Origin of the sequence: Haloarchaeobius amylolyticus (assembly GCF_042678045.1) — an archaeon.
GTDB lineage: Archaea > Halobacteriota > Halobacteria > Halobacteriales > Natrialbaceae > Natrinema > Natrinema amylolyticus_A.
Window position 1 is genome coordinate 284790 of record NZ_JBHUDI010000011.1, and the last position, 110628, is coordinate 395417.

Genomic DNA, 110628 nt, shown 5'->3' on the forward strand with positions numbered 1-110628 from the left:
TCGGAGGCGGTTGACGACCAAACGGCACCGACCGAGCAATCGGAGATCTGCTGGACGTACGCCGATCGCCACCGCATCCTTGAGAAACTCTCCGAACTCACGGCCGCGGCGACGTCGGAGATTCGGATGATCACGACGCCGGCCAGTTTCGAACGCATGCTCAACCACCACGTCGAAGAACTGGCACGGAAAGCCGCTGCCGGGACGCGGATTCAGGCGGTCGTCTCCGACGACGGCGTGCTCTCGCCGGCCGTCGCCGACCGCGCTGCGGAGATCATGGACGTTCGACGGGTCCCGAACGTCGAGGGGCGGATCTATCTCTACGACGACGCACACGTCCTCGTCGCCTTTGCCGCCAACAACGCCGACGGCTACGTCGGCATCTCCACGACGAGCGATACCCTCTACTGGACGCAGTCGCAGTTGTTCGATCTGCTCTGGGCGAACGGCCGTGAGATGAGCCACCGCGCCACCAGTCCCGACGCTGGCGCCGCTCGCGCCGGCGACGACGCCTGATTCCGCGAGCGATGGGCTGCCGCCGAGAGAGCCGAAACAATAACACCGCCGCGCTCGAGAGAGCCGTACGTGACGCCCGCTGGTGCCGTCGCGACGGGACCGGATCTCTGCCGACTCGTCGCTGTTCCCGTCTTCGCCTGGGTCGCCTACCGCGATCTCGAGACCAGACGCGTCTCGAGTAGTGTCTGGATTCCCCTCGCACTGCTGGGGACCGCCCTGCTCGTCTGGGACGGCTGGCTGGCCTGGACTGCCGGCGAGACCGTCTGGACCTACGACTTTCTCATCCCGACGGCGCTTAGCCTGGGGCTTGTCGTCCCGATCGCCTACCTGTTTTGGTGGGTCGGCGGCTTCGGCGGGGCCGACGCGAAGGCCCTGCTCGTCCTGGCCGTCCTCTTTCCGACGTTCCCCGAGTATACGCTGGGTTCGTGGACGCTGCCCTTCGAGACGCCGCCGCTCGGGGCGTTCTCGTTTACGATCCTGACCAACGCCGTCCTCGTCGGGGTCGCGCTGCCGCTCGTTCTCGCCGTTCGCAACGCCGCCGCGGGCCGGTTCGCGCCGGTGATGGTCGTCGGCTGGCCGATCTCTTGGGAGCGGGTTCCGGAGACACACGGTAGCCTACTCGAGACGCCGGCGGGGCTCACCCGCAGCGGGCTCGATCTCGACGCGCTGCGGATGTACCTCCGCTGGCGGGGGCTCTCGCTCGCGGAGGTACGCGAGCGACCCGACCGGTATCGCGATCCGGCGAGCCTGCCCGCCGAGCCGAACCCGCCGACTGACGGGGCCGTCACCGCCGACGGGGGGCCGCGCGGCGACGGCGGTACGCTCGCGTCGGACGACGATAGCGCGGCCGCCGAGGCCGAGGACGGCTCGACGACTGCCATCGAGTACGATGATCCGTGGGGTGCCGAGACGTTTCTCGACGACATCGAGGGCTCGGCGTACGGGACGACCCCTGAGACGCTCCGTGACGGCCTCGAGGTACTCGCCCGCGAGGAAACGGTCTGGGTCTCGCCGGGAACGCCGTTTCTCGTCCCGGTGTTCGTCGGCCTGCTGATCGCGCTGGGTTACGGTGACCTGTTGCTGGGCACGCTACTCTGAGTACAGCGTTCGCTCGTACAGCGGCACGATCACCGTCCAGACCAGGACGAACGCCGTCCCGACGCCGATCAGCACCAGCCACGGCTCACCCGTGCCGGTCGGCGCGCCGCTTACAAGCAGGACGAACGTCCCGAGAAAGAGCAGACACGAAACGAGAACGCTGCCCAGCTCGAGGGCCATGGCGACAGGGTACTCGCGAACCTGAGCGACGATATCGGCGAGCATCATACCCGAGACTCACACGCGGGGAGTAAAAATAACCCGGCAGTGTGCGAAACCGATACTGAAACCGTGATCCGTGGACGATTCAGGCTCGAGATTCGATATCGTCGGCGAGCTCGTCGAGTTCGTCGTCGTCGAGTTCGGGCCGCTGGCCGAACATGGCGTGGATGGGGCCAGCGTCGTCGTCCTCGAAGCGGGGGACGATGTGACAGTGGACGTGGGGCACTTCTTGGCCGGCCGCTTCGCCGTTGTTGAACGCGACGGTGGTCGCGTCGGCGTCGACGGCGTCCTCGACAGCGGGAACCATGCGGTGAATCGTCGCATAGAGATCCGTGGCGACGTCGTCGGGCACGTCGTCCAGCCGTTCGTACTCGTCTTTCGGAATTACCAGCGTGTGGCCAGGTGACAGCGGATTGGCGTCCAGAAAGGCAACCGTGGTCTCGTCTTCGTAGACGATTCGTGCAGGGATCTCTCCCTCGACGATCTGCGTGAAGATCGTACTCATACGGGAGTGTGTGTTGGCCCACTGTAAGAAGGTTATCGCCCGCACGTTACGGACCACCCGACGGCGACCCGGTGTGGGGGAAGATGCCAGTGGTGACAGTCGCCATCCGTTTGCCTCGAGAACGAGTCTGATGAAAGCGGCAGGCGATCCCGAAATCGGCAGTGACTGTCGTGAAACGAGGTGAGTACCGTAGTTGAGTTAAACGAAATCGTTTAGCGGGTCTATACTTACCCGGGACCCGGTATACTGACTAATCGACGGGGAGGACAACTGTCGTTGCCGACGGTGTCCGTCTCTGAGACATCACACGCCCCGTCGATAAGAGATCGCCCCGACGTCGCCGATCTCTCCCTACCCCTACCCATTTTCATCCCTCAATGGATAGGGGGCTCCGATGCCAGCCTCCGGCTGGCGATTTCTGCGTGCATCGGGAAACGTGGTAGGCACACTTCTCGAGCGTCGTGACCAACCACCCTCGAGCGACCGCTCGGTGCGATACCACTGAGGGAGTACGCCGACGACCCGCTTCGCTCGAGTCAGTTACCCAGACCATCAACGGACACAGCGAGCTTGGTTTCCAAACCGTAGATTATTACAGAAATATACGTTCTAGATTGACTATCCGTGAAATAGTACAGGTATCCACTACAGCCATTATAATGATTGCCGGCTTAGTCGTGGGTATCGTTTAATCGAACACGGCACGAAGATCCGTCCTGACGATCGACCTCCCGGCTCGTACGCGACGTTCGGGCCGGGAACAGCGATGGGTCGTGCTCGAACGGCTGGCTGGTGCCGAGTGCGAGCGGCCGACATCGCCGATCGGTCGATGGCAACAGCGACACTCGCCCGCTCCCGGCGTCGACCGGTCGAATCTCGCCACACCGTCACCGTGTCGTCTCGAGCACGGCGGCCGACTGCCACTCGAGGATCCGAAGCGCAGCGAGGAGATTCACACGATGGGAACGATACTGTACGCGATCGAGCGACCGTTCATGCGAAAGACGTTCGAGGCGATCGACCGCCACGTCGACAGCGAGTCGGCGTACGTCCCGGTTCGAGCGAACGCCCGCGGCTGTAGCGACCGCATCGAGGAAATCGAGGTGGACGACCCCGGCGCGGTCGACGAGAACGTCCGGGCGATCGACCCCGACGTAGTCGTCTACAACCACCGGTTCGGCATCGAGCGTTTCACGTTCTACGAGGAGTACCCGCTCGTCCACGTGCGCCACGGCGCGTCGATCGGTCGCGGCGAAATTTCCGTGACGGCGACGACGATCCTGGAGCACGTCAGCGCCGCGCTCGCACCCGGCGAGCGGTGGGCGGCGGCGTACCGGGACGCTGCGCCGCCGGACGTGCGCGTCGCCGTCGTCGGTATCCCGGAAGCCGACGTGCTAGTCGATTCGCCGCCACCCCGCGACCGGCGGGTGCTGTACGCCCCGACCAACTACATGGTCGGCCAGGGAGCGTACGCGAACACGGCCCGCTCGGTCGTCGAGTGTTTCGCCGACAGTGAGTACGAACTGCTCTTTCGACCCCATCCGACTGACAGACGCGAGGGCCCGGGACTGCCCGTCACGCGAGCGTGTCGCGACCGGATTGCAGAGTTCCCGAACGTCGTCTTCGACACGACCACGACGCCCGCCGAGAGCATGCGCCGGTCGGACGTGCTCATCTCGGATTACTCCGGCTCGATCGCCGAGTGGCTCCACACGGGCCGGCCGTTGATCCAGTTGACCGACATCGACGCGCCGGACCGCGAGGTGCCGCGGATTGGCACCACGACTGACGCGATCGATCTCGAGCTCGTCGACGACCTGTATCGCAACGGCGAACCCGACGCTGTCGCACGCCGACGCGAGGAGTGGCTCGCAGACCTCGGCATCCCGATGGACGGCCGAGCGGGCGAACGCGCCGCCGAGGAGGTGATGCGATGCGCGCAGTGATCTTAGCCGCGGGTGAGGGCAAACGAATGGGCCATCACACCGACGACGTCCCGAAGGCTTTCCTCGAGTTCGACGGGCGGACGCTGTACGACCGCCAGCGCGAACTGCTCGAGCCACACGTCGACGGCACCAGCATCGTCCTCGGCTATCGCCACGACACCGTCCTGGAGCGGTACGATCCCGACGATCCGATCGTCCTCGCGGACTGGAATCAGTACGAAAACGCCGCGTCGTTGCTCCTCGCGCTCAGACGCATCGACGACGACCTGTTGGTGCTCAACGGTGACATCCTCGTCGACGAACGCGAACTCGAGCGACTGACCGAGCAGTTCGACGCGCTCAGGGGCCGGCTCAACCTCGTCGGCTGTATTCCCGGTATCCAGAGCGAATCGACCGCGATCCGCTGGGACGACGCGGGACGTGTGACGGCCTACGGGCTCATCGAGGGCCACCAGCACGCCGGCTTCGGCATCGTGAGCCGCAACCATCGACCGGCAGCGATGCGAATTCTCCAGGAACGGCTCGACGACTGGTACCCCTACATCTACCCGAAGACGCCGACACAGCCGCTGTTGATCCCGGCGACCCGTCACGTCGAAGTCAATCGCCCGGCCGACTTAGAGCGCGCTCGAGCGTGGCTCGCGTCCGAGCGGATCCAGTGTGCGTGATCGACGGCCGGCATGAGGGCTGTCATAACAGGACTTCGTCACCGACTGCCGATTACCGAGACAGTACGAAAGACGAGACATTGTGTACGATTGGCCACTCTACTGCGAGGGAAACAAAATATTGATGCGTCCTGACTCCTGCGATCTCGATAGATGGAGATTATCGGCCATCGTGGCTGTGCAGCGCAGGTTCCGGAGAACACACTCCTCGCAATCCGTGAAGCCGCCCGCCGACTGCCCGCCGTCGAGGTGGACGTGCGGCGCTGTGGATCGGGTGAACTGGTCGTCGTACACGACGAGACCTTAGACCGCGTCGCTGACGTCGATCGACGAGTTGCAGAGACGCCATGGTCCGAGCTGCAAGACCTCACCGTCCTCGAGTCGGACGAGTCGATTCCGCGCCTCGAGGCGGTGTTGCGAGCCGTGCCGGACGACGTCACCGTCCAGCTCGAACTGAAAGAGCACGGTATCGCGGCGGACACGCTACAGTTGGCGATGGCGGCCGGCGCGGACGTCCGCGTCTCGTCGTTCCTGCCGGAAGCGATCGCGGAAATCGAGGCGGCCTGCCTCGACGTACCGAACGGACTGCTCTTCGGCGAGGAGCCCGAGGCAAACCTCTCGCGGGCCCTCGAGTACGACTGCACGCACGTCTTCCCCCACTACGACCTCTGCGTCGAGACGGACATCGTCCCTAACGCGCGTGAACACGACCTGAACGTTATCGCCTGGAAGGCGGCGCGGACGGTCGACGACGTCCGGACCCTCCACGAACTCGGCGTCGACGGCGTGACCGCGGACCGCTGGGACATCGCTCCGCCAGCGCTCCAGCCGACGGTGACGACACACGGATAGTCACGAACCGCCGGCTGGAAGCGCGCCTCGAACACCGCGAGAGGCGCGTACTGAACGGGTCAGCGGCTTTCCTCCGCCGTTCCACGGCAGTTCTCGATCGTCTCCCCGATCGCCTCGAGGTACTCCGCTGGCTCGTAGCCGAGCCGGCCGATCCAGACGTCCTGATACGAGGGATGGAGAATCGGCACGAGATGAACGCCGAGCCGGTCACACCACACTGGCTCGAGCACGCTGTCGAGAAAGCCCTCGAGGTCTCGCCCCTCGGCTGCGAGCACGCTCGTCGTCGCGTGTTTGCCGGTCGCGAGCACGACCGTCGGCGCTACGTCATCGAGTTCGGTCAACAGGTGCGTCCGGCAGGTCGCTCGTTCCTCGTCGGTGGGCTCGCGGTTCGTGGTGGGATCGTCCGGATCGGCTGGAAAGCATTTCACCGCGTTCGTGTAGTAGGCATCGTCGTAGCCGATCCGCTCGAGCATGCGGCGGATGCGCCGGCCGGAGTGGCGCGACGTGTAGGCCTTGCCGGTCCAGTTGCCGCCCCGCCAGCGCTCCGCGCTGGGGTTTCCGTAGCCCGGTGCCTCGCCGACGACCACGACGTCGGCGTCGCGGTCGCCGGTTCCCCACGAGATGCACTCGCGAGCGTCGGCGAGGGCGCGACAGCGCGCACAGTCGGCTGCGAGGACGTTGCGACTGGTCGGATAGGCGGGTTCGCCGGCCGTCGAGTCGGTGTTAGCGTCGGTGTCTGGGTCGGACGCAGGCACACTCGAGCGTCCGTTGCCGAGGCAGTAATTCGAGTCGGTTCGGTGTGATCATAGTCGTGTGATCGCGTCGCACGCGAGGGGACAGGTTTACCTTAGCTGGGTGGCTACCTGCGTGCTAATGACATCGATCGGTCCGGAACTGCTCGTGGAATCACTCTCGCTGATCGTCTATACCGTCGTCGCCGGCGCGTTGACGGTCGGCGGCATCCTCGTCGAACAGGCGAGTCTCCAGCATCTCGGTGCCGGCGAGGCGATGATCGCGCTGTGGCTGGCTGCCCTCGGCGGCGTCATGCTGTATGCGGGCGTGTACGGGCTCGGCTATCAGAAGGTCCTCGCGGAGTACGTCTAAGCGATCGCGACTCGATTTTGCGTACTGATACTGACCAGCGGAGCTCGGCGGAACCCGCAATATCGATTCCTCTTTACTGCCGGAGGCGATTAGGTCGGATATGAGCAGGTTCGGCGAGGTCGACGACCAGTACGACCCACACGAACTCGAGCAACGGGTCTTCGAGTACTGGGACGACGTCGACGCCTACGAGCAGACGGTCGAGCACCGATCGGACGGTGAGTCTTTCTTCTTCGTCGACGGCCCGCCGTACACGTCGGGGTCGGCGCACATGGGGACCACCTGGAACAAATCGCTGAAGGACGTCTACCTCCGCTACCTGCGGATGCAGGGGTACGACGTCACCGACCGCCCGGGCTACGACATGCACGGGCTCCCCATCGAGACCCGCGTCGAGGAGCGCCTGGGCTTCGAGAACAAGAAAGACATCGAGGAGTTCGGCGAGGAGAACTTCATCCAGGAGTGCAAAGACTACGCCAACGAGCAACTCGAGGGGCTGCAGTCTGACTTCCAGGACTTCGGCGTCTGGATGGACTGGGACAACCCCTACAAGACCCTCGAGCCGGAATACATGGAAGCGGCCTGGTGGGGCTTTTCGAACGCCGCCGACCGGGGGCTCGTCGAGAAGGGCCACCGCTCGATCTCGCAGTGTCCACGCTGTGAGACCGCGATCGCGAACAACGAGGTCGAGTACGAGGACGTCGAGGACCCCTCGATCTACGTCAAATTCGACCTCGAGGACCGCGAAGGTTCGATCGTCATCTGGACGACGACGCCGTGGACGATCCCCGCGAACACCTTCGTCGCCGTCGACGAGGAGGGCGACTACGTCGGCGTCCGCGCCGAAAAGGACGGCGAGGAGGAACTGCTGTACGTCGCCGAGGCCAAACACGAGGAGGTCCTGAAGGAGGGTCGCTACGACGATTACGAGATCGTCGAGGAGCTGACCGGCGAGGACCTGCTCGGCTGGTCCTACGAGCACCCGCTCGCCGAGGAGGTGCCGGACCACGTCGATGCCGAGGGCGTCTTCGAGATCTACGCCGCCGACTACGTCGACACGGACGGCGACGGCACCGGCCTCGTCCACTCCGCACCCGGCCACGGTGAGGTCGACTTCGAGCGCGGCCGCGAACTCGGCTTCCCGATTTTCTGTCCAGTCGGCGGTGACGGCGTCTACACCGAGGAAGCCGGCAAGTACGAAGGCCAGTTCGTCAAGGATGCCGACGACGAAATCATGGCCGACCTCGAGGACAACGGCGCGCTGCTGGCCTCCGGTACCGTCCACCACAGCTACGGCCACTGCTGGCGCTGTGACACGGGCATCCTCCAGATCGTCACCGACCAGTGGTTCATCACGGTCACCGACGTCAAGGACGAACTCCTCGACAATATCGAGGACAGCGAGTGGCACCCCGAGTGGGCTCGCGACAACCGCTTCCGTGACTTCGTCGAAGAAGCGCCGGACTGGAACGTCTCCCGGCAGCGCTACTGGGGCATCCCGCTGCCGGTCTGGACGCCCGAAGACCGGGATGACGATGAAGATATGATCGTCATCGGCACTCGCGAGGAACTCGCCGAGCGCGTCGATCAGGACATCGATCCCGAAGCCGTCGACCTTCACAAGGACACGGTCGACGATCTCACCATCACCGAGGACGGCACCACCTACACCCGCGTGCCCGACGTGTTCGACGTCTGGCTCGACTCCTCGGTCGCATCCTGGGGCACGCTCGACTACCCCTCGGACGACAGCCGGTTCGACGAACTCTGGCCCGCCGACCTGATCCTCGAGGCTCACGACCAGACACGTGGCTGGTTCTGGTCCCAGCTGGGGATGGGCACCGCCGCACTCGGCGAGAGTCCGTACACGGAGGTGCTGATGCACGGCCACGCGCTCATGCCCGACGGCCGCGCGATGAGCAAGTCCAAGGACATCCTGATCGATCCCCACGAGGCGATCGACCGCCACGGCCGGGACGTCATGCGGCTGTTCCTCCTCTCGAACAACCCACAGGGTGAGGACATGCGCTTCGACTGGGACGGGATGCAGACGATGGAGAACCACCTCCGGACGCTGTGGAACGTCTTCCGGTTCCCGCTGCCGTACATGCGCCTGGACGACTTCGATCCCCAGCAGACGACGCTGGACGAGGTCGACGACGCCCTCGAGCCCCTCGACGAGTGGGTACTCGCCCGGCTGCAGTCGACGAAAGCCGAGATGACCGCTCACTTCGAGGACTACCGCCAGGACAAGGCTGTCGACGAACTCCTCGAGTTCGTCGTCGAGGACGTCTCCCGGTTCTACGTTCAGGCGGTCCGCGAGCGGATGTGGGAGGAAGACGACAGCGCCTCCAAACAGGCTGCCTACGCGACGATCTATCGGGTGCTCCGCGAGAGCGTCGCCCTGCTTGCACCCTACGCGCCGTTCATCAGTGAGGAGATCTACGGCACCCTCACCGGCGAGGATGGATTCGACACCGTCCACATGGAAGACTGGCCCGACGTCGACGAGTACTGGGAGGACCAGCAACTCGAGGAAGACGTCTCCCTCCTCCGCGCCATCGAGGAGGCCGGCGCGAACGCCCGACAGCAGGCCGGCCGCAAACTCCGCTGGCCGGTCCCGCGGGTCGTCGTCGCCGCCGACGACGAGCGAGTCGTCGAGGCCGTCGAGCGCCACCCCGGACTGCTCGAGGAGCGGCTCAACGCCCGCGAGATCGAACTCGTCTCGCCCGACGAGCGCTGGGGCGAACTCCAGTACAGCGCCGAGGCGGACATGAGCGAACTCGGCCCGGCTTTCGGCGACCGCGCTGGCCAGGTCATGAACGCGCTCAACGAGGCCCGCATCGACGAGCCGAGCCTCGAGGCGCTCGAAGATGCCGTCGCGGACGTCCTCGAGGACGACGAGGAGATCACTGACGAGATGGTCTCGTTCGTCACCCAGACGCCCGACGACATCGCCGGCACCGCGTTCGGCACCGACGGCGACGACCGTGGTGTCGCCTACGTCGACGCCTCGCTGACCGACGACATCGAGAGCGAGGGCTACGCCCGCGAGGTCATCCGTCGCGTTCAGGAGATGCGCAAGGATCTCGATCTCGACGTCGAAGAGCGGATCGCGCTCGACCTCGCGATCGACGACGACCGCGTCGCCGACCTCGTCGCCGAGCGCGAGGATCTGATCAGCCAGGAGGTCCGTGCCGACGAACGCCGCACGGTCGAGGACGGCCACCGCAAGGAGTGGGACGTCGACGGTGTGACGATGGAGATCGCGCTCGAGCCGCTGGCGACTGCGGAAGCGTCGGAATAGGACTGCCGAGCGAAGCGAGGCAGCTTTTTCGTCCAGATTTTTCGAGGAGTGGTGAGCGAGGTACGAGTGAACCCGACGAGAAAAAGGTGGATGCCGAGATCGCATTCGAGCCGCTGGCGACTGCGGAAGCGTCGGAGTAGCTCTCGAGCAGTCCAACGCGGTTTTTGTCAGCACACGTTTCGAGGGCCACGACGAGCAGTGCGTAGCCTTGCGAGGTTCCAGCGGTGATTGTGTCTGTTTCTGGCCGTTCAAAATGAGCTGAACGGTTCGCAAACGCGGGAAAACGGCCGCAACGACGACTCCTCTATTTGGGACAGCGGGTCGCTGTCTCGAGTACAGCAATGACTGGCAATCGACTCGAATACGCTGCAGTCGATCGTGAGACGGTCCGACGGATCGGGAAACTGCTGCTTGTCACTCTGTCGCTGATACTGCTGTTGACGCTCGTCTCGTTCTTGCCCGGGATCGACCGACTGGTCCCGGGGTCGCCGATCACGTTCCTCGCGGTCGTCAGCGCGATCGTGACGATCGCGACAGTTGCACTCCTCCTCTCGCTAGCCCCTGCGGTCGCGACGCTCGTTCACTCGGTGGTCCAGAGGCCAACACAGGTCGCCGAGGACGTCGCTGCTATCTCACAGCTGCTCGTCGTGTTCGTCGCGATGGTCATTGCCCACCGTGGACTGGCACCAGCGGTAGTGCCGCTGCTCGGGGAGATCGCTTGGGTGTACGATGTCGTGTTTTTCGCGCTCACGCTGCCCCCGCTCGCGATCCTTGCCGTCCGTGTGTACGTCTCACTCGATCCCCTGGCTGACCTGCTGGCCGAGCGGGTGACGCGGTCGGCGACTGACGGCGAGGAGACGCAATAAGGGTGAGAACGCGGCTTCGACGCTGTCCCGGATTTTCCCCGAGTACGGGGACTACCGGTCCGAGAAGCGGCGAATGCATGGAGACGGGAAACGAACACGAGCGGGAAAAATAACCGACATAACGTGACAGTCACGGTGTCATAAACGTCTTGACTGCTGACTGACCAGCAATGGGTAGTGGCTGCTCGAGCCCCAACCGTCGCGTTCGTCGTCTTGCTCGTCTGTAGTCTGCCGGCCGGCGTCGGTGCCCTCGAACCGGCGCAGCCGGCGACACCTGCTGGGACCACCGCTCCCACCGGGGAACTGGTTGCGAGTCCCAGCGAACCGCTCGGCTCGGTCGGAGCGAGTACCGGCTCCAGAGACGTCTTCGACCGAACGACTGTCCTTCGCCATCGTCCCGCCGACACCGACGTGTTCGAGACGGAGACGACGTTTCACGTCCCCGACGCCGTCACCCAGTTCGAGATCGAACTCCAGCAGGGTGCGAGCGTCGAATCGGTGACGGGCCTCGAGCGGACGAGCGAGCGGACCTACGAATGGACCGGCGCGACCGACGAGCCGACGATCCGCTACACGATGCCGGCCGACCGGCGAGGCGGGAGCTACGGGACACGGACGTCGGAGACGGGGTACACGTTCGTCGATACGGGCGACTGGGGGATCGTCCCGGTTCCCTCGCTCAACGTTTCCCTGCGACGGACCGACCCGGTCGGCATCGAGGAGACGGTGACCGTCGACGGCCCGGGCGCGACCGGCGGCGACATCGCGGTTTTCGGTCCGGTGACGACGCACGAGCGAGCGACCGACGGTGGAACGATCCGGCTGGTCGTCCCCGAGGCCGCACGGCTCGAGGAGTCGCCGGATGCGATCCTGACGGCGCTGGCGGACGCACGTGACCGCCTCGCGGTCGGGATGCGACGTGACGAGGTGGTCGTGATCGCAGCGCCTACCGAGGCCGACTGGGGGCCACGCGGGATCCAGTACGGCCGCGCCGACGCGTGGGTCGTCGCCGATGCCGAACTCGACGAGCCGAACCCGGCTTGGCTCCACGAGTACGTCCACGTCCGGCAGCGCTTCTCGAGTGCGGCGACGGACACCACACCGAAGACGGCGTGGCTCGTCGAAGCCCAGGCCGATTACTACGCGGGGCTGCTCGCATTCGAGCGCGGCGACACCGACTTCGGCGACTTCAGCGACCTCCTCGAGCGTGGCGAGCGCTCGCCCTACGCCGATGGGGTGCTGGTCGATCGCTCGACGTGGAACGACGACCGCACTCACTACGTGAAGGGGGCGCTCGTCTACGGCGAACTCGACCGCCGACTGCGGCTCGCGACCGACGGTGATCGTACGCTCGCGGATGTCTTCCGCTCGCTGAACGCCCAGGAGGACCGGATCACCGAGGCCGACTTCCTGCGAACGCTCGAGGAGTACGGCGGGGTCGACGTTCGGGTTGCTGCCGAGCGGTACACGCGAACCGAGGCGACCCCGGAGATGTGGTCTCGGAGCCAGCAGTCGGCGGCCTTCGAGCAGCCGGTCGCGGCCTTCGAGTACGGGGTCGGCTCGGAGCCACTCGAGGTGGCAGGCCAGGAGTGGCCGCACTGGAACGCCTCGGGGACAGCTGGGACCGCCGGTGAATCTGGTGGCGTGATCGCGGTCCCGGCCGGTGAACCGGTGTCGCTGCCGGTCACGGTCGAGAACGTCGGCAGCCGGAACGGAACGTACGACGCGACGCTGCAGGTCGACGGCCGGCCAGTCGATGCTCGTCAGGGTCGACTCGCAGCCGGCGAGGAGGCACAGCACCGCCTCTCGTGGACCCCGGCTGAACCCGGCGAGTATGCGGTTCGTGTCGGCTCCGAGCGACTGACTGCCGTCGTTCGCTCGGCGGCGAGTGTGACCGTCACCGATCTACACGTTTCGGCCGAGCGCGTCGAGCCCGGCGAGCCGGTGACGGCGACCGCAACGGTCGAGGCCGCCGGCGAGCGGCCTGCTACAGCCGTCATCGCGTTCCGAACCGCCGAGGGTGTCGTCGCCGAGCGACCGGTGGCGCTCCGAGCCGGCGACTCGACGACGATCGAGGCTGAACTTCGATTCGACGACCCGGGCCGGTACCAGATCGCCGTCGGTGACCGAACCACGACCGCACGCGTCGGCAGCGGGCCGACCGCGGCGCTCGAGACGGTGTCCGGCTTCGGGATTCCAGCGACGCTCGTCGCCGTTGCGATGCTCCTCATCGTTGCGATACGAGCGCGCCAGTACTGACAGGTGGCTGTGGCTCCGTGTTCGTCGCTACTCGAGGTCGACGCGGAACCGACACGCGTCGGCCCCGTCGTCGACGCAGGCCGTCTCCGTGACGGTTGCGTCGCCGTCGAACGCGGCGACGACCCCCTCGAGAATCCCGTGGGCCATGCCACAGTAGGTGGTGTCGCGGTGAGTCTCGTAGGTGACGACCCCGTGATCGGACTCGAGACGGGAGGAAATCGCAGGCAGTGACGCGTCGTCGGTGGCGGTTTCGATGTCGTCGTAGACGCCCTCGAGTTCGCCGAGCAGGTCCGATACCGTCCAGTTGCGGCTGACGTGGGCGCTGAACGTCGAGAGCAGTTCGGGCGCGAGCGTTCGACCCACGTCGCGTTCGATCGCGCGCCTGTCCTGGGTAGCCATCCCCGACAGCGTCTCGAGGACGGCGTCGATCTCGGCGTCGTCGTAGTAGCTAACTGGGAGGTAGAGCGTCGGCTCGAGGCCGGCGCGGTCGACGATCGTGTCCCAGGTCTCGTCGTCGGTCCGGTCGACGACGTACTCCTTGAGGGTCTTGTGGACGATCCCGTGCATTGATACGTTCGTGCAGGTGTCGGCGCAGTTCACACAGCCGACACCGCACCGTGCGAGACGCTAACGACTAGGCCACGTGTGGGCGAGTACTTAACCGTTTGCTTACAGGTACGACGCGAGCGCCGGTGCGACCGAGACAGTGCTGACGCCGCGCTCGATGGTGTCGGTGCCGTAGATCGCTTCGACGCCGGCCCGCGAGAGCTTCGTGACGGCGTTGCGAGCCAGCAGCGGGTGGACGCAGGTGACGTAGACTCGTCCGACCGAGCGCTCCCGGAGGACGCCGATGGCCTCACTCATCGTCGAGCCAGTCGCGATGATGTCGTCGACGACGACGACGTCGCGGTCGGTCACGTCGACGTCGCTCGGCGTAATCTCGACCTCGGTACCGGAGTGGCGAACCTTCTCGAAGTAGTCGGTCTCGCCTTCGCCGTAGGCCGCCTGGACTGTCTCGGCGAGGCCGATCGCGCCCGCGTCGGGCGAGAGGAAGACCGGATCCACGAGGTCGTCGGGCAGTGGCTCGGCCAGTCGGCCCGCGGCGTCGACGGCCGTCGCTGTCGGCTCGAAGAACTCACAGCTCGCTTCCTCGTGGGGGTTGACAGTCAGCACGCGATCCGCGCCCGTCGAAATCGCGCGGGCGACCGCGCGCACGGAGACGGGATGTCCTGGTTCGAACGCCGCGTCCTGCCGGCCGTAGCCCAGATACGGCAGGACGGTGACGACCTCGTCGACGCCGGCCTCGCGGACGGCGTCCTGGAGCTGGAGCACCTCGAGATGGGCGTCGCTCGAGACGGTCGAGGCGACGATCACTGCCCGGTCGGGCTCGGCGTCGGCGACGCCGGGGGCGGCCGCGAGCAGTTCGCCGTCGGGAAACCGGTCGTACTCGACGGCGGCGAGCGGTTCCTCGAGTTCACGAGCGAGCGCTGCGGCGAGCGCTTGGGACGTGGATCCACTGACGATCATAGTCGGTGGCACACTCCGCGGGCTAAACCAGCTTTCGTTCTCGTCCGCGCTCGGCGCTCGAGCGTGCCGAATCCGTCGCGTCCGTGGCTGTCGGCTACGCGCTGGTGTCGTCGCTGCTCCCGTCGTCGGCACTGCCCGGGCCGCTGCTCGTATCGCTTAAGACCGTCAGCGCTCCGTCCCGGTCGATCCGCACGAAGAGGTTCAGACACGACGGCTCGTTCCAGTCGGCCGGCGTTACCTCGACCGGCTCGCTCTGGTCGACACGGACCGTCACGCGGAACTGCCCCGGCTCGGACGGCCAGTTTCGCTCGAGGGTCGTGCCACCGCCAGCCTCGAGCGCCTCGGTCGCCCACGCTTCGATCGTCCGGTCGAACTCGACGATGACGTCGATCGTGTGGGCGGACTGGTCCAGGTTGTCGACGGTGATATCTCCGAGGAGCGTCCCCGCGGTATCGACCGTCGAGCGCTCGTCGGCTCTGCCGTCGTCAGGCTCGTCGCCGTTGCCCCTGTTTCCATCGGTTTCGTCGCCGCTGCCCATACAGCCTGCGACGGCACCGGTACAGGCGGTGCCGGTCGCGGCCAGGAGTCGTCGTCGTGAGAGATCGCTTATCTATCGAAGGGTGTCATTCATGATAGTTAACTCTTGCAGGCTTCGTTTCTCTCCCGACTGCCACGAGAACGGCGTGTGGTCGGTTACTGCGTGCTGGCGTGTGGCGGCACGGCGAGGCCCGCAACGTCCCTGACGCCCAGCGCTCGCGTCCGCCACTCTCCGTCGCTCCACGCGAGGAAGGTCCCCTCGTCCGTGACGGCGTAGGTCGTCTCCCCGTAGCCGACGTCGACGAGGTGCTCGTCCGTGTCGTCGATCGCGTGCCACTCGTCGGCGACGAACTCGTAGACGCCGTCCTCGGCGACTGCGTGTGCGCGGATCAGTTCACCCCGGTCCGAGCGTGGGTCGGTGGCGACGGTCTCAAACGTACCCTCCAGGACGGTCATCCAGCCGTTGCCGAGCTTGTAGAGGCCGTCCGCGGTGGCGGCCAGTGGCACGCCAGCAGCCGAGACGTCACGTACGTCCGACAGGCCAGCGTGCTCGAGGCCGCCGTCGTGGACCCGATAGACGCCGTCGTCGGTGCCGACGAGGTCGCCGTCGATCGCTCGCACCGCCGTCTCGAGGTCGTCCTCGAGAGGTCTCCATTCGTCGACACCGGCTGCCCGACGCGCAACGCGACCGTTCGGACCGGCCGCGAGCAGGGCACCGTCGTCGTAGCCGACGGCAACTGCCGGTCCGAACCCTGTCTCGACGAACGGCTCGGCGGCGGCGACCGGCGCGTCGTCGTCACGGTCGGTTTCTTCGAGGGCGAGCACGCGAACGTCGTCCTCGGTCGCGACGGCGACGGCATTGGGACTCGCTGCGACGTCTCGAGCCCCACAGCGCTCACAGAGGCCGAACTCGCCGACGGTGTCACCGGCGACCCGGACGCGAACGACGCCCATCGCGCTCGCGACGTAGGCCGTGATCGCCCCCTCGCGATCGCCGTAGACGCGTTTCTCCTCGATCGAGTGCATACAGGAACGTGAGGGGGGCGGGCCGAAAACGTTCCGCCCTGCATCCGAGAAGCACGTTGCGGAATCCCTTTGAGGAATCCGGCCGGACTAGCGTGTGATGCAAGTCTTCGGATCGAGTGGGACGCGGGGCGTCGCCAACGAGGAACTGACGCCCGCGTTCGTCCTGCGCGTCGCGAAAGCGGCGGGGACGACCTGGGGTGACGGTCACGGTGGGGACCGGGTTGCAATCGCTCGCGACACCCGCTACACGGGGCGGATGCTGGCCGATGCGGCCGCCAGCGGGCTCGCGAGTACGGGTGCCGACGTCGACCGCCTCGGAGTCGTTCCCACGCCGGGAGCACAGGCCTACGCCGAACGGGAGGGGGTGCCGGTCGTGGTCATCACGGCCTCGCACAACCCGCCGCCGTACAACGGCGTCAAACTCGTCGGGTCCGACGGCGTCGAACTCTCCGTCGCTGCCCTCGAGGAGATCGAGGAAACCCTACTCGCCGAATCCTTCAGTGTCGCCTCGTGGGACGAGACGGGGCGCGTCCGCGAGATCGACGGCGTCGGACGAGCGTACGTCGACGAACTGCTCGCAGCCACCGACCGAGAGACGATCGCCGACGCCGACCTGACCGTCGCACTCGATCCGGGCCACGGCGCAGGCTCACTGACCAGCCCCGAGTTCTTCCGAAAACTGGGCTGTCGCGTCGTCACCGTCAACGGCCAGCCCGACGGCCATTTCCCCGGCCGCGACCCCGAACCTGTCCCCGGCAACCTCACTGATCTGGGCCGCCTCGTCCGCGCCACCGATGCCGACGTCGGCATCGCCCACGACGGCGACGCCGACCGCGCGATCTTCTTCGACGAAGACGGCGAGTACGTCGAGGGCGACGCCACGCTCGCCGCGCTCGCCGCCGCCGAACTCGAGGCCGGCGACACGGCCGTCTCGGCGGTCAACGTCTCCCAGCGGCTCGTCGACGTCGTCACCGAGGTCGGCGCTGACCTCGAACTCACCCCGATCGGCTCGACGAACATCATCACTCGCATCCAGGAACTCGAGGCGAACGACAGACACGTGCCGATCGCCGGCGAGGGCAATGGCGGGATCTTCTTCCCCGACTATCGGCTCTCACGGGACGGGGCGTACACGGCCGCGCGATTCCTCGAACTGGTCGCCGAGCGACCGGTCAGCGAAATCGTCGCGCCCTACGACGGTTACATCAACGTCCGGCGTAACGTCGCCTACGAGTCGACAGCCGAGCGCGACGCGATGCTCGACGCGGCGGCCAACCAGGCTCAGGCCGCCGACGCCGAGCTCAACACCCGCGACGGCTACCGGCTCGACTACGGCGACGCGTGGGTGCTCGCTCGCCCCTCCGGCACCGAACCGCTCGTCCGGGTCTACGCCGAAGCCCGCGACGGCGACCGCGCCGAGGCCCTCGCCGAAGACATGTACGAGGCGCTGACGACTGCGAAAGCCGACGCATAACGCTGTTTTCGGGTGCGCGGGTCGTTACGCCCGCTCGATCACGACGAGATCCACTCTCGAAGCTCTCCGTCGACGACGATCCGGTCCCCGACGTCGTCGAACGTGACACCGCCGTAGGCGACGCGACTGCCGGGGCCCACGTAGAGACCGACAGTGCCACAGTCGGCCGCTCGGGCGGTCGTGAGCGTCGCGTCGACGTTCTCCCTGAATCGGAACGACTGGTGGGCCGCGCCAGTCGCGGTCACGCCGCTGAGCTTCAGGTCGGCCATGTCGTCGAAGATGATCGCGTTCGTGAACGGCCCGCTGACGGTGACATTTGATATCGCAGCGCCGTCGAATCCGGCCGCGTACAGCCCCGATCCCGCGGCCATATCGCCGTCTTCGGTCCTGATCGTGACGTTGCTGATCGTCAACTCCCGGCGGCCGTCCGCGACGTGACCCAGGGTGATCCCGCGTGCGTTCTCGCGACACGAGACGCCGTCGATCGTCAGGTCCGCGACCGCCTCGTTCGGATCGGCTCTGATCGCCGTATACCCACAGCCGGTGATCTGACCGTCCGTGATGGTGATCCCCTCGTTCGTCCCACGGTGCAGGTGGACCCCGTAGTCGGGGTCGTTCGCCGGGTCGATCTCGAAGTTCGTAAGCGTGCAGTCTCTGGTCGGCGTTCCGTCGTCCGCGACGAGCACGTCGTCGCTGCCGTCCCAGACGCTGTTCCAGCCCGTTCCTGACTGCTGGCTGTCGAACTGCACCGGCGCGTCCGAGTCGCCTTCGCCGCCACGCGTCGCCCAGTAGCCGTCGATGACGACGTTTTTCGATGAGACGACGTCGATATGGTGATAGTGAATGCGGTCGCCGTAGATCCGCTCCAGCCGGACGTTTGCCGCGTGGGCGGGCATGATCCCCGTCGACTCCGGCGAGTCGATCCGGACGTTGCAAACGCCCCAGTTCGACGCGCCGTCGTAGCCCGGCTCGTCGTAGCCCATATTCGAGAGCAGCGCACGCCCGTTCTCACCGTCGGGGCGAATGCCAACGAGGACGGTCGCACGGCCCGCACCCAGCACGATCGTGTCGTCGCCGATCAGCGGCGTCCGCTCGAGCAGATAGCGCCCCGGCGGGAAGTACACGATCCCGCCGCCGGCCGCGGCGACCTCCTCGAGGAGGTCGGTGACGGCATCGCCGACTTCGGTCGTCCCGTCGCCCTCGATGCCGTGGGCCTCGACGTTCCAGACGGGGGTCTCCTTGGTTCGAGCGTGGGCGATCCGGGCGGCCTCGAAGTGACTCGTTCCCGGGACCGGCTGGTCGTCGCTGCCGCGACCGCTGAAATAGGTCCAGTCGTCGCTCGCGGCGTCCCAGCGCCAGGTGATCCCCTGGTCGGTCGCGTGATATAGTTCGTCGTCGTGCTCGCCGGTTGCCGGGCGATCGGCGATCGGGCCGCGGACGATCGCGTGTGCGTCGATCGCCTCGACCGCGTCGGTGTGGTCCCACGGTTCGCCCTGCTCGTACGTCCCGAGGCCGAGACGTGGCGTGTGATCGACCATGCTCACTCGGCTCCGTACCCGTCTCCGTACGCCGTTCCGTAGCCGGTTTCGGCGGCTGTGCTATCCGTACACCCCGCAAACGCGAGAATGCCAGACGTTGCGATGAGGACGTCCCGCCGTCCCGGCCCTGAACCGTCCATGACATTTGACTCGTCTTCCAGCGTATAAACCACCTGTTAGGCGGCCGACGGTCTACTCGAGCTGTCCGTCGATCGCGGCGCTGACCGTGTCCCACTCGTAGCTCTCGAGGAGGGTTCCGTCGACGAAGACGGCCGGCGTTCCGGGGATGTCGCGGTCGTCGCCCGTCTGTTTGTCCGCCTCGACGACCTCCCGGTAAGCCTCCTGGTCGGCCGCCGCGGCGATCGTACAGCCGTCGATGTCGTGGTCGTCGGCGACCTCGCGGATGAACTGGTAGCCGTCCTCGCCGAGTCGGGATTGCTCCTCGTAGAGTGCCTTGGCGAAGGAGAAGAACGTCTCGGCGTCGGTTCGGTCCTGCACTGCGCGGGCGGCCGAGGCGGCACGCCACGACCAGGTCTCGTCGACGGGGATCGGGTAGTCGAAATAGCGGTAGCGGACGTCACCGGGCTCGATGTAGTTCGATTCGATCTGTGGATAGACATTATTGGAGAACGTCGCGCAGTGTCCGCAGGCGAAGTCCTCGAAGACGTCGACGGTGACGGCGGCGTCTTCCGGGCCGAGTGCGGGCCGGGAAAGCGACTCGACTGTCTCGACCTCTCCGCCGTCGCAGTCGTCGGGGAGCGATTCGCCGGAACCGCCGAGACAGCCGGCTGTGGTTGACAGCGCGAGCGTTCCACCGAGCGCAACGAGAGTTGACCGCCGCGTCGTTCGCATAGTCGGTGGAAGGGGGCAGCGACATATATACGATGCCGTTTCTGAACGCGTGTGGTTCCCACGCAGACGTTCTCGGAGTCAACCCGTGATCTCGGACGATGTCAAACCGGATCGTCGACCGCGAGCGCGTTCACCAGTCGCTCCCGTTCGGCCCGCAACGTCTCGAGTTCGTCGGCGACGCGGCCGTCGGCCAGCCGCTCGCGTTCGGCGGGCGTCAGCTGGGCGACGGCCTGGGCTGCGGTCTGTAAGCGGTCGTAGTCGGGGTCGGTCGCCAGCAGCCGGACCTCGCGCAAGGCCGCGACGACGTCCTCGTCGGCGACCCGCGCGACGAACGGCTGGTACTCCCGCGTCCGCGCTCGCAGGGCGCCCGCGGGATCGGGCGGCCAGTCGATCGTCAGCGGCTCGGCGTCGATGCTCTCGAGATAGGTCTGCTGAGTCGCGACGTTTCGTTTGAGTTCATCGGCGCTGTCGACGTAATGCGAAAGCTTCGAGCGCGAGTAGTCAGCGTACTCGAGCAACTCGGGGATGGTGTACTCGCCAGCCGGGTCGTTCCGGACGTACTCCAACAGGTCGTCGGGCGGCTGCACATAGGACACGAACGGATACCACCGGCTCCGCTCGACGAGGGCGAACACCTCGCGTGCGCTGGTTTCGAGTCGATACGCCTGAAAAGCCTCGCGGATCGCCTCGTTGTAGCGCTCGATGGGGTCGCGAAGTCGCTCGACCGGGGCATCGAGGTCCGCATCCGCGAGTTCGAGCAACCGCTCGCGCTCGTCGATCTCGTCGTCGATCGTCCGTAGCCGTCTGTTCGCGGCTTTGCGGGCCTCCGCCAGGTCCTCGCGGGCAGCCTCGCGGTCGTCGAGCATGTCCGCATATCGGGCCGCAGGCTCGAGGGCGTCGCGGGCCCGTTCGAAGTCCGCCTCGCTGAGTCGGCGTTTGTCGATCGCCTCGAGGGCGTTCTCGAAGGCCGCGTGCTCGGGGAGGTCCTCGGAGAGTCCGGAGACGAGCCCGTCGAACTTTCCCTCGAGTTCGATATATGCTTGAAAATTCTCTTTGCCGGTCCCGGTCGCGCGATCGACGTAGGTCTCTAACAGATCGGTTGCGGCTCGATAGGCGGCCGCAACCTCCTCGACGGTTTCCTCGTCGTGATCGTCGATCCGTGTCTCGATCGTCTCGAGGCGCGCGCGGGCGGCCTCGAGGGACTCGAGCGGTGTCGGATCGTCGTTGGTACTGTCGGCGGCGTCGGAGCGGGCGTCGGAGGGCGGGACGCGCTCGCTCATCTTACTCGTAGACGGCGTCTGGATCGAACACTTGCTCGCCGACGTTCTCTCCCTCGATCGTCCGGTAGAAACACGACCGGTGGCCGGTGTGGCACGCCCCGCCCTCCTGGTCGACCAGATAGAGCAGGGTGTCGGCGTCGCAGTCGACGCGGATCTCCTGGACGTCCTGGACGTGGCCGCTCGTCGCCCCTTTCTTCCACAACTCCTCTCGGCTCCGGGAGTAGTAGTGTGCCCGCCCGGTCTCGCGCGTTCGCTCGAGCGCCTCCGGCGAGACGTATGCGAGCATGAGGACCTCGCCGGTGTCGGCGTCCTGTGCCACGGCGGGGACGAGCCCGTCCTCGCCGAAATCGACTGCAACGTCGTCGGTCATACTCGAGACGTTGTTCGTCCGAGCGATAGGTCTTTTGCCGCGGTCGGCTCCATGGTGTGGTGACTCGAGAAGCGAGCCATCAAAAGCGGCAGGCAGGATCAGTGCCACGGTAACGAAGTGGTCTTTCCCTCGTGACCGATACGGGGAACTGGACGACCGCTATCGGTTCTGCCGGTGGATCGGGACGGGAGCAACACGATAATAACAACTGAAACGATTGACACACCGGTCGCACCGTCCGCGGGTCTCGCTCAGGCGCTCGCTCCGTCGTGAGATCGGGTGTGCAGCGACGTTCAGTGGCTACTATAGCGGCCGTCCCAGCTCCAGCGGGCGATAACGACCAGCGCAACGGCGAACACCAGTAACCCGATCGTCGCGGCGACCGTCGCCGGCGCTGCGATGAGTCCCGGAGCTAGCATTAGCCCAACGACCAGCAGCAGCAATCCGAAGATCGAAGCGAGCGAGAGCCCGACCCCCTCTCGGATGCCCCACTTCGTTGCTGCGGCGTCCTCGAGGGCGCTCGTGGTCGGTTGCTGTTCTGGATCGCGGTACGGAATTGCCATGTTGTCTGCCTCCTACGGAGATGAGGCTCTCGACGGGTATAAAGAGCGCTCACGGACGGGCGGAGTGTCCGATCGGTGGGTAGTTCGTGGCTCGGATGCCGACTATTGATACGAGACCGCCTGAAGATCGACTCGACGAAAAATAGCGCGTGCGTCGTCTCGCGGTTAGTTCTGACCGTTCAGCGTGATGTCGCTGACGCCGATGACGCGCTCGTCGGCCTTGAGTTCCGCCTTCGCTTCCTCGGGGACCTCGCTGTCGACGTTGTAGACGGTCAGGGCCTCGCCGCCGATGGTCTCGCGGGCGTTGAACATGCCGGCGATGTTGACGTCGTGGTCGCCCATCACGGAGCCGATGAGGCCGATGACGCCGGGCTCGTCGGTGTTTCGCGTGATGACCATCCGACCGTGTGGGATAGCGTCGACGCGGTAGCCGTCGATGCGGACGATCCGCGGATCGTCACCCGCAAAGAGGGTGCCGTCGACCGAGACTTCGTCCTCGTCGTTGCTGACGGTCACCGAGATCAGGCTCTGGAAGTCCTCGGCCTGTCGGGTCTTGGACTCGGTGACGTCGACGCCCCGGTCCTCGGCGATCTGGGGCGCGTTGACCGCGTTGACCTGCCACTCGAGGGGTTCGAAGACGCCCTTGAGCGCGCTCGCGGTGACGAACTCGACGTCCTCGTCGGCGATCTCGCCCTCGTAGACGACCTCGACGTCTTCGATGCGGCCCTCGAGCAGTTGCGCGGCGACCTTGCCGGCCGTTTCGGCGAGGTCGATGTAGGGCTCGACGCGGGGGAACGCGCTCTCGTCGATCGAGGGAGCGTTCAGGGCGTTGGCGACGGGTTCCTCGGCGAGTGCGGCGTTGATCTGCTCCGCGGTGGAGGTCGCGACGTTCTCCTGGGCGGCTTCCGTCGATGCACCGAGGTGGGGCGTGACGATGATGTCGTCGTGCTCGAGCAGCGGCGAGTCTTCGGGGAGTGGCTCCTCGGCGAAGACGTCCAGTGCTGCGCCGGCGACCGTGCCGTCCTCGACTTTGGCGGCAAGTGCGTCCTCCTGAATGATGCCACCGCGGCCGACGTTGACGATGTAATCGCCCTCGAGGAGGTCGAGTTCGTCAGCGCCGATCATGCCCTCCGTCTCGGGCGTCAGCGGCGTGTGGATGGTGAGGAAGTCGGCGCGCTCGAGACACGGTTCGAAGTCGACGAGTTCGGCGCCGAGGCGGTCGGCGCGCTCCTCGGAGATGTAGGGGTCGAAGGCGACGATGTCCATGCCAAGCGAGTCGAGTTTCTTGGCGACTTCCTGACCGACGCGGCCGAGGCCGACGACGCCCAGCGTCTTGCCGTCGAGTTCGGTCCCGAGATAGTCGCTTTTGGCCCACTCGCCGTTTTTCAGGCGGATGTGTGCCTGCGGGATCGAGCGAGCGGCCGCGAACGTCATCGCGACGGTGTGCTCGGCGGCTGCGCGCACGTTCCCTTCGGGCGCGTTGGCGACGATGACACCTTCGTCCGTGGCGGCCTCGATGTCGATATTGTCGACACCGATGCCCGCCCGCCCGACGATAACCAGTTCCTCGGCGGCCGCGAGGACCTCGTCGGTGACTTCGGTCCCGGAGCGAACGATGAGCCCGTGTGCGTCCGAGACTGCCTCGAGGAGGTCGTCGCCCTCGAGTTCGTAGCCCGTTTCGACCTCGTGGCCGGCGTCTCTGAGTACGTCCAGACCCGCATCCGCGATCGGATCCGTGACGAGAACCTTCATGTGCGTGAGAACCGTGCGGAGCACGTAAACCCTTCCGTTGTGCGCGTGCCCGGCAAAACATACCGCTGTTCTAGATCGTGACCAGTCTGACACCGGTCACGAGCAGTAGCCGCCGTTGCCGATGCAGTCCGGGCTGGAGGATCACGCCTCGAGCGGGCCTCCGATCGTCGTCCGACAGCCACCGATCTGTGGATCGGTTCGGATCTCTCAGTGAGCGGAAATACCCGGGCAAGGTTTTGGGAGTGGCTCACGTACCCCCGACCATGTACGAGCACATCCTGTTGCCGACCGACGCCGAGGAAGGTTCCGAACTCGCGATCGAACACGCCGTCGCCGTCGCCGAGCACGCCGGGGCCGACCTCCACCTGCTGTACGTCGTCGACAGCGACGTCTACGGCTCCTACAGCGGCGACGAGTACGTCCACGAGTTCGAGGGCCTCGAGGCCGCCCTCGAGCAGGCCGGCGAGGAGGCCCTCGAGTCGGCCGCCGAGGCGGCCGAGGAGGCTGGCATCGAGACGACGACGGTCGTCAGACACGGCGCGCCCCACGAGCAGATCCTCGACTACGCCGAGGAGGCAGACGTCGACCTGCTCGTTATGGGCTCGAAAGAACGATCCGGCGACTACCGTCAGCTGCTTGGTAGCGTCACCGACCGCGTCGCACGGCTGGCCTCGCGGCCGGTAACGATCGTCAAGACGCCGGTCGAAGCGGACGAGTAGTCGATCACGGGGCCGCGATCGAAACCTGAACTGGTTTATCCGGGGACCCACAACCGGCGAGCAATGACAGTCGTCGCTTTCGACTTCGACGGAACGCTTTCCGACTCCGAAATGACCGTCTTGCTCGGTGACCGCTGTGGCGTCGCCGACGACATGGAATCGATCACCGAGCGCGCGATGAACGACGAGATCGGCTACGCAGAGAGTCTGCGCGAGCGCGCGGCCCTGCTCGAGGGCCTCCCTAAAGCAGAGGCCGAGGCCGCTTTCGACGAGGTCGTCCTCCGCGAGGGTGCCGCCGACCTCATCGATGAACTGAACGACGCCGGTGTCACGACCGCTATCCTCACCGGCGGGTTCGAGCGTGGCGTCGCAGCTGCCCTCGAACGCGAAGGCGTCTCCGTCGACCACATCGTCTCGAACCGACTGCCGATCGAGGGCGACGAACTCACCGGCGACGTTGAGGGGCCGTTGATCGAGGGCACCAAAGACAACGCGCTCGAGGCCCTCGCAGACGACGTCGGCGTCGACCTCGACGAGACCGTTGCCGTCGGCGACGGTGCCAACGACCTGCCGATGCTCAAGGTGGCCGGCCTGGCGATCGGCTTCGAACCCAAACCGGCGGTCGAACCCCACTGTGACGTCGTCGTCACGTCGATGGACGAGGCCCGCAAGACGCTGGTCGAAGAGACCGTCCTCGCGGAGCCGTGATCGCTCGAGAATAATTCGTAGTTACAGTTACCACTGAACGTCACTGCACACCCGATCGCACGACGGCTGTGCGATCGATGTGTCAACCGTTTCAGTTGTTGCTATCGACCACGTAATCACCTGTTGTAGTCCCGCGACAATGGGTCGATTCGGTTTCTGTCGTCGCTTCCCGTTTCACTCGCTTTTTCTGTCGCTTCGTCAGTGATCACTGACTATCAGTGCTAACTGCCTATTTCCCGACCGAGAGAGTTTTAACTCACAACTGAGTAAGCAACTATGATGATGTGGCAAGACCTCGTATTCATGCTTGGGAGCAGTCTCTCGATCGTCTTTCTCGCGCCGACGCTGCGCGACTCGAGTGCGCGTGTACCACTCGGCACGAGCCTCCCGTCGATGGGCATCGGGTTCGTCTATGCGACGACGTTTTTCACGCTGGGAATGAGCTTCTCCGCGCTGGGTGCGTTCGCCGCCGGCTCGATGTGGTCCCTGATCGCCTTGTTCCGCTCGCCACAGGGCGTCACGATGAAGCTGCTCGCCCGCGAGAACCTCGCGCTGTTCGTCGCCGATCTCCAGTACTGGCTCGCTCGCCGTCGTGGCGATCGATCGGTCGGGAGTCAGTACGTGTCGTTCGACCGCGGCCACGAACAGCAGTACTGAACGATTGCCGACAGTCCGTGAACACTCGATCGAGTGCTCGCGTCGCTGGATCTCTTCGTGGCCACTGCCGATCGTGGATCCAGTGTCAATCTCTTAGGTATCGGGAACGATACTATCTCATCTGGAAAATAAACTCGTGTGAACCGGCGCGAACTCTCCGGTCTCGTCGGGTTGTTCCGGTGCCGTATCAGTGATCGAGCTTCCGCCGAGGCCATCCGCGAGCAGATCCGACAGCGGCGGGCCAACGGTCTCGGGTTCGACGAGGAAGGCGTCGTGGCCGTGGTCGGACTCGATTACGTGGTGGGCGACGTCGACGCTGGCCTCGCGTGCCGACTCGGCCAGCGACTCGGCTTGCTCGACGGTGAAGTGCCAGTCCCCGGTAAACGACAGTACGAGGAGTTCACCCTCGAAGGCCGCCAGCGCGTCGGCGTCGGACTCGTAGCCGGCCGAGAGGTCGAAGTCATCCATCGCGCGCGTCATGTAGAGGTAGCTGTTGGCGTCGAACCGATCCGTGAACTTGTCGGCCTGATAGTCCAGATAGGACTCGACCTCTCGATAGGGGAAGAAGGCAGCTGCGGGATCCGGTGGCTCCTCACGGACGGTCTCGCGACCGGCGGAGCGGCGGCCGAACTTCCGGGCCATCGAGGCCTTCGAGAGGTACATGATGTGTCCGATCTGGCGTGCGCGAGCCAGCCCCTCCTCGGGTTCCGGCCCGCCGTAGTAGTGGCCGCCGTTCCAGTTGGGATCAGCCGTAATCGCCCGTCGAGCGACGGTATCGAGCGCGAGACACTGCGCGTCGAGACGGGCGGCGGTGGCGACCGCACCGGCCCGTTCGACGTCGTCGGGATACCGGCGGAGCCAATCGAGAACGTTCATGCCGCCGACGCTGCCGCCGATAACGGCGTGCAGCCGCCCGATCCCGAGTTCGTCCAGGAGCCGTCGCTGGGCACGGGTCCAGTCACCGATCGTCACTGGCGGGAAGTCGGTGCCGTAGGGTTCGCCCGTCTCCGGGTTCTCGCTTGCGGGTCCGGTCGTCCCGTAACACGAACCGGGCGTGTTCGCACAGATCACGTAGTACTCGCTCGTGTCGACCGCCTTCCCGGGGCCGACGACGTCGCCCCACCAGGCGCGGGCCTGACCGGCGGTCTCGTCGCCGGCGTCCGGTCGGCGGGCGACGTGGGCGCTGCCGGTCAGCGCGTGACAGATCAACACCGCGTTGTCGCCGGTAAACTCGCCGTAGGTCTCGTAGGCGACCTCGAGACGCGGGATCGACTCGCCCGAGAGGAACTCGAACTCGCCGAGGTCGATCGTGTCCTTCGTCGTCATCGTCCCTCACCGTCGGATCGACAGGCTCGTGTTGCGGTCTCGATCGCTTGCTCGAGGTCGGCCAGGATGTCTTCGGGGTCCTCGATGCCAACCGACATGCGAATCAGGTCCTCCGTGACACCGGCCTCTTCTCGCTCTTCGGGCGTGAGCTGGCCGTGGGTCGTGCTCGCGGGGTGGATCACCAGCGTCTTCGCGTCGCCGATGTTCGCGAGGAAGGACGCCAGCTTGACCTCCTCGCAGAAGGCCTTGCCCGCCTCGAACCCTTCTTCAAGGCCGAACGCGACCATCCCGCCGAAGTCCGCGAGGTATTCCGTGGCGTTGTCGTGGGTTGGATGGGACTCGAGGCCGGGGTGGGTGACCCAGGCGACGTCGTCGTGGTCATCGAGGTACTCCGCGACGATGGCGGCGTTCTCGCAGTGTTTCTCGACGCGGAGCGGCATCGACTCGAGACCCTGTAAGGTCTGCCAGGCGTCGAATGGTGACTGCTGGTTGCCCAGACTGCGCAGCGACCGGAACCTGGCCGTTGCGGCAAACGGTGCCTCGGAAAAGTCCCGCGAGAAGTCGACGTCGTGGTAGGCATGGTTCTGTCCTGCGATCTCGTCGTAGCCGTGCTCGCCCCATGGGAACGAGCCGCCGTCGACGAGGACGCCGCCGATGGTCGTGCCCGAGCCGTGGAGCCACTTGGTCGTCGATTCCCAGACGACGTCGGCCCCGTGCTCCAGGGGCCGACACAGCGCCGGCGTCGCGAACGTGTTGTCGACGACGAGGGGGACGCCGTTGTCGTGGGCAATCTCGGCGACGCGTTCGAAGTCGGGCGTCACGAGCGAGGGGTTGCCGATCGTCTCGACGTGGACGAAGGCGGTGTCCTCGTCGATGGCCTCCTCGTAGGCGTCGTACTCGAGGGTGGGGACAAATTTCGGCTCGATGTTCCGCCGGGTGGCCGTCTTCGAGAAGTAGGTCGATGTCCCGCCGTACGTGTCGGTCGAACAGACTATGTTGTCGCCCGCCTCGGCGAGGATCAGGACTGCAGAGTCGAGCGCGGCCATGCCGCTGCCCGTCGCGACTGCGCCCGCGCCACCCTCGAGTGCGGCGAGGCGCTCCTCGAGGACGGTGACGGTCGGGTTGGCGATCCGAGAGTAGATGTAGCCGTCGTCCTCCAGGGCGTAGCGGTCGGCGGCAGTGTCGGCGTCCTCGAAGACGTAGGAGGTAGTCTGGTAGATCGGTGGTGCTCTCGCGCCGGTGGTCGGATCGGGAGACTGGCCGGCGTGGACGCTGCGCGTGCCGAGCCCGCGCCCGCCACGCTCGGCGTCGGAGTCGGCCTCGTGCCCGTCGCTCGCGTCGTCGCTCATGTTTAGTATGCATACTCCTCCACGTTCATATGCGTCGCAGTAACGGCAAAAACAGCAGGCTAGAGAATGCTACACATCCACTGCCGACAGTCGGCACGACGACAGTCCGATGCAGAACGGACGCTTCATAGGATCGTAGCACCAACGACTGCCCGTGCACTCGAGTGACCGCGATCGGGTCGTCCTCGCCGTCCTCGTCTTCGCAGTGTTGTTCTCGCAGCTGTTGCTCTATCCGGGCGTGTCGACGCTCGTTGCGACGCTTGGAGCCGACGAGACGGCCTCGGCCTTTGCCGCGAGCGCGCTCGACGCGAGCATGTGGTTTCTGATCGCCGAGTTCGCCGCCTACGTCGCGTTCGTCGGCGTCTGGGGGCTCGTGAGCGACGTGACGGGACAGCGGACGCCCTTCATCGTCGCCGGTGCGATCGCCGGCGCAGTCGGCTACGCTGCTCTCGCTGCCGTCCCCACGCTGGGCTCGATCCCCTTCGCGGGCGTGCTCGCCCTTCGCGTCTTTCAGGGGGCGATGACCGTCGGGGCGTTCTCGCTGACGATGACCATGCTGATGGACCTGGAGGGCGGCCACGGCCGGAACATGGGTGCGGCCGGGATCGCCATCGGCTCCGGAGCCGCACTCGGCGCGCCGATCGGCGGCCAACTGACGGAGCTCGACCCGCGCGCGCCGCTGGTCGTCGCTGCCGGCTTGCTCGTCTGTGTGGGTCTCGCGGTCTCGAGCGTTGACGACCGCACGCCCGACACGCGCCGGACTGCTCGCGCGCTCGTCGACGGGATTCGCCGGCAGCCGACGCTTTCCGTTCCGTACGCATTCGGGTTCGTCGACCGGCTCACGGCCGGCTTCTTTGCGCTCGTGGGGACGCTGTATTTCCAACAGCAGTTCGGCCTCGATGCCGGACTGACCGGGCTCCTGCTGGCGTGCTTTTTCGCGCCCTTCGCCCTCCTGCAGTACCCCATGGGTGCGCTCTCGGACCGGATCGGGCGGACGATTCCGATCGTCGCCGGCTCGCTGTGTTACGGCGTCGGCATCATCGCCGTCGGTGCCGCGCCGTCGGTTCCGACCGCCGCGGTCGCGATGATCGCCGTCGGCGTCCTCGGCGCGTTAGTCGCCCCCGCGACGATGGCGCTGGTCTCCGATCTGGCTGCCGAGACCGAACGCGGCCTCGCCATGGCCGGGTTCAACCTCGCCGGCAGCCTCGGCTTCCTCGGCGGCTTCGCCCTCGGTGGCACCGTCGCCGGCCGCTACGGCTACGAGCTCGCCTTTCTCGTCGTCGGCGGCCTCGAGATCGCCATCGCCGTCGTCACGGTCCCGATCTTCCTGCGACTCTCGCCCGGGACCGATCGGTTCCGCTCGAGCGACCGCGGCGACGCCTGATACGGTCTGCTGTACCGATGTCCCGGCGCACCCACAGGACGGGTGGCGGGTGCGCCGGAACTGACTGACAGTAGTCCGTATGAACACTGCGACTTCCGCCCCCGATGGGCTGCAATCCATCAGCGACCGTGGCAGTCTTGCATCGCGACCGGTGGGCTTTTTCTGCCGGCCGACACAGTAGCTGTATGAACTATCGCGCCGTCGAGACAACCGACGAGTACGTCGCCCGCCTCGAGACGGGTGCCGACTGGCGGGCCGAGATCGAGTCCCTCGCCGACGCGGTCGACGCCGATGCCGCCTGGTTTACCGCGCTCGGCGCGGTCCAGGACGCCGAACTGTGGTTCTACGATCAGGACGCGTGTGAGTACGAGCCGATCGAATTCGACGAACCGCTCGAGGTTGCGAGCTGTGTTGGAAACGTCTCGTTGCTTGAAGGCGACCGCTTCGCTCACACCCACGTCGTCCTCTCGGGGCCCGACGGCAACGCGGTCGCCGGCCATCTGAACGAAGCGACGGTCTGGGCCGGTGAGGTCCACATGCGCGTCTTCGAGGAGCCACTCGAGCGCGAGCACGACGAGACGACCGACCTCGACCTCTGGCTCTGACATGCGGGCGGAAGACGAACGCTACTTCGAACGCCTCGAGTCCCAGCTCGAGAACGCCTTCGACGTCGCCGAGCGGGCCAAACAGCGCGGCGGCGATCCCAAGCCCGAAGTCGAGATCCCGACCGCACGCGACATGGCCGACCGCGTCGAGAACATCCTCGGGATCGACGGCGTCGCCGAACGGGTCCGCGAACTCGAGGGCCAAATGAGCAGGGAAGAGGCCGCGCTCGAGCTCGCGGAGGACTTCGCCGAGGGCCGCGTCGGTGATTACGAGTCGAAAGCCGGCAAGGTCGAGGGGGCAGTCCGCACCGCGGTCGCTCTGTTGACCGAGGGTGTCGTTGCTGCGCCCATCGAAGGGATCGACAAGGTCGAAATCCTCCAGAACGACGACGGCTCCGAGTTCGTCAACGTCTACTACGCCGGTCCGATCCGCTCTGCGGGAGGTACTGCACAGGCGCTCTCGGTGCTCGTCGCCGACTACACCCGTGCGCTCGTGGGGATCGACGGGTACAACGCCCGCGACGAGGAGATCGAGCGCTACGCCGAGGAAATCTCGCTGTACGACAAGGAAACCGGCCTCCAGTACACACCCAAGGACAAGGAGACGAAGTTCATCGCGAAACACATGCCGATCATGCTGGACGGGGAGGCCACCGGCGACGAGGAGGTCTCTGGCTTCCGCGATCTCGAGCGGGTCGACACCAACAGCGCCCGCGGCGGCATGTGTCTGGTCCTCGCGGAGGGGATCGCGCTGAAAGCGCCGAAGATCCAGCGCTACACCCGGAACTTAGACGAGATCGACTGGCCGTGGCTGCAGGATCTCATCGATGGGACCTACTACGACGACGCTGCGGATGCGGACGACGAGGGGAGCGACGCGGATGTGGACGCGGACGACGAGGGAGACGGCGACGAAGAAGACGCAGCCGACGACGGAGACGACGCCGCGGACGACGAGCCCGAGGGCCCCCCGCGCGTCGAGGAGTCGACGAAGTTCCTCCGCGATCTGATCGCCGGCCGGCCCGTCTTCTCCCATCCCTGTGCCGAGGGCGGCTTTCGGCTGCGCTATGGCCGCGCACGCAACCACGGCTTCGCGACCGCCGGCGTCCACCCCGCGGCGATGCACCTGGTCGACGACTTCCTCGCGACGGGGACCCAGATCAAGACCGAACGCCCCGGGAAAGCGGCCGGCGTCGTCCCCGTCGACTCCATCGAGGGGCCGACTGTCAAACTCGCTAATGGCGACGTGCGCCGGATCGACGACCCCGCGGACGCACTCGAGATCCGCAATGGTGTCGAGAAGATCCTCGATCTCGGCGAGTACCTTGTCAACTACGGCGAGTTCGTCGAGAACAACCATCCACTCGCGCCTGCCGCCTACACCTACGAGTGGTGGGTCCAGGACTTAGCGGCCGCCGGCGCGGACGTCCAGGCACTCGAGGACGACCCCCGAATCGACCTCGAGTTTCCCGACCCGGAGGAGGCCCTCGAGTGGGCAACGGCGTACGATGCGCCCCTCCATCCCGAATACACCTACCTCTGGCACGACCTGTCGGTCGACGCCTTCTGTACGCTCTCCGAGGCGGTTGCGGCGGGCCGGGTCGAGGACGATACGCTCGTCCTCGACTACGCCGATCCCGTCCGCGACGCCCTCGAGACGATCGTCATCGAACACCGCCAGCGTGAGAGCGAGAGCCGTATCGAGGTCGACGACTGGCGGCCGTTCGTCCGGACGGTCGGCTGCGAGCCCCGCCAGACCGTCGCCGACGGTGCGGCCCTCGAGCCCGAAGAACAGGAGCCGACCATCGAACTCGAACGCACCTGGACCGTCGACGACCTCTCCGAGCGCGCGCGAACGTGGGGTCACGAGACGGAGGGGGACAACGCCATCGAGGCGGTCAACGAGGTCGCACCCTTCCAGGTCCGCGAACGAGCCCCGACGCGGATTGGCAATCGGATGGGCCGTCCCGAGAAGTCAGAGCGCCGTGACCTGAGCCCGCCCGTCCACACGCTGTTTCCGATCGGCGAAGCCGGCGGCGCACAGCGCAACGTCGCCGACGCCGCGAAACACGCCGAGACGATGTCGGATACCCCTGGCGTCGTCGAACTACAGATCGGTCGGCAGCGCTGTGAGGCCTGTGGCACCGAGACGTTCAAGAACCGCTGTCCCGACTGCAACGAGCGGACGACGCCGGACTATCGCTGTCCCGACTGTGACCAGCGACTCGAGCCCGACGACGCCGGCCGCGTCGAGTGCGATCGCTGCGAGCGCGAGGGGACCTGCGTCGAGACCCGCGAGATCGACGTTCACGAGGAGTACCGCGACGCCCTCGAGTCCGTCGGCGAACGCGAGAACGCCTTCGAGATCCTGAAAGGCGTCAAGGGACTCTCCTCGCAGAACAAGGTTCCCGAACCCATCGAGAAGGGTATCCTCCGGGCGAAACACGACGTGTCGGCGTTCAAAGACGGCACTGTCCGCTACGACATGACCGACCTCCCGGTCACGTCGGTTCGAGCGAGCGAACTCGACGTCGACGTCGGCCAACTGCAGGCACTTGGCTACGAGGAGGACATCCACGGCGAACCGCTTACCCACGAGGATCAACTGGTCGAACTCAAAGTCCAAGACATCGTCCTCTCCGATGGCGCGGCCGAGCACATGCTGCAGACGGCCGACTTTATCGACGACCTCTTGGAACAGTACTACGGCCTCGAACCCTTCTACGAGTTCGAGGACCGTCAGGACCTCGTAGGTGAACTCGTCTTCGGCATGGCACCGCACACGTCGGCGGCGACTGTCGGACGAGTGATTGGTTTCACGAGTGCGGCCGTCGGATACGCGCATCCGTACTTTCACGCCGCGAAACGAAGGAACTGCGACGGTGACGAAGACTGCGTTATGCTGCTCCTCGACGGGCTTCTCAACTTCAGTAAGTCTTTCCTGCCCGACCAGCGCGGGGGGAAAATGGACGCCCCGCTGGTCATGTCCTCCCGGATCGACCCCTCCGAGATCGACGACGAGGCTCACAACATGGACGTCGTCTCGCAGTATCCCCGCGAGTTCTATCTCGCGACCCGCGAGCAGGCCGACCCCGAGGACGTCGACGTCGAAATCGCCGAGGCAAACCTCGGCACCGACCTGGAGTACACCGGCTTCGAGCACACCCACGACACCACCAACATCGCGATGGGCCCCGATCTCTCGGCGTACAAGACGCTCGGGTCGATGATGGACAAGATGGACGCCCAGCTTGAGCTCTCCCGGAAACTCGTCGCCGTCGACGAAACCGACGTCGCCGAGCGGGTCATCGAGTATCACTTCCTGCCGGACCTGATCGGGAACCTGCGGGCCTTCTCGCGACAAGAGACGCGGTGTCTCGACTGCGGCGAGAAGTTCCGCCGGATGCCCCTGACCGGCGACTGCCGCGAGTGTGGCGGTCGTGTCAATCTGACCGTCCACAAGGGCTCGGTGAACAAGTACATGCAGACGGCCATCCAGGTCGCCGAGGAGTACGACTGTCGGGACTACACGAAACAGCGGTTAGAGGTCTTGGAGCGCTCGCTCGAGAGCATCTTCGAGAACGACAAGAACAAGCAAAGCGGGATCGAGGATTTCATGTAACTTTCACAGTTCTCGGAGCCCGTTCCCGGCAAACTGGACGTACTGAACGGGAACACGCACCCGGCCGACTCGTCACTGACTCGAGGCTCACACGATTGGATTGTGTGCTACCGACGACTGCTCGAGTATCGTGTCTCTCAGGCTCGTGAGCGGGACCCGAACAATGCGCGCTGTGACTTTATCGCCGTCGCGCATGTGGATTCGTTTATGGTCAACACTGGTGAGACACCGGCGTCGGAAGGCGAGGAAGCGGCCGTCGAGGAGGTACGGAAACTCAATTTCGGACAGTCGGTCTACGACGAAGAGGGGAACGAGCTCGGCCACATTCGCGGCTTCGAGAAGAGCGGCTTCTTCGTCACGACCCGCGAGGGTGCGGAGGCGATGAGCGTCGAACACGCTCGGTCGGGCCACGAGTTCGGCGAGGCGGAGCTCATGTGGCGCTGTATGGAATGCGGTGAGATGGGCGATATCGACGCTGGACTCCCCGACGAGTGCCCGAACTGTAATGCCGAGCGCGAAGGACTGATGTACTGGACCGAAGACTAAGCCCGTCTCGAGAGAGGTCGATTCAGTCCGGACTCGGCCGTGGCACGGCAATTCTATATAGCGTATAGGAATTTATCGTGGCAGCGGGCGTAGATCGCTAGTGGTGAGTCACATGGCTACCGGAGACCCACGACTGGCGTTCGGAACGACGGTCTACACCAAGGACGGCACGGAGATCGGCCGGATTCGCGGTGTCGACGAGGACGGGATCTACGTCACGCTCCGTGACGGGATCGAGGGCCTGAGCGTCGAGCACGTTCGATCAGGCCACGAGTTCGGCGAGGCTGAACTCATGTGGCGCTGCTGGGAGTGTGGCGAGCTCGGCCGCCTCGAGGGCGACCTTCCCGACACGTGTCCGTCCTGCGGTGCCAGGCGGGAGGAGCTGTACTACTGGACCGAGGACTGACCGCAGCTGACACCACGAACGCGGCCGGACGATAACCGTTTTTACCGCGCTCGCTCCACCTCGAGCCATGGAGATCGTCGTCTTCGGGGCTGGCAGCCTCGGAAGCCTCGTCGGCGGGCTGCTTGCACGCAACCACGACGTCACGCTCGTCGCTCGCGAGGCCCACGCCAGCGCCATCCGTGAGTCGGGACTGCGCCTCGAGGGTGCCGTCGACGGACCGCCCTGTGTCTCCCCTGCAGCAACGACCGACGGGACAGGGCTCGAGGCCGACCTCGTCGTCGTTACCGTCAAATCCTTTGATACCGCTGTGGCTGCCGATCGGCTCGCGACGGGCTCGATCGAGGCCGTCCTCTCGTTGCAAAACGGGATGGGAAACGAAACGACGCTCGCGACACAGCTTGAGGCCCCGGTACTCGCCGGCACAGCGACCTACGGTGCGATCCTCCAAGAACCGGGGGTCGTCGAATGCACAGGTCGCGGCGAGATCGTGCTGGGACCACGAGACGGTGGCTCCTCGGCGCTTGCAGAGCAGGTCGGTGAGGCCTTCCTCGCGGCCGGCCTCGAGACGACCGTCGCCGACGATATGCCTCGCCGACTGTGGGAGAAACTCGCTGTCAACGCCGGAATCAACCCTGTGACGGCCCTGACCGCCACCGAGAACGGAGCCGTCCTCGCGGAACCGGCGACCGCCCTCGCGCGTGCTGCCACCCGTGAAACGGCGCGGGTTGCACGCGCCTGTGACGTGTCGCTGTCGAACCGCGAAGCGCTGGCTGCGATGGAAGCCGTCGCCGAGGCGACGGCCGCGAACACGTCCTCGATGGCTCAGGATGTGGTTGCCGAACAACGAACCGAAATCGACGCGATCAACGGCTACGTTGTCGAGCGAGCGGCCAAGAACGGGCTCGAGGTGCCGACCAACCGGACACTCACGGCGTTGATCCGGACGTGGGAACGTGGTCGCGGCCTTCGGTGAGCGCCGCTGCTGTCAGTATCGACACAAAATACCGAACCCGACGGATCGAACGCGCTAAACGGGGATTAGAACGGTGCCTCAGGTCCTTCGTCGGCTTCGCCGTCGTCGTCGACGGTCTCGCCAGGGAAGGAGGGACTCATCCCGCCGCCCATATCGTCGCCGCCGTCCATGCCGGTGGTGGCGTTGACCTTCTCGATTTCGGGGATCTCTTTGACCATGCGGCTTTTGATCGCCTGAATCGTCATCGGCGAGATCCCACAGCCGCTGCAGGCACCGCCGAGAGCGATGCTGACTTCGCCGCTCTCGCGGTCGAGGTCCTGGATCGCCGCGCTGCCGCCGTGCATCTGGATCTGCGGGAAGTTCCGTCGCAGGAAGTTCGTCACGCGCTCTTCGAGATCGTCCCCGTCGTTCTGGGTCTCGGTGCTCATGAAATCCACTTGGGTATCAGCCCCCCTAAACCTTCCGTCCTTCATGTTCGGCTGCCGGCAGCTGCGACACTGCGGGACCGATTTATGCGAATCCGAACACGCGCTGGAGTTCGGTCTCGATCTCCTCGACGTGAATCTCGAGGATCTGCTCGAAGCGTTCCTCGTCGACGAGCACGCCCGAGAGTCGGTCGTAGGGGTCGTCGGGAAGTTCGACGCGGAACTCGCCGTCGCCCTCGTAGAAGGGTTCGCTTTCGTTCAGCACTTGCTGGTCGATCGCGTGGACGAGTTCGGAGTCGTACTGGTCGTTCATCCGGTTGAACGCGTTCTTATACGCCTGCTGGAGCTCGGGGAAGTAGTTGGCGTACTTGTCTTCGAACTGCTCAGGGTCGAAGTCGGCCATACCTGAACTGAGGGAGAGCGGCGACAAAAGTCGGACGATCGGTTCGTTCGCTCTCGATCCGCTGTGTCCCGGGTCTGTACCCGCCTTCCGACACGATCCGAGCCGAGTATCGGCGACTGATAACGGTCCGATACCAGTCCGCTGAAACTGTACGGGACACCTATACAGGTGCCCGCGTACGCAAGCGGAACGGACACTCCGACCCTTGGCGACACCGAGAACATGGTTACTAAACAGGACCCCATTCCTCCTGAGGCGCTCCCACCGGGATGGGGACTCGCGGAGTTCGGTGACGATCGGTTCGTCTACCGACACAGTAACCCGCCGATCGAACTGATAGCGGCCAGTACCGATCCGAGTCGATCCCATCCCGGGCTCGGGCTCTGCCGGTACTGGGAGCTTCGCTACCGGTACTTTCTTACTGATTCGACGATCTCCCGGCCGATCGCGTGCGTCGCGACGCGCCAGGCTGCTCTCGACGGCTTGCTCGAGAGTATGCGTGCTATCCACGAAGCTGCCTCGACGGTCGATGATCCGGTCGCGGTCGAAGCGATACTCGATACCGTCACTCTCTCCGAGCTCATTCCGGATGGGGCGTCTCCGTCGCTGTCGGATTGCTGTAGTAACAACTGAAACGATTTCCACACCGATCACACAGTCGTCGTGCGATCGGGTGTGCCGTGATGTTCAGTGGCTACTATAGTAGTCCGTTTCGATCGTCACAGCCGGGTCGACCCGATATCGTTCGGCGGATTCGATGGACCAGAGCAGGTTCGGAACGCCACTAGACGCGCCGCGTCAGGTGTGCTCGCACCGCTCTTTGACACCCGTCACAGACGCTGTACAGCCGTGTCACGGTCGACAGAAGCGGGTAGCGAGTCGGGCTGTTTGCGTGGATCGACGTGACGATCGATCGGTACCGGCTTCCGTCTGTCCCGTCCCGAGCCGTCGACCTGGAAAACTGTGCTTGCCGCCGGCTGAGACGGGTCTCGAGGCGATCCTGGTACGTCTCGAGCCGCTCGTGTTTGGCCCGCAAGTCGTCGAAGCCACACTGCAGGAACGACTCATCGGCCGTCGCCTGCAGCCAGCTGACGATTTCGTCGATCTCCGTCATCGCCGCCTCGAGCGTCGCTCGTTCTTCCTGGAGGATCCCTCGTCGAATCGCGAGGTTTCGGCGGCTGGTCGATACTGCCTCGAGAACCGCTGCTTTGAGTGGCGGTGTCCAGCCAGCGTCGGTCGCGAGCGCGGCGGCGACGTCTTCGGTCAACGCGGCCGCCATCGCCTCGAATCGCGATTCGTTCTCGTAGCCGCTGTTGCTCCCGATGGTTTCGTCGAACGCCGTCCTGACGGTGGCACAGCGATCGTCCGCCGCCGATGGGGCGGCTCCGCGCACCTGAATCGCCTGCGTCGCCGTAGGTGTCGCTGCCTGTCGGGCTTGGAGCGCGCTCGGTTGCTCGGCCGGAATTGCTCGAACACGCTGTGTGAACGTTTCAAGCGCCGCGTCGCGATCCGCGACCGTCTCCCATTCTTCGGCGATGTGTTCGAGCGCTCGGTGAACCGCCGTTGTCCCCGTCATCGGTCCTCCGCATGGGCGTGAGTGCAAACGAGACCGCCGCTCGTCCGTTCGTCGGTCGTCAGCACGAATTCCCAGTCACCGTCGCCGAGCGCGGTGACCTCGCGCACGCCCAGCGATGTCGTCGGCGACGCCGTCCGACGGAGGATGTCGATCCCGATCGGCAGCGTCGGAAATCGGCGGTCGCGGCCGTCGATCGCGTATCCTCGCAGGGTGACCGTCCAGCTGGCTTCGTCGGCTGCGTCGACCGATTCACGTGTGACGCCGTATGTGCCGATCAGTGAGAGCGAATCCAGATACGCAAGGCTCGTCGCAACCGGATCGTCGGCCGGATCGACCGGCGAGAGATTCGTTGCTGCCGCCCGCAGCAATCGAGTTCGCTCGGCCGCCGTGAGGTGCCGCTCGAGTTCGGCTGCGATCGTTTCGAGCAACACGAGACAGAGCGTGTTCCGGTCGGTCGTCGCTTCGGCAGCGGCCAGATACGTATCCATAATCGCACGCTCGACACGCTCGTGATCGTGACTCGAGAGCGCCTCGAAGACGGCACCGGAGACGTCGTGGCAGAACCCGTTCAGTGGCCCGTCAGTCGCCACAGCGCGCGCCCGATCGGCTGACCGCCGTCCCTCTTGGGCTGTCGTTGCGTGCTCGAACACGTCACCGGTGTGGGCCTCGGTGCCCGCTCGAGTTTGCCGGACGATCGGATCGTAAACCGGCAGTTGTGGATCGTACCGTCTGAGGGCGGCGCGATACTGTTCGGTCGCGCGCGCGGCGTCCGCTGCGTCCGGGCGAGTCGCGAACCGCCGACCGGCGACCGGGACGGGCTGTTCGCCGGTGCGAGCGCAGACCACGTCGTACTCCCCGTCGTTGCTGGCCAGCCGTTCGATGGACCGGCGAATCTCTCGGAGCGTCGTTCCGACCATGAGTTCCTCCAGTAGGTTCGTATCTCTTTAGGCTTGCCTAAAATATCATAAGTCCTCCGGATTTTAGGCAAACCTAATAATGGCTTGATACCACGTCGGCGCTCGAGTGTGATTGCAGTCTCGACGTGTTGATTCTGGGGTCGTTCGCGGCTGTCGTGGTCGATTTCGGCTGCTTCGAGCCGCGTCCGCTGTCGGCTCGGCTCGAGCCTTCCGGCAGCGGTAAACTGAATGATGATATATTGAATATGGCTGGCCGGACGGTGGCGGCAGCACAGTGTTTATGCTGGATAGCGAGTTATTGGTCGTATCGACATCCGCTGTATACTGACAGTTGCTCCTCCTATGACTACGCAGATTCCGTTTTCGATCGATTTTCACGTTCACTCCGAAGACTCCTACGACGGTCACGAACCGGTCGAACTCATCCTCGAGCACGCCGCCGATATCGGCCTCGACGGGGTGGTCATCACGGACCACGACGAGATCGACGAGTCGCTGCGTGCCGCCGCCCTCGCGCCGGAGTACGGGCTGATCGGGATTCCCGGTGTCGAGGTGTCGACCGAGCACGGTCATCTGCTGGCGATCGGCGTCGAGGACCGACCGGAACCCGGTCAGGCGTTTATGGATACCGTCGAGACCGTCCGCGACCTGGGCGGCGTCGCGATCGTCCCACATCCCTTCCAGCGCAGCCGTCACGGCGTTCGGAAACGCCACATCGCCGACGCCGACGCGATCGAGACCTACAACTCGATGGTCTTTACGGGGTACCGCAACCGGCGCGCCCGCCTCTTTGCGACCCGGCGGGACTACCCCCAGATCGGTGCCAGCGATGCCCACTACCTCCCCAACGTCGGCAAGTCCTACACCGAGGTGCTCGTCACGCCCGACGCGGCGACCCCAACGAAGGCCGATATCGACGGCGAGGATCTCATCGAGGCCATCCTCGAGGGCCGGACCCAGATCTACGGCAAGCGGACGCCGATTCACAAAAGCGCCGTCCAGTACGGGAAAGGAGCAGTGCGAAAGACGACGTACGTGCTCACCTCGCGTGCCCCGTTGCTGCCGACGGTGCCGGCCTCGATGGACCGCTAGGTCAGTTGCTCGCCGACGATTTCGTCGGTACGGTCGACGAACGCCGCTTTTTGCTCGCTGGGGATGGTCGCCCCCGCTGCGACGTCGTGACCGCCGCCGTCGCCGCCGACCGCTCTCGAGGCCTCGCCCAGCACGACCGAAAGATCGAGGCCCTGCCGAACGAGTGAGTGGGTGCCGCGTGCGGAGACTTTCAGTTCCTCGTCGTTTTTCGCCGCGAAGGCGATGATCGGCTTCGAACGGCTGATTCCCTCGTTGCCCATGGCCATCCCGGCGACGATCCCAACGATGGTCTCGCGGATCTCATCGCCAGCGTCGAACCACTGGACGTGGGCTTCTTCGGTCGTCCCCTCGCGGGTGACGAGGTCGATGCCGTTCGAGAGGTTTCGACGGTGTTCGGCCAGCAGTTGCCGGGCACGCTCGAGTGCCCCGTCGCGGTCGCCCAGACAGACGCCCAGCCCGACGTCGGCACGCTCGTAGCGGGCGGTCGCGTTGAGCAGCGTCGAGAACTCGCTTGCGTCCCGGAGTTCGGTGCCGACTGGCTCCTCGCTCAGGACGTAAGCCGTGCTGACGAGGCCGTCGATCTTCGCCGCGGGGACGCCGCTCGAGACGGCCTTCCGGACGAGCGCGCTGGCGACGGTCCGTTTCTCCTCGTTCGTGAGATCGGCCCAGCGGCGCCAGTCCCCGTCGCGTTTCAACTCGAGATCGAGCCCGTCGAGAAAGCGCAACGAACCGTTGGCGTCGTTCGAGACGCCTGGAATGTGGACGTCAGTGGCGTACTCGAGCAGCTTCGGGAGCGGCCGAGTCTGTTTCCCGTAGAGCGCGAGGTCTTTGCCCGTCTCGAGGACGCCGGCGTCGACGCCCTCCGCGACGATTCCCTCGTTTGCGCCGTGGAGTTCGCCGCCGGACGCCTGCATGTCGCCGACGGCGCCGACAACAGCCAGCGCGGCCAGATCGCGGTTGTCGGCGCGGGCTGTCGTTCCTGCTGGGCCGGCGATAGGGCCGCCATCGGCGGCCGTCGACGGCTCGTGTACGTCTGCCAGTGCCCGCGCGAGGACGTAACTCGCCCCGGCTCCCGACAGTTCCGAGGCCCCGTTGATGCCGAACAACAGCGGATTGAGGTGGTACTCGGTGTCCCGGTCGGCGGGCTGGTGGTGGTCCGCGACGATCGGCGTGAACGCGCCGGCGTCCTCGTACTCGCCGATCACGTCGAGTTGGCCGCTGCCGAAGTCGGTAAAGAGGACGGTGTCGTAGTCGGTCGCCGCGATCGCGGCGATCGCGTCCTCGTCGAGTTGCTTCTCGAAGACCGTCTCAAAGGGAATTTCCGCCCGCTCGAGTGCCTGGGCGGCAATCGCGGCGCTCGTGAGTCCGTCGGCGTCGATATGCGAGGCGAGCAACACGCGATCGGCCTCGCATAGCCGCTTGGCGCACGCTACCGCGCGATCCTCGAGTTCGGGAACCGGCCCTGCCATCGAGAAATCGTGGGGCGGCTTCGCCCATAAACCCGCGGATCGCTGGATCACCGCGTCTCATCCGCTGATTCGACTCACGGCGGTGGGTTCGATCAGTCGCCGTCGGTTACTGCGTCGATGGTTTCCGTCGCCAGTCGCTCGAAGGTAGCCTCGCTCGCGACGAGGTCGACATTGACGCCGTGATCCGCAGCCGTCTCGCGGGTCGGCCCGCCGATGACACCGACGACGGCGTCCTCGAGGCCTGCGACCGCATCCGCTCGAACCCCTCGCTCGGCGGCGGCTTCGAGGAAGTGCTCGACAGTCAGCGATGAGGTAAAGCAGGCGGCGTCGAGCCCGCCCTCGGCGGCCAGTTCGGCCGACTCGCCGCTCTCTGCGGGTCGGACGAGCCGGTAGAGGATCGTCTCGTGGACGTATGCGCCCGCGTCCTCGAGTCCCTCGAGCAATACCGGGCTGCCGTGGTCGCTGCGAGCGACCTCGATGCGTACGCCGTCGACGTCGTTCCCGAGCGATTCGACGAGGCCACTCGACGTGTATTCCTCGGGGACGTGGTCGACCGCGTAGCCCTCCGCGCGGAGCGCGTCGGCCGTTGCCGGGCCGATCGCACAGACGGTCTCGCCGTGTGGCTCCCAGCCCGCCTCGGCAACGAGTTCCGCGCCGGTCTTGCTCGTGAAAACGACGTAGTAGGCGTCGGTTCGGGGCTGTGCGCCGGTCGCCTCGACGGCCAGCATCGGATCGGGGATCGGCTCGGTGCCGCGGTCCTCGAGGAACGCGACAGCCCGCTCGAGGCGGTCGTCGTCGGGCCGGAAGACGGCCACGGTGGGTGTGTCGCTCATCGTTCACTCTCACCCTCGGCCGACCCGTATTCGGTTTGCAGGAAGTCCACGATCGACTCGCGCGTGCCCGCGACGTCGCCGATCACCGTCACTGCGGGCGGTGAAATGCCTTCCTCGTCGCGCACGTCGACGATAGTCTCGAGGGTGCCCGTCGCGACCTGCTGGCCGGGCCAGGTTCCCCGTTCGATCAGCGCGACCGGCGTCTCGGGGGCCATCCCGGCCTCGCGCAAGGCGTTGGTGTAGTCGGGCAGGCGGCCGACGCCCATCAGGACGACGATGGTGCCGCCGGTGGCCGCTAGAGCCTCCCAGTCGACCGCGGATTCCTCCTTGGTCGGGTCCTCGTGGCCCGTAACGAACGAAACTGAGGAGGCGTGATCCCGATGGGTGACCGGAATACCGGCGACGGCGGGAGCGGCGATCGCGGAGGTGACTGCGGGGACGACCTCGAAGGGGATCTCGTGGGCCGCCAGATACTCGGCTTCCTCGCCGCCGCGGCCGAAGACAAAGGAATCGCCGCCCTTGAGCCGGACGACGGACTTGCCCTCGCGAGCGAGTTCGACCAGCCGCTCGTTGATCTCTGACTGGGGCGTGCGCTCGCCGCCGGCACGTTTGCCGACGTCTTCCCGACGCTCCTCGGGGAGCCGGTCGATGATCTTCGGGCCGGGAAGCTTGTCGTGGAGGACGACGTCGGCGGCCTCGAGCAGCCGTTTCGCCTTCACGGTCAGTAACTCGGGGTCGCCGGGGCCGCTGCCGACGAGATAGACGGTGCCGGGTTCGGCGTCGATGTCGGTGTCTGCCATTCGGTATGTCCTCGCTATTTCCCCGCGGGCGTATCTTCTTCGGAGACGTCGTCCTCGCGGGCTGCATCGATCAGGTCCGCAGCGCCGCGATCTGCGAGATCACGTGCGAACTCGCGGGCGGCCTCGGCGTGGCTCTCGATCGGCAGATCCCGGCTGCCGGTCACCGACTCCTCGCCGTCACCGTCGAAGACGCTGACGGTCGCGTGGACGTACTCGCCCTGGACGACCGCGTAGATGCCGACCGGCGCGATACAGCCGCCGCCGAGTTCGGCCAGGATCGTCCGCTCGACGGTCGTCTCGACGCGACTCCGCGGGTGGTCGATGAGCGTCTGAATGTCGCGGGCCGTCTCGCCGTCGCGTGCGGTCACCGCGAGCGCGCCCTGTCCGGGTGCCGGGACGAACGTCGACGTCGGCAGTTCCTGATAGTCGACGTAGTGGTCGAGTCGACTCCGCTCGAGGCCGGCGTGTGCGAGGACGATCGCGTCGTATTCGGTGTCGACCTCTCGACCCAGCGCCTGGCGCTCGAGTTCGGAGAGGTCGTCGAACCACTCGTCGACGGTGCGGTCGTACTCGGCCTCGAAGTCCTCGTTCCCCGTGTTCCCTTTCCGTTCTTTGTCCGCCTCCGAGCGCTGCTGGTGTTCTTCCTGCAGCGCGGGCGCGAGCAACTTCTCGAGGCGCGTGTCGACGTTTCCGCGCAGCGGTTCGACGTTGAGGTCCGGCCGCTCCGACAGTAACTCGGCGCGCCGGCGGAGACTCGAGGTGCCGACGGTCGCGCCGTCTGGCAGTTCCTCGAGCGTCTTGCCGTCGGGCGTGACGAGCACGTCGCCCGGTCGCCCGCGCTCGGGAACCGCGGCGGTCACGAGTTCCTCGGGCTGTTCGGTCGGCATGTCCTTCATCGAGTGGATCGCGCCGTCGAGGTCACCCTCGAGGACGCGTTCGTCCAGTTCGCGGACGAACGCACCGGTCTTCCCGAGCCGATGGATCAACTCGTCTCTGATCTGGTCCCCCGTCGTCTCGACGGTGACGAGTTCCACCTCGTACCGGCGCTCTTCTAAGGCCTCTTTCACCAGCGAGGCCTGTCGCCGGGCGAGCGTGGATCCCCGCGTCGCCAGTCGTAGCGTCCCGCGCGTTCTCATACGCGTCAGTGGGTGCCTCGGGTATGAAAAGCGCACGCTTGTCCGACGAGGGGAGTCGTCGACCCGTGCGGAGTCTCACACGGTCTGGCAGTGACCAGTGATGATCGGCCCGCCGAACCGCCTGAGTCGGACACCGCTCGCAGACGAGATACCATCACGTTCCACGGAGCGATATCCCACCGTATAGCGGGTCTTGCGAATATATTCGTCCGTTCGTTTATTATGGTCTGGTGATTGGATACGTCCGATGAGCGATACGCTCTACGAACGACTTGGTGGCGAAGACGGAATCAAAGCAGTCGTCGACGAATTCTACGACCGCGTCGTTGCGGACGAACGAGTCGCATACTACTTCGAGGACATGGATATGCAGGAACAGCGCGCCCATCAGGCCCAGTTCATCAGTTCGGTCGCCGGTGGACCAATCGAATACACGGGTGACGATATGAAGACCGCCCACGAGGGGCTCGGTATCACTCTCTCGGAGTTCAAGGTGATCGCGACCCACCTCGAGGACGCACTCATCGAGTACGACGTCGATGAAGCCGACCGGCAGGCAGTGCTCGAGGCAGTCGCGAGCTATCAGGACGACATCGTAGCGACGGCCGAAGCGGCTGACTAAGCAGCGTCTACAGGCTGAGTAGGGCGAGTACCTCGGGGCTTGACCTGGAGGGTGAAGCCCGTCAAAGGATTAACTTACTTCCTCTCGTATCGTCGTTTAGCGACCGTGACATGGGTTAAAATGCGAATCCTCTCAACACCCTGCTACGGCAGGTGAGACGGGAGTTGTCGGGTCGTGGTGGAGCGACCGACCCTCACAGACACCAGCGAGGTGTTCGGGTGTTATAGTAACAACTGAAACTGTTTACACACTGATCGCACAGCCCTCGTGCGATCAGGTGTGCACTGACTTTCAGTGGCTACTATAATTCCAACCGACCTCAATGGGGAAGGTCGAGGGGAATTGAATTCGCCTGCGTCCGTCCGCCCGTTTCTGGGTGCTCGGACAAAACGGTGAAGCCTCGGGGCTTGTCCCCGAGGTACTTCACAGCGCTTCCTTGTATGCCTCGAGTGTTTGTTCGACGTCTTCCTCGGTGTGCCCGTAGCTGACGAACTGACACTCGAACTGGTTCTGTGAGAGGAAGATATCCTGGTCTTTCATCTGGCCCCAGAAGATGCGCCGCCAGCGCTCGGTTTCGGCGTTTTTCACGTCGGCGGCGTTTTTCGGACAGGTGTCGTAGCGCGGACAGGTCGGTTCCTGCCGACAGCCCGCGGTGCACTGTTCCTCGAGTGCGTCCGGCCCCGGTCCGTCGCGCGTGAAGATCACCTTGAACATGCTGTCGGTGCCGGTGACGGTGTAGCTGGGGGCCTGGTCGGCGACGATGTCGGTCAGGCCACTCCGGAGTTGCTCGCCGAGTCCGTTGACGTGGTCGTAGACATCGTTTTCCGCGGCGAACTGCAGCGTCTCGAGGCCGGCGGCCATCGTGACGGGGTGGCCCGAGAAGGTGCCGGCCTGGAAGACGTCGCCGGTCGGTGCGAAGCCCTCGATGATCTCGGCGCGCCCGCCGATCGCGCCGACGGGGAAGCCCCCGCCGATGATCTTGCCGAACGTCGTCAGATCGGGCGTGACGCCGAACTCGCTCTGGGCACAGCCGAGGCCGCCAACGCGGAAGCCGGTGATCACTTCGTCGAAGATCAGCAGTGAGCCGTGCTCGTCGGTGATCTCGCGCAGGAACTCGTGGTACCCTTCTTCGGGGTAGACGATGCCGTAGTTGCCCAGAATGGGCTCGGTCATCACGGCTGCGATGTCGTCGCCGTGTTTCTCGAACACGTCGCGGACGGCGTCCTCGTCGTTGAACGGCACCGGAAGCGTGTGATCGGCGAAGGACTGTGGAACGCCGGCCGACGACGGTTTCGGATCGTCGGCATCGCCTTCGACCAGCGTCGACTCCTGAGCACCGTGGTAGCCGCCCTGCATGACGACGATCTTGTTCCGGCCGGTGTAGCCGCGTGCGAGGCGCACCGCGGAGGTCGTCGCCTCGGTCCCGGAGTTGACGAAGCGGATCTTCTCGACGCTCGGCACGTGGCGGACGACGAACTCCGCGAGGTCGACCTCGACTTCCGTCGGGGTGCCGTACATCGGTCCCTCGCTTGCTTTCTGCTGAATGCCCGCCCGCACGGGCGCAGGGAGATCGTGGCCGAGCAGCAGCGGCCCGAGTCCCATTACCCAGTCGATGTAGCGGTTGCCGTCGGCGTCGATGACGTGGCCGCCCTCGCCTTTCCGGACGAAGAACGGATAGGGTTCGATTGCCGCCCGAACCGCGGAGTTGACGCCGCCGGGCAGCACCGAGAGCGCCCGGTCGTACAGCTCGCGTGAGTTGTCGTCGGTCATGCGCGCCCCTTCGGATTCGGACGGGAAAGGAGTACCGAGGTCGATTCGCGACGCGTAGTCCGTCGCCCGCGTTCGGCTCGTATCCGTCCGGGACCGTGGTTCGCGCCAGGCCGTCCGAGAGCGGGTCGTACGACGGGAATGTAACAGAAACCAGTAGTACACGCCAAGATTGAAATAGTCCGATCGGACATATTCGATCGTGAAACGAAGGAGTAAGTTACTTTTCGCCGGCGTCGGCGTCGTGTTACTCTTCGGTGTTCTCGGAACGACGGTCATGAACGCGTCCGCGGAGTTCGTCACGCCGACCACGCTCGAGGACGGCGACTACGACGGCGAGTGGGTCAACCTCGAGGGTAAAGTCGACAACCTCGAACAGGACGACACCGAGCTCCGGTTCGATGTCACGGACAACAACACGTCCGTCGATGTCGTCTATGACGGGGAGATGCCAGAGACGATGGCCGAGGGCCGGATCGTCGTCGCGAAAGGTACCGTCGAGGATGGCTCGGTCGACGCATCCGAACTCTCCGTTCGGGCCCACGAAGGCGGCGGCGACGAGAACAGTACCAACAGTACTGAAATGCCACCGACCGAGCGGGAATAACGACATGGGGACGATCAGCGTCGACGGCGTGACGAGACGGCTTGGCTCGACGACTGCGCTCCGTGATGTCTCGTTCACCGTCGACTCCGGTGAACACGTCGGACTGTTCGGCCCCAACGGCGCGGGGAAGACCTCTCTGATGCAACTGCTGTCGACGCTTGCCTCTCCCGACGACGGTCACATCCGGATCGACGGCGACGAGGTGACGCCGGACGCGACTGCTGTTCGTGCGAAACTCGGCGTCGTCAGCCATCGGCCGATGGTCTACGGCACCCTCACCGCCCGCGAGAACTTGCGACTGCACGCTCGATTGCGAACCGTCGACACAGAGCGCGTCGAACGGGTCCTCGAGGACGTGAACCTCCGAACACACGCCTCGACCCGCGTCGAGGACTTCTCGCATGGCATGACCAAGCGCCTCTCGATCGCGCGGGCAGTGCTTCACGACCCGACGGTTCTGTTGCTCGACGAACCGTACGCCGGCCTCGACCAGCGGTCGGCGATGGACCTCCAGCGGATCCTGACGCGGTTCGACGATCGAACCGTCGTCATCGCGACCCACGACCTCGAGCGGGCCGTCGACGACTGTGACCGCGCGCTCGTGCTCGTCGACGGGACGCTGGAACGAACCGTCTCGCTGACCGACCGCGACCGCCACTCGTTCGAGACCGCGTATCTCGAGGCGGTCGGCCGCTCGGAGCTGCAATGACCGACAGTACTCCCGTCAGCTACTGGCGGACCGTCTTCGAGGTCGCCCGCAAGGACCTCCGCATCGAGTTGCGTTCCAAGCAAGTGCTCAACACCGCGGCCGTCTTCGCACTGCTGGTCGTCATCATCTTCGCGTTCAGTTTCGCCCGTACGTTCGCGAACATCGACGTCGTCGCGAGCGGCGCGCTCTGGGTTGCGTTCGTCTTCGCCGGGACGTTCAGCGTAAGCCAGAGCGTCGCCGTCGAAGAGGCCGACGCCGGCCTCGACAGTCTGTTGCTCGTTCCCGTCGATCGCTCGGCGATCTACGTCGGCAAAGTCGTGAGCAACACCACGTTCACGGGGGCCGTCGCCGTCATCACGCTCGGGTGTATCGTCGTCTTCCTCGACTTTACCGTCCTGCCGGGTACGATCCCGCTGTTGTTGCTCGTCATCGCCCTCGCGGCCTTTGGCTTCGCCGCGACCGGCGTGCTCATCGCGACGATGACTGCTCGAGCCCGGCTCAGCGATCTCCTGTTGCCGCTGTTGCTCGTGCCGCTCGTGATTCCGGTGTTGCTCGCTGGCGTCGAACTCACGCGCGCGATCACGGAAGGGCTACCGCTGTGGCGCTGGTTCCGTCTGCTGCTGGCCTACGACTGCGTGTTGTTCCTGATCGGAATCGCGCTGTTCGAGTACGTCGTCGAACGGTAGGGGATTCTTCACTTGTTCTATAGTAACAACTGAAACGATTTCCACACCGATCGCACAGGCGTCGTGCGATCGGGTATGCAGTGACGGTCAGTGGATACTATAGTTCATCTGACAATCTCGCAGAAGCCCAGAGCAAAACTGTCTATAAGCTTCTCAAAAGCTACTGAGGTTCGATTATATTCGAAAAGAGAAGATATCCGCCATATACGACAACATAGATGGGGATCCCAACCAAGAACGGGAGAATAGGTACTAAAAACAGTCCGGAGAGACTGATTCCATTTTGAATACTATCTAGAATCAACGCGAGTTCGTATGCTATAAACGATAACAGAAAAATGACTGCCATAAGGATCCACTCGATTCTATTCATATATCATTCTGATAATTATAAATAATAATATGTTTATTATCTGTATGCGCTCGATAATAGCTACAGACGGTTCACCGAAATTCAAACGAAATCAACCGCTGTGAATCGGTCGTCGGTCCCTCACCGGTGGGAGACTGACCTACAGGTACCGATACGCGGCCAGTCCAATAGCGATGATGGCGACGAAGCCGAGACTCACCAGACCGAGCGGGAACTCGCCGGTCCCCGAACCACCGTCGGTCTGGTCGCTGGCGACTGATTGATTGGACTCGGTGATGCTCACCGAGATCTGGTCGTCTGCCTCGAGCGGCCCCGTACTCGTCACCATCGGCATCGGCGCGTCGGCTTCGGCGAGGTTGTCGGAGACCTCGACCTGAGCCAGGTCGTATTCGGCGAACTGGATCGCGAGTTGTTCGACGTCGTAGCCGACCGGTTTCTCGAACGCCCGGTCCTCGAGTCGGTAGAACACGTCGACGGTGGCGTTCTCCTGTGCGCTGACGGTTGTTTCAACCATTACCGTGTCGTTTGTACGGCTGGCCGAGGTGCGCTCGTTGTCGACCATTCCCGTGACGACCTCGGCGTCGGACGGGACCTCGAAAGAGACGTTACCGGCGAACGGCCGATCGGCGCCGTTTTCGACGGAAACCGTCTCGACGACGAACAGCCCGGTCCCGTTTTGAGGCGGCCCGACGCGCAGGAGGTGGTTCACCGGTTGGCCGCCTCCGAGGGTCAGCGCATCTCGGTCCGTCGTCGGCGTTGGCAACTCGAACGTCGTGTTCGCCGTGTCGTCGCCGGTCGAGACCGTTCGCTCGTAGGTGGCGCCGTTGGCCTCGATCTCGAGGGTGTAAACGTGATCGGGCTGAACCGGGCCGATCGTGTACGAGCCGTCGGTTGCGTTCACCTGCGTCACCTCGGGACCATGTTGGCTCGTGACGGTAATGGTGGCGTTCGAAATCGGCGTGCCGTTCTCGTCGACGAGCTTGCCCGAGATCGTTTCGTTCAGGACGAACTCGGGTCGCTCACCGTCGTCGACGAGCGCGTAGTGTGTCGCGCCCTCGTGCTCGAGTTCGACGAAGTAAGTGACGGCACCGTCGACGGACTCGTAGGTGAACGAGCCGTCTTCGACTGTCGTTTCGGTCGCGTTTTCGACGAGCTCGTTTCCGGGGTCCAGCGGCGCGATCGTGACCGTCTCACCGTCGGCAGAGCCGTCGGCGACGGTGACGGTTCCCGAAACCGATTCGGCGGTCGCGGTCGCGGGGACGATCAGGAGCGATACGAGGACGACGAGGCCGAGAAGTCTTGTTCTCATGGGTTAGTCTGATGTAGTTTCGGTGGCGTTCTGCTGGCGCGTGACCCGCGGCCACAGCCGTGCGAGTCCGTGTGCGGGATCGAACACGATCACGAGGAGCATGCCCAGCAGCAACACGCCGACACTGAGACGCATCACGGTCATCAGTGGGATTTGCTTGACTGTCAGTGACACGGTACCGTCGTCGACCGCCGCGATGACGTAGGTGTCGTGGGCCAGGCCACGGTCGACGAGGACGTCGCGGACTTCCATCCCGTCTTGCTGGAGGTACTGTTCCTGGCCGGCGGTGCCGTGGGCGATCTGCTCGCCGTTCTGGTACACGTTGAGTCCGACTGCCGTTCCATCGACGCGCGTCTGATCGAGCGCGGCCGGCGGGTTCGAGACGGGCCCGACGCTCGCCGCGTCGGTGACGACGACGCCGTCGGACTGTGGCAGTTCCGGCAGGAAATCCCACATAACGGTGCCGACGCCAACGACTTGATCGCCTTCTGCGATCCCGAGTTCGGTCTGGCTCGCGTTCATTACGCCGATCCAGACGCCCGAGTTATCGAGCTGGATGACGGTCGCGTCCGGCCCGGCGTTTATTTGTGTCGCCGTGCCGTAGACTGGCCGTCTCGTTTCGTGTAGCTCCTGTCCCCGGGACGCGATCTGTCCGCTCGAGAGCGCCATGTCTTCGACGTTCGGGTCTTCCGGGCGCTGATACGAGCGATAGTCGGATACCTGGACCGCATAGTTGGAGTCGGGGACCTCGTGGACGGCCGATCCCTCGATCGTCGCTTCGCGGTCGGCGTCGGCGACGACCAGCGACGACTGGGCGGTAAAGAGATAGGAGAACGTCACCGTCACCACGAGCAGCGCGAAGGCGACGTGAATCATCGTGATCCCCACCTGCTTGAGCTGGAAGTTCCGGTTCGGGTTGCCAGGAACGAGCTCGAGCGTTCGCTTGATGACCGTCAGGCAGACGTATGCCGCTGGCGGGAGGATCGACAGCGCGCTCGCGTTTCCGACGAGCCGATACAACAGCGCGTCGCTGCCATCGACGTTCGACAGTGTCCACGTCTCGCTGGGAACGACCAGTGCCGCGAGGACGGTCAACAGCGAGAAGATCCCAAGCGAGAGCAGCGCGCGCCGACGACCCTCGACGTCGTAATCCATGTAGAACCCGAGGACGAGCAACACGCCGAGGACGATCGGATAGCTCCAGAGGTTGTAGTACTGGCCGCCGACTTCGACTTCGACGCCGGTCACGTAGGTGTTGAGCACGGGGAACGTCAGTCCCCAGACGGAGACGAAGCCGAGCAGACCGATGCTCAGAACCGCGAGGTGTTTCAGGTTCACGCGGGTGATCCAGCGCTGTGAAGCACTCGAGGACTCCGACTCCGTTTCGGGCTCGCGGAGAAGCCAGTAGCCAAGCGGCAGTCCGATGCCGAGGATCGAGGTGATCGTCAGCAACACTAGAAGCGCAGCGCCGATGCCGCCGTCGGCGAAGGAGTGGACGCTCCGGAACACGCCGCTGCGCACGATCGCCGTCGCGTAGACGATGAGTGCGAGCGTCGCCCCGGTCATCGCGGGCGCAAGCGTCGCGTAGGTCGATCGGGACCGATAGTTCATCACCGCGTGCAGCGTCGCCGTGAGGAACAGCCACGGGATCAACACGGCGACCTCGACGGGGTCCCACGCCCAGATACCACCCCAGCCCAGCACCCGGTACGACCACAGCGAGCCGAGGACGATCGCAGCGGTCAAAAACAGCCACGCGATGCGCAGCCAGCGCGTGACGCTGCCGATCCACGCCTCGAAGAGGCCGCCTTCCCCGCGAACCGTCGAGATGAAGTGCGCGACTGCGATGGCAAACGGCATCGTCAGCAGCGCGTAGGCGACGAACATGATCGGCGGATGGATCGCCATATACGGATCGATGAGCAGGGGATTGAGTCCCGTCCCATCGATCGGGACGAATCCCGGATCCATCTCCGGGAACTCCGCCGAAATCGGTTTGAACGGGCTGTCTAGCACCAGCATCGCCGCGAAGTAGGTCACGACTCCCATCGTGATTCCCTCGACGAGTTTCGTCTCACGGCGCTCGAGGCCGCGGACGACGACGGCCCAGAACGCGACGATGGCCGTCAACGACGCCCAGAGAAGGATCGATCCCTGGTTGCCCGCGTACACACCAGTAATCCGATAGAAGAGCGAAATGTAGTTCGCAGTATTGTTCCAAACGTACGCATTCGCGTAATCGGTAGTGACGAACTGGAAGGTCAGATAGGCAAGCGCCAGACTGAGCAGCCCGGCAGTCACGCCGATCAGCGGCGTGACGGCATCGAGGTATCGCTCCTCACGCCGGAGATAGTTCCCGAAGAGGAGGACCGTTGCCGTGAGGCCGGTCAGCAAGGCGGCGCCGATCAGCAGCGTTCCGCCCATCATTGGCGTTCCCACGCCTCCGTTGCCTCCTCGAGATAGCCGAGAAACGCGTCCGTCTCGGCGTAGCCGTTGATTTCGACCAGTACCTCGCCGTCCGGCGTAACGGCGACGTGCTGTGGCGGATAGTTCGCGTCGTACCGTTGTTGGAGCTCACCTGCCTGTTGGCTGTTGTCCTCGAGATTGACCGCCAGGAGGACGAACTCGTCGAGTTTCTCGAGGACGGCTGGATCGCTGTACGCGTTCGCGTTGTAGTCTTCGCAGTACGTACACCAGGTCGTCCAGAAGTAGATGAGCATCGGCTTCTCTTGGTCGGCAGCGAGTTGCCGTGCGTCGTCGACGTCAGTCCGCCACTCCGTCTCTCCGTGGTACGTATAGGAGTCGTCGCTCAGTACCGGTGCGGCGTTCATCGAATAGTAGCCGATTCCGATCGCTGCGATGAATATCGTGATAGTGAATACCTTCCTCGTCGAGATTGACATTTTATTTGTATCCTCTGGGGGCTCGATCAGCAGCTACTGCAGTGGTTCTGGAATCTACCACTAGCGTGAAATTCTGCCGACCATAAATGTTTAATCATTAGTTACTGTATTCGGCAGTATGCAGAGACGAAAGCAGTTGTGGATCACAACCAGAGGTGATGTGGGGCGATGAACCGCAATCTCCTTTCTCTACTGGGGGTTGTCGTGTTAATCGCCCTCGCCGGCTGTGCCGCGCCGACGGCTCCCGGCGGGCAAGAGACCAACGAGACGACTGAGCTCCCCGAAGAGTGGCCCGATCGGAAGGTGTTCGACGAAGACCTCCGGGAAGGCGAGTCGAAAGACAACTTCGACTACCGGAACGAGACTGCCGGTGACGAGGTGGAGTTCTCCCCAAAGGAGATGAACAACTCGACGCTCCCCTCGAACGAAGAGGAGCGCGAGATGGTCCTCTACGGGCGCGAACTCATGCGAAACACCTCTCAGGAGATACCGGAACACGTCGGCAACGAACTCTCCTGTGCCAGCTGCCACGGCGGCACTGACCCGCGCTACGGGATGACAGAGGGGATGGTCGGCCAGGACATCGACATGATTCCGCTCGTGGGAACCCACGCGGACCTGCCGGAGTGGACGTCTCGGCGCGACCGCATGCGTGACTCGCGCCAGCGCCTGATGGGCTGTTTCGACCGGAGTATGAACTCCCAGAACTCCACCGAGGGGACGCCAGCCTACGACAGCCGAGAAATGCAGGCGATGGAGGCGTACATGCAGTGGCTGAGCGAGGGCACGCCGGTGAAGGGACAGCCTTACTGGTCACACCTGAACAAGCCCGGTGACGACGAGAAGAAACCGGTCGAAGAGATCAACCCCGTGCGCGGTGCCGAACTCTACCTCGAGAACTGCGCGTCCTGTCACGGCGATGATGGACAGGGTATCGAGGGAAGTGCACCCGCACTGTGGGGGCCGGACTCGTTCAACGACGGTGCCGGCATGAGCCGGATGTACACCTCGGCCTCGTTCATCCGCGAGGCGATGCCATACGGCACGCCGCATACGGTGAGCGACTGGGATGACTCTCAGGACATCGCTGGCTACATGAACGGCCACGACCGTCCCGAGTTCGTCGGAAAAGAGGAGGACTTCCCGACGACCGGACCGCCGGAAGAAGGCATTTACTACCCGCGGACGCAGGAAGAGCTCGGCTACGACATGAACCCGATGCGCAAGAAACTCGAGCTGGCCGGGATCCCGACGGGGACCGAATCGCTCAACGAGAGCGACATCCCCGACGACGTCGAGTACTACGATCAGCCGCTTCGAAACGAATCGGTCGACGGCTAGACCGTCGCCGATAGCCGAATCGGAGCCGTCGATATCGGTTTCAGTACGTTCTTTTGGCTCGTGTTATAACATCGTGTCATGTTCGATGTGGCCGGACTCGCCGCTGTCTTCGTTGCGGGAACGCTGACCGCGCTGACGCCCTGTTGTCTCCCCATGATTCCGCCCCTTCTCGCGGGCAGTGCCGGCCATCGACTGCGACCGATCGCGATCGTCGCGGGAAGTATCGTCTCGTTTACTGCACTCGGCATTCTCACGTCACTACTCGGTTCTGTGACGCCGGAGACGCTCAGAGTGCCCTTCGTGCTCCTGATCATCGCGTTCGGCGCGATCATGGCCGACGACGACCTCCACGCCGCCTACACGACCGCTGCCTCACGGCTCACTGGCCCGGCGTCTCGAGTGACGAGATCCGTCGAGAACACGCAGCACCCGCTCGTCAGCGGTGTCGTCCTGGGCCTGTTTCTCGGTATCATCTGGCTTCCCTGTGTCGGCCCCGTCCTCGGCAGTGTCCTCGCGTACGTCGGGACATCCGGCGACGTGACCCGGAGTGCGACGCTTCTGTTTACCTACGGCGTCGGGTTCTCGGGCCCGTTGCTGGCCGTCGCCTACGGTGGCAAACAGGCGAGTACGCTGTTCACGAACCGTGTCCGTTCGCTCGAGCGGCCCGCGCTGGTCCGTCGCCTGAGCGGGTACGCACTCGTCGTGACGGGGATCGGGCTCCTGTTCGGACTCGACAAGGCGATTTTGGCAGTGCTCGTCGGATAGCGACTGGAAAAAAACTAAGTCAGCCGTCTGCAAGTATGCGGTATGCGTACGTTTTCGCGACAGCTCGCGTCACTCATCCGCCTGTTCCACTGGGTCATGTGGAGTCGGGTCGTGCGATGGGGAGCGTTTACGTTCGGTCTGGCGTCGCTTGCGCTCGTCTTCGGCGTTGCCTCCCGAACCATGTACGGTATCGACCACGGAATCAATCTCATCGCCTACTGGCATATTCCGCTGGCGTTTCTCACGGCGTTTGCGCTGTCGACGACGTTTATCGGGAGCCTGCTGTATCTCCGGTACGAGGGACGGTTCTGGAATCGCCTCGCTCACAGCGGCGGCGAAATCGGCTTTCTGTTCGCGACGCTGACGCTCGCGACGGGGAGTATGTGGGGACGTGTCGTGTGGAACTCCTGGTGGGAGTGGAGCGACATCCGACTCGTCACGTTTCTGATCGTCTGGCTGATCTATGCGGGATATCTCGCCGTCTATGCCTCGACCGAACGGGGAAGCGACGAGCGCTTTGCCGCAGTGTATGGCGTCGTCGCGTTCGTTACGGTCCCGATTACGTACACTGCCGGCCGACTCTGGTCGCCGACGTTTCACGAGCCGACGATCGCGAACTCGAGTGTCAGTGCGAACATCGATCCGTTGATCCTCGGCGTCTCGTTTCTCGCGCTGGCGTTACTCTACATCTACGTGATGGCGATTCGTATCCGGCTCCACGAAATCGAAGATAAAATTATCCTTCAGAAAGAAGAGGTGCGGTAAGATGGACACTCTCCTTCTCGCCGGCTACGGGTCTGTGTTCGTGGTATTGTTCGTGTACCTGCTCTATATGCAACGGCAGTTGCGCCGGCTCGAACGACAACTGCAAGATTTGCAGTAATCTCTGACGCAGTAACAGATTGCTACCCTGATTTCTGTCGAGCCGAGTGGTACTGCTCGGTGTCCGAAGTCGACTCGGAAAGAAGAAGGTGTTCGCGGTGATCGCGAGTTAGACGGCGTCCGGACCGGTCTTGCCGGTGCGGACCTGCATCGCGTCCTCGACAGGCATGACGAAGATCTTGCCGTCGCCGGGTTCGCCGGTCTCGGCGGCCCCGCGGATGGCGTCGACGACATCCTGGGCAGGGATATCGGCGACCACACACTCGATTTTGACCTTCTGGTGGAGGTCGACCGTGTACTCCTCACCGCGCCACTGGCCCTTCTTGGCGGGCTGGGAGCCCCGTCCGGAGACGTTGGTGACGGTCAGCGACGGCGCGCCGACTTCGGCGAGGGCCGTCTTGATCTGGCCGAGACGGTCGGGGCGGACGATCGCCGTGACCATCTTGATTTCGCCGCTGTTGGGGCTGCCGCCGTCGGAACGGAGTTCCGACGAGGATCGCGACTCGTCCTCACCGTCGAGTCGCTCACCGCCGTCGGTACGGATGATCTCATCGGCGCTGCCGCCGTCAGTGGCGACATCGGGCTGGCCGAACTCGGGGTAGGTGTCGACGCCGTGTTCGGAAACGTCGAGCCCGTCGCGTTCGTGTGCAGCCGAGACACGGGCCTGGCCGGCCGCTCTGAACGCGTACCAGATGACGGCCGTCGTCGCGATCGTCCAGGCGCTGATGAGGACGACGCCGGTGAGCTGTGCGACGAACGCGTTCGCGACGCTGTCGACGACGCCCGGGGCAGCCACGAACGGGAACAGCAGCGTTCCAAGCACCCCAGCCGAGCCGTGGACGGGGAAGACCGCACACACGTCGTCGATCTTCAGGTACTGTTCGACGAATTCGAAGACCAGCGGCAGCTGTGCGCCAGCGAGGCCGCCGACCACGAACGCGCCCCACCACGCGGCGGTGTCGGGGATCGCCGTGATGCCGACCAGGCCGGCCAGCAGGCCGTTGGCGACGTACAGCGTGTCGACCTTGCCGGTCTTGAGCCAGGCGACGAGCCCGGCCCCCATCGCACCGCAGGCCATCGAGATCGTCGTCGTCATCGCGACCCGACCGAGCTGGTCGCCGAGGAAGACGCCGTTCTCCATGTCGATGATCGCCGACGTGCCGACGTTGAAGCCGTACCAGCCAAAGGCGAGGATCAACGTCCCCAGGACGGCGAAGGTCAGCGAGTGGCCGGGAATGACGTTCGCGGTACCGTCGCTGTTGTACCGGTCCATACGCGGGCCGAGAATCCACGCTGCGGTGAGACCGGCGATGCCGCCCATCCCGTGGACGATCATCCCGCCCGCGAAATCAGCGAACGGCGTTCCAGTGATCGTCTCGATGTAGCCACCGGCCCACGTGAGCCCGGTGACGACGGGGTAGATGACCGCCGCCAGCAGGAACGTGTAGGTGACGTACGCACGGAGCTTCGCCCGCCCGGCGACGGCACCCGAAACGATGGTTGCGGCGGTCATCGCGAAGACCGCACCGTACAGCCAGTCCATCCAGCCGGCCGCGTCGCCCTGGAAGCCAGGCGTGAAGCCGCTTCCAGCGACGACACCCTCGACGCCGACGCCGATGAGGAAAAACACCGTCACGCCGACGCTCCAGGTCAGCAGGTTCTTCGTCAGCTGGTTCGCCACGTTCTTCGAGCGCACCTGCCCCGCCTCGAGCATGGCGAAGCCGGCGTGCATGAAGAAGATCAGGAACGTAGCGATCAGGATCCACGTGTAGTTGATCGACTCCATCAGCATCTCGGTCTCGGCCTGCAGAAGCGTCGCGTCCATCAGGCGCTCACCTCGGGAGTCCACACACCGCACGCGCTATCGATCAAGTGATCGTGCTTTTCTCCTGCAATCCGCACCGCATTCGTGTTCCAAATCACGTTTTGACTCGTAGCTCTTGCACCATTTAAGGATTAGCGTTGTTATTCGTCCAAAATACGCTCTGTAATAGGCCCATACGGACAAAGCTAAATGGAGTATAATGTGTATAAGGGTCGCAGCGATGTGGACTGTTTCCTGCGGCGGTTATATTCTACGCGTTTGTCAACCCGATCGATCGTCGGTGCACCGTGTCAGCGGGGGCACGGCCCAGTCTCCCACCGTCGTCGTGGGCGTTTCGGCGGCCCGTCGCTCGCACGCGGCAGATGTTGCCACTGTATGCTGTCGGCCCGATCGAATTTTGACATTCGTCTATCGAGCCGTCTCGAGTCACAACTAACGGGCACCTCGTCGACGCACGACGGTAGCGACCGCCGCTACAGTTGTCGTGCGATGTCTTCCGCGAAGTAGGTCAGAATCAGATCCGCGCCGGCCCGTTTGATCGACAGGAGCGACTCGAGTGCCACCGCCTCGAGATCCAGCCACCCCTTCTCGGCGGCGGCATGCAGCATGGCGTACTCGCCGGAGACGTTGTAGGCTGCGACGGGATGATCGAACTCCCGGCGGATGGCGCTGATGACGTCGAGATACGGCAGGGCGGGTTTGACCATCATGACGTCTGCGCCCTGGTCGGCATCCAGCCGAACTTCCCGCAGAGCCTCGCGGGCGTTCGCGGGGTCCATCTGATAGTGTCGCCGGTTGCCAAACGACGGCGCGCCGTCGGCGGCGTCCCGGAAGGGGCCGTAGAACGCGCTCTCGTACTTGGCGGCGTAACTCATGATCGGGACGCCCTCGAACCCTGCCTCGTCTAACGCCGATCGGATCGCACCGACCATGCCGTCCATCATCCCGCTCGGAGCGATCATGTCTGCGCCCGCACGGGCGTGGGAAGTGGCGATCTTCTCTAAGGCTGTGAGCGTCGCGTCGTTGTCGACGGTCATCGTCGGCTCACAGGCGGGGCCGTCCTCGAGCGCGTCGCCGCGCAGTTCCTCCTCGAGGGGTCCGCAGTGGCCGTGATCGGTATACTCGCACAGACAGACGTCGGTGATGACGTAGGCGTCGGTCTCGCTCGTGACTCGGCGTAGTGCCTCCTGAATGACGCCGTCGTCGGCCCAGGCGCGGGTTCCATCGGGGTCTTTCGACTCCGGAATCCCGAAGAGCATGACGGCCTCGACGCCGGCCTCGAGGACTTCCTCGACGCGGGCGACGACATCGTCGATCGGCACCCGCTCGTGGCCGGGCATCGACTCGATCGGGACGCGCTCGTTGGTCGTCGCGTCGACGAACACCGGTGCGATCAGGTCGGTCGGCTCGAGACTCGTCTCGCTGACGAGGTCGCGGATCCGGTCCTGGCGGAGCCGTCGCGGACGATGTGTGAGGTCCATACCGGGGTTACTGACGGAACGTGCAAAAGCGGTGCGTTCACGGGCGTCGTTCGAGGTGGAAGCCACTCGCGTTCGCGCGGCCGTCGCCGGGGTATCGAACGACGTCGCGTATCCGTCCCGTGTCGCACTGGGGGCCAGCCGAACGGGTCCGTGGAGACCGTCTCGAGGCTATACTGTCGGATAAGAGTCCGTGAACACTCGATCGTGTTCCGACGTCTGTCGCTGTTGGCGACGGCGTCTCGAGTTCGATCGGTGTGTGAACCGTTTTGTCCGACAGTATACTCGCCGGACACTGGTCTCCGTCTCATGGCCGGATCGCCTGTTGTTACGGTCGGAGCACGGCTACGTGTACTCCTCGTCTCCTCACAACCGGCTTATAAGCGGCGTGGAAGAAGATCGTTCGATGGCAGCGCAGTCGCGGCGGAAAGGCGCAGCGCAATGTACGGACTGTGGCAGAATACTGGCAGCCTGGTTCTCGACGGACGGGATCCGCCCGATCGGAAGCACTGACGGCTGTCCCTGCGGCGGGACGACGTTTCGCCCGTTCGACGGGCCCGTATAACGCCCTGGCGGCAGACGGCCGCGTCCTTTCCTGACCGCCACTCGTACCCCCGCCGTGTCAAACGCCGAGGAAGCGGTCACATCGCTCGAGGAGCTGGGCCTGACGGAGTACGAGGCTCGCTGTTTCGTGGCATTGACCCGCCTCTCGAAGGGGACCGCCAGAGAGATCAGTCAGGTCGCGGACGTCCCTCGCTCGCGGGTGTACGACACCATCGAACGGCTTGACCGAAAGGGACTGGTCGACGTCAAGCAGGCCGATCCTCGCGAGTACAAGGCCGTGCCGGTCGAGACGGCCTGTCGGCGCATCCGCGAGGATTACGACTCCCGGATCAACACCGCCGAGAACGCCCTCGGCCGCCTCGAGCAACCCGACTCGAAAGACGACGAGGGAATGTGGGCGATCTCCCGGAAGGAACACGTCACCGAGCGCGTCGTGCTCTTCCTCGAGGATGCCGAGGACACCGTCCACTACCTCGTTGCGGCGACCGAGGTCCTCGACCGCGAGATCCGCTCGGCGCTCGCGTCGGCCGCTGACCGCGGCGTCAACGTCCACGTCGAGGTTCCGAGCGGCGACGACGCGGCAGCGTTCTCGGAGGCGGTCCCGGACGCCGACGTCGGCGTCTCGTCCGACCTCGAGGCGACGAACGACGTCTACGACGAGTGGCCTGCCCAACTCCTCATGGTCGATCGGCAAGCGGTCGTCGCGGCGGGGATCAAGGAGAGCGACCTCCCTGACGTGGTCGACGAGATGGCCGTCTGGACCTACGGGCGCGACCACGGGTTCGCCGTCTGGATCCGCGAACTCCTCGACAACCGGCTCGAGAAATACGACGAGGGTCGACCCGACGAGTAATCCAGTCCCCCGTCATCGGGTCCCGGCGGGCCCACATGGCGGGTCGTGGGTGCGCCGGCACTGATACGGACTTCTATCAGTCATTACCGGTACGATCGCGACCGTCCTGCGGTCGCACCGGTAAATCGTTGTAGCAGGCCGTATAGCTGCGGCGGACGTCTCGGTGAACGCTGGCACGCCTACTCGAGGGCTTGGCGGAACACGAAACCGTCGTTTCACGATCTTCAGCGAGTACGCACTTTTAAGTACACGTCTCTCATTTAACAGGCTAGTCATGGCTATCGATCCACAGTTTACCGAGAACCGCGAACAGGTCGACGAACACAACGGACATTCGGTCTGGGGCCCCGTCGACGAACCCGAAGAGCTGGGAATTCACGGCACGCACGTTGCGGTCGATTTCGACATCTGTCTGGCCGACGGTGCCTGCGTCGAGGACTGTCCGGTCGACGTCTTCGAGTGGGTCGACACGCCGGGTCACCCCGAAAGCGAAGAAAAGGCCGACCCAGCGAACGAGGCACAGTGTATCGATTGTATGCTCTGTGTCGACGTTTGCCCGGTCGACGCCATCGACGTCGACGCCGGCCGAACGGCGTAATTATTCGGCGCGGTCGACGTCGACTTTCTCTTTGAGGCTCTCGAGCCCATCAGCTTCAGCGAGCTCCTGTAACCGCTCGCGGAAGTGTTCCTCGCAGAGACCGACTTTCAGTCCATCGGACTCGGCTGCGAAGGCAGCTTCGCGGTCACAGTAGTGGCAGTTCATACTCGTCTCTATGGACCACGACGCATTGAACCCTCCGCTAGCAGTCAGCTGTTACCACTCGGCTGTCAGCTCGAGACGCTCGTAGGCCCGCCGGGAGAGCCCGTCGATACCGAGGCGCTCGTCGTGTGCGTCACTGCCGCCGGTAGCGAGGAGATCGTGGCGCTCGAGCGCGTGTTCGACTGGCTCGCGGTCGACGTCGCGACCGTAGGGATACTGGAGTTCGACGGCATCGAGGTCGGCCGTCAGCGCGAGTGCCCGCTCGGGATCGCGGTATCGCAACGGATGGGCGAGCGAGACGAGCCGACACGACTCGGCCAGCGCCGCCCGTCCACGCTCGAACGACGGGACCTCGCGGGGGACGTAACATGGGCAGTCGGAGCCGATGAGGTGATCGAACGCGCCCTGGTAGTCGTACCCGGTCTCGGGGTGGGCGTCGATCGCCCGCGCGATGTGTGGCCGTCCGAACCCGCTGTCGATCGTCACGTCGAGGTCGACGCCCAATCGCGACTCCACGCAGTCGACGATCGCCCGGCCGCGCTCCATGCGGTTCTCCTGAATGGTCTCGAGAATCGCCTCGAGGTCGGCACTCGGCTCGAGGCCATAGCCGAGCAGATCGATCCGCTGGGAGGCGTCGGTCCCGACCCGTAGCTCGATCCCGTGGATGAGCGTCACGCCGTTGCGTTCGACGGCCGGTCCGTCGAACGGCTGGACCCGGTCGTGGTCCGTCACCGCGACGACATCGACGCCGTCGCGGCGCGCGACCTCGGGGACTGCCTCGAGTGGCAGGCTCCCGTCCGAGCGCGTCGTGTGGACGTGTAAGTCCGCGTATGGCATACCGTACCCGAACAGGGCCGCTCCTAAAGGCGTTTCTCCGGATCTGCACCCCTTTGACGTGTAAACAACGTATGAGTTATCTGTCTACTAGGCATATAAGGAACCTAGTGAGACTAGAAAACATGCATGGACAATGTTTATAATTATCGTTCACGGATGATAGGGCGTAATGCTGCTCAATGGCACCGGCGACGTCATCGACGACCACGAGTACCCCGCCACGACTGAGGAACTGATCGACGAATACGGGGACCGGACCCTCGAACTCCCCAACGGGTCCGAAACGGTTGGTGACGTACTCGCCCGCCTCGAGTCCGAAACCTTCGAGCATCCGGAAGACGCGCGTCTCGCCGTCTACTCCGCCGTCAGCGACAAGGCCGTCGGTCGCGTCGGCTACAGCGACCGTGACCCAACACCGGTCGGCAGTCCGTACTCGCCCGACGCCGTTTCCTTCTAGAACCGAACTTTTTCCGCCTCGGGTTCGCTTGCGGCGAACCACTCGGCGCAAAAACTTCGATGAAAAAGGCCGAGCGCTCGCTTCGCTCACGGGTCGTGCCTCCCCGTTCGCTTTTCCGGGGGCTTCGCTTCCCTCAGCCCTCGCATCGCTCGCGCTCGGTACTACTGTTTGTCCGCACTACGGCCGCTACGGGTAGCGGAACACCGCTAGCATCCGCGAGCGAACGGAGGGAGGAGTGCTTTTATACTAAATTTTGCCGAGGGCGCGGCCTCGCCGCGCCCGCAGAGCAAAATTTAGGTTCTAGAAGGTGTCGATCACTGGAATCCCGACGGTTTCGAAGTCGGTCATCGCCTCGAGTTTGTCGGCGACGTCCCCGAGTTCGATCGTCTCGGAGACGACCTTCTCGGGTTCGAGTTTGCCGGTCGAGACCATCCGGAAGATCTCGTCGTAGCGGGTTGGCGGCATGCCAAGCGAGCCGATAAACTCGATTTCCTGCATGACCATCGCGTCGGTCGGCAGCGAGACCATGCCCTGTTCGTCCTGGGTGGTGAGTCCGACCTGAATGTGCTGGCCGTGTGCGTCGAGGCTGGCCACCGAGTTCTGACAGGTGGTCGCAATGCCGAGCGCGTCCATCGAGACGTTCGATCCACCGTTCGTGATCGCCTTGATCTCACCGGGGACGTCCTCGATATCCTCGGCGTTGACCGTCTCGACGGCGCCGAGGTCGCGGGCCTTCTCGAGTTTCTCGTCTTTGAGATCGACCGCGACCACGTTCGCGCCGAGCGCGTCCGCGATGTGGACTGCCGAGAGCCCGATCCCGCCACAGCCGTGGATCGAGATCCAATCGCCCCCGCCGACGTCGGCGCGGTGGGCCAGCGCGTGAAACGAGGTCATGAACCGACAGCCAAGGCCAGCCATGTCGACCGACGAGACGCCGTCGGGAAGCTCGACGAGGTTGTGGTCGGCGACGGGGACGTGGACCTGTTCGGCGAACGCGCCCTGAACCGTCTCGATGAATCCCAGTGGCATCACGTTCTCACAGATGTTCGAATGGCCACGCTGACACCGCGGACAGGTCCCGTCGCCGAGGTTGAAGGGAATCGCGACGTGGTCTCCCTCGTCGACTTCCTCGACCTCGTCGCCGACGGCGACGACCCGACCGGCGGGCTCGTGGCCGAGGATCTGTCCTGGCTGGGTCTCGAGGCCGAGCCAGCCCCAGTCACCCTGCCAGCCGTGCCAGTCGCTCCGGCAGACGCCGCAGGCTTCGACCTCGACGACCGCACCGTCTGGGGCCGGGTCCGGTGCATCTACCTCTTCGATCGAGAGCGGTTCGCCGTGTGCCTCGAGTACTGCTGCACGCATGACGCTGTCTCACGATAGCATATTACAAATATATGTCTCTCCGCTGCACCGGCTGCCAACTGGTGGAACAGAGCGCGTCGGGTGGCTGTACCGTTAGTCCAGCACGGTCAGTACGTCGTCTAACTCGAGCGGAACCGACCCCTTTCGGTAGCCTTCGACGTGGCCGTCCGGCCGGGTGCGGTAGACGACGGCAGGACGGTGTCGGACGTCGGGTTGCTCGCCGCGGACGGCGGCCCACTCGTCGTCCCGGAAACTCGAGCAGTCGACGAACAGGGTCGCGCCGCCGCCGTGGTCGGCCAGCTGGCCGTTCGTTTTGGTTTCGGCAGTCTCGCGGACGGCGGCGACGGGGCCGGCGGCGGCGCGAGTACCCGGCGGCTGTGGTCGAGTGACTTCGACGAGGCGGTTGGTGTCGTCGGTTTTGGCCCGGAAATCGAGCGAGTGACCGGTCGTCACCTCGATCTCGGGGACCACGTCGTAGCCGGCACCGGTCAGCAGTTTCGCGGCGATGAACTCGGCCATCGCGGCGCTCATCCGGACGCGGTCGACGTGATCGCTGGTGCCGAGTTTCCCCGACATGACGTGGCGGTACTCATCGAGGGCGCCGGTCGACAGGAAGTCCTCGAAAAACTGGGTCGCCTCCTGATAGTCGGCGTCGGGAAACCCTGCGGCGTGGTCGCGAAAGAACGCGCGGGTGGAGTCGCGACCGTCTTTGGACATGAAAACGGGCAGGAAAAACCACGAGAGATGGGGGTAGTCCACGAGCCAGGGGGCACGCTCGTGGAGCGTCGCGGTCAGTTCCCGCTTGGCCCACCGCGCGACGTGGTGGGGGACTTCCCGCCAGCCGAACTTATCGGTCTTCCACAGCGCGGACGGCGTTTCGGTGTTGCCCATCCAGTAGGCGTCCCCGTCGGTGCGCGCAAAGAGTGCGACGTCGCCGTTTTGCATCTCGAAGCGGTGTGTCTGCCAGTCGCCGCCGATCTTGAACCAGGGCGTGACGGATTCTGCGCCGATGTTTGACTGCAGCGGCTGGAGGATCTCTTGGTGTACGCGCCCGTCGCTCCAGGACTGGGGCGAGTAACGAAAGCGAAGCGGCCGTGCCACGATTCCTTCTAGGGTGTGCGGGTGCATATATCGTTCGCTGTGTCCCAGTGTGTCTCACCTCGATCGGCGCGATTCTACCGCGCTGACGCGGCGGTAGAGCGTAACTACCACCGGGTGTGAACGACCGTTACATTAATAGTCGCGACGCCCGTACCATGTTGGTACTTACCATGTCAATGGGTGCCTATGACGAAGACGAGCACGAGCGCCGCGAAAAGCAGGCCTCGACCGTCGACACCGACTTCGACGACGAGCGAACGATCTATCGCGGTGAAGTCGAGTACGACGCCGGCGACTCCGCCGAGGACCTGCTCGATACGTTCGAGCAGATCAAGTCGAACTAACGGTGATCGATAGACGCCGCCTCCATCGTTTTTCGCCGTCCCTGAACCGTAATCGAGAGCGTCGTGACGATCACGACCGCGACGACGTGACCGACAAGCGTGAGAAGTAACACTGCGTGATCGACGACAAACGGCGCTATCAGCAACTGCACCGCCGCGAAGCCGACGTTTATCGCGTCGATGCGCTGGTAGGCTCGTGTCGATTCCGGCCCGAACTCGTAGGTGACCGCCCGCCACAGTCCGACGACGCTCGCCCACCAGCAGGTCCCGATCCGATAGACCACATCCCAGAGGACGAGCAACGCGAGCCCGACAGCAAGCGCCGGTGGGTCGGCCCCAAAGAGGTCGACCAGCAGCGACGGGTCGCCCTCGCTACTCCGTGGATCGACGACGAACAGGTAGGTGACCAGCGCCACGAACGCGATCACGCCGAGGACGACGTCGATGCTCGAGCCGAACAGCAACCGTCGGTACGCCGTCGGCGTCGGCAGCTCGCGAACGGCCCGGCTGAACCGCAGCATGAGCCAGCTCCCGACCGTCGCGACGACGACGGCGACCGTGCCGGGGACGACCGCCGCCCAGAGGTCGTAGATCGCCGCGACGACGAGGATCGCCGCCTCGAAGCCGAGAAACTGGATGCCGATCGCCGTCCGACTCGAGACGCGTACGCCGGGAATCGTCCCGAGGAGACTCTCGTAGACCCACGTCTCGCCGTACTCCAGTGACTCCGTCATGGTTCGTTTCGGTCCGTCGGTGCTGCCGTCTCGGCGCGGCCGACGCCATCGGTGCTGTCCGACTCGAGCCCGACCGCGCGCCGAACCGCGACGTCGAAGGGCGTCAGTTCGAGATCGACCAGCCGTTCGAGCCGATCGTCCGTGACGACGACGCGGTTGCGCACACCCTCGATCAACGGGTAGGCGACCTCCCTGGGAACGTCGGTGACGAGCCCGACCCAGTGTGCCGAGAGCCGTGGACTCAGGACGGGCACGGAGAGAATGATCGGGCGGCGACCGGTCGCGATCTCGCCGGTTGCAAGCAGCATCTCGCGGTAGGTGAGCACGTCCGGCCCGCCAATCTCGTACGTTTCGCCGGCCGTCGCCGGTCGCTCCAAGATCGCCAGACAGTATGCGATCACGTCGTCGATCGCGATCGGCTGACAGTCGGTGTCGACCCACTGCGGCGTGATCATCACTGGAAGCCGCGTCGCGAGCTGGCGAACCAGCCGGAAACTCGCGCTACCGTCGCCAACGATGATCGCCGCTCTGAGGACAGTCACGTCGGCGCTACCCGCCCGGAGGAGCGTCTCGACCTCCCGGCGCGAGGCGAGGTGACTCGAGAGCGTGTCAGCCTCGTTGCCGAGCCCACTCACATAGATCACGCGCTCTGTGCCGCCCTCGCTCGCGGCCCGTTCGAAGTTCCGTGCGGCGCGCCGATCCCGCTCGGCGAAGTTACCACTGGCCCCCATCGCGTGAATCAGATAGTAGGCGACATCGATGTCCGCCAGCGCGCCCTCGAAGCTTCCGGGCTCGAGGACGTCCCCTTCCACGACGGTGACGCCGGCCGGCGGCTCGTAGCTCGCGGCGTTTCTCACGAGGACCGTCACGTCGTGGGTCGTCTCTCTGAGGAGGGCGGCCACGAGCCGCCGGCCCACGAACCCGGTCGCTCCCGTTACCAGTACGCGCATACCATCCGTTGGGGCTGGATGCGCTTAATGACACGTGCGGCCGTCACCACCCCGATGTCTCGGGCGCACCCCGGTCGCGCTCGACGGCGTCGGCGACCGCCGGCGACGGAACCGCCTCGCCGGCCTCCCGGTAGTGCTCATACCACTCGCGGATCGCGGGGCCGACCCAGGAGTCCCCGACAGTCGGCTCCGCGTCGGTGTCTACTCCCTCGAGCATCCGATCTTTCGCCTGCTCGTAGTGATAGTCGGAGATCGCGAGCGTCCCGGGGCTCGATGCTGCGGCGACCGCGATGGCCTCGGCGCGGTCCCGTCGGGTGAGCGCACTTGCGGCGGCCCGCTCGACGATTCCCTCCAGATCGGCCGGCCGCGGATGACAGAACAGCTTTGCCCCGATCGCCTGCGAGCCCAGTAAGAGGCCATCGGGATCGTCGTGGTCGGCGTCGAGCAGGCGGTCACCGCCGAAGACTGACTCGACGCGCTCACACTCGGTTCCGTGTGCGAGCGCGAGGTTGTGTTCCGGATACGCGCCACATTCGTCGGGAAACAGGTCGTCCTCGTGGATCCGACACTGCAACGTCGTCGGATCGAGAAAGACGCAGGTCGGCAGCCACGCTGGTTCGTCGCGGCCGAACGGGGCTACCGGCTTCGGCGGCTTTCGGAGGCCGATAAAAAAGACCGGTCGGCCCGCGATGGCGGCGACAGTGTGGCCGTCGATCTCGACGCCTTCGCTCTCTCGTGGCGCATCTTCGCTCGAGGTGTCCGAGGAACGTGGTTCCTCGCCCTCGTCGGTCTCACGGGCGTGCCAGAACCGCGGGGTCAGGGCGTCGGCCATCCCCGCCTCGAGAAACGCCCGCACCTCGTCGCGGGTCAGCGGGACGAACGTGGGGTCGTCGTCGAGCGGCTCACGGGACGAGTCGTTCCCGTCCTTGCCCGCGAACGGATTGCGCCGCCGGTGTCCGTGCCCGTCGGCAGCGTCTCGAGCGCCAGGCTCCCCGTCGAGCAGCGCTCGCCAGTCCAGACAACAGCCCGCACAGCCTTCGCAGTTCACCTCCATATGCGGCGCTACATCGCTGTGACCTATAATCGCTGTGCGGGCACTCGCGATCCCGTCTCGAGCGTGCGGTGTCGCCGCTCGGGCGAACGTCTTTCACCATGCGACACCCACACTCGGATATGTCGAAAGCCTCCTGTGACGGCTGTGGCCGAACGGTCACGATTTCGGGCGGGATCGCCAACCTCTGGTCGTTCGGCACCGACGCCGGCACCGTCGGCACCGCGATGACGCTGGAACTCGAGGACGGGACCTCACATCTGCTGTGTTATCCGTGTCTCGAGGCGCTGCCCGACTATCCGACGGCCGAGGACGTCGAGCGACTCGAACAGGTCGACGATGAGACCTCACAACTCGGATCAAAGTAAAAATGTCGTGACAGGGGTGTGGAGGCGATTGTGACGGTACCGCCGCTGCGTCGAAGCGTGTCAACTCGCGACCGCAGCACACAGCCACAATCACGGGGCGGGGAATTGCAACCGCGAGCGGAAGGGGTGGGATTTGAACGCCACGGGGCGAAGTGCCGCCGCGGAACCAGGTGGCACCGCGGTGCTCTACCGCTGAGCGACCCTTCCACACGTCAGTGCGACGGCGGGTTCCGTATTTGTAATCGGCCGACTACCGCCCCCGCCGTCGGCTGCTCCAGATCCGTAGGCGGCTGATACCGACGGGTAGCCGCCGGTTTCATCGACGGTCAGCGGTCTCTGTGACAGGGCCGATTCACAACGGACGCGACGGTCCGCAGCTTTTAGGACGTGGCCGCGCCGTGAGACGAACGGTGAATCCCGAGCGGCTCTTCGAGGAGTTTCCCGCGCCGAGTTACCGCGGGGCACAGAAACAGGCCCTGCGCGACATTCGCGACGCCTTCGCGGCCGACAACGACGTCGTCCTGGTTCGCGCGCCGACGGGCAGCGGCAAGTCCCTGCTGGCTCGCGCCGTCGCCGGCTGTGCCCGGCGGGCCGGCGAGGGCGACCCGAGCGACGCCACAGGTGCCTATTACACGACCCCGCAGGTGTCCCAGCTGGACGACGTTGCGGCCGACGACCTGCTGGCCGACCTCAACGTCATCCGCGGCAAGTCGAACTACACCTGCATCCTGCCCGACGAGCGCGAGACGCCGGTCAATCAGGCCCCCTGTGTCCGCGAGCGGGGCTACGACTGCGCCGTCAAGCACCGGTGTCCGTACTTCTCCGACCGGGCGATCGCGTCGAACCGCGAGATCGCGGCGATGACGCTGGCCTATTTCATGCAGACCGCCGGCAGCGAGGTCTTCCGCAAGCGCGACGTCGTCGTCGTCGACGAGGCCCACGGCCTCGCCGAGTGGGCCGAGATGTACGCGACGATCCAGCTCGGCCCGCGCACGGTGCCGTTCTGGGACGAGCTTCGTGTTCCCGAGGTCGACTCCGTCGAACGTGCCGTCCGCTACGCCGACAGCCTCGCCGGGACTTGCGAACGCCGAAAAGACGACCTGCTCGCACAGGAGACGCTTTCCCCAGCCGACGTGCGCGAACGCGATCGGTTACAGGAACTCATCGGCGAACTCGAGTGGTTCGTCTCCGACTACCGCGATCCGGAGAGCCCGACGACGTGGCTGGTCGACCAGTCCGAACCACGCGATCGCGATGCTAGCGAGGGCGGCGACCCTGCGGGCGGTCCGCTGACGATCAAGCCGATGAACCCCGAGAAGTACCTCCAGCACACCGTCTGGGACCGGGGCAACAAGTTCGCGCTCCTGTCGGCGACGATCCTCAACAAGGCCGCGTTCTGTCGGCAGGTCGGGCTCGAGCCCGATCGAGTCGCCCTGGTCGACGTCGAGCACACCTTCCCCGTCGAAAATCGACCGCTGTACGACGTGACACAGGGGAAGATGACCTACGAGCAACGCGGGGAGACGACGCCGAAGATCGCCCGGACGATCGTCCGACTAATGGCCCGCCACCCCGACGAGAAGGGGTTGATCCACGCCCACTCCTACGACATCCAGGAGCGACTCGCCGACCTGCTGGCCGACTTCGGCGTCGGCGAGCGGATTCGGACTCACGACCGCGACGGCCGCGACGCCGCGCTCGAGGCCTGGAAAGCCAGCGACGAGCCTGCCGTCTTCCTCTCGGTGAAAATGGAGGAGGCGCTGGATCTGAAAGGCGACCTCTGTCGCTGGCAGGTGCTCTGCAAGGCCCCGTTTCTCAACACCGGCGACTCGCGGGTGGCCCACCGGCTCGAAGAGGGCCAGTGGGCGTGGTACTACCGGACGGCACTGCGCACGGTGATCCAGGCCTGCGGCCGGGTCGTCCGTGCGCCCGACGATTACGGCGCGACGTATCTGGCGGACTCGAGTCTGGTGGATCTGTTCGAGCGCGCGCGGACGGACATGCCCGACTGGTTCGCGGCACAGGTCGATCGAATGGAACGGCCGGACCTGCCGGCGTTCGATCCCCAGGCGGCCCTCGACGGAGCCACGGGGACAGCACGATCGGACGATGCGTCGCGCTCCCGTCGCGCCAGTGAGACGGACGCCGGAACCAACTCTGGTAGAAACTCGTCGCGATCGCGACGGTCACGGCGCTCCTCGCGCTCGAGTCCGCTAGCGGACGTCTGGGAGACCGACGAATGACGGCCGGATCGCGGTGGACCTGTCGCGTCGTGGACGTATAGGCATGACCTCGACTCCGGCCCACCGCTGTCGCCGGCATGTGGGGCGAGACGGCCGTCGATCAATTATCTGTCTCGCGGAACATGTTGCACGGTGTGTAACAGTTCGCAGCGGGTGGGATACTGACGGACACCTGGTCTCTCAGGTCCCCGATTCGATCGTTTCGCCGGTTATCTGCTGTGCGTCGTCGCGGAGTCGGCTGTATCGATCGACCGCCCATTCCCGAAGCCGATCGTTCGGACTTTCGAGGGCGACGACGAGGCGGCCCTCGTCGTACGCGCTCAGGATAGTCCGTTCATCGCCGAGCGTCAGTCCGAGCGACGGCGATTCCGGCGTGGCGTACAGTTCGAACGCATCGCTCGAGAGCGACGCACGCAACCGCTCGGGAGACTGTCTCACGACGGCTCGAAGGACTGCCTCCTCGACGACGAGCTCCGTCGGCGTTCCCGTGTCGGCGATCGAGTCGTGTGCAGCCAGCAGTTGTCGGGTGAGCGTCGGTGTGGCGATCCGCAGCCGCGCTCGATCCTCGGCCGTCTCGAGGGCCGCGAGCCGGTCGCCGTACCACTCGAGGGGATACTGCGGGTTCGTCTCGGCCGGTGTCGCCAGCCGCGCCTCACACAGCCACTCGAGGTCGAGTTCCGCAGCCGCCGCGCCGGCGTGAGTACAGAACGGCTCGAGTCGCTCGAGGGTTTCGAGCCGGCTCCGTGCGCGCTCGTACGTTCGCAGTGCCAGCTCGCCGATCGCGGTCGCTTCGTAGCCGCCGTCGATCCGTCGCGCCCAGTCGCGTTTGACCAACTCTGAGAGCGTCCGGTGGACGGTCGTCCGGGAGACGTCGGCGACCGAAACCAGCTCGGCCGGCTGGGCGGTGCCGTCGACGAGTCGCTCGAGAATCGTGGGCCGAACGGTCGAGCCGGAGAGATAGCGCAGCGCACGTGCTGGCTCGTCGGACATCTAGTTGCCAGACTGACTAGTCTGTAGTAAACCCTTACGATTGACGGCTGCCTGTCACGATCCCGTCTTAAAAGATAGCCGTCGCGCCCCAGGCGACCATCGAGGACACCATGAGGAACGCGAAGACGAGCGCGATGACCTGATTCTTGTCCATAGTCGACGACAGCAGGCCCGCAAGTATCAATGTCACGACCGGAGGCGGGCCACCTAGTCGAACCTGGCGTCGACGACGACGTGTTCGACGCCCGCGCTGTGGCTTTTTATCCGTCGCTTCTCGAGGATCTCGAGGTCGCGGTCGGCCGCGTCGGCGGCCCGCTCGAGTCGGGCGAGCGGTCGCTCCCAGAGCCGCGACTCGGGCGTCGCCTCGTGGTAGTGGACGACGCCGCCGGGAACCAGTACCTCGAGCGCGTCGGGGAGAAACTCGTGTGCTTCGTCGGTTCGCGTGCCCGCTTCCTCGCTGTCGCCATCCGAACTGCCGTAGTACCCCATGACGACGCGATCGGCTTCGAGGTCGCCGGTGAGGTCACGGCAGTCGGACATGTAGGCGTCAACTCGATCACTGACGTCGTTGAGCATGGCGTTCTCGAGCAGGTAGCGAAACGCCGTCGGGTTGAGTTCGGTCGCGGTCACCTGTGCGCCGGCCCGCGCCAGCGGCAGCGTGAAGTAGCCAATACCGGCGAACATATCGAAGACGCGTTCGTCGTCGCCGACGACCTCGCCCATCCGGGCGCGCTCGGCCTGATTCCCCGGCGAGAACATCACTTTCGTGGGATCGAGACCGTACCGGGTGCCGTGTTCGGTGTGGATCGTCTCCGTGTCGCTGCTCCCGGCGAGCAATCGCGTGCGGGGCTCGCGGTAGGTGCCGGCTGTGCCGTCGTTTGCGATCCCCTCGTCGGCCAGTACGCTATCGGCCTCGCCGTGTAACTCGAGCAGGGCCTCGCCCACTGCCGTCTCGTCGGGACAGTCCTCGGGCACGGTCACGAGGATCACCGAGCCGATCACCGCCCACGAACCTGGGGCTGCCTCGAGGTCGCCGTCGCTCCAGCCCCGCTCGGCCAGCAGATCCTCGAGATCGGGATTCCGGGGCTCGGGATCGAGTTGCCGAACGACCTCGAGAACCCGTGTTTCAGCCGGTGGCTCCGTGACAGGCAGGGCGACCCTCTCGGGACCGTCCTCACGCACGCGCCGCGACTCGTCGTAGACGTCTTCGGCGCGCAGCGACTCGATCGCCGTCTCCGTCCGCCGTTTGTCGACGATCGCTGCCAGCGGCGCGTCCGCGTTCGCTTGTTCGAGGACGGCGTCGGCGATCGGCTCAAGGTCGGGGTCCGTCTCGCTTGCGGACCCGTCGTCCGCGTCCTCAGTCATCGCGCTCGTCGGGCAGAATGTGCAGTCCGGCTCGGCTCTTCAACACAGGCACCGTCTCGGCCTCGGGATCGAAGTAGTCCGGTCGCGCGACGGTTTCCGCCTGGAAGGTCTCGGGGTCGAGTATCTGCACCGCGTTGTCGTCTTCGACCGTGACGACCGTTGCCTCGGTCGCGTCCTCGAGGGCGCCGAGTTTCCGTGCGTCGGGTGAATTACCCTCCTCGTAGCTCGCCTCGTAGCGCTCGCCGGTCGTGACGCGGATGCCCTTGAGGTTCCCGTGGGCGCTGCGGACGAGGACGGGACCGCCGTCGTCGTCTGCGAGGGCGATGACGTCGCCGGGCGTGTACGGCGGCAAGCGGACAGCGAAGGTGACCCGATAGACCTCGTTGCCGTCTTCGTCTTCCGTGACGAGCGTTTCGGCGTCGTTGACGGTGCCGCCGAACTCCTCGATCATCTTGTTCGAGATCTTCTTGCCGATCTTGTTCGTCGAGACCTTGATGTTCAGCCCGTCGTCGGTCTCGCCGACCTCGGTGACGAAGGCGTTGCGGTCGCCCGTGGCCTCCATGTCCGCGACGGTCTGGTTTGCGATTTCCTTTGCCCGATCCATCTCGTCGCTCGTCGGGGTGCGGTCCTCGGCGCGGATCTGGACGATGCTGGCGTAGTAGTCGCCGGCGATCCGCCCACACCGCGTACAGGTCTGGCGGGCGATCTTGACCGGCACCGTCACCTGCTCGTCGACCGGCGTCCCACGAACGACGCCCGTGAAATAACAGTGCATCCGGATCGTGTTCTGGTCGACCTGCTCGGGATCGATCTGCCAGGCGACGTCTTCGACGTCGACGTGGACGGCAAGCGCCTGACTGACCTCCTCGATGGCGATGTCGGTGTAATCTTCCGCACCGACGTCGACCCACCGGTTGCCGCGGTAGACCGCCCCACACTGGGCACAGACGCGAACGTCGATCCGGTCCGGCGCATCCACGAAGTCGAAGTCCTCGAAGTAACACGAATCGCAGAGTTCGACCTCCGCACCGGGCCGCAACGGATCGTTCGCGTCGCTCGCCGATCGCTCGGGCACCGCGTCCCCACACCGGGGACAGAACGCACGCGACTCACTCATTGTCCCTGTTTGGGATCTCACGGAGTTAAGCGACCCGTCTTGACCCGCTGCGCTTGCCCACTCGTGTCGCTCGTTCGCTCGAGACGGCGGAATCGGGGCGGCGAACGCGGCAGACGCTCGTCGGACGGCCGCTCGGTTCGAGCGCGTCAGACGTGATCCAGTCACACGGTCTCCATCCGAAACGAAGGGGTTCGATCGTCGCTGCGAGAATAGGGTCGCCTCGCGGCGGGTCCGGTGGTGATACTTATTCCGTCGCGTCCCGTAATTGACGATATGAACTGGCAGGCGGACTGGGGACTGCGCTTTCGGATGTTCGTGACGATGTTTCTGTTGTTTGCGCTGTACATCGTCTTCGCCGGCGTGATCACCGCCTACGTCGGCGGCGGACTGCTGGTGTTCGCGCTGTTCTTCGGCGGGTTCTCGCTGGTCCAGTACTACTTCAGCGACACGCTTACGCTGCGGAGTATGGGCGCGAAGACGGTCTCGCGCGACGAGTATCCGCAACTGCACGCCTCGATCGAACGGCTCTCACAGCAGGCCGACCTCCCGAAACCCAAAGTGGCGGTCGTCGACTCGAGCGTGCCAAACGCCTTCGCGACCGGGCGCAACCAGCGCAACGCGGCCGTCTGCGTGACGACCGGCCTCATGAACACGCTCGAGCGAGACGAACTCGACGGCGTCCTCGCACACGAACTCGCCCACGTCAAGAACCGTGACATGATGGTGATGACGATCGCGTCGTTCCTCTCGACGATCGCGTTCATGATGGTCCGCTGGGGAGCCTTCTTCGGTGGCGGGCATGGCCGTGGCCGGCAGGGCGGGGGCGGCGGCATCGTCGTCGCAATCCTCGTCTCGCTGGTCGTCTGGATCATCAGCTACCTGCTGATCCGGGCGCTTTCCCGGTACCGCGAGTTCGCCGCCGACCGCGGCGCGGCCGCGATCACCGGGAACCCATCGGCACTGGCCTCCGCGTTGCTGAAGATCTCGGGCCAGATGGACAAGGTCCCCAAAGACGACATGCGCGAGGAGGCCGAGATGAATGCCTTCTTCATCATCCCGATCAAGTCCGGCGTCGTCGGGCGACTCTTCAGCACGCATCCGCCGACCGAACGGCGCGTCGAACAGCTCCGCGAACTCGAGCGCGAAATGCAGTCCTTCTAAGGGTTCCCGGCGCTCACAGGACCTATGGGACTGCTGGATGGGCTCCGCGCCGTCCTCGGGATGCGTGCCGAGACCGACGCCGGACGCGACGCCGACCCCGACGACCTCTTCGGGATGAGCACCGCCTACCTCACGATGGAGGCCGACCTGGGCTACGAGTCGCTCGACGTCGGTGCACTCTGCTTTTCGGGCGTCGACTCGGCCGACTTCCGGGACGCCGTCGACGAGGTCGAGGCGATTCTGGAAGCCGGGCAAGAAGAGACTGGGACCGGCTTCTCGGTTACGTCGGACGACCACGGCTACCAGTGGGTCGTTCTCGAGGACGACGACCCGGAGGACCTCATTACGAGTATGCACTTCGCTGCGGACACGTTCATCGAACACGGCTACGGCTCGCGGCTGCTCGCGGCGGTGTTTGCCTATCGGGACCGCGATGGCCCCGCCTACTGGATCTACTCCTTCCGGCGCGGCCGCTTCTATCCGTTCGTCCCGCAAGCCGGCCGCGAGCGCGATTCGAGTGCAGAGTTCTCCCTCGAGTCTGCGCTGGACGGCGAACTCGAGATCGAACGCGAGAAGGAGTACTGGTACCCGCTCTGGCCCAGCGAGGGCGGGACCCACCCCTGGGAGTGAGGTCGGTGAGCGATGCCACCCCGTTACCCGGTTTTCGCGTTCCGGCTGATGGACTCCCAAATCGTGTTGGGAACACCGGTATTGCAGTCCGGTGGTTAGAGACAAGTACGCGACAGGAAGCCACATCATCATCATCACAACTGCGCCATACACCAGTTGCTCCTGCTTTCCGTTTCCTGTCGCGCCGTTTCCGTTCAGTGAGCCGGTGGCTCGAGGAACGCCGGTCGTCGTTCCTACCGGCTGGCAATGTCGTGGATTGACAAGTCGAAAACGCTGTAAATTGAACCAAAAACTCGACCGGACGGATGTCCGCTCGAAGCGCAGCCGACGTGCGCGTGATACACGTGGATACTCAGCCCAGCAGGTTGTTGAGCGTCATCGCGATGAAAAAGAGGATCACGAGTTCGTTGATAACCCACGAGTTCGCGTCCATCCAGTTGCGCGCCTCCGGAAGGAAGGTCTCGGCGCGCTCACTGAAGGCGACAAGCGTCAGCGATGGGAGTGCAAGCACCAGGAGCGTACACAGGATAAACGGGATAGCCTCGAGCAACGACGCACCGCGGGCCGCCAGATAGGAGCCGACGGCGACCGACGTGAGGATGTCGGTCGGAAAAAATCCCATCAGGAGAAAGCCGAGTCTGAACGAAAACCGCGGTGTTGCGGTCTCGAGTTTGCCCATCCATCGCGGCGGTTCCGACGTCTCTCTCGTGAGGTAGGTGTGAACCGCCGCGAGCACGAGCGCGACGAGGACGATCGCGCTGAGCGTTGTATTCGATTGACCCTGTTCGGTCACACCCGCGCTTAATTCGTACGCAATCGTGACGACGAGCGAGATCGAGATGGCTGCACCACCGACGAACGCGGCCGAGTTTTGCCGCCAGCGGTCGCTCGTCGCGAGGAAGATGGCACTGAGGATCTGCGGGCCCGCGATCATCACGAACACCATCGGCAACACCTCGAGAAATCTCATGTCTCGCTCACCGACGCAGTGCGTGTCGACCCGTCAGAAATCGACCGACAGGCTGCTGTCGGTGACAGCCAGCGGCCACCGCCGGAACCGCTCCCGCCCGACGGTGCTCGCGTGGATCGCTCGCCGGTCGTCAGGGAACACATCGAAGCGATGTCGACTGTCTACCACTGCAACCGTGGTTAAATCTTGGCTGTGTGGCTCGTGCCGAGAATGCGAGCAGCGCGTGCTCCCCATCCATTATATCGGTGGGGTCGGTAGCCGCATGCAGTGACTGAGTGGAACCAGTACAAGGGTGACTCGCAGCACTCCGGCCTCCGGCGTGACTTCGAGGGTCCTGCCCGCGTCACCGAGGCATGGACTGCCGACCTCGTCGGCCCGCCGGGGTCGCCAGTGTGCGATCGCGACACCGTCTACCTCGGCACGGCTCGTGGGAACTGCTACGCGCTCGAGGCTGAGACGGGCCGCCGCCGGTGGGTCTTCGAGACGACGGCCGCGACCGACGCGACACCGGTCGTCACTCGCGACCGACTCTACGTGGGGACCGGCGACGGACTGATCTCCGCGCTCGATCCCGCTACCGGGGAGGAGGAATGGCAGGCCGAGCTGTCGGCCGAACTCGAGTCCAGCCTCGCGCTCTCGAGTGGCCGACTCTATGCCGGCCACGCCGACGGGCTGACTGCGCTCGCGGCCGAGACGGGGGCGGAACTGTGGACGTACGAGACCGAGTCGGCAGTCGCTGGCACCCCAGCGGTCGCCGACGGACGGGACGTGGACCGACGCGGATCGACGCAGCCCACGCTCTCGGAGCCGGGCGAGACGGCCCTGTTCGAGGACGATCGGCTGTCGGAACCCGACCAGCGGTGGATCGACGAGCGGGTGTTCGCCGGCACTGCGGACGGGACGGTGTTCGCGCTCGAGGCCGAGACCGGCGAGCAGGCCTGGGCTGCGCCGACCGGCGGCGCGGTCGCGACCGGGCCAACGGTCGCCGCAGATCGGGTTTACGTCGCAGACGACGCGGGCACGATGCTCGCACTGGACGCCGCTACCGGCCAGACGTGGTTCACTTACGAGATACAGGGCGGGTTCACCACGTCACCAACCGTGCTCGCGGCCGCCGAGACGACGTTCGTCGGCGCGACGGACGGCTACTGCCACGTCACCGACACGACCGTCGGCCGGCGCAAACTGCGCGGCTGGCTGTTCTCGCGCAAAGGCGTCGAACTCGACGGCCCGGTTCGCTCGTCGCCCGTCGTCGCCGGCGATGTGTGCTGTGTCGGCGACGCGAGCGGCTCGCTCTACGGAATCGCCGTCGACGATGCTGAACCGATCTGGCACGTCGCTCTCCCGGACGCCGTCAGCGGAACGCCCGCGGTCGAACCCGGCCGACTCTTCGTCGGCAGCGACGACGAGCGGCTCACCTGTCTCGAGTGGGACACGGACGGACCGCTGCGCTGAGACGCCCACATCGATTCCTGCCTACGAGATGCGTCTTCCCTGATAACGCTAGTGCATCCGTTTCGGAGCACCCCGGCGCCTTCCTGCACTTTCACTTTCACCCTCCTGTTAACAAGGGTTTATGGGGGGTCCGGCACAACGGGGGAGTATGCCCGAAGCAGATCTCGAGACGCTCCCCGGCGTTGGACCGGCGACCGCAGACAAACTCCACGACGCAGGCTTCGACTCTTTCCAGAGCCTCGCCGTTGCTTCTCCTTCCGAACTCTCGAATACGGCCGACGTCGGCGAGTCTACCGCATCGGACATCGTCCGCGCCGCCCGAGACGCCGCCGATATCGGCGGCTTCGAGACCGGCTCGACGGTCCTCGAGCGCCGCAACGAGATCGGCAAACTCAGCTGGCACATCGACGAGGTTGACGACCTGCTGGGCGGCGGCATCGAAACGCAGTCCATTACCGAGGTCTACGGCGAGTTCGGCGCCGGCAAGTCCCAGGTCACTCACCAGATGGCCGTCAACGTCCAGCTCCCGAAGGAAGTCGGTGGCCTCCACGGCTCGTGTATCTTCGTCGACAGCGAGGACACCTTCCGCCCCGAGCGGATCGACGACATGGTACGGGGGCTACCGGACGAGGCGATCGACGCAGCCCTCGAGGACCGCGAAATCGAAGGCTCGGCCGCTGACGAGGACGCCGTCGACGAACTCGTCGAGGATTTCCTCGAGAAGATCCACGTTGCGAAGGCGTTCAACTCCAACCACCAGATGCTGCTGGCCGAGAAGGCGAAGGAACTCGCGGGCGAACACGAGGAGTCGGAGTATCCTGTCCGCCTGCTCTGTGTCGACTCGCTGACCGCTCATTTCCGTGCGGAGTACGTCGGTCGTGGCGAACTCGCGGACCGCCAGCAGAAGCTCAACAAGCACCTCCACGACCTCGATAAGGTCGGCAACCTCTACAACTGCGCCGTCATCGTCACGAATCAGGTCGCGTCGAACCCCGACTCGTTCTTCGGCGACCCGACCCAGCCCATCGGTGGCAACATTCTGGGCCACAAGTCGACGTTCCGGATCTATCTGCGCAAGTCCAAAGGCGACAAGCGGATCGTCCGCCTGGTCGACGCACCGAACCTCGCCGACGGCGAGGCCGTCATGCGCGTGCAGGACGAGGGCCTGAAGCCGGAGTAAGCGGTCCAACGCCAGTCTCTCCCCGACTAGAACCAGCGGCGGCCGTTTCTCTCACGATTTGATCGCCGAGCGACGACTGTCACCGTCTCGAGACTGACTGCTGTCTCTCGGGCAACCGCTCGAGGCCGTTGCTATCACGGCAGAAAACGGATGCAGGAACAGCGGAACGCGAAAACGGCGTCCTTAATCGTCTTCGGTCGTGGTCTTGTCGACGTCGAGGTCGCCCTGGTAGATCTCCGCACCGTCTTGGGCGACCTTCTCGGCTAAGACCGCACACTTGACCCGCATCGGTGAGATGTCGACGCCGAGCATGTCGATCACGTCGTCACGGTCCATCTCGAGTAACTCGTCGACGCTCTTGCCCCGGAGTTCGCCCGAGAGCATGCTGGCGGAGGCCTGGCTGATCGCACAGCCGTCGCCCTGGAAGGCGACCTGTTCGATCGTCTCCTCGTCGTCGTCGAGTTTGACGTCCATGCGAATCTCGTCGCCACACATGGGGTTCTCGCCGATGTGGGTGAATGTGGGATCCTCGAGTTTCCCGTAGTTACGCGGGTTCTTGTAGTGGTCGAGGATCTGCTGTCGGTACATATCGGAGCCCAGTCCCATCGTTGGATACGAATAGGCCAGTGAGTTGTAAAAGGGTTCCGGGGCTGAAACCGGGGTTCGCATCGGTCTTCGACGGATTCAGACTGACCCGTCGACCTCTCTGTCGAAGCGCTCGAGGAAGTCCCGAACGAACGCCACGCGGTCGATGGCGAGGTCGTGACCCACGTCGGTGTGCAGCCGCGCTGGTAACTCGAGAAGCTTCTTGGAAACGTGATTGTACTGAGTCGCGCCGGCATCGGTGTCGTCCTCGGTGACCGGACGGGCTGGGTCGTAAATCGGTGAGCCGATCGCGCCACCGTGGGCGAACGTCCGAGCGATGCCGACCGCGACCAGCGCGTCGAGGTCGTCCGCGTCGGCGACGACCTTCGCCTCCGGCGTCGCGGGCTCGACGTCGTTCGAATACCTGTGGGCGCGAATGCAGTGCTGGACGCGTTCGATCGTCTCCGCGTCGGCTCCGCAGTCGCGCAGAATCGTCCCGGCTTCCTGTGCACCCCACTGCGCATGATCGTCGATCTCGCCGTGGTCCTCCCGCGTTCGGCCGATGTCGTGGAGGACGACGGCGAGTCGAACCACGCGCTCGTCGACCGGTTCCGGATGGCGCTCAGTGAGTGTCTCGGCGAGGGTCTCGACCCGCTGGACGTGGTGCCAGTCGTGGGCCGGCGGTGCGTCCTCGAAATAGGTGCGAGCGCGAGTTCGGACTGCCTCGAGCATCGCCGCTCGTGTTTCGCCGGCCGGCTGATAAACGCGTCACTCTCAAGTACGGGGTCACTGCGACTGCTTCTGAACGATCGCGAACCAGAACTCTTCGACGGATCGGACGAACTCGACGAATTCCTCCGGCTCGATCGGCTTCCGCATGTAGGCATCCGCCTCGAGGCCGTGGGATCGGACGATCTCTGCGCCCGCATCCGAACTCGTGAGCACGACGACGGGAATTTCGTCGAGCGACGGCTCGTTTTTCAGTTCCGAGAGGACGTCCATTCCGCGTTTGCCGGGGAGCTGTGGCTCGAGCAAGACGATATCCGGGCGCGGTTCGTTCGCGTACTCGCCACGCTGATGGACGAACTCGAGCGCGGACTCCCCGTCGGAGACGGTATGGATGGTGTTGAGCAGTTTTGCATCACTGAAATTCTCCTCGAAGAGGCGACTGTCGCCGGGGTTGGGTTCGACCAACAGGATATCGATCGGGTCGGCCGAGTACTCGCCGTCCGTAGTCATCTGTGACACGTTTCGTGTGCGTCGATAAAACACTGCGGTCACGACGATTGAACAGTCATGGCCTTCGAATCCAACCGATTGGTCGATAGTGGGCGCTCGAGTGAGCGCGCACGTAAACTAAAACGCTGACGGCCTGGCAAGAACTTCGTTCGGGAAGAGATCTACGAAGCGGCGACGCCGCTTCGAGCCTTGCTTCGCACGCTCGGCAAGACGTCCACGTCTCCTTGCAGTCAGTGTTCGCTCACCCGAACAACTGACGCGCATCGTCGATGGCTGCAACCAGCTTGTCGACCTCAGCTTTCGTGTTGTAGACGTAGAAGGAGGCTCGAGCGGACGCTGCAACCCCCAGTTTATCGTGCAGCGGCTGGGTACAGTGGTCGCCGGCGCGGATCGCAACCGCGTAGTCGTTCATGATCGAGGCCAGGTCGTGGGCGTGGACGCCGTCGACGTTGAAGCCGACGAGGCCGGCCCGCTCCGGGCCGGGTTCGGGGCCGTAGATCTCCACGTCGGATTCGGCCGCGAGTTGCTCGTAGGCGTACCGGGTGATCTCTTCTTCGTGGGCCTGGATCCGTTCCATGCCGATCTCCTCGAGCCAGTCGATTGCGGCGACGAGGCCGACGGCCTCGGCGATCTGGGGCGTGCCGGGTTCGAACTTCCAGGGGAGGTCGTCCCAAGTCGAGTCCTCGAAGGTGACCTTGCGGATCATGCCGCCGCCGTAGAGGTAGGGTTCCATCTCCTCGAGGAGTTCTTGTTTGCCATATAGGACACCGATCCCGGTGGGGCCGGCCATCTTGTGGCCGGAGAACGCATAGAAGTCGGCGTCGATCGCCTCGACGTCGACGGGGCGGTTGGGGACGGCCTGTGCGCCGTCGATGAAGGCAAGGGCGTCGTGATCGTGGGCGATGTCGACGAGGTCGGCAACGGGGTTGACGGTGCCGAGCGTGTTCGAGACGTGAACCGCCGAGAGCATCGCGGTGTCGTCGGTGATGCACTCGCGGGCGTGATCCATGTCGAGTCGCCCGTCCTCCGTTACCCGGATGTACTTGACGTCAGCCCCAGTTTGCTTGCCGATCTGTTGCCACGTGACCAGCGAGGCGTGATGTTCCATCTCCGTCAGCACGATCTCGTCGCCGGGACCGAGTTCGTTCAGCCCCCATGCGTAGGCCACCAGGTTCTCGGCTTCGGTCGTGTTCTTCGTGAAGATCACTTCCTCGCGCCCGTCAGCGCCGATGAACTCGGCGACGCGGTCGTGGGCCTCCTCGTAGAGGATCGAGGCCTCCTGGCTCAGGTGATGGATCCCGCGGTGGACGTTGGCGTTCGACTCGCGGTAGTAGTCGCTCATCGCGTCGACGACCGGATCGGGTGTCTGGGTCGTCGCCGCGTTGTCGAGGTAGACGACCTGCTCGCCATCGAACTCCCGCTCGAGAATCGGGAACGCCTCGCGGATCGCCTCGACGTCAAGCGACTCGAGGTTCTGTTGACTCATTGGTGACTAGGATGGACCGCACACAAAACACTCCTTCGGTCCGGCGAGACTTGCTGCTCCGGAGGCGCGAAGAATCGGCTCATCGTGTCGTTGTGGTCGGCTCTGGGATCGCGTGCGACCAGTGTGTCCAGCCGCGTCCGCCAGTGTACTGTCGCGTCGATCGGACGCTGTTCGGAACGGAGGGGAAAGGGGGGAAGTGGGATGGGCGGTCGGGAGGTGACGGCAAGGGGTGGGGAGAGGGGGGTACGCTGGTGGGCCCCTTGCCGCAGTACCCTCTTGGAGCCCCCCAGGGAAACCAGTACTTCCAAATAAATTTGGACCGACGAGCCGGCAGGCATCGAACTGGGGGCTATCGTTCCGGCGGTTCGCTGACGATCGACGGCTGCGTGTTCCGAAGCAGCAGTTCCGTGTACCGTGCGAGAAGCCACGCGATGGCGTTGAACAGGTGCAAGACGACGAGGCCGACCAGGACGCCGACCGCCGAAACGACGAGCGCTGCCGGCACCGAGTCGACGTACAGCGAAATCAGTTCGCCGTCGGCGAGCGAGAGCGTGATCGGGGAGATGTCGATCGTCCAGCCCTCGTGTCGGTACGTGAACTCGGGGACGAACTCGATCGCGTCGCCGAGGTGGATGCCGACCCGCTGATCCCGGTAGTGAAGCGGTGCGGCGACCAGCGTGTACGTGAACGTCGTCCCGACGACGAGACAGACGAACGAGGCGATCCCGATCACGAACTTGCTGAACAGGTAGCCGACGCCTTTCCACGTCCCGCGATCGACGACAACCCGACGGGCTCGCTCGCGGAGCCCCTCGGCCGGGTCGGCCGTCGGGATGGCGGTTCCAAGCAACCGATCGGCGAGTCGCCGCTCGAGTGCGCTCAACTCGATCGTGGCGACTAGCGTACAGAACGCGATTGGAATCCCGAGACAGCCCACGACGAGCGCGAGCGGAATCCCGGCGACCAGAAGCGCGACCGGCTCCGTTCTACCGATGTCGACGACGGCGAAAGCGAGCCCGATCGGGATCGCGAAGCCGGTCACGAGGACCGTGACGTAGCCGATCCCCAGCGGAAACGAGAGGAAAAGATACGCTATGTTGGCGTACGTCCGTTTCCGAGCAACGACGCCGACAAACCAGCGGATGCCGTCACGAGCGCGCTCGAGAGCGGTCCCGTCAGTCGAGCGTTGTGTCATGGACATAGCTATCAGTTGGGCCGCCTGAACGAGCGAACGATCGCGACGAGTCCGAGCAGGTGACAGGCGGTAACGACCAGCAACACGGTCGCGTCGGTCGCGTCGGTCACTCGATCGATCGTATGCGAGAGCACGAACGGCACCACCGTGAGAAAGGCGACGCCGATCGCCAGAAACAGCATGGGCCGGCTGTCGTTGCGGGTGTAGCCGCGATAGGCCGTCCACGCGACGACGGTGCCGAGGACGGCGCTCGTCATACCGACGAAGAAGATCGTCGTCGACTCGTCGAGGCCGAGGACCGTCGTCTCGAGGGGCGCAGCGGCGACACCGTCGACGAGTGCGGCGGTGCCTGAGACGGTCATCGACCCCACCTCGACTGCGCCTGCTCGAGCGCGGGGGCTAAGAATCGGCCCGGCGGTAATCGATCCGGCCGCGTCACGGGCGGCCGTAGACGGTATAGAGGATCGCAGTGAGTCCCGCGATCTCGCTCGCGGTTGCGAGGACGGTCGTCGTCAGCGAGGACGCACCGACCAGCGTCGGGAGTAGGAACCGGACGGCCGTCGGCACGGCAGCCAGGAGCGCGATTCCGAGTGCGAGCCAGAGCAACGGCGGGCGGCGAGCCTCCCGATAGCCGTCGTAGGCGCGTTTCGCGATCCAGCAGGCGATCACGAACGCGATGGCCTGTCCGACGAAGACGGCGATCGCGATCGATGCGTTGCCGCCAGTGACAGTTTGGAGGACAGGCCCGGCCATCGTGATCACAGGTCCTCGAAAAGCCGCGTGAACCGGTCTGCGGGGTCCTCCTCGCGGCGGTACACGTCGATCTCCATCGAACCCTCGGCGATCTCGATCGCCACGCGCTCGAGTCGCGTGCTGTAGGTCTTGTAGTGGTGTCCATCGGGATCGAGCTCCTGGTAGGTCTCGAGGAACCCCTCGGCTTCGAGCCGATCGATCCGGCGGTAGATCGTCGGCGGGGAGGCGTCACAGCGATCGGTGAGTCGATCGACTGACATCGGTTCCTCGCTGGCTGCGATGAGGATCCGGCGAGCGTACTCGTCGTCGAGCAACGCGAGCACCTCCTGGTCCCCATCGTCGGTCATCCTGTTGGTCGTATGCCAGGAAGATATAAAAGCGTCCACAGTTTCACGGTCGGAAACTGTGACTGCCGGCCTATGTGCCCGTCCGATGTAGCACCGATCGGAATGCCCGCGATAGAGACCTCCGGTTTGACGAAGGAGTATGGCGAGCTCACCGCTGTCGACGACCTCGACCTCACTGTCGACGAGGGCGAGGTCTTCGGCTTTCTGGGTCCGAACGGGGCCGGGAAGTCGACGACGATCGACATGCTACTGGACTTTACGCGGCCGACGGCCGGCTCGGCCACGGTCTTGGGATACGACGCTCAGGCCGAAGCCGACGCGATCAGTCCTCGTGTCGGCGTCCTCCCCGAGGGGTTCGACATCTATCCGCGGCTCTCGGGCTGCCGGCACGTCGAGTTCGCGATCGAGACGAAAGATGCCGCCGACGATCCAGCCGAGATTCTCGAGCGTGTCGGGCTCTCGGCCGACGACGCCGCGCGGCCGGCCGGCGACTACTCGAAAGGTATGTGCCAGCGCCTCGCGACTGCCATTGCGCTGGTCGGCGACCCTGACCTGCTGATCATGGACGAGCCCTCGAGTGGGCTCGATCCCAACGGCATCCGTGAAATGCAAGAGCTCGTCCGCAGCGAGGCCGAACGGGGGACGACCGTCTTCTTCTCGAGTCACATTCTCGAGCACGTCGAGGCGGTCTGTGACCGCGTCGGCGTCCTGACTGACGGCGAACTCGTCGCCGTCGACACGATCGACGGCCTCCGCGAGCGCCTCGGCGGCGGCGCGACGATGACGCTCACGCTCGCCGGTCCCGCCGCCGACGTGCGCGCGGTCGCCGACGGAGTACAGGGGGTCACCGAGGCCATCGCGTCCGGCCGCACCCTCGAGTGTACGATCGCCGACCCGGCCGCGAAGGCGCGGCTGGTGACTGCACTCGCTGCTGATGGGGCGACGGTTCGCGATCTGCGGATCGAAGAGGTCTCGCTCGAGTCGCTGTTTACCGCGCTGACTAACGGCGACGCGGATGGCCCGACGGCACAGGCTGGAGCAGCCGATGCGACCGCGACGAAACCGGAGGTGGCACGATGACCTCGCACATTCCGACCGTCGCCCGCAAGGAGTTCGCTGACGCCGGCCGGTCGAAACTCCTCTGGTCGTTGATCGGACTCCTTGTCGGAATCGTCGCCGTCGGCTACGTCGCGATCTGGCAGACGGTCGACGAAACCACCGCTGCCGAGGTGCTGAGCTTCCTCGGGGTCCCACTGCAGGTGATCCTGCCAGTTGCCGCGCTGATCGCTGGCTACATGGCCGTCGTCGGTGAGCGCCGTTCGGGGAGCATCAAGCTCCTGCTCGGCTTGCCGCCTAATCGAACCGACGTCGTCGTCGGCAAACTCCTCGGTCGCATGGGCGTCGTCGGACTGGCTGTCGGGCTGGCTTTCCTCGTCTCGCTGGTCCTCGGGATCGCCCTCTTCGGCTCGATCCCGATCGTCGACTGGCTCGGCTTCGCCGCCGTCTCGCTGCTGTTCGGGCTGACTTTCGTCGGGCTAGCCGTCGGCGTCTCCTCGAGCGTCTCCACACGGGGCAAATCGATGGCCCTCGTCGTCGGGCTCTACATGGTCTTTGTCGCCCTCTGGGAGCTGCTGACTGCCGGGCCCTACTACCTCATCTACGATGAGTCCGTTCCTGTCGAGGCCGAGACGTGGTATCTGGTGCTCGAGCAGTTCAACCCGATCTTCGCGTATTCCAACCTGGCCAGTGCCATCCTCGAGAACGCGGTCGTTCCCTTCCGGTTCCAGTACGGCCTCCAGGAGATGGAAGCTGCCGGCATGACGCCGGCCGAGCGCTATCCGGGGGACGCGCCGTTTTACTTGCAGGACTGGTTCGGCGTCGTCGTCATGCTGTGCTGGCTGATCGTCCCCGTCGCGATCGGCTACTACCGGTTCCAGCGGACGGATCTCTGATAGATAGCTGCCATTGTCGGTACCGACCTGACGATATTTCGCTCACTGGATCACTGTGTCGATCGCCTACTCGTGGCGATTCCTGACCGCTTCTTCGTGGGCTTCTCTGCATCGAGATTTTTGGGTTGCCCTGCTGTCTGAATGCGGATAGCTAGTATTTTACCAACCAGTTGTAGTTAATTATATACCCCTATAGGAAAAGAATCAGGGTGAAACGGAATGGGATACACAGGTATACGATCGAATTCGGAGTCGCGGGCGGAGCAAACCGACGACTCGCGGAGTCGTCGGTCCCGATCGCCGATGTCGAACACGAGAGCGCAGTCGAACGCGAGGCCGACTGGCACGTCGCCGACGCCGGCTCGAGCGGCCATCGAGCAACGGTATGGCCTCGAGTTGTACGCCCCCGGGCAGGAAGTCCAGATCCAGCGGTTGGAACAGGCCTGCGGTCCCGCGGAGGTCCAGGGCTGGGTCGACGAGGGAATGCCGGTCGAACTCATGGGGAAGCCGGTGGATATGGATGCGTTCCGTGAGCGTCAGGCCGAGCGACCGGCGGCGGTACCACGAGATATCGAGCGCCAGAACGCGGCGTCGGTCCAGCGCAGCCGCGAGGCACAGTACGAGACCGACCGAGCCGGGGACACGAGTGTGCCCGCGTCAGTACGAGATGTCCTCAGCACACCTGGCCAGCTGCTGGACGGCGGCATCCAGCGCGCGATGGAAGAGCGGATGGGTGATTCCTTCGGTGACGTACGGGTTCACGCCGATGCGACCGCCGCAAAGGCCTGCGATGAGATCAACGCGCGGGCGTTCACCGTTGGCAATCATATCGCGTTCAACCACGGCGAGTACGACCCCGAGTCGCCAGAGGGACAGCACCTTCTCGCTCACGAACTCGCACACGTTCGCCAGCAGACCGGGGCCGCGATCAGCATGATGCCCCAGAAAGGCAGTGGACTCGAGATCGATCCCGATCCGCGACTTGAGCGCGAGGCCGAAGAGGCGGCCAAGCAGGCGATGGCCGACGGTCCGGTGACGATCAATCGGATGGGGACGGAGGTGCACATCCAGCGCATGCCCGAGGCCGAGCAACTTCAGACGGCCCGTGAGGAGGCTGCGTCCCGGAATGACGGGATGTTACTCGCACAAACGGTGTCACGACTCGAGGAACGTGTATCCTCGATCGAGGAGATGGTCACCGGCGACGATTCGGTGATGAACAGCGTCGGCAAGGCCCTCTCTCAGGGTGCTGTCGGCGCGGTAGGTGGCCTGCTCGGGGGCGTTGCTGGTACCATGGTCTCGCCTGGCCTCGGTACGATCGGTGGTACTGCGGTCGGGCAGGAAATGGCCAAAGGAATGGCTGGCGATGTTACCAAGACGCTTACTGGCCAGGTCTACGACGTGGGATCGGATTTCGTGGCTGAGAAAGGACGCCAAGCAAGATTGTTCCTTGAACAGCTTATCGAAGAAAAGGTTAACAAAGCTCTTAACGGATCTGACTATGGCGGCGACTCACGGGGGCTTAGCTAGCATGGAAGCTACGATCACTGGCGAAGATGATGTCCGCGTTGGTCTTCATGTGAAAGACAATAATGAAGAAAAACACAGAATTGAGATGGAGTTCGACGGAGAAATAAAATTCCATCAGTGCGATGCGTACGCTACCAAAGCGGCCGACCGATCTCCAGAAGAAAACGAGTACAACGAACAAGCTCGGAAGTTCGCTCGGTATTACGTCTACATCGAGCGGGGGTACGACACGATGCCACCGATGGATCATCCCGAGCGCATCAACGCCGTCAGACTCACTGTTCAGGATCTCGATGACGACCGGTTTGACGAATTGTTTGGTGATCTCTACAACCAGCTACGGAGTTACTACGACTTCGACGCCGAACGACCGATACCCGTTCCACCGCTTGCATCAAGCTCTGATAGTGTCCTCTACCGACAGAACGTGTATCTCGGCGTCGATCCACTCGAGACGGAGTTGACTGATGTCGCCGAGGACATGGCGACCGCTTACGGGCTGGATCTGTCGAACCCGTCGGTAAAAGAGCAACCACTGAACACACTGTCTGCTGGTGCAATCGCTGACTGGATGTCATTCGCCGCGGATCTCGTTGACCGGGCCGACGAGCAAGAGATCGACCTCTCCGACGGTGCCTATATTGATGCCGTATCCACGCTCTATACGTCGTATCTCGACAATGACGGTGCACAACACACTGCCGAGCCGGACACAGATCCGTTCGAGCGCGAACCGGACACGTTGATCGAGTTACCACCGATCGATCCCGGCCCGCTCCCGGAGTTCCGCGAGTACCTGGACCATCATCTCAAATGCCAGATTCGGGACTGTTTCGTCCGCATGGGTGTCGAGCCACCCGAGGAATTCCGGGTGCTTGGGAATGGGCGACTCGACGCAACGGCTGCCTACAAGCTCTTGGACATGTATCCGAGATATCACGACCCCGACGCACAGCGCTTGCTCGGGTAAGAAGCGACCTCGTCTTCTGTTTCCGAACAGATTCCAATGTGCGGGTGTTTACCGTGCAATCACGGTGAGCACCCCGAGTGTCCCGACGGCCAACACATCCTCGCACGTGTCCGCCAGCAGACTGGCGCGGATACCAGAATGGTGCTTCAAGCGGATACCCGGTTGAAAATCGCGCGTCCGCAGGAATGGATCGGCGCTGACGATTACTGCATCCGCAACAACTGTGCGTGCAGCGTCGTGCCGACCTCGAGAACGTTCGCCTCGTCGATAAAGCCCTCCTCGACGGCGAGTTCAACGGCGCGGGTGCCGACGATGTTGGCGACGTCTGCCTGCGCGAGGCTTTCGATGACCGCACCTTCCTCGACCGCGTCGCCGCCGTAGAACTCTTCGGTGACGGTCAGCGAGAGTTCACCTTCCTCGAACGTCTCGCCGAGGACCTCCTCGTCGCAGACGGCGACCAGTAGCCCTTCCTGGGTCTGTCGTTCGTTGACGATCATTCGTTACTCGAGTTCCCACTCGCGGTCGTCGTCCTCGCGCTCCTCGGCGTCGCCGCCGCCGAGCCCGCCGAGTCCGAGGTCGTCGAGGTCGATGTCACCCCGTTGTGGTGGCTGCCGGCCTGCGCCGCGACCGCCGCGTCCAGCGCCAGCACCGGCCCCGCGACCGGCACCTCCGCCGGCGCCGCCCGGTCCCTGGCCGTACAGCTCCTCGCGGTCGTCCATCATCTCCTGTTCGGCCCGTTCGCGCATCTGATTTGCCTCCTCGGCGAGTTCCTCGGCCTGGTCGTACTCGCCGAGTTCCTCGAGGATCTCGGCTTTTTCTTCGATCACCTTGGCGTTGCGCAGCCCCAGTCGGATCGCGTTGTCGATGCAGTTGAGCGCCTCCTCGGCCAGCCCGCGCTCCGAGAGGAAGAAGGCACGGTTGAACCAGCCGGCGGCGAAGCGCTCGTCGATCTCGACGGCGCGTTCGGCGTGTTCGAGGGCTTCGGAGGTCTCGCCGAACTCCCAGAGCGCGTACGCGAGGTTCGTCTCGGCGGTCGCGGCGTGTTCGCTCGAGTCGTCGATCCGCAGGGCCTCGCGGTGGGCACCGATCGCTTCGTCCCACTCCTCGAGTTCGCCGTGGGCGACGCCCTTGTTTACCCAGGCCTCCTGTGCGAGTTTGTCGTCCTCGGCGAAGCGAGCGGTCCGCTCGAAGGCGTCGGTGGCCTGCTCGTAGCGGTTGATCTGCATGTAGTTCAGGCCGACGTCGAGCAACTCGGCGGCGTCGACGGCGTCTCGATCGATGTTGTGCTCGTCTAACGTGTCAGTGACGACGCGGGAGTCGACGGGGTCGACCTTCGCCGGGTCGACACCCAGCTCCGGCGGGTCCAGGTCGAACTCCTCGTAGGGATCGCCGAATCCCTCTCCCTCGGAGAAGCGATGGTCGCGCTCGTCGTCTCGGTCAGTCATTAATTGAATGTGGCAGCGACGACTGTTAAGGGCTGCGACCCGGGTACCGGCGGCGTTCCGATAGCGTCGAGCGCCCGTCGGAACGCACCTCTCAGATTCGTCCCACGAGGCGTCTGGTAACGCCCCGAAGCGACTGCGTCACCGCCGCCGGATGGGGCAACCCGAGGCGGTACCGGACTCGATCCTGTCGCTTGAACGGCTCGAACACCACGGGTTCCTCGAGTTCCCAGATCCGCGCCTGGCTGTGTGCCCCGTGTCGGTCGACGATCGCGTTGGTCGCACGGCGGCCGGCTTCGTTCGCCGACTCCATCGAGGCCAGGTCGGAGTTCGTTCGCACGTAGTCACTCGCCAGCGTCAGGTTCCGGACACCGACGTCGGCCGGCGGTCGGTTCTGCAACGACCCGACGGTGTTGATCAGCAACGGCGAGCGGTTCTCGACGCGGTCGGTGACGGCGTCATCGGCTGCCCGTTGTGTCTCCGGTGCACCGCCGGTCTCGACGATCGCTGGATCGAGAAACCAGTCGACGAGCAGCTCGTCGGTCAGGCGCTCTCCGGCCGCGTTCAGATGTGTTTTCAGTTGTACCCAGATCTCCTCGGCGATCTCCTCGCGCGTACACGCCCTGGCCGGCTTTCCATACAGAATTCCTGGCGAGTCCCAGTCGGAGGCGATCACCGAGAGAACGCCCGCGACATCCTCAGAACCGTGCGTCTCGAGGTCGTAGCCGGTCCAGAACTCGCGCTGGGCGATCGAGGTCAGTGCCCACGGTGCGTCGGCATAGACCTGGTGGCCCCGCGGCAGGTCGACGGGCTTGGAGAGGTAAAACTGGATGCCGTTCATCCAGGCTGTGTCCAGTCGCTCGATGCGACCCAGTTCCGGCGCGAGTCGCTCCAGTGCCGGCGTGACGAACGTGGGGGCGGCCTCGACTGGCACGGCCAGAACGTACTCGTCTGCGCTGACGGTCTCGCCGTCGGCCAGGACGGCGCCGGTGACGTGGGTCCTGTCCGATTCGAGTCGCTGGACCGGAGTGTTCGAACGGCACGTGACGCCGAGCGATTCGAGGTGGCGCACCCAGGGGTCGATCCAGGCCTCGTTCGTCGGCGCGTTCAGGACGCGCTCGGTCGGCCGGGTCGGGTCGAGCTGGCCGAGCAGCAGTTGCAGGTAGATCGTGCCGATCGTCCGGGCACTCCCGACCTGTGGTCGGAGGGCGACCAGCGCCTGGGTGGTGTTGGCGACTTGATCGCGAAACGCCTGCGAGCGGTTCTCGGCGTCGATGAACTCCCACCAGGAGGTGTTGTCGAGCTCGCCCTCCCGTCGATCTTCACAGGCAGTCAGCAGGTACAGCAGTCGCTCGAGTAAGAAGCGAACGTCCTCGCGTGGCAAGTCCTCGGCGAACGCTGGACGAAACGCCTCGAGCCAGCCCTGTACCGAGTCGGGCGTGCGCGTTTCGGCGATTCGACCCGGCCCCGTCGTGGTCGCGATCAGCGTCGCCTCGGTCTCGACGAGGTTGTCCGCGACGGTGCCGTCACCGTCCGGGATCCGTTCCATCGTGTCGATGACGTGGCGGTAGAACGCCGGGAAGAACCGGAAGCCGTGTTCGCCCTGCAGCGCGTCGGGGTCGTCGTCGATCGGCATCGACCGGGCCTTCCCGCCGAAGCGGTCGTTCGCTTCGAGGACGGTCACGTCGAAGCCGCGGTCGGCAAGTTCGTGGGCCGCGGTCAGGCCGCCGATTCCGCCACCGATCACGGCAACGTCTGTCATTGCAATTACGTGCGTGAGCTGTCCACATAACCGGTGCCCCTAACCACGAACGACTCATACGGTCTCCTGTCAGTCAGTGCCGGCACAACCGCGACTGTCCTGCGGGCCCACGGGTATATCGTGACAGCAAACCGTATCACTGCCCGTCACTATTGAGTGCGCTGCCCACGATGGATCGAGTATGCGACTGTTCGTCAGCGTCGACCTCCCGGACGACTTCGCCGAGCCGGTCGCCGACCTGCAAGCCGAGTTCGCCGAGGCCAGCGGGCTCAAGTTCACGGACCCCGAGCAGGCCCATATCACGATGAAGTTCCTCGGTGATACCGACGAGGACCGTGTTCCCGACCTCGAGCGCGAACTCGAGGCAGCCGTCGACGATGCCGGTGTCGATCCCTTTACCGTTCGCTACGGCGGCCTCGGTGTTTTTCCGAGTCTCGAGTACATCAGTGTCCTCTGGCTGGGCGTCGAACAGGGTGGCGAGCAACTCGCCACGCTCCACGAATCGATCGAAGCGCGGACGACCGACCTTGGCTTCGACCCCGAATCACACGATTTCACGCCCCACGTCACGCTCGCGCGAATGGAACATGCCGGCGGGAAGGAACTGGTCCAGGAGCTCGTCGAAGAGCGCGATCCGACGATCGGCGAGGCCCGTGTCGACGAGGTTTGCCTGACCGAAAGCACCCTCACCGAGGAGGGACCGGTCTATTCCACAGTCGCGTCGTTCCCGCTCGAGTCTAGTACCAATTGAAACGGTTGCCACACCGACGTAGGGCCGTCGTGCGATCGGGTGTGCGTTGACTTTCAGCTGTTATTAGAAGGTCTGTCGTCCGACGGTTGCGCGGGCGGCGATCGGGTCTCGAACGGTCGCTGTAGCCCGTCTATACGGAATATAATCACGAAATACAGAACAAGGAATAATGGTATGGTGCCATGTATCGGCGGTGGCCCATGGCGCCCGGGTCCGACGAGTCCCCGTCGAACGCACGCAGCTGGCGGCACGTCTCACGCCGCGAAGCCCTCCGCGATACCGTCGCCGCCGTCGGTGGCGCAGCCCTCGTCTCGCCGGCCGGTGCGTCGAAGACGACTGCTGTCGATCACGGCGGCGACGCAGTCGTTCGCGTTCGCGTTCACCCCGGTGCTGTGCCGCTTCAGGCGCGGTTGTGGTATGGCTCCGGACTCGATGCGGTGCGTCGCGACTGGCCGGCCCCCTTCCGCGACGCGCTGGCGGCCGTCGAGGCGGCGTTCGAGCAGGTGGTTGCATACGCCCGCGAGCAATCCCGGCTCGAGTCCCTCGAGATCGCCGTCGAGCGCGGGCGCCCGATTCGGTTTCCGCCATCGACGTCGCTGTCGCCCGACGCCGTGCTTCCGTCGCTCGAGGGGCTCCTCGAGCGCTTTCGCGAGCGGTTGCGCGCTCACGATGCGCTCGCCGGCGACACCAGCCACGTGCTGTTACACTGGTCGCCGCTGAACTATCGCGTCGGCTACGGCGGGACGCTGTCGCCACGTTCGCTGATCGGCGCGGGTGACGACGGCGACGCACAGACGGTCGTCAACGTCGGCGCGACGGAACGCTGGGACTCGCGAGCCGTGACACGGAACATGGCGATCCACGAGACGATCCATACGTTCCTCTCGGAATCCGTCGTCGAGGAGGTCGGCGGGACACGCTGTGAACACGACCTCGGAACGGCGATCCGAACGGATACGAATACCCTGGAGATCTCGCCGATCGCTACCGCCTACGCCAGCCCGGATCGGATCGGGGCCGGCACCCGCTTTCAGGGCACCGGCTGTTACGATCACGATCTGTTCTCGCGCCACGACGGCACCGACGACGTCGACACCTGGACGTATACGACCACCCTCAGTGACGCCACCTGCGAGGCCATCATGCGCCACCTCGAGCGCCGCTTCGAGGCCTGAAACCTTACGGCGGCCCTCGTCCCTGCAAGATGGACAAGATTTTAAGCCAGCGTGGGCTACGTCCGGCCACTATGGGTAAAAAATCGAAGGGCAAGAAGAAGCGGCTTGCCAAACTCGAGAACCAGAACAGCCGGGTGCCGGCCTGGGTCATGATGAAGACCGACATGGACGTCCAGCGCAACCCGAAGCGACGCCACTGGCGGCGAAACGACACTGACGAATAACGATGAGTGCAAGTGATTTCGAGGAACGCGTCGTAACCGTTCCGCTGCGTGATGTCAAGAAGGGTGCCAACCACGAGGCCGCCGACTACGCGATGCGGCTGGTCCGCGAACACCTCGCGAAACACTTCGCGGTCGACGAAGACGCCATCCGGCTGGACCCCTCGATCAACGAGACGGTCTGGGCGAACGGCCGATCCAACCCGCCGCGAAAGCTGCGCGTCCGCGCAGCCCGCTTCGACGAAGAGGGTGAAGCCGTCGTCGAAGCCGAGGTCGCCGACTAAACTTGCAACGCCTCGCCTTCGCCGGGTCGGCCTACGTCGGCGTCTTCGCCCGCGCGACCGACTCGTGCGTACTCGTTCGCCACGACGTCGACGACGATGTCGTCGCCGACCTGACCGACGAACTCGAGGTGCCCGCGATCACGACGACCGTCGGCGGCTCCTCGACGGTCGGCGCGCTAGCGACGGGTAACGAAAACGGCCTGCTCGTCAGTTCTCGCGTCCTCGAGTACGAACGCGAGACGCTCGAGGAGGCAGTCGACGTTCCCGTCGCCGAGCTGCCGGGCACCATCAACGCCGCCGGGAACGTCGTCCTCGCGAACGACTACGGGGCCTACGTCCATCCGGACCTGCCCCGTGAGGCGGTCCAAATCGTCGAAGACACGCTCGCGGTACCCGTCGAACGCGGCGACCTCGCTGGCGTCCGTACCGTCGGCACCGCCGCTGTCGCGAACAACACCGGCGTGCTCTGCCATCCGAAGGCGACCGACGCGGAACTCGACGCGCTCGAGGCGGCCTTAGACGTGCGAGCCGACGTCGGCACGGTCAACTACGGCGCGCCGCTGGTCGGTTCGGGCCTGATCGCCAACGACGCCGGCTACGTCGTCGGTGAGGACACGACCGGCCCCGAGTTGGGTCGAATCGAGGACGCACTCGGATATCTCGACTGATACGGCCTGCTGTTCCGAGGTGACCGGCGGGCCCGCAGGGCGGTCGCGGGTCCACCGGCACTGACTGACAGGAGTCCGTCTGAACCGATCGGTTCTGGACTCGAGTCCGGTCTCGGCCGGTGTCGCTCTCTTATTGGCGTTCGAACCGGTGTAACACGACCTCGCTGTCGTCGTCCCACTCGAAGTTCTCGTGGGCGCGCTCGAGTAAGCGCTCGTAGGCCGCGAGGTCCTCCATCCCTTCGGCCCGTGCGTCCGCGTCGGTCAGCTCGCCGAGCGTGCGCTCTCGAACCGCGGTCACCTCGAAAGTCGTCCCGTCGATGGTGAACGTATCGCCTTCTTCGGCGTACTGGTTGCCGCGGTGGATCTGTGTGACCTCGCCCTCGAGAACCTGCGTTTGCATTCGCTCGCTGGGCAACAACTCACCGGGGTCGAGTTCGCTCATGGCTGCGGATTCGGGCCGATGCGGTAAAATCGTTGACCCTCCATCGGTGGGCACTCCGCAGTTGCCGTCGGTTCGGTATCCCTTCGTGTCGGTTCCGAACGGCCGAACCGGAAGGGAAGATTCTTCCGACTGCCTGCCGGAGGGATAGCCATGAGTCAATTTACGGTCAGTGGACGGTTCAAGAGCCGCGACGGCTACGCGCCGTTCGAGACGAGCATCGAGGCCGAAAACGAGAACGTCGCCCGCGAACACACGCTCTCCCAGCTCGGGAGCCAGCACGGACTCAAGCGGACCGAGATCGAACTCGACGAGGTATCCGAACAATGAGCCAGCAGCAACTTCAGCAGCTATCCCAGCAGCTTCAGGAGATCGAAGAACAGATCGAAGGCCTCCAGACGAACGTCGAGGCCGTCCAGCAGGAGAAAACCAACGTTGACGAGGCGATCGAAGCCATCGAGACGCTCGAGACCGGCTCGACCGTCCAGATGCCGCTTGGCGGCGGCGCGTACCTCCGTACGACCATCGAGAACATCGACGAAGTGATCGTCGAACTCGGTGCTGACTACGCCGCGGAGTTCGAGGAAGACGACGCCGTCGACGCCCTCGAGAACAAGAAAGAGCGTCTCGACGAGCAGATCGACGAGCTCAACGAGGAGATCGCCGAACTCGAGACCGAGAGCAGCGAACTCGAACAGCAGGCCCAGCAGCTCCAGCAGCAGGCGATGCAACAGCAGATGCAGCAGATGGGACAGGGCCAGGGCCCCGACGAGTAACGCGGCGGTCCTACCTCGATACCTATGTTCGATAACCTGAAGGAGAAGCTCGGAAGCTTCCGCGAAAGCGCCGAAGAGGCCGCTGAAGAGAACGTCGAGGACGTCGACGAAGCAGATCTCGAGGAGGAAGAACTCGAGACCGTCGAATCGGAGGCGGACACCGACGTTGCGGAAGCCACCGATACTACCCCCGAACCGGCGGCCGATGAGACGGCCGAACTGGCGGCAGGCACGGCCGAGACGGAAACGGAATCGGAGCCGGAACCGGAACCAGAGTCGATCGAGTCCGCACCTGGGGATGCGGCTGGGTCTGCAGAGCAGGAGCCGGCGACCGATTCCACTCCCGACCGCCGCGAGGCCGACGACGCTGATTCGGTCTCGGAGACGGCTGCCGACGAACCCGCTCCAACGGCCGACTCCGACGAGGAATCGGCTGGCGATGAAGACGATGTCGACGACGACACCGGCGGTGGGTTCGGCCTCGGTGCCAAAGCGCGATCCCTTCTCAACGGCTCCAACGGCGACGCCGATGACGACGCGGAGTCGGACGGAGAGACACCCGACGAGGAAGCGACAGCACCGTCGCCCGAGTCATCGACCGAGACGGCCGCCGATCGAGCTCCGACAGTCGATGAGGACGAGCAGACCATCGACACGGATACCGGAGACGAACGTCCCGCGGACGACGCCGATGCTGGCCGCGGAACCGGCTTCGGTGCAAAGGCCAAATCCCTCGTCAAAGGGAAGTTCGTCATCGAGGAGGAGGACCTCGAGGGCCCCTTGCACGAACTCGAGATGGCGTTGCTCTCGAGCGACGTTGAGATGGGCGTCGCCGAGGAGATCCTCGACAACATCCGCGACGAGCTGGTCGGCGAGACACGGACGTTTACGACCTCGACCGGCGAGGTCGTCGAGGAAGCGCTGCACGATGCGATCTACGACGTGATCAGCGTCGGGCAGTTCGATTTCAACGAGCGGATCGCCATCGAGGACAAGCCCGTGACGATCGTTTTCACCGGCGTTAACGGCGTCGGCAAGACGACGACGATCGCCAAACTGAGTCGCTACTTCGAGGAGCGCGGCTACTCGACGGTGATGGCCAACGGCGACACCTACCGTGCCGGGGCCAACGAGCAGATCCAGGAGCACGCTGACGCCCTCGATACGAAGTGTATCAGCCACGAACAGGGCGGCGATCCCGCGGCGGTGCTGTACGACGCCGTCGAGTACGCCGAGGCCAACGATATCGACATCGTGCTGGGCGATACGGCGGGTCGGCTCCACACCGACGAGGGGCTGATGGACCAACTCGAGAAGATCGATCGCGTCGTCGGACCGGACATGACGCTGTTCGTCGACGAGGCAGTCGCCGGGCAGGACGCGGTCAACCGCGCCCGCGAGTTCAACGACGCCGCCGAGATCGATGGCGCGATCCTGACGAAAGCCGATGCCGACTCCAACGGCGGGGCGGCGATTTCGATCGCACACGTCACCGGAAAGCCGATCCTGTTCCTCGGTGTCGGGCAGGGCTACGACGACTTGGAGCGGTTCGACCCCGAAGAGATGGTTGACCGGCTCCTGGCCGACGAGTAGCTCGCCGACTGGGGATCGTCGTATCGGTTTCTCGGTTGAACACTCTTCCAGAAGACACTTATTGTGAGTCTGAAACATTAGTGTATGCACCGCCCTCGCTCTCGACGTGCGCTCCTTACGTCGGCGGCGGCGACGGTGGCGGTTGCGACGGGCGGTTTCGAGTACGCATCGAACGCCACGGACACACCGCCACTCGAGTCCGGGACCGTCTCCCCCGACTGGTACGAGTGCAGTTCGGTCACGCGTCCAGAGCCCACTGCACCGGCCGATGACGATGCGCTCGCACCTGAACCGTATCCGGCGCCGCCGTCGGCGATCGGTCCCGCCGCGGCTCACAACCGGACGACCGGCTCGACGTCGATGGTCGACAGGACGGTTGCGTACGTCACCGAGTTCGAGCGCGCGTATCGGCGGAACGCGTTTCTCGCCCAGTACGGTGTGACGACGCGGACGTTCGAGCTTCGTCGAACGGACTACAGAACGAGGACGCTCGGCTCGTCACCGGATCCGAACGCGATCATGGTAGCGATCCTCTACGACCTGCGGATGGGGACCCGACAGTCAGCCACCGGTCCACGTGACCAGTGGGACGTCCACACCGTCTACTACGTCGACGAGCACGTCGTTCTCCGGGCACTATACAACGGCGTCGCCGACGAACTGCAGTTCGAACCCGATCCGCGAACACAGGGCGACCTCGTCGCCTGTTTCGACTGACTGCCGGCGGACTCAGCTCCTGGGTCGATCACATGCGAGTCGCCGTCGCCGCTGGTCAGCGTACAACCCGATCCGGCGGTGGTCGACGGAACGCTCCCGCGTTCACGGTTCCGATTGCCGCTATCGTTGACGGCACTCTCGCCGGGCTCGAGGCAAATGATCCGTTCCGGCCTGTCGTGGTATTTCCTGCTCCCGGCTGTCGCTACCGGACTGATTGTTGCGGTAATACTCTCTGGTGTATCCGACCACTCCCATGATTCGCCGAGTTGCGGGAGTGTATACGGATGGGTGGCATCATCTGTCGCATGACGATAGTTCACAAGTGTGCGATCGCTCGAGAACGCCCTGACTCGCTCGATGACGGTAGTTACCGTCGTGGAACCGCGAGCGCAATCGAACCGACGCGACCCGAGGTGTGGTTCGTATGAACACGGTCGAGAAGCACAAACAGGAGAAACATCCGCTCGAGGTCATCGACGACGTCTACGAGTACGCCGCAGACGGGCTCTCGTTCGAGGAGATCGAAGCGCGCGCTGGCGACGGCGAGTGGGAGCGCCTGAAGTGGGCCGGTATGTACGCCCAGAAGCAGGCGGGGTACTTCATGATCCGGACCAAGGTGCCGGGCGGGAAGCTCACCCCCGCGCAGGCCGAGGTCATCGGCGAGTGCGCCGACGACTACGCGACCGCCCCTGCGGAGTACGGCGGTGAAGAGCAGAACGAACTCTGGGGTGACGCCTACCTCGATATCACGACCCGACAGGACATCCAGAAACACTGGATCCGGATCGAAGACGTCCCCGAGCTATGGGACCGCTACGACGAGGTTGGCCTGACGACGGTCCAGGGCTGTGGCGACTCCGCCCGGAACGTGCTTGGCTGTCCGGCGGCCGGGCTCGATAACCACGAGTGTTTCAACGCCCAGCCGGTCATCGACGCCGTCTCGGACTTTTTCACCGAGAACCGCGAGTACGCGAACCTCCCGCGGAAGTTCAAGCTCACGATCACGGGCTGTGCCCACGACTGTGCGCAGTCCCAGATCAACGACGTCGGGCTCGTCCCGGCGAAGAAGACGATCGACGTCTCCGGCGAAGCCGGAGGCTCGCCGGACTCGTCTGACGGTGGTCAACAGCTCTACGGTTTCCACGCCCGCGTCGGTGGCGGTCTCTCCGACGGCCCACGGATGAGTTCGGCGCTCGATGTCTTCATCAAACCCGAAGACGCCGTCGAGTTCTGCCGTGCCGTCGCCCAGACGTTCAAAGAGCTGGGCGATCGGAACAACCGCGGCGTCTGCCGCATGCGCTATCTCGTCGAACAGCTCGGGCCGGAGACGTTCGAGCAAGCGGTTCGCGACCGCTGTACCGTCGAACTTCCCGAGGCTGGCCAGGGCCTGACTGTCGGCTACCAGGGCGACCACGTCGGCGTCCACGAGCAGAAACAGGACGGGCTCAACTACGTCGGCTTCAACGTTATCGCCGGCCGCATGGGCGGCGACGAGTTCGCGCAAGCGGCTCGCGCCGCGAAGCAGTACGGCACCGACGATGTCTCCGTGCGGCTGGCGACCGACCAGAACTTCCTGATCACCCACATCCCCGAGGAGAACGTCGACGACCTCCTGGCAGAGCCGTTCGCCCAGGAGTACAGCCCCGATCCGGGGCCGTTCGCCCGCGGTGCCGTGGGCTGTACGGGCAACGAGTTCTGTAACTACGCCATCATCGAGACCAAGAAACGGACCAAGCGCTGGGCCCGCGAACTCGACGAGCGCATCGACGTGCCCGACGACATCGAGGCCATCCGGATGCACATGTCCGGCTGCTCGGCCTCGTGTGCCCAGCCCCAGATCGCCGACATCGGCTTCCGCGGCGAGACCGTCAAGCTCGACGATGATGATCGTCCCAACGACGAGGGAGACAATCTCGTCGAGGGGATGGACGTCGGACTCGGCGGCTCGCTGGGAGCAGACAACGAGTTCCTCGACTGGGTCGAGAGTGCCGTGCCTGCCGATGCCGTAATCCCAGCGCTCGAGCAGCTGTTCGAGGCCTACTCGGCGGACCGCGACGAGGGCGAGACGTTCTACGAGTGGTGTCGCGACGTCGACAACGACCAGCTTCGGTCGATCATGCAAGGGGCCGACGCGCCGGTCGCACGGGGTGTTGCCCATGGGGACTGACCGCGAGGCCTCGAGTAAGCGAGCGGGAGATGCGGGGACCGAGCAGCGCGAGGTCCCCGGTGAAGCGAGCGATGTAACCGCGAGCGAGAAGCGACACGCGAGCCGTGACGGCGACGACGAGCGCGCGTTTCCCCACGTTCCGGAGTCGGACGACGATGACGACGCGGTCATCGTCCCCGATGCCGACGGCGGCGCGTCACGTTCCCGAGAGCACGCGGACCACGCTCGAGCGGGCACGATCCGAGCCGACGGAAGCAATGTCGACGAGACGAGTACCGATAGTTGCTCGCCGGACACCTGCACCTGTGGCGAGAAAACGCAGGCCGAGCCGACGGCGGACCAGCCCGTCGCCACCGACGGGGGTGACGCGAACGCAGTGAGCGGATCCTCGCCAGCGCTTTACTCTGACGGTGCGGGCGTCGCCAACGTCGACGAGATGGGCGACCTCGGCGACCTCGAGTTCACCGAGCCCGCCGAAGCCGTCAGTCAGGACGTCTACGACGACGCGCCGGATACCCGCGTCGGCGTTCCCGAGGGCGTCGATCTGGATACACCGGCGTACTCCATCCGGTCGGAAATGAACGACATCGAAACGCCGGACGAGAAGACGTGGTTCATGGAACTCGACGAGGCAGTTATCGACGAGGGTCGGTGTATCCAGTGTGGGACCTGTGTCGCCGCCTGTCCCTCGGACTCGATCGGTATCGGCGACGACGACCTCCCGAAGCTGGTCAAGATGTGCACCGGCTGTTCGCTGTGCTGGGACTTCTGTCCCCGCGGCGGGCTGCGGTACGAACGCCAGTGGAAGATCACCGGCGGCGAGGACAACGTCAAGGGCGCGGGCGACCCGATCACGGAGTTCTCCGCGACGGTCGAGGACGACTGGACCGCCAACGCACAGGACGGCGGCGTCGTCACCGGCATCCTCGCGACGCTGCTCGAGGCGGGCGAGATCGACGGTGCGCTGATCGCCACCGAGAGCGACGAGGAGCCCTGGAAGGCCGAGAGCTACCTCGCGACGACGACTGCGGACCTCATCGAGAACGCCGGCACCGTCTACAACCAGACGCTGGCGCTTGGCAACCTCGATCTGAAACAGTGGGAGCACAAGCTCCCCGACAAGGACTGGGACGACCTCTCGCTGGCCATCGTCGGAACGCCCTGCGAGATCGAGGGCATCCGCGCCTTACAGGACTTCGAGTGGGATTATCAGGCACAAAACGAGGGAGTTCGCGCGGTCGACTATACGATCGCGCTGATGTGTACGAAGAACTTCAACTACTACAGCCTCATGGGCGAGCAACTCGAGGAAAAGCGGGACGTTTCGCCGGCCGAGATCGGCAAAATGGACGTCCTCCATGGCAAGCTGCTGGTCTACGACCACGACGGCGAGCTGATCGTCGAGGAGGACATCGAAAACTTCCACGACGCCGCTCTCAAGGGCTGTGACGAGTGTGCCGACTTCACCGGCTTCTGTGCGGACATCACAGTCGGCTCCGTCGGCTCCAGCGACGAGTACTCGAGCGTCATCGTCCGCACCGAGCAGGGAATGGCAGCGTGGGAGCTCACCGAGCCGAAGCTTGAGTATCACGACCTGGAGGACAAGAGCGCCGTCGGCAAGCTCCAAGGCTGGGACAAGAAAAAGGCCTTCGAGAGTCTCGAGCGCCCCTTCGACCCCGACGCGCCGCGGTTCATCGACTACACCGACCACGCCGAGAACTACGGTACCGAGGTGAACCCCCACGACCAGGGGCACTGATACGATCTGCTGTCCTGATGTCCCGGTGGGACCACAGTACGGTCGCGGTCCCACCGGCACCCACTGATAGGAATCCGTATGAGTCCGGACCCGTCCGCGATCCGTTTTTCCGCCTCGTCGACTTTTCTGTCGTTCGATATCAATGATCGGCAACTACAGCCTGCGTGCGCACGGCATAGCATCACGTGGTTTCTCCTGTGAGGATCATTCGAGTAACATGGATGATCCCGGTAGTTCGATCCCCGACAGCGACTTAGTTCGTGTCGAGTACCGCTACGACGACACGCCGCCCAGCATCGCCATTGTGAGGGCCATCGCTGCTCTCGAAGACGTCGATCCGATGGAATCATCGGCGGATCTCGGGATCGTCCTCTACGACCAAATCGATCCGGAGGCACTCGACAATTTCGTCGCCGCAACGACCGATAGAGCGACTGTTTCCGTCGATCTGGTGCTTCGCAACGACCGGCAGTATACCGTGCAGATACGGGATACCGGGTGGATATGCGTGCAAGTGCCCCGCTGAACGGGAGCCGGCCGTAACGAACCGCGCGCGTCGAAACACGATCGAGTGTCCACGGACTGCTGTCCGACAGTATACACGACGGGCTTCGTGCTCGTCGAGTACGGATTCAGATCACCACACCGGACCGCAAGATCGCAATCAGAACGGTCAACACCGGGATCGACAGAAGCGTCGTGATGAAGACGCACGTCGAGACGTACTCGGAGACGAGCACCCCATCGGAGCGGGCGCTGCCCGCGAACTCGATGACGAGAATGAGCGGTGTCACCGCGGCCGGCATAGCGGTCTCGAGGACGAACACGCGCGCGACGGTCGGGTCCTGAAAGCCCAGTGCGAGCGCGATCCCGAGGCCGACGACGGGCGCGACGCCCATCTTGAGCGCCGTCGCGGGCCAGGCCCGCGAGACCGCGGCGGCGGTGTCGGTGCGCGCGAGCTGGATGCCGAGAATGAGCAACATCAGCGGGATCGAGGCGTCGCCGACGAGCTGGAGCGTCTCCATCGCCGCGGTCTCGGCGGGCGGTACGAGATCGAGCGCCCGTGCAAGCAGTGCTGCGATGACGGCGTAGACCAGCGGAATGTAGAACACCCGGCGGACGCCAGCGAGCCCGGCCGACCCGCTGCTCCGGGAGGCGACGTAGACGCCGAGGGTGTACATCAGCACGGACTGGACCGAGAGAAAGAGGACGGCCGTCTGGCGGCCGACCTCGCCGAACGCGAAGTCGGAGACGGGAATGCCGAGGTTCCCCGAGTTACAGAAGATCGCGACCAGCACCAGCGCGCTCAGCGCCGGCTCGCGTTCGCCGACGCCGCGGCCGACGAGTTCGGCGATCCCCCACATCACTGCAGTAAAGATACCGATGCCGATCGTGACCCGTAGGAGCGTCGCCGCCTCGAGTTCGGTGACGGCGAGGCTGTGAAACACCAGCGCGGGTGCCAGCACGTAGACGACGGCCGTGTTCAACGGTTCCGGGTCGATCTCTTTGACGGTCGCCAGCACGTAGCCGACGGCCGCGATGGCGACGATCGGCCCGATCGCGGACGCGAAGATGCCAAGCAGTCCGGCCATCAGTCGGCGCTCGACCGTGCGCGAGGACGTTCGACTCGAGCGGCGCTCTCCCGAGCGGCGATTGGTTGCTGCATTCGCAGCCTGTTACTCTCCGCGCCTGATATGGAAGTTGCGATCGGCGCGAAGCGCCCGTGTACAGCAGACCGTATCACGCAGGACGCGCGATCAGGATCTCCGCCGGCCAGACGTATCCTCGGCGGCGTCGTTCCCGTCGCTCGATTTCGAACCCACCTTCCGCGAGCGCCTGACGGGCGTATATCGGACGGCAACCGATACGGTCGTAGCCCGGGAGGTGTTCGAACAGCCACTCGTACACCCGGACGAACGGATCGTCCTCGACGCCGGATCGCTCCATCGTTACGACACCGAGCCGACCGTCGGCAGCGAGAACACGAGCACATTCGGCGACGACAGTCTCGATCTCGACCGGACTGAACAACTCGAGCGTGTCCTCGACCAAAACGGCGTCGACGCTGTCGGCCGGAACCGGCAGCGCCCGGGCGTCACCGAGGAGGAGCCCGATTCGGTCCGCCTGGTCCGACTGCTCGACGTGACGGCGAGCACGGTCTAGCATCCCTGGCGCGGCGTCGAGTCCCAGCACGTAGCCATCCGGACCGACACGTGCGGCGAGTGCACCCAGCGCGTGTCCGGGTCCACAGCCGATTTCGAGGACGATCGCGCCGGCACCGAGCTCGAGACGCTCGATCGCACGGCGTCGGGTTCCCGTGTCGACGTGGGTGATCACCCAATCGTACGGCGTCGCTATCCGGTCGTAGACCTCCACGATCGCGTCGTTCGACACCCTCGCGCTCGCCGGGGCGCTCATAGTACCGTATCGACGTCCACCTCTTTACACAGCGGGGTTGGACGACTCGATGAGTGGCCACACTCTGGACTCCGTCCCCAAAGCGATCGCTGGCGCAGTGGCGTACCGGCAGGAGACCGGAGCGAGATCGAGTCGCTCGTCCGTGTCGCCCGATCGCCCGCGTCCGTTTCCGACGGTTCAGGCGGACAGCGACTGGGACTCGCTGCGTCGAACGAGGAGGACACCGTCGATCTGCCTTGACCGATCAACAGCCCAGTCGGTCCGCCAGCTCCGCGAGTCCCTCGGTGATCAGATCCGGTTCCGCGCCGAAGGGTTCCCATGGCGTCGATTTTCGGTCGAGCCAGGCCCCTTGCATGCCGGCGTGGATCGCCCCCTGCACGTCGAACCACAGCGCCGAGACGTGGACGAGTTCGTCGATCGGCGTCCCTGTGCGGCCGGCGGCGTGGCGGTAGAGGTCCGGCTCGGGTTTGAACGTCTCGAGTTCGTCGGCACTGATCGTGTCGACGACGAGATCCTCGATTCCGGCGTGGTCGACCATCGAGTCGAGCATCTCCGGGTTGCCGTTCGAGAGGACGTAGGTGTCGTAGCCGGCCTCGTGGAGCCGTTCGATGCTCTCCCGGACGTCGTCGAAGACCTCAAGCTCGTGGTACACTTCGAGGATTTCCTCGCGGTCGTCGGCGGGAACGTCGAGTCCGTGGGCCGCGAGCGCGTAGGCGAGCGCGTCCCGGTTGATCTCGTAGAACGTCTCGTAGTTCTCGAGGTGGTTCGCGACGAGCGTGTACTGCATCGAGCGCTCTCGCCACGTCTGCGAAACCGGTGCCGGGTCGTCGATGTCGGTGTGTTCCGTGAGCGCGGCTGCGGTCGCATCGACGTCGACGAGTGTGCTGTAGGAGTCAAACGTGACCGTCGTAACGCGGTCAGGATCGAATGCCATGGCTGGCAATATGTCGAAGAGTATCAAGAACGTTGGCCGTTCGTTCCGTCGGCGAGCCGGTCGAACTAGAGTCCGATCGATGGACCGACCGAAGCCGCTTAGTACGACCACCGACTGATATCCCTCATGAATCCTTCGGACTGGCGGACCTACCTCGTCACGCAGGCGTCGCTGTCGGGTGATCGGACGACCCCGGAGATCGTTCGTGCGGCCATCGACGGCGGAATCGACGCCGTCCAGTTGCGCGAAAAGGAGACGAGTGCCCGCTCGCGGCACGAACTCGGCCACGAACTGCGCGAACTTACGGCCGAGGCGGGCGTCGACCTGATCGTCAACGATCGACTCGATATCGCACAGGTGATCGACGCCGACGGCGTTCACGTCGGCCAGTCCGACCTGCCGGTCGGCGTCGCTCGGGATCTGCTCGGCCCGGATGCGATCGTCGGTTGCTCGACGGCGACGGTCGCTGAGGCTCGCAACGCGGAAGCCGAGGGGGCGGACTATCTCGGCGTCGGGGCGATCTACGGCACTTCCTCGAAGGACGTCGACGACGGCAAGGACGGCGTCGGCCCGGCGCGGATCGCCGCGATCGCCGACGCGGTTTCGATCCCGGTCGTCGGAATCGGCGGGATCACGGCTGATAACGCCGCTCCCGTTGTCGATGCGGGGACCGCCGGCGTCGCCGTCATCAGTGAGATTACGGCAGCCACAGATCCCGAGGCCGCGACCGAATCACTCGTCGCCGCTGCCGAAACGACGAAGTCCGTTGCTACCAGAGAACATAGTCAATGAGTGTTACCGACATCGACGCCACGACCCTTGTCGACTCAGTTCGAACGGTTCGAGAGACGCAACCGCTCGTCCAGTCGCTGACCAACACGGTGACGATCAACGACGTCGCGAACGTGACTCTCCATTGGGGTGGGCTGCCGGTGATGGCTGATTCGCCGGGCGACGCCGGCGAAATGACCGACCTCGCGAGCGCCCTCCTGATAAACACTGGCCAGATCCCCGACGACCGTGTCGAGGCGATGCACGAAGCCGGCCGGAAAGCTAACGAACGCGGCATTCCGGTCGTCCTCGACCCGGTCGGCGTCGGATCGACGCCCTCACGCGAGGCGGTCGCCGAAAGCCTCCTCTCGGAGATCGATTTCACCGCGATCAAGGGCAACTACGGCGAGATAGCCGCCTTCACGGGCGTCGAAGCCGAAGTCAAGGGCGTCGAGTCCGCCGGCGACTACGAGGAGATCGAGCGGACGGCCCGCTCGCTCGCCGAGTCGACCGACGCACTCGTCGTCGCCTCGGGCGTTGACGACATCGTCGCGGACGCCGACGGTGCCGTCCGCCTCGCTGCCGGCCACGAAATGCTCGGCGAAGTCGTCGGCACCGGCTGTATGCTCGGCGTGACCATCGCGACCTTCTGTGGCGCGCTCGAGGATGCCCATACCGCCGCCGTCCACGGCACCCTCGCCTTTGGCCTCGCCGGCGAGCGCGCGGCCGAGATGGGGAACGCAGGGCCAGGCAGCTATCGGACGAACTTCCGCGATGCCGTCGCCGACATGACGGCCGACACCGTCGCCGACCTCGACCTCGAGGACCAGCTCGAGCAGGTACTCTGAACTCGAGTGTCCGGTCTCTCGTTCGGGTGGCGTTCCCTCGAGCCGACAGGTATTGAAACCGTTTTGACACCCCCAGACGAACAACTTCGTATGGCCCGAGACGAACTCGAAAACGCAGCTGAATCGATCAGACAGGCAGCCGACGCCGCGTCCGACGACGAGGCACGAGACCGGCTGCAGAACCAGGCGATAAAGTTCGACGACTACGCCGATGCCGACCGCGGACCGGACCACGGTCAGCTCGCACGCCACGAACACATCCTGAACGACATCGCGGACGACGAGGGTGGCGACGTCGCGTCGAATCTCGAGGACGCGCTCGCGTCGATCAGCGCGTTCCGAGAAACGGTCGAGGGCGTGTAAGCGCTCGAGCAGGCTCGTTTTCGCTCACTGTAGCGGTCGATACGACGGTTCGAAAACGGAAGCCGGCACGCAGGGCAGTCATACGGACTCCTGTCAGTCAGTGCCGGTACACCCGCGACCCGTCCTGTGAGTGCACCGGTCGCTCGTGACAGCAGACCGTATCAGCAGACCGGCTTCGGGTTCGCGCCCATTGCCTCGAGCGACTCGACGTACTCGTCGTAGGCGGCTTCGATCGCGCCCGCTGCGGCTTCCTCGGCGCGGTCCCAGTCGTCGTCGGCCTCACATACCGTTTCGAGCAACGACTTCGCGCGCTCGAGTTGCTCGTCTAGATCGTCGCCGAACTCGCGGAACAGGCTGGCGGTCTGTGGGTCGGCGTCACCGACGAAGTAGCCGACGACCTGGTTTTTCGACCGCTGGCTCGCGAGGATGCGGCCGACGAGCGCGCCGACGCGCTCGACGGTGTCGTCGCACTCGCGCAGGTACTCGTGGAGTTGTGGCGTCTCTTGCGGGTCGTAG

Annotated in this window: 116 protein-coding genes and 1 tRNA gene (2 of these 117 running past the window's edge); 58 read left to right on the plus strand and 59 right to left on the minus strand. The window is 64.7% G+C overall.

The window, feature by feature from the left end; genetic code table 11:
- Positions 1 to 516 carry the 3' portion of a TrmB family transcriptional regulator gene (locus tag ACFR99_RS17455; RefSeq protein WP_390290084.1) on the plus strand. The gene continues 312 nt to the left of window position 1, outside the view, so 516 of the gene's 828 nt are visible here — the last part of the coding sequence; its start codon lies beyond the left edge, outside the window; it ends in the stop codon at positions 514 to 516.
- 69 nt (positions 517 to 585) lie between these two features.
- Positions 586 to 1614, plus strand: a complete 1029-nt coding sequence (locus ACFR99_RS17460; protein WP_390290086.1) for an A24 family peptidase — start codon at positions 586 to 588, stop codon at positions 1612 to 1614.
- Here ACFR99_RS17460 and ACFR99_RS17465 read toward each other — a convergent pair.
- Positions 1606 to 1842 (minus strand): hypothetical protein, encoded by a 237-nt coding sequence (locus tag ACFR99_RS17465; protein WP_390290089.1) that lies wholly within the window; start codon positions 1840 to 1842, stop codon positions 1606 to 1608. The two genes, ACFR99_RS17460 and ACFR99_RS17465, sit on opposite strands and share 9 nt — an antisense overlap.
- Before the next feature lie 79 nt (positions 1843 to 1921).
- Positions 1922 to 2341, minus strand: coding sequence for an HIT family protein (locus tag ACFR99_RS17470; RefSeq protein ID WP_390290092.1), 420 nt, complete (start codon positions 2339 to 2341; stop codon positions 1922 to 1924).
- Between the two features lie 773 nt (positions 2342 to 3114).
- Here ACFR99_RS17470 and ACFR99_RS17475 point away from each other — a divergent pair.
- From ACFR99_RS17475 to ACFR99_RS17485, 3 genes are all read left to right on the plus strand, one after another.
- A complete protein-coding gene (locus tag ACFR99_RS17475; RefSeq protein ID WP_390290095.1) occupies positions 3115 to 4287 on the plus strand; it encodes a CDP-glycerol glycerophosphotransferase family protein in 1173 nt (390 codons plus the stop codon).
- Entirely contained in the window at positions 4275 to 4955 is a 681-nt protein-coding gene (locus ACFR99_RS17480) for an NTP transferase domain-containing protein (protein ID WP_390290098.1), read from the plus strand. The genes ACFR99_RS17475 and ACFR99_RS17480 overlap by 13 nt, the downstream gene beginning before the upstream one ends.
- A 153-nt stretch (positions 4956 to 5108) precedes the next feature.
- Positions 5109 to 5807, plus strand: coding sequence for a glycerophosphodiester phosphodiesterase (locus ACFR99_RS17485; protein ID WP_390290101.1), 699 nt, complete (start codon positions 5109 to 5111; stop codon positions 5805 to 5807).
- A 59-nt stretch (positions 5808 to 5866) separates the two neighbouring features.
- On the opposite strand, the gene ACFR99_RS17490 is transcribed toward ACFR99_RS17485, so the two are convergent.
- Positions 5867 to 6562, minus strand: coding sequence for a uracil-DNA glycosylase (locus tag ACFR99_RS17490; RefSeq protein WP_390290104.1), 696 nt, complete (start codon positions 6560 to 6562; stop codon positions 5867 to 5869).
- Positions 6563 to 6680: 118 nt separating this feature from the next.
- Between ACFR99_RS17490 and ACFR99_RS17495 the strand changes: the two genes are divergently transcribed.
- The 4 genes from ACFR99_RS17495 (at position 6681) to ACFR99_RS17510 (ending at position 13343) form a co-directional block, all read left to right on the plus strand.
- The gene (locus ACFR99_RS17495; RefSeq protein WP_390290106.1) at positions 6681 to 6911 is read left to right on the plus strand and encodes a hypothetical protein; all 231 of its coding nucleotides are present in this window, start codon (positions 6681 to 6683) and stop codon (positions 6909 to 6911) included.
- Between the two features lie 100 nt (positions 6912 to 7011).
- Positions 7012 to 10218, plus strand: a complete 3207-nt coding sequence (gene ileS / locus ACFR99_RS17500; protein WP_390290109.1) for an isoleucine--tRNA ligase — start codon at positions 7012 to 7014, stop codon at positions 10216 to 10218.
- A 341-nt stretch (positions 10219 to 10559) separates the two neighbouring features.
- Positions 10560 to 11084 carry a hypothetical protein gene (locus ACFR99_RS17505; protein WP_390290112.1) on the plus strand — a complete coding sequence of 175 codons (525 nt, stop codon included), beginning with the start codon at positions 10560 to 10562 and terminating at the stop codon, positions 11082 to 11084.
- Positions 11085 to 11261: 177 nt separating this feature from the next.
- Positions 11262 to 13343 carry a CARDB domain-containing protein gene (locus tag ACFR99_RS17510; RefSeq protein ID WP_390290114.1) on the plus strand — a complete coding sequence of 694 codons (2082 nt, stop codon included), beginning with the start codon at positions 11262 to 11264 and terminating at the stop codon, positions 13341 to 13343.
- 27 nt (positions 13344 to 13370) lie between these two features.
- Here ACFR99_RS17510 and ACFR99_RS17515 read toward each other — a convergent pair whose 3' ends face one another.
- The 4 genes from ACFR99_RS17515 to ACFR99_RS17530 all read right to left on the minus strand — a co-directional run bounded on the left by ACFR99_RS17515 (position 13371) and on the right by ACFR99_RS17530 (position 16433).
- Positions 13371 to 13910: a heme NO-binding domain-containing protein gene (locus ACFR99_RS17515; protein WP_390290117.1), complete on the minus strand. Its 540-nt coding sequence runs from the start codon at positions 13908 to 13910 to the stop codon at positions 13371 to 13373.
- A gap of 102 nt (positions 13911 to 14012) precedes the next feature.
- Positions 14013 to 14870 (minus strand): ribose-phosphate diphosphokinase, encoded by an 858-nt coding sequence (locus ACFR99_RS17520; RefSeq protein WP_390290120.1) that lies wholly within the window; start codon positions 14868 to 14870, stop codon positions 14013 to 14015.
- A 94-nt stretch (positions 14871 to 14964) separates the two neighbouring features.
- Positions 14965 to 15408 carry a hypothetical protein gene (locus ACFR99_RS17525; protein WP_390290123.1) on the minus strand — a complete coding sequence of 148 codons (444 nt, stop codon included), beginning with the start codon at positions 15406 to 15408 and terminating at the stop codon, positions 14965 to 14967.
- A gap of 155 nt (positions 15409 to 15563) precedes the next feature.
- Positions 15564 to 16433 carry an HVO_0234 family beta-propeller protein gene (locus ACFR99_RS17530; RefSeq protein WP_390290126.1) on the minus strand — a complete coding sequence of 290 codons (870 nt, stop codon included), beginning with the start codon at positions 16431 to 16433 and terminating at the stop codon, positions 15564 to 15566.
- A gap of 97 nt (positions 16434 to 16530) precedes the next feature.
- Between ACFR99_RS17530 and glmM the strand changes: the two genes are divergently transcribed.
- Positions 16531 to 17907 carry a phosphoglucosamine mutase gene (gene glmM / locus ACFR99_RS17535; protein WP_390290129.1) on the plus strand — a complete coding sequence of 459 codons (1377 nt, stop codon included), beginning with the start codon at positions 16531 to 16533 and terminating at the stop codon, positions 17905 to 17907.
- Positions 17908 to 17945: 38 nt separating this feature from the next.
- Here glmM and ACFR99_RS17540 read toward each other — a convergent pair whose 3' ends face one another.
- From ACFR99_RS17540 to serA, 7 genes are all read right to left on the minus strand, one after another.
- Entirely contained in the window at positions 17946 to 19445 is a 1500-nt protein-coding gene (locus tag ACFR99_RS17540) for a glycosyl hydrolase family 28-related protein (protein WP_390290132.1), read from the minus strand.
- Between the two features lie 2 nt (positions 19446 to 19447).
- On the minus strand, positions 19448 to 19585 hold the full coding sequence (locus ACFR99_RS17545; protein ID WP_390290135.1) for a hypothetical protein: 138 nt from the start codon (positions 19583 to 19585) through the stop codon (positions 19448 to 19450).
- 52 nt (positions 19586 to 19637) lie between these two features.
- Positions 19638 to 20297 carry a DsbA family protein gene (locus ACFR99_RS17550; protein WP_390290138.1) on the minus strand — a complete coding sequence of 220 codons (660 nt, stop codon included), beginning with the start codon at positions 20295 to 20297 and terminating at the stop codon, positions 19638 to 19640.
- Between the two features lie 101 nt (positions 20298 to 20398).
- Positions 20399 to 21577 carry a DUF7118 family protein gene (locus ACFR99_RS17555; protein ID WP_390290141.1) on the minus strand — a complete coding sequence of 393 codons (1179 nt, stop codon included), beginning with the start codon at positions 21575 to 21577 and terminating at the stop codon, positions 20399 to 20401.
- Position 21578: 1 nt separating this feature from the next.
- Positions 21579 to 21947: a phosphoribosyl-AMP cyclohydrolase gene (gene hisI / locus ACFR99_RS17560; protein ID WP_390290144.1), complete on the minus strand. Its 369-nt coding sequence runs from the start codon at positions 21945 to 21947 to the stop codon at positions 21579 to 21581.
- Positions 21948 to 22240: 293 nt separating this feature from the next.
- Positions 22241 to 22510 carry a hypothetical protein gene (locus ACFR99_RS17565; RefSeq protein WP_390290147.1) on the minus strand — a complete coding sequence of 90 codons (270 nt, stop codon included), beginning with the start codon at positions 22508 to 22510 and terminating at the stop codon, positions 22241 to 22243.
- Between the two features lie 165 nt (positions 22511 to 22675).
- Entirely contained in the window at positions 22676 to 24262 is a 1587-nt protein-coding gene (gene serA, locus ACFR99_RS17570; RefSeq protein WP_390290150.1) for a phosphoglycerate dehydrogenase, read from the minus strand.
- 263 nt (positions 24263 to 24525) lie between these two features.
- On the opposite strand from serA, the gene ACFR99_RS17575 reads away from it, so the two are divergent.
- The 3 genes from ACFR99_RS17575 to ACFR99_RS17585 all read left to right on the plus strand — a co-directional run bounded on the left by ACFR99_RS17575 (position 24526) and on the right by ACFR99_RS17585 (position 26346).
- On the plus strand, positions 24526 to 24981 hold the full coding sequence (locus tag ACFR99_RS17575; protein ID WP_390290153.1) for a universal stress protein: 456 nt from the start codon (positions 24526 to 24528) through the stop codon (positions 24979 to 24981).
- 63 nt (positions 24982 to 25044) lie between these two features.
- Entirely contained in the window at positions 25045 to 25689 is a 645-nt protein-coding gene (gene serB, locus ACFR99_RS17580; RefSeq protein WP_390290156.1) for a phosphoserine phosphatase SerB, read from the plus strand.
- 279 nt (positions 25690 to 25968) lie between these two features.
- A complete protein-coding gene (locus tag ACFR99_RS17585) occupies positions 25969 to 26346 on the plus strand; it encodes a hypothetical protein (RefSeq protein ID WP_390290159.1) in 378 nt (125 codons plus the stop codon).
- A gap of 117 nt (positions 26347 to 26463) precedes the next feature.
- Here the strand turns inward: ACFR99_RS17585 and metX are convergent, their stop codons facing one another.
- Both metX and ACFR99_RS17595 read right to left on the minus strand, forming a co-directional pair.
- A complete protein-coding gene (gene metX, locus ACFR99_RS17590; protein ID WP_390290161.1) occupies positions 26464 to 27672 on the minus strand; it encodes a homoserine O-acetyltransferase MetX in 1209 nt (402 codons plus the stop codon).
- On the minus strand, positions 27669 to 29021 hold the full coding sequence (locus tag ACFR99_RS17595; protein ID WP_390290164.1) for an O-acetylhomoserine aminocarboxypropyltransferase/cysteine synthase family protein: 1353 nt from the start codon (positions 29019 to 29021) through the stop codon (positions 27669 to 27671). Before ACFR99_RS17595 ends, metX begins: the two co-directional genes overlap by 4 nt.
- A 154-nt stretch (positions 29022 to 29175) precedes the next feature.
- On the opposite strand from ACFR99_RS17595, the gene ACFR99_RS17600 reads away from it, so the two are divergent.
- The 6 genes from ACFR99_RS17600 to ACFR99_RS17625 all read left to right on the plus strand — a co-directional run bounded on the left by ACFR99_RS17600 (position 29176) and on the right by ACFR99_RS17625 (position 36557).
- Complete coding sequence (locus ACFR99_RS17600; protein ID WP_390290167.1) at positions 29176 to 30405, plus strand: MFS transporter; 1230 nt, start codon at positions 29176 to 29178, stop codon at positions 30403 to 30405.
- Between the two features lie 185 nt (positions 30406 to 30590).
- Positions 30591 to 31010, plus strand: coding sequence for a PPC domain-containing DNA-binding protein (locus ACFR99_RS17605; protein ID WP_390290170.1), 420 nt, complete (start codon positions 30591 to 30593; stop codon positions 31008 to 31010).
- 1 nt (position 31011) lies between these two features.
- The gene (locus ACFR99_RS17610; RefSeq protein ID WP_390290173.1) at positions 31012 to 34632 is read left to right on the plus strand and encodes a DNA polymerase II large subunit; all 3621 of its coding nucleotides are present in this window, start codon (positions 31012 to 31014) and stop codon (positions 34630 to 34632) included.
- A 207-nt stretch (positions 34633 to 34839) separates the two neighbouring features.
- A complete protein-coding gene (locus ACFR99_RS17615) occupies positions 34840 to 35178 on the plus strand; it encodes a DUF7130 family rubredoxin-like protein (RefSeq protein WP_390290176.1) in 339 nt (112 codons plus the stop codon).
- A gap of 112 nt (positions 35179 to 35290) precedes the next feature.
- Entirely contained in the window at positions 35291 to 35584 is a 294-nt protein-coding gene (locus tag ACFR99_RS17620; protein ID WP_390290179.1) for a DUF7130 family rubredoxin-like protein, read from the plus strand.
- A 67-nt stretch (positions 35585 to 35651) separates the two neighbouring features.
- The gene (locus ACFR99_RS17625; protein WP_390290182.1) at positions 35652 to 36557 is read left to right on the plus strand and encodes a ketopantoate reductase family protein; all 906 of its coding nucleotides are present in this window, start codon (positions 35652 to 35654) and stop codon (positions 36555 to 36557) included.
- 65 nt (positions 36558 to 36622) lie between these two features.
- Here ACFR99_RS17625 and ACFR99_RS17630 read toward each other — a convergent pair whose 3' ends face one another.
- Positions 36623 to 36985, minus strand: a complete 363-nt coding sequence (locus ACFR99_RS17630; RefSeq protein WP_390290185.1) for a NifU family protein — start codon at positions 36983 to 36985, stop codon at positions 36623 to 36625.
- Between the two features lie 82 nt (positions 36986 to 37067).
- A complete protein-coding gene (locus ACFR99_RS17635) occupies positions 37068 to 37385 on the minus strand; it encodes a DUF5783 family protein (RefSeq protein ID WP_390290188.1) in 318 nt (105 codons plus the stop codon).
- A gap of 222 nt (positions 37386 to 37607) precedes the next feature.
- Between ACFR99_RS17635 and ACFR99_RS17640 the strand changes: the two genes are divergently transcribed.
- Positions 37608 to 38018: a hypothetical protein gene (locus ACFR99_RS17640; RefSeq protein WP_390290191.1), complete on the plus strand. Its 411-nt coding sequence runs from the start codon at positions 37608 to 37610 to the stop codon at positions 38016 to 38018.
- Between the two features lie 151 nt (positions 38019 to 38169).
- Here the strand turns inward: ACFR99_RS17640 and ACFR99_RS17645 are convergent, their stop codons facing one another.
- Positions 38170 to 38961 carry a DUF7260 family protein gene (locus ACFR99_RS17645; protein WP_390290194.1) on the minus strand — a complete coding sequence of 264 codons (792 nt, stop codon included), beginning with the start codon at positions 38959 to 38961 and terminating at the stop codon, positions 38170 to 38172.
- A complete protein-coding gene (locus tag ACFR99_RS17650; protein WP_390290197.1) occupies positions 38958 to 39878 on the minus strand; it encodes a DUF7551 domain-containing protein in 921 nt (306 codons plus the stop codon). Before ACFR99_RS17650 ends, ACFR99_RS17645 begins: the two co-directional genes overlap by 4 nt.
- Before the next feature lie 342 nt (positions 39879 to 40220).
- Here ACFR99_RS17650 and ACFR99_RS17655 point away from each other — a divergent pair, with 342 nt between their 5' ends.
- Positions 40221 to 40970 (plus strand): PHP-associated domain-containing protein, encoded by a 750-nt coding sequence (locus ACFR99_RS17655; protein WP_390290199.1) that lies wholly within the window; start codon positions 40221 to 40223, stop codon positions 40968 to 40970.
- Here the strand turns inward: ACFR99_RS17655 and ACFR99_RS17660 are convergent.
- The 4 genes from ACFR99_RS17660 to hemC all read right to left on the minus strand — a co-directional run bounded on the left by ACFR99_RS17660 (position 40967) and on the right by hemC (position 45208).
- On the minus strand, positions 40967 to 42439 hold the full coding sequence (locus ACFR99_RS17660; RefSeq protein ID WP_390290202.1) for a DHH family phosphoesterase: 1473 nt from the start codon (positions 42437 to 42439) through the stop codon (positions 40967 to 40969). The genes ACFR99_RS17655 and ACFR99_RS17660 overlap by 4 nt on opposite strands.
- Positions 42440 to 42531: 92 nt before the next feature.
- A complete protein-coding gene (locus ACFR99_RS17665; protein WP_390290205.1) occupies positions 42532 to 43272 on the minus strand; it encodes a uroporphyrinogen-III synthase in 741 nt (246 codons plus the stop codon).
- Positions 43269 to 44072 (minus strand): uroporphyrinogen-III C-methyltransferase, encoded by an 804-nt coding sequence (gene cobA / locus ACFR99_RS17670; RefSeq protein ID WP_390290208.1) that lies wholly within the window; start codon positions 44070 to 44072, stop codon positions 43269 to 43271. The genes ACFR99_RS17665 and cobA overlap by 4 nt, the downstream gene beginning before the upstream one ends.
- Before the next feature lie 14 nt (positions 44073 to 44086).
- Entirely contained in the window at positions 44087 to 45208 is a 1122-nt protein-coding gene (gene hemC, locus ACFR99_RS17675; protein ID WP_390290211.1) for a hydroxymethylbilane synthase, read from the minus strand.
- Positions 45209 to 45455: 247 nt separating this feature from the next.
- Here hemC and ACFR99_RS17680 point away from each other — a divergent pair, with 247 nt between their 5' ends.
- Positions 45456 to 45830: a group I truncated hemoglobin gene (locus ACFR99_RS17680; protein WP_390290214.1), complete on the plus strand. Its 375-nt coding sequence runs from the start codon at positions 45456 to 45458 to the stop codon at positions 45828 to 45830.
- A 423-nt stretch (positions 45831 to 46253) separates the two neighbouring features.
- Here the strand turns inward: ACFR99_RS17680 and hemL are convergent, their stop codons facing one another.
- Complete coding sequence (gene hemL / locus ACFR99_RS17685; RefSeq protein ID WP_390290217.1) at positions 46254 to 47600, minus strand: glutamate-1-semialdehyde 2,1-aminomutase; 1347 nt, start codon at positions 47598 to 47600, stop codon at positions 46254 to 46256.
- Positions 47601 to 47799: 199 nt separating this feature from the next.
- On the opposite strand from hemL, the gene ACFR99_RS17690 reads away from it, so the two are divergent.
- From ACFR99_RS17690 to ACFR99_RS17700, 3 genes are read left to right on the plus strand one after another with little or no spacing between them, the layout of a single operon-like run.
- Entirely contained in the window at positions 47800 to 48204 is a 405-nt protein-coding gene (locus ACFR99_RS17690) for a cytochrome c maturation protein CcmE domain-containing protein (protein ID WP_390290220.1), read from the plus strand.
- Between the two features lie 4 nt (positions 48205 to 48208).
- A complete protein-coding gene (locus tag ACFR99_RS17695) occupies positions 48209 to 48913 on the plus strand; it encodes an ABC transporter ATP-binding protein (protein WP_390290222.1) in 705 nt (234 codons plus the stop codon).
- Positions 48910 to 49599 carry a heme exporter protein CcmB gene (locus ACFR99_RS17700; RefSeq protein ID WP_390290225.1) on the plus strand — a complete coding sequence of 230 codons (690 nt, stop codon included), beginning with the start codon at positions 48910 to 48912 and terminating at the stop codon, positions 49597 to 49599. Before ACFR99_RS17695 ends, ACFR99_RS17700 begins: the two co-directional genes overlap by 4 nt.
- A 512-nt stretch (positions 49600 to 50111) precedes the next feature.
- Here ACFR99_RS17700 and ACFR99_RS17705 read toward each other — a convergent pair.
- The 3 genes from ACFR99_RS17705 to ACFR99_RS17715 are packed head-to-tail and all read right to left on the minus strand — an operon-like array spanning position 50112 to position 54184.
- Positions 50112 to 51281 carry a carboxypeptidase-like regulatory domain-containing protein gene (locus ACFR99_RS17705; protein WP_390290228.1) on the minus strand — a complete coding sequence of 390 codons (1170 nt, stop codon included), beginning with the start codon at positions 51279 to 51281 and terminating at the stop codon, positions 50112 to 50114.
- Between the two features lie 3 nt (positions 51282 to 51284).
- A complete protein-coding gene (gene ccsA, locus ACFR99_RS17710) occupies positions 51285 to 53708 on the minus strand; it encodes a cytochrome c biogenesis protein CcsA (RefSeq protein ID WP_390290231.1) in 2424 nt (807 codons plus the stop codon).
- Positions 53705 to 54184, minus strand: a complete 480-nt coding sequence (locus ACFR99_RS17715) for a thioredoxin family protein (RefSeq protein ID WP_390290234.1) — start codon at positions 54182 to 54184, stop codon at positions 53705 to 53707. Before ACFR99_RS17715 ends, ccsA begins: the two co-directional genes overlap by 4 nt.
- A gap of 168 nt (positions 54185 to 54352) precedes the next feature.
- Between ACFR99_RS17715 and ACFR99_RS17720 the strand changes: the two genes are divergently transcribed.
- The 4 genes from ACFR99_RS17720 (at position 54353) to ACFR99_RS17735 (ending at position 57173) form a co-directional block, all read left to right on the plus strand.
- Positions 54353 to 55525: a c-type cytochrome gene (locus ACFR99_RS17720; protein WP_390290237.1), complete on the plus strand. Its 1173-nt coding sequence runs from the start codon at positions 54353 to 54355 to the stop codon at positions 55523 to 55525.
- Positions 55526 to 55603: 78 nt separating this feature from the next.
- Positions 55604 to 56290 (plus strand): cytochrome c biogenesis CcdA family protein, encoded by a 687-nt coding sequence (locus tag ACFR99_RS17725; RefSeq protein ID WP_390290240.1) that lies wholly within the window; start codon positions 55604 to 55606, stop codon positions 56288 to 56290.
- A 42-nt stretch (positions 56291 to 56332) separates the two neighbouring features.
- Positions 56333 to 57055 (plus strand): cytochrome c biogenesis protein, encoded by a 723-nt coding sequence (locus ACFR99_RS17730; protein WP_390290243.1) that lies wholly within the window; start codon positions 56333 to 56335, stop codon positions 57053 to 57055.
- 1 nt (position 57056) lies between these two features.
- Positions 57057 to 57173, plus strand: a complete 117-nt coding sequence (locus ACFR99_RS17735; protein WP_390290245.1) for a CcmD family protein — start codon at positions 57057 to 57059, stop codon at positions 57171 to 57173.
- A 108-nt stretch (positions 57174 to 57281) separates the two neighbouring features.
- On the opposite strand, the gene ACFR99_RS17740 is transcribed toward ACFR99_RS17735, so the two are convergent.
- Together ACFR99_RS17740 and hemB are read right to left on the minus strand one after the other, a co-directional pair.
- Complete coding sequence (locus tag ACFR99_RS17740; protein ID WP_390290248.1) at positions 57282 to 58997, minus strand: ammonium transporter; 1716 nt, start codon at positions 58995 to 58997, stop codon at positions 57282 to 57284.
- A 473-nt stretch (positions 58998 to 59470) separates the two neighbouring features.
- On the minus strand, positions 59471 to 60478 hold the full coding sequence (hemB, locus tag ACFR99_RS17745; protein WP_390290250.1) for a porphobilinogen synthase: 1008 nt from the start codon (positions 60476 to 60478) through the stop codon (positions 59471 to 59473).
- Positions 60479 to 61094: 616 nt separating this feature from the next.
- On the opposite strand from hemB, the gene ACFR99_RS17750 reads away from it, so the two are divergent.
- Together ACFR99_RS17750 and ACFR99_RS17755 are read left to right on the plus strand one after the other, a co-directional pair.
- Complete coding sequence (locus tag ACFR99_RS17750; RefSeq protein ID WP_390290253.1) at positions 61095 to 61892, plus strand: TrmB family transcriptional regulator; 798 nt, start codon at positions 61095 to 61097, stop codon at positions 61890 to 61892.
- A 274-nt stretch (positions 61893 to 62166) separates the two neighbouring features.
- Positions 62167 to 62490, plus strand: a complete 324-nt coding sequence (locus ACFR99_RS17755) for a 4Fe-4S dicluster domain-containing protein (RefSeq protein WP_008013714.1) — start codon at positions 62167 to 62169, stop codon at positions 62488 to 62490.
- Here ACFR99_RS17755 and ACFR99_RS17760 read toward each other — a convergent pair whose 3' ends face one another.
- Positions 62491 to 62655 (minus strand): DUF6757 family protein, encoded by a 165-nt coding sequence (locus ACFR99_RS17760; protein ID WP_006183007.1) that lies wholly within the window; start codon positions 62653 to 62655, stop codon positions 62491 to 62493. It lies immediately after the preceding gene.
- 51 nt (positions 62656 to 62706) lie between these two features.
- Entirely contained in the window at positions 62707 to 63489 is a 783-nt protein-coding gene (locus ACFR99_RS17765; protein ID WP_390290258.1) for a PHP domain-containing protein, read from the minus strand.
- Between the two features lie 169 nt (positions 63490 to 63658).
- On the opposite strand from ACFR99_RS17765, the gene ACFR99_RS17770 reads away from it, so the two are divergent.
- Complete coding sequence (locus tag ACFR99_RS17770; protein ID WP_390290261.1) at positions 63659 to 63946, plus strand: DUF5789 family protein; 288 nt, start codon at positions 63659 to 63661, stop codon at positions 63944 to 63946.
- A 300-nt stretch (positions 63947 to 64246) separates the two neighbouring features.
- Here ACFR99_RS17770 and ACFR99_RS17775 read toward each other — a convergent pair whose 3' ends face one another.
- Together ACFR99_RS17775 and ACFR99_RS17780 are read right to left on the minus strand one after the other, a co-directional pair.
- A complete protein-coding gene (locus tag ACFR99_RS17775; RefSeq protein ID WP_390290264.1) occupies positions 64247 to 65308 on the minus strand; it encodes a zinc-dependent alcohol dehydrogenase family protein in 1062 nt (353 codons plus the stop codon).
- 93 nt (positions 65309 to 65401) lie between these two features.
- Positions 65402 to 66409, minus strand: a complete 1008-nt coding sequence (locus ACFR99_RS17780) for a DUF5784 family protein (protein ID WP_390290267.1) — start codon at positions 66407 to 66409, stop codon at positions 65402 to 65404.
- 170 nt (positions 66410 to 66579) lie between these two features.
- Here ACFR99_RS17780 and ACFR99_RS17785 point away from each other — a divergent pair, with 170 nt between their 5' ends.
- Positions 66580 to 66753: a DUF5786 family protein gene (locus tag ACFR99_RS17785; protein ID WP_249361448.1), complete on the plus strand. Its 174-nt coding sequence runs from the start codon at positions 66580 to 66582 to the stop codon at positions 66751 to 66753.
- On the opposite strand, the gene ACFR99_RS17790 is transcribed toward ACFR99_RS17785, so the two are convergent.
- Genes ACFR99_RS17790 through ACFR99_RS17800 form a run of 3 tightly spaced genes read right to left on the minus strand, consistent with a single transcriptional unit; the run spans position 66750 to position 69491 of the window.
- Complete coding sequence (locus ACFR99_RS17790; protein WP_390290270.1) at positions 66750 to 67487, minus strand: DUF7530 family protein; 738 nt, start codon at positions 67485 to 67487, stop codon at positions 66750 to 66752. The two genes, ACFR99_RS17785 and ACFR99_RS17790, sit on opposite strands and share 4 nt — an antisense overlap.
- Positions 67484 to 68437 carry an NAD(P)H-binding protein gene (locus ACFR99_RS17795; RefSeq protein WP_390290273.1) on the minus strand — a complete coding sequence of 318 codons (954 nt, stop codon included), beginning with the start codon at positions 68435 to 68437 and terminating at the stop codon, positions 67484 to 67486. Before ACFR99_RS17795 ends, ACFR99_RS17790 begins: the two co-directional genes overlap by 4 nt.
- 43 nt (positions 68438 to 68480) lie before the next feature.
- Positions 68481 to 69491, minus strand: a complete 1011-nt coding sequence (locus ACFR99_RS17800; RefSeq protein WP_390290276.1) for a YkgJ family cysteine cluster protein — start codon at positions 69489 to 69491, stop codon at positions 68481 to 68483.
- A 119-nt stretch (positions 69492 to 69610) separates the two neighbouring features.
- On the opposite strand from ACFR99_RS17800, the gene ACFR99_RS17805 reads away from it, so the two are divergent.
- Positions 69611 to 69856 carry a DUF7561 family protein gene (locus ACFR99_RS17805; protein WP_390290279.1) on the plus strand — a complete coding sequence of 82 codons (246 nt, stop codon included), beginning with the start codon at positions 69611 to 69613 and terminating at the stop codon, positions 69854 to 69856.
- Between the two features lie 118 nt (positions 69857 to 69974).
- On the opposite strand, the gene ACFR99_RS17810 is transcribed toward ACFR99_RS17805, so the two are convergent.
- Positions 69975 to 70063: transfer RNA gene (locus tag ACFR99_RS17810), tRNA-Gly, on the minus strand.
- A gap of 203 nt (positions 70064 to 70266) precedes the next feature.
- On the opposite strand from ACFR99_RS17810, the gene ACFR99_RS17815 reads away from it, so the two are divergent.
- On the plus strand, positions 70267 to 72099 hold the full coding sequence (locus ACFR99_RS17815) for a helicase C-terminal domain-containing protein (protein ID WP_390291295.1): 1833 nt from the start codon (positions 70267 to 70269) through the stop codon (positions 72097 to 72099).
- Between the two features lie 180 nt (positions 72100 to 72279).
- Here ACFR99_RS17815 and ACFR99_RS17820 read toward each other — a convergent pair whose 3' ends face one another.
- From ACFR99_RS17820 to ACFR99_RS17835, 4 genes are all read right to left on the minus strand, one after another.
- On the minus strand, positions 72280 to 73089 hold the full coding sequence (locus ACFR99_RS17820; RefSeq protein ID WP_390290282.1) for a helix-turn-helix transcriptional regulator: 810 nt from the start codon (positions 73087 to 73089) through the stop codon (positions 72280 to 72282).
- A 67-nt stretch (positions 73090 to 73156) separates the two neighbouring features.
- Positions 73157 to 73279: a hypothetical protein gene (locus tag ACFR99_RS17825; RefSeq protein ID WP_390290285.1), complete on the minus strand. Its 123-nt coding sequence runs from the start codon at positions 73277 to 73279 to the stop codon at positions 73157 to 73159.
- 17 nt (positions 73280 to 73296) lie between these two features.
- Positions 73297 to 74454, minus strand: coding sequence for a class I SAM-dependent methyltransferase (locus ACFR99_RS17830; RefSeq protein ID WP_390290288.1), 1158 nt, complete (start codon positions 74452 to 74454; stop codon positions 73297 to 73299).
- Positions 74447 to 75571 (minus strand): 60S ribosomal export protein NMD3, encoded by a 1125-nt coding sequence (locus ACFR99_RS17835; protein WP_390290291.1) that lies wholly within the window; start codon positions 75569 to 75571, stop codon positions 74447 to 74449. The genes ACFR99_RS17830 and ACFR99_RS17835 overlap by 8 nt, the downstream gene beginning before the upstream one ends.
- Before the next feature lie 273 nt (positions 75572 to 75844).
- Here ACFR99_RS17835 and htpX point away from each other — a divergent pair, with 273 nt between their 5' ends.
- Complete coding sequence (gene htpX / locus ACFR99_RS17840) at positions 75845 to 76732, plus strand: zinc metalloprotease HtpX (protein WP_390290294.1); 888 nt, start codon at positions 75845 to 75847, stop codon at positions 76730 to 76732.
- A 24-nt stretch (positions 76733 to 76756) separates the two neighbouring features.
- Entirely contained in the window at positions 76757 to 77362 is a 606-nt protein-coding gene (gene pspAB / locus ACFR99_RS17845) for a PspA-associated protein PspAB (protein WP_390290297.1), read from the plus strand.
- Between the two features lie 352 nt (positions 77363 to 77714).
- On the opposite strand, the gene ACFR99_RS17850 is transcribed toward pspAB, so the two are convergent.
- On the minus strand, positions 77715 to 78332 hold the full coding sequence (locus tag ACFR99_RS17850) for a GAP family protein (RefSeq protein ID WP_390290300.1): 618 nt from the start codon (positions 78330 to 78332) through the stop codon (positions 77715 to 77717).
- A 267-nt stretch (positions 78333 to 78599) separates the two neighbouring features.
- On the opposite strand from ACFR99_RS17850, the gene ACFR99_RS17855 reads away from it, so the two are divergent.
- Together ACFR99_RS17855 and radA are read left to right on the plus strand one after the other, a co-directional pair.
- Positions 78600 to 79787, plus strand: coding sequence for an outer membrane protein assembly factor BamB family protein (locus ACFR99_RS17855; protein WP_390290303.1), 1188 nt, complete (start codon positions 78600 to 78602; stop codon positions 79785 to 79787).
- A 148-nt stretch (positions 79788 to 79935) separates the two neighbouring features.
- Entirely contained in the window at positions 79936 to 80967 is a 1032-nt protein-coding gene (radA, locus tag ACFR99_RS17860; protein WP_390290306.1) for a DNA repair and recombination protein RadA, read from the plus strand.
- A 183-nt stretch (positions 80968 to 81150) separates the two neighbouring features.
- On the opposite strand, the gene sufU is transcribed toward radA, so the two are convergent.
- The 8 genes from sufU to ACFR99_RS17900 form a co-directional block, all read right to left on the minus strand.
- Positions 81151 to 81573 (minus strand): Fe-S cluster assembly sulfur transfer protein SufU, encoded by a 423-nt coding sequence (gene sufU / locus ACFR99_RS17865; protein WP_390290309.1) that lies wholly within the window; start codon positions 81571 to 81573, stop codon positions 81151 to 81153.
- Positions 81574 to 81651: 78 nt separating this feature from the next.
- On the minus strand, positions 81652 to 82284 hold the full coding sequence (locus tag ACFR99_RS17870; RefSeq protein ID WP_390290312.1) for an HD domain-containing protein: 633 nt from the start codon (positions 82282 to 82284) through the stop codon (positions 81652 to 81654).
- A 54-nt stretch (positions 82285 to 82338) separates the two neighbouring features.
- Positions 82339 to 82791, minus strand: coding sequence for a response regulator (locus ACFR99_RS17875; RefSeq protein WP_390290314.1), 453 nt, complete (start codon positions 82789 to 82791; stop codon positions 82339 to 82341).
- Positions 82792 to 83032: 241 nt separating this feature from the next.
- Positions 83033 to 84277: an aminotransferase class V-fold PLP-dependent enzyme gene (locus ACFR99_RS17880; protein ID WP_390290317.1), complete on the minus strand. Its 1245-nt coding sequence runs from the start codon at positions 84275 to 84277 to the stop codon at positions 83033 to 83035.
- A 349-nt stretch (positions 84278 to 84626) separates the two neighbouring features.
- Positions 84627 to 85478, minus strand: coding sequence for a sensor domain-containing protein (locus ACFR99_RS17885; protein ID WP_390290319.1), 852 nt, complete (start codon positions 85476 to 85478; stop codon positions 84627 to 84629).
- A gap of 5 nt (positions 85479 to 85483) precedes the next feature.
- The gene (locus ACFR99_RS17890; protein ID WP_390290322.1) at positions 85484 to 85834 is read right to left on the minus strand and encodes a DUF7521 family protein; all 351 of its coding nucleotides are present in this window, start codon (positions 85832 to 85834) and stop codon (positions 85484 to 85486) included.
- Positions 85835 to 85907: 73 nt separating this feature from the next.
- Complete coding sequence (locus ACFR99_RS17895; RefSeq protein WP_390290325.1) at positions 85908 to 86225, minus strand: DUF7521 family protein; 318 nt, start codon at positions 86223 to 86225, stop codon at positions 85908 to 85910.
- Between the two features lie 5 nt (positions 86226 to 86230).
- Positions 86231 to 86572: an ArsR/SmtB family transcription factor gene (locus ACFR99_RS17900; protein WP_390290328.1), complete on the minus strand. Its 342-nt coding sequence runs from the start codon at positions 86570 to 86572 to the stop codon at positions 86231 to 86233.
- 102 nt (positions 86573 to 86674) lie between these two features.
- Here ACFR99_RS17900 and ACFR99_RS17905 point away from each other — a divergent pair, with 102 nt between their 5' ends.
- The 4 genes from ACFR99_RS17905 (at position 86675) to ACFR99_RS17920 (ending at position 91024) form a co-directional block, all read left to right on the plus strand.
- Positions 86675 to 87652, plus strand: a complete 978-nt coding sequence (locus ACFR99_RS17905; protein WP_390290331.1) for an ABC transporter ATP-binding protein — start codon at positions 86675 to 86677, stop codon at positions 87650 to 87652.
- Complete coding sequence (locus tag ACFR99_RS17910) at positions 87649 to 88524, plus strand: ABC transporter permease subunit (protein WP_390290334.1); 876 nt, start codon at positions 87649 to 87651, stop codon at positions 88522 to 88524. The genes ACFR99_RS17905 and ACFR99_RS17910 overlap by 4 nt, the downstream gene beginning before the upstream one ends.
- Before the next feature lie 303 nt (positions 88525 to 88827).
- Positions 88828 to 90054 carry an eCIS core domain-containing protein gene (locus ACFR99_RS17915; protein ID WP_390290337.1) on the plus strand — a complete coding sequence of 409 codons (1227 nt, stop codon included), beginning with the start codon at positions 88828 to 88830 and terminating at the stop codon, positions 90052 to 90054.
- 1 nt (position 90055) lies between these two features.
- The gene (locus ACFR99_RS17920) at positions 90056 to 91024 is read left to right on the plus strand and encodes a DUF7958 family protein (protein ID WP_465260908.1); all 969 of its coding nucleotides are present in this window, start codon (positions 90056 to 90058) and stop codon (positions 91022 to 91024) included.
- Positions 91025 to 91227: 203 nt separating this feature from the next.
- Here the strand turns inward: ACFR99_RS17920 and ACFR99_RS17925 are convergent, their stop codons facing one another.
- The 3 genes from ACFR99_RS17925 to ACFR99_RS17935 all read right to left on the minus strand — a co-directional run bounded on the left by ACFR99_RS17925 (position 91228) and on the right by ACFR99_RS17935 (position 94228).
- Entirely contained in the window at positions 91228 to 91521 is a 294-nt protein-coding gene (locus tag ACFR99_RS17925; RefSeq protein ID WP_008013754.1) for a DUF424 domain-containing protein, read from the minus strand.
- A gap of 3 nt (positions 91522 to 91524) precedes the next feature.
- Positions 91525 to 92469: a tetratricopeptide repeat protein gene (locus tag ACFR99_RS17930; protein ID WP_390290343.1), complete on the minus strand. Its 945-nt coding sequence runs from the start codon at positions 92467 to 92469 to the stop codon at positions 91525 to 91527.
- 91 nt (positions 92470 to 92560) lie between these two features.
- Positions 92561 to 94228 carry a hydroxysqualene dehydroxylase gene (locus ACFR99_RS17935; protein ID WP_390290346.1) on the minus strand — a complete coding sequence of 556 codons (1668 nt, stop codon included), beginning with the start codon at positions 94226 to 94228 and terminating at the stop codon, positions 92561 to 92563.
- A 181-nt stretch (positions 94229 to 94409) separates the two neighbouring features.
- Between ACFR99_RS17935 and thpR the strand changes: the two genes are divergently transcribed.
- From thpR to ACFR99_RS17960, 5 genes are all read left to right on the plus strand, one after another.
- Positions 94410 to 94979: an RNA 2',3'-cyclic phosphodiesterase gene (thpR, locus tag ACFR99_RS17940; RefSeq protein WP_390290349.1), complete on the plus strand. Its 570-nt coding sequence runs from the start codon at positions 94410 to 94412 to the stop codon at positions 94977 to 94979.
- A gap of 200 nt (positions 94980 to 95179) precedes the next feature.
- Positions 95180 to 96154: a hypothetical protein gene (locus ACFR99_RS17945; RefSeq protein ID WP_390290352.1), complete on the plus strand. Its 975-nt coding sequence runs from the start codon at positions 95180 to 95182 to the stop codon at positions 96152 to 96154.
- 71 nt (positions 96155 to 96225) lie between these two features.
- Positions 96226 to 96378, plus strand: a complete 153-nt coding sequence (locus ACFR99_RS17950; RefSeq protein WP_008013763.1) for a 50S ribosomal protein L39e — start codon at positions 96226 to 96228, stop codon at positions 96376 to 96378.
- Between the two features lie 2 nt (positions 96379 to 96380).
- Positions 96381 to 96659 carry a 50S ribosomal protein L31e gene (locus ACFR99_RS17955; RefSeq protein ID WP_226004956.1) on the plus strand — a complete coding sequence of 93 codons (279 nt, stop codon included), beginning with the start codon at positions 96381 to 96383 and terminating at the stop codon, positions 96657 to 96659.
- A 2-nt stretch (positions 96660 to 96661) separates the two neighbouring features.
- The gene (locus ACFR99_RS17960) at positions 96662 to 97327 is read left to right on the plus strand and encodes a translation initiation factor IF-6 (protein WP_390290356.1); all 666 of its coding nucleotides are present in this window, start codon (positions 96662 to 96664) and stop codon (positions 97325 to 97327) included.
- Positions 97328 to 97457: 130 nt separating this feature from the next.
- Here ACFR99_RS17960 and ACFR99_RS17965 read toward each other — a convergent pair whose 3' ends face one another.
- Positions 97458 to 97769, minus strand: a complete 312-nt coding sequence (locus ACFR99_RS17965; protein ID WP_390290359.1) for an ASCH domain-containing protein — start codon at positions 97767 to 97769, stop codon at positions 97458 to 97460.
- A gap of 150 nt (positions 97770 to 97919) precedes the next feature.
- Here ACFR99_RS17965 and rpl18a point away from each other — a divergent pair, with 150 nt between their 5' ends.
- The 7 genes from rpl18a (at position 97920) to ACFR99_RS18000 (ending at position 105304) form a co-directional block, all read left to right on the plus strand.
- Positions 97920 to 98096: a 50S ribosomal protein L18Ae gene (gene rpl18a, locus ACFR99_RS17970; protein ID WP_390290362.1), complete on the plus strand. Its 177-nt coding sequence runs from the start codon at positions 97920 to 97922 to the stop codon at positions 98094 to 98096.
- Positions 98093 to 98542, plus strand: coding sequence for a prefoldin subunit alpha (pfdA, locus tag ACFR99_RS17975; protein ID WP_390290365.1), 450 nt, complete (start codon positions 98093 to 98095; stop codon positions 98540 to 98542). The genes rpl18a and pfdA overlap by 4 nt, the downstream gene beginning before the upstream one ends.
- A 24-nt stretch (positions 98543 to 98566) precedes the next feature.
- The gene (gene ftsY, locus ACFR99_RS17980; RefSeq protein ID WP_390290368.1) at positions 98567 to 100135 is read left to right on the plus strand and encodes a signal recognition particle-docking protein FtsY; all 1569 of its coding nucleotides are present in this window, start codon (positions 98567 to 98569) and stop codon (positions 100133 to 100135) included.
- Positions 100136 to 100219: 84 nt separating this feature from the next.
- Positions 100220 to 100852 carry a hypothetical protein gene (locus ACFR99_RS17985; protein WP_390290371.1) on the plus strand — a complete coding sequence of 211 codons (633 nt, stop codon included), beginning with the start codon at positions 100220 to 100222 and terminating at the stop codon, positions 100850 to 100852.
- A 424-nt stretch (positions 100853 to 101276) separates the two neighbouring features.
- Positions 101277 to 103019, plus strand: coding sequence for a nitrite/sulfite reductase (locus ACFR99_RS17990; protein WP_390290373.1), 1743 nt, complete (start codon positions 101277 to 101279; stop codon positions 103017 to 103019).
- Complete coding sequence (locus ACFR99_RS17995; RefSeq protein ID WP_390290376.1) at positions 103009 to 104778, plus strand: Coenzyme F420 hydrogenase/dehydrogenase, beta subunit C-terminal domain; 1770 nt, start codon at positions 103009 to 103011, stop codon at positions 104776 to 104778. The genes ACFR99_RS17990 and ACFR99_RS17995 overlap by 11 nt, the downstream gene beginning before the upstream one ends.
- Before the next feature lie 142 nt (positions 104779 to 104920).
- Complete coding sequence (locus ACFR99_RS18000) at positions 104921 to 105304, plus strand: HalOD1 output domain-containing protein (protein ID WP_390290379.1); 384 nt, start codon at positions 104921 to 104923, stop codon at positions 105302 to 105304.
- A gap of 106 nt (positions 105305 to 105410) precedes the next feature.
- Here ACFR99_RS18000 and ACFR99_RS18005 read toward each other — a convergent pair whose 3' ends face one another.
- From ACFR99_RS18005 to ACFR99_RS18015, 3 genes are all read right to left on the minus strand, one after another.
- Positions 105411 to 106370, minus strand: a complete 960-nt coding sequence (locus ACFR99_RS18005) for an AEC family transporter (RefSeq protein ID WP_390290382.1) — start codon at positions 106368 to 106370, stop codon at positions 105411 to 105413.
- Between the two features lie 148 nt (positions 106371 to 106518).
- The gene (locus ACFR99_RS18010; protein WP_390290385.1) at positions 106519 to 107196 is read right to left on the minus strand and encodes a class I SAM-dependent methyltransferase; all 678 of its coding nucleotides are present in this window, start codon (positions 107194 to 107196) and stop codon (positions 106519 to 106521) included.
- A 244-nt stretch (positions 107197 to 107440) separates the two neighbouring features.
- Positions 107441 to 108130, minus strand: a complete 690-nt coding sequence (locus ACFR99_RS18015) for a haloacid dehalogenase type II (protein WP_390290388.1) — start codon at positions 108128 to 108130, stop codon at positions 107441 to 107443.
- Between the two features lie 126 nt (positions 108131 to 108256).
- Between ACFR99_RS18015 and thiE the strand changes: the two genes are divergently transcribed.
- The 3 genes from thiE to ACFR99_RS18030 all read left to right on the plus strand — a co-directional run bounded on the left by thiE (position 108257) and on the right by ACFR99_RS18030 (position 110112).
- Positions 108257 to 108922 (plus strand): thiamine phosphate synthase, encoded by a 666-nt coding sequence (gene thiE / locus ACFR99_RS18020; protein ID WP_390290391.1) that lies wholly within the window; start codon positions 108257 to 108259, stop codon positions 108920 to 108922.
- On the plus strand, positions 108919 to 109749 hold the full coding sequence (thiM, locus tag ACFR99_RS18025; protein WP_390290394.1) for a hydroxyethylthiazole kinase: 831 nt from the start codon (positions 108919 to 108921) through the stop codon (positions 109747 to 109749). The genes thiE and thiM overlap by 4 nt, the downstream gene beginning before the upstream one ends.
- 90 nt (positions 109750 to 109839) lie before the next feature.
- Positions 109840 to 110112 carry a DUF7553 family protein gene (locus ACFR99_RS18030; protein ID WP_390290397.1) on the plus strand — a complete coding sequence of 91 codons (273 nt, stop codon included), beginning with the start codon at positions 109840 to 109842 and terminating at the stop codon, positions 110110 to 110112.
- Between the two features lie 161 nt (positions 110113 to 110273).
- Here ACFR99_RS18030 and ACFR99_RS18035 read toward each other — a convergent pair whose 3' ends face one another.
- On the minus strand, positions 110274 to 110628 hold the 3' portion of the coding sequence (locus ACFR99_RS18035; RefSeq protein WP_390290400.1) for a rubrerythrin family protein. It continues 281 nt past the right edge of the window; 355 of the gene's 636 nt are visible here — the last part of the coding sequence; its start codon lies beyond the right edge, outside the window; the stop codon is at positions 110274 to 110276.

Excerpts from the sequence above, each read along its gene's own strand:
- ACFR99_RS17485 (WP_390290101.1), top strand. The coding sequence starts at position 5,109 with ATGGAGATTATCGGCCATCGTGGCTGTGCAGCGCAGGTTCCGGAGAAC.
- ACFR99_RS17630 (WP_390290185.1), bottom strand. The coding sequence starts at position 36,985 with ATGAGCACCGAGACCCAGAACGACGGGGACGATCTCGAAGAGCGCGTG.
- ACFR99_RS17915 (WP_390290337.1), top strand. The coding sequence starts at position 88,828 with ATGTCGAACACGAGAGCGCAGTCGAACGCGAGGCCGACTGGCACGTCG.
- ACFR99_RS17835 (WP_390290291.1), bottom strand. The coding sequence starts at position 75,571 with ATGAGTGAGTCGCGTGCGTTCTGTCCCCGGTGTGGGGACGCGGTGCCC.
- ACFR99_RS17945 (WP_390290352.1), top strand. The coding sequence starts at position 95,180 with ATGGCGCCCGGGTCCGACGAGTCCCCGTCGAACGCACGCAGCTGGCGG.
- ACFR99_RS17830 (WP_390290288.1), bottom strand. The coding sequence starts at position 74,454 with ATGACTGAGGACGCGGACGACGGGTCCGCAAGCGAGACGGACCCCGAC.
- ACFR99_RS17935 (WP_390290346.1), bottom strand. The coding sequence starts at position 94,228 with ATGACAGACGTTGCCGTGATCGGTGGCGGAATCGGCGGCCTGACCGCG.
- ACFR99_RS17660 (WP_390290202.1), bottom strand. The coding sequence starts at position 42,439 with ATGGCAGGGCCGGTTCCCGAACTCGAGGATCGCGCGGTAGCGTGCGCC.
- ACFR99_RS17585 (WP_390290159.1), top strand. The coding sequence starts at position 25,969 with ATGATGTGGCAAGACCTCGTATTCATGCTTGGGAGCAGTCTCTCGATC.
- ACFR99_RS17550 (WP_390290138.1), bottom strand. The coding sequence starts at position 20,297 with ATGCGAACGACGCGGCGGTCAACTCTCGTTGCGCTCGGTGGAACGCTC.
- rpl18a (WP_390290362.1), top strand. The coding sequence starts at position 97,920 with ATGAGTCAATTTACGGTCAGTGGACGGTTCAAGAGCCGCGACGGCTAC.
- ACFR99_RS17650 (WP_390290197.1), bottom strand. The coding sequence starts at position 39,878 with ATGGTCGGAACGACGCTCCGAGAGATTCGCCGGTCCATCGAACGGCTG.
- ACFR99_RS17985 (WP_390290371.1), top strand. The coding sequence starts at position 100,220 with ATGCACCGCCCTCGCTCTCGACGTGCGCTCCTTACGTCGGCGGCGGCG.
- ACFR99_RS17905 (WP_390290331.1), top strand. The coding sequence starts at position 86,675 with ATGCCCGCGATAGAGACCTCCGGTTTGACGAAGGAGTATGGCGAGCTC.
- ACFR99_RS17605 (WP_390290170.1), top strand. The coding sequence starts at position 30,591 with ATGAACTATCGCGCCGTCGAGACAACCGACGAGTACGTCGCCCGCCTC.
- hemB (WP_390290250.1), bottom strand. The coding sequence starts at position 60,478 with ATGGACCTCACACATCGTCCGCGACGGCTCCGCCAGGACCGGATCCGC.
- ACFR99_RS17545 (WP_390290135.1), bottom strand. The coding sequence starts at position 19,585 with ATGGACGGTTCAGGGCCGGGACGGCGGGACGTCCTCATCGCAACGTCT.
- ACFR99_RS17790 (WP_390290270.1), bottom strand. The coding sequence starts at position 67,487 with ATGACGGAGTCACTGGAGTACGGCGAGACGTGGGTCTACGAGAGTCTC.
- ACFR99_RS17465 (WP_390290089.1), bottom strand. The coding sequence starts at position 1,842 with ATGATGCTCGCCGATATCGTCGCTCAGGTTCGCGAGTACCCTGTCGCC.
- ACFR99_RS17850 (WP_390290300.1), bottom strand. The coding sequence starts at position 78,332 with ATGAGATTTCTCGAGGTGTTGCCGATGGTGTTCGTGATGATCGCGGGC.
- ACFR99_RS17950 (WP_008013763.1), top strand. The coding sequence starts at position 96,226 with ATGGGTAAAAAATCGAAGGGCAAGAAGAAGCGGCTTGCCAAACTCGAG.
- ACFR99_RS17720 (WP_390290237.1), top strand. The coding sequence starts at position 54,353 with ATGAACCGCAATCTCCTTTCTCTACTGGGGGTTGTCGTGTTAATCGCC.
- ACFR99_RS17625 (WP_390290182.1), top strand. The coding sequence starts at position 35,652 with ATGGAGATCGTCGTCTTCGGGGCTGGCAGCCTCGGAAGCCTCGTCGGC.
- ACFR99_RS17640 (WP_390290191.1), top strand. The coding sequence starts at position 37,608 with ATGGTTACTAAACAGGACCCCATTCCTCCTGAGGCGCTCCCACCGGGA.
- ACFR99_RS17515 (WP_390290117.1), bottom strand. The coding sequence starts at position 13,910 with ATGCACGGGATCGTCCACAAGACCCTCAAGGAGTACGTCGTCGACCGG.
- ACFR99_RS17725 (WP_390290240.1), top strand. The coding sequence starts at position 55,604 with ATGTTCGATGTGGCCGGACTCGCCGCTGTCTTCGTTGCGGGAACGCTG.
- ACFR99_RS17480 (WP_390290098.1), top strand. The coding sequence starts at position 4,275 with ATGCGCGCAGTGATCTTAGCCGCGGGTGAGGGCAAACGAATGGGCCAT.
- ACFR99_RS17795 (WP_390290273.1), bottom strand. The coding sequence starts at position 68,437 with ATGCGCGTACTGGTAACGGGAGCGACCGGGTTCGTGGGCCGGCGGCTC.
- ACFR99_RS17610 (WP_390290173.1), top strand. The coding sequence starts at position 31,012 with ATGCGGGCGGAAGACGAACGCTACTTCGAACGCCTCGAGTCCCAGCTC.
- ACFR99_RS17880 (WP_390290317.1), bottom strand. The coding sequence starts at position 84,277 with ATGAGTCAACAGAACCTCGAGTCGCTTGACGTCGAGGCGATCCGCGAG.
- ACFR99_RS17470 (WP_390290092.1), bottom strand. The coding sequence starts at position 2,341 with ATGAGTACGATCTTCACGCAGATCGTCGAGGGAGAGATCCCTGCACGA.
- glmM (WP_390290129.1), top strand. The coding sequence starts at position 16,531 with ATGCAAGTCTTCGGATCGAGTGGGACGCGGGGCGTCGCCAACGAGGAA.
- ACFR99_RS17575 (WP_390290153.1), top strand. The coding sequence starts at position 24,526 with ATGTACGAGCACATCCTGTTGCCGACCGACGCCGAGGAAGGTTCCGAA.
- thpR (WP_390290349.1), top strand. The coding sequence starts at position 94,410 with ATGCGACTGTTCGTCAGCGTCGACCTCCCGGACGACTTCGCCGAGCCG.
- serA (WP_390290150.1), bottom strand. The coding sequence starts at position 24,262 with ATGAAGGTTCTCGTCACGGATCCGATCGCGGATGCGGGTCTGGACGTA.
- ACFR99_RS17800 (WP_390290276.1), bottom strand. The coding sequence starts at position 69,491 with ATGGAGGTGAACTGCGAAGGCTGTGCGGGCTGTTGTCTGGACTGGCGA.
- ACFR99_RS17740 (WP_390290248.1), bottom strand. The coding sequence starts at position 58,997 with ATGGACGCGACGCTTCTGCAGGCCGAGACCGAGATGCTGATGGAGTCG.
- ACFR99_RS17990 (WP_390290373.1), top strand. The coding sequence starts at position 101,277 with ATGAACACGGTCGAGAAGCACAAACAGGAGAAACATCCGCTCGAGGTC.
- ileS (WP_390290109.1), top strand. The coding sequence starts at position 7,012 with ATGAGCAGGTTCGGCGAGGTCGACGACCAGTACGACCCACACGAACTC.
- radA (WP_390290306.1), top strand. The coding sequence starts at position 79,936 with ATGCCCGAAGCAGATCTCGAGACGCTCCCCGGCGTTGGACCGGCGACC.
- ACFR99_RS17870 (WP_390290312.1), bottom strand. The coding sequence starts at position 82,284 with ATGCTCGAGGCAGTCCGAACTCGCGCTCGCACCTATTTCGAGGACGCA.
- ACFR99_RS17995 (WP_390290376.1), top strand. The coding sequence starts at position 103,009 with ATGGGGACTGACCGCGAGGCCTCGAGTAAGCGAGCGGGAGATGCGGGG.
- ACFR99_RS18030 (WP_390290397.1), top strand. The coding sequence starts at position 109,840 with ATGGCCCGAGACGAACTCGAAAACGCAGCTGAATCGATCAGACAGGCA.
- ACFR99_RS17930 (WP_390290343.1), bottom strand. The coding sequence starts at position 92,469 with ATGACTGACCGAGACGACGAGCGCGACCATCGCTTCTCCGAGGGAGAG.
- ACFR99_RS17540 (WP_390290132.1), bottom strand. The coding sequence starts at position 19,445 with ATGGTCGATCACACGCCACGTCTCGGCCTCGGGACGTACGAGCAGGGC.
- ACFR99_RS17735 (WP_390290245.1), top strand. The coding sequence starts at position 57,057 with ATGGACACTCTCCTTCTCGCCGGCTACGGGTCTGTGTTCGTGGTATTG.
- sufU (WP_390290309.1), bottom strand. The coding sequence starts at position 81,573 with ATGGGACTGGGCTCCGATATGTACCGACAGCAGATCCTCGACCACTAC.
- ACFR99_RS18010 (WP_390290385.1), bottom strand. The coding sequence starts at position 107,196 with ATGAGCGCCCCGGCGAGCGCGAGGGTGTCGAACGACGCGATCGTGGAG.
- ACFR99_RS17495 (WP_390290106.1), top strand. The coding sequence starts at position 6,681 with ATGACATCGATCGGTCCGGAACTGCTCGTGGAATCACTCTCGCTGATC.
- pspAB (WP_390290297.1), top strand. The coding sequence starts at position 76,757 with ATGGGACTGCTGGATGGGCTCCGCGCCGTCCTCGGGATGCGTGCCGAG.
- ACFR99_RS17700 (WP_390290225.1), top strand. The coding sequence starts at position 48,910 with ATGACCGACAGTACTCCCGTCAGCTACTGGCGGACCGTCTTCGAGGTC.
- ACFR99_RS17565 (WP_390290147.1), bottom strand. The coding sequence starts at position 22,510 with ATGGCAATTCCGTACCGCGATCCAGAACAGCAACCGACCACGAGCGCC.
- ACFR99_RS17965 (WP_390290359.1), bottom strand. The coding sequence starts at position 97,769 with ATGAGCGAACTCGACCCCGGTGAGTTGTTGCCCAGCGAGCGAATGCAA.
- ACFR99_RS17900 (WP_390290328.1), bottom strand. The coding sequence starts at position 86,572 with ATGACCGACGATGGGGACCAGGAGGTGCTCGCGTTGCTCGACGACGAG.
- pfdA (WP_390290365.1), top strand. The coding sequence starts at position 98,093 with ATGAGCCAGCAGCAACTTCAGCAGCTATCCCAGCAGCTTCAGGAGATC.
- ACFR99_RS17620 (WP_390290179.1), top strand. The coding sequence starts at position 35,291 with ATGGCTACCGGAGACCCACGACTGGCGTTCGGAACGACGGTCTACACC.
- ACFR99_RS17595 (WP_390290164.1), bottom strand. The coding sequence starts at position 29,021 with ATGAGCGACGACGCGAGCGACGGGCACGAGGCCGACTCCGACGCCGAG.
- ACFR99_RS18015 (WP_390290388.1), bottom strand. The coding sequence starts at position 108,130 with ATGGCATTCGATCCTGACCGCGTTACGACGGTCACGTTTGACTCCTAC.
- ACFR99_RS17525 (WP_390290123.1), bottom strand. The coding sequence starts at position 15,408 with ATGGGCAGCGGCGACGAAACCGATGGAAACAGGGGCAACGGCGACGAG.
- ACFR99_RS17695 (WP_390290222.1), top strand. The coding sequence starts at position 48,209 with ATGGGGACGATCAGCGTCGACGGCGTGACGAGACGGCTTGGCTCGACG.
- ACFR99_RS17615 (WP_390290176.1), top strand. The coding sequence starts at position 34,840 with ATGGTCAACACTGGTGAGACACCGGCGTCGGAAGGCGAGGAAGCGGCC.
- ACFR99_RS17655 (WP_390290199.1), top strand. The coding sequence starts at position 40,221 with ATGACTACGCAGATTCCGTTTTCGATCGATTTTCACGTTCACTCCGAA.
- ACFR99_RS17635 (WP_390290188.1), bottom strand. The coding sequence starts at position 37,385 with ATGGCCGACTTCGACCCTGAGCAGTTCGAAGACAAGTACGCCAACTAC.
- ACFR99_RS17665 (WP_390290205.1), bottom strand. The coding sequence starts at position 43,272 with ATGAGCGACACACCCACCGTGGCCGTCTTCCGGCCCGACGACGACCGC.
- ACFR99_RS17765 (WP_390290258.1), bottom strand. The coding sequence starts at position 63,489 with ATGCCATACGCGGACTTACACGTCCACACGACGCGCTCGGACGGGAGC.
- ACFR99_RS17505 (WP_390290112.1), top strand. The coding sequence starts at position 10,560 with ATGACTGGCAATCGACTCGAATACGCTGCAGTCGATCGTGAGACGGTC.
- ACFR99_RS17920 (WP_465260908.1), top strand. The coding sequence starts at position 90,056 with ATGGAAGCTACGATCACTGGCGAAGATGATGTCCGCGTTGGTCTTCAT.
- ACFR99_RS17730 (WP_390290243.1), top strand. The coding sequence starts at position 56,333 with ATGCGTACGTTTTCGCGACAGCTCGCGTCACTCATCCGCCTGTTCCAC.
- ACFR99_RS17955 (WP_226004956.1), top strand. The coding sequence starts at position 96,381 with ATGAGTGCAAGTGATTTCGAGGAACGCGTCGTAACCGTTCCGCTGCGT.
- ACFR99_RS17760 (WP_006183007.1), bottom strand. The coding sequence starts at position 62,655 with ATGAACTGCCACTACTGTGACCGCGAAGCTGCCTTCGCAGCCGAGTCC.
- ACFR99_RS17910 (WP_390290334.1), top strand. The coding sequence starts at position 87,649 with ATGACCTCGCACATTCCGACCGTCGCCCGCAAGGAGTTCGCTGACGCC.
- ACFR99_RS17715 (WP_390290234.1), bottom strand. The coding sequence starts at position 54,184 with ATGTCAATCTCGACGAGGAAGGTATTCACTATCACGATATTCATCGCA.
- htpX (WP_390290294.1), top strand. The coding sequence starts at position 75,845 with ATGAACTGGCAGGCGGACTGGGGACTGCGCTTTCGGATGTTCGTGACG.
- ACFR99_RS17530 (WP_390290126.1), bottom strand. The coding sequence starts at position 16,433 with ATGCACTCGATCGAGGAGAAACGCGTCTACGGCGATCGCGAGGGGGCG.
- ACFR99_RS17705 (WP_390290228.1), bottom strand. The coding sequence starts at position 51,281 with ATGAGAACAAGACTTCTCGGCCTCGTCGTCCTCGTATCGCTCCTGATC.
- ACFR99_RS17680 (WP_390290214.1), top strand. The coding sequence starts at position 45,456 with ATGAGCGATACGCTCTACGAACGACTTGGTGGCGAAGACGGAATCAAA.
- hisI (WP_390290144.1), bottom strand. The coding sequence starts at position 21,947 with ATGACCGACGACGTTGCAGTCGATTTCGGCGAGGACGGGCTCGTCCCC.
- ACFR99_RS17895 (WP_390290325.1), bottom strand. The coding sequence starts at position 86,225 with ATGGCCGGGCCTGTCCTCCAAACTGTCACTGGCGGCAACGCATCGATC.
- ACFR99_RS17775 (WP_390290264.1), bottom strand. The coding sequence starts at position 65,308 with ATGCGTGCAGCAGTACTCGAGGCACACGGCGAACCGCTCTCGATCGAA.
- ACFR99_RS17885 (WP_390290319.1), bottom strand. The coding sequence starts at position 85,478 with ATGTCCATGACACAACGCTCGACTGACGGGACCGCTCTCGAGCGCGCT.
- ACFR99_RS17875 (WP_390290314.1), bottom strand. The coding sequence starts at position 82,791 with ATGACTACGGACGGCGAGTACTCGGCCGACCCGATCGATATCCTGTTG.
- ACFR99_RS17755 (WP_008013714.1), top strand. The coding sequence starts at position 62,167 with ATGGCTATCGATCCACAGTTTACCGAGAACCGCGAACAGGTCGACGAA.
- thiE (WP_390290391.1), top strand. The coding sequence starts at position 108,257 with ATGAATCCTTCGGACTGGCGGACCTACCTCGTCACGCAGGCGTCGCTG.
- ftsY (WP_390290368.1), top strand. The coding sequence starts at position 98,567 with ATGTTCGATAACCTGAAGGAGAAGCTCGGAAGCTTCCGCGAAAGCGCC.
- ACFR99_RS17645 (WP_390290194.1), bottom strand. The coding sequence starts at position 38,961 with ATGACGGGGACAACGGCGGTTCACCGAGCGCTCGAACACATCGCCGAA.
- ccsA (WP_390290231.1), bottom strand. The coding sequence starts at position 53,708 with ATGATGGGCGGAACGCTGCTGATCGGCGCCGCCTTGCTGACCGGCCTC.
- ACFR99_RS17555 (WP_390290141.1), bottom strand. The coding sequence starts at position 21,577 with ATGAGCGAGCGCGTCCCGCCCTCCGACGCCCGCTCCGACGCCGCCGAC.
- hemL (WP_390290217.1), bottom strand. The coding sequence starts at position 47,600 with ATGACCGACGACAACTCACGCGAGCTGTACGACCGGGCGCTCTCGGTG.
- cobA (WP_390290208.1), bottom strand. The coding sequence starts at position 44,072 with ATGGCAGACACCGACATCGACGCCGAACCCGGCACCGTCTATCTCGTC.
- ACFR99_RS17890 (WP_390290322.1), bottom strand. The coding sequence starts at position 85,834 with ATGACCGTCTCAGGCACCGCCGCACTCGTCGACGGTGTCGCCGCTGCG.
- ACFR99_RS17805 (WP_390290279.1), top strand. The coding sequence starts at position 69,611 with ATGTCGAAAGCCTCCTGTGACGGCTGTGGCCGAACGGTCACGATTTCG.
- thiM (WP_390290394.1), top strand. The coding sequence starts at position 108,919 with ATGAGTGTTACCGACATCGACGCCACGACCCTTGTCGACTCAGTTCGA.
- ACFR99_RS18000 (WP_390290379.1), top strand. The coding sequence starts at position 104,921 with ATGATCGGCAACTACAGCCTGCGTGCGCACGGCATAGCATCACGTGGT.
- metX (WP_390290161.1), bottom strand. The coding sequence starts at position 27,672 with ATGACGACGAAGGACACGATCGACCTCGGCGAGTTCGAGTTCCTCTCG.
- ACFR99_RS17925 (WP_008013754.1), bottom strand. The coding sequence starts at position 91,521 with ATGATCGTCAACGAACGACAGACCCAGGAAGGGCTACTGGTCGCCGTC.
- ACFR99_RS17770 (WP_390290261.1), top strand. The coding sequence starts at position 63,659 with ATGCTGCTCAATGGCACCGGCGACGTCATCGACGACCACGAGTACCCC.
- hemC (WP_390290211.1), bottom strand. The coding sequence starts at position 45,208 with ATGAGAACGCGCGGGACGCTACGACTGGCGACGCGGGGATCCACGCTC.
- ACFR99_RS17785 (WP_249361448.1), top strand. The coding sequence starts at position 66,580 with ATGTCAATGGGTGCCTATGACGAAGACGAGCACGAGCGCCGCGAAAAG.
- ACFR99_RS17520 (WP_390290120.1), bottom strand. The coding sequence starts at position 14,870 with ATGATCGTCAGTGGATCCACGTCCCAAGCGCTCGCCGCAGCGCTCGCT.
- ACFR99_RS17820 (WP_390290282.1), bottom strand. The coding sequence starts at position 73,089 with ATGTCCGACGAGCCAGCACGTGCGCTGCGCTATCTCTCCGGCTCGACC.
- serB (WP_390290156.1), top strand. The coding sequence starts at position 25,045 with ATGACAGTCGTCGCTTTCGACTTCGACGGAACGCTTTCCGACTCCGAA.
- ACFR99_RS18005 (WP_390290382.1), bottom strand. The coding sequence starts at position 106,370 with ATGGCCGGACTGCTTGGCATCTTCGCGTCCGCGATCGGGCCGATCGTC.